The 94,413-nt window shown below is 39.4% G+C and carries 73 protein-coding genes (1 of these 73 only partly in view); 17 read left to right on the top strand and 56 right to left on the bottom strand.

The window, feature by feature from the left end; all coding sequences use genetic code 11:
• Together AN944_RS04190 and AN944_RS04195 are read right to left on the bottom strand one after the other, a co-directional pair.
• Positions 1-178, bottom strand: the 5' portion of a protein-coding gene (locus tag AN944_RS04190) for a GGDEF domain-containing protein (protein WP_082419887.1). It extends 911 nt beyond the left edge of the window; 178 of the gene's 1,089 nt are visible here — the first part of the coding sequence; the start codon lies at positions 176-178; the stop codon falls past the left edge of the window.
• A 144-nt stretch (positions 179-322) separates the two neighbouring features.
• Positions 323-1,531, bottom strand: coding sequence for a GNAT family N-acetyltransferase (locus AN944_RS04195; protein WP_082419889.1), 1,209 nt, complete (start codon positions 1,529-1,531; stop codon positions 323-325).
• An 89-nt stretch (positions 1,532-1,620) separates the two neighbouring features.
• Between AN944_RS04195 and ggt the strand changes: the two genes are divergently transcribed.
• From ggt to AN944_RS04230, 7 genes are all read left to right on the top strand, one after another.
• Positions 1,621-3,375, top strand: coding sequence for a gamma-glutamyltransferase (ggt, locus tag AN944_RS04200; RefSeq protein WP_055023342.1), 1,755 nt, complete (start codon positions 1,621-1,623; stop codon positions 3,373-3,375).
• A 634-nt stretch (positions 3,376-4,009) separates the two neighbouring features.
• Complete coding sequence (locus AN944_RS04205) at positions 4,010-5,626, top strand: methyl-accepting chemotaxis protein (RefSeq protein WP_055023343.1); 1,617 nt, start codon at positions 4,010-4,012, stop codon at positions 5,624-5,626.
• 68 nt (positions 5,627-5,694) lie between these two features.
• Positions 5,695-6,897: a hypothetical protein gene (locus tag AN944_RS04210; protein WP_055023344.1), complete on the top strand. Its 1,203-nt coding sequence runs from the start codon at positions 5,695-5,697 to the stop codon at positions 6,895-6,897.
• A gap of 11 nt (positions 6,898-6,908) precedes the next feature.
• Complete coding sequence (locus tag AN944_RS04215; protein ID WP_055023345.1) at positions 6,909-7,304, top strand: hypothetical protein; 396 nt, start codon at positions 6,909-6,911, stop codon at positions 7,302-7,304.
• Positions 7,305-7,568: 264 nt separating this feature from the next.
• The gene (locus AN944_RS04220) at positions 7,569-9,749 is read left to right on the top strand and encodes a M3 family metallopeptidase (RefSeq protein ID WP_055023346.1); all 2,181 of its coding nucleotides are present in this window, start codon (positions 7,569-7,571) and stop codon (positions 9,747-9,749) included.
• Between the two features lie 293 nt (positions 9,750-10,042).
• Complete coding sequence (locus tag AN944_RS04225; protein WP_055023347.1) at positions 10,043-12,121, top strand: bifunctional 2',3'-cyclic-nucleotide 2'-phosphodiesterase/3'-nucleotidase; 2,079 nt, start codon at positions 10,043-10,045, stop codon at positions 12,119-12,121.
• A 530-nt stretch (positions 12,122-12,651) separates the two neighbouring features.
• Positions 12,652-14,721, top strand: a complete 2,070-nt coding sequence (locus AN944_RS04230; protein ID WP_055023348.1) for a bifunctional 2',3'-cyclic-nucleotide 2'-phosphodiesterase/3'-nucleotidase — start codon at positions 12,652-12,654, stop codon at positions 14,719-14,721.
• Positions 14,722-14,813: 92 nt separating this feature from the next.
• Here the strand turns inward: AN944_RS04230 and AN944_RS04235 are convergent, their stop codons facing one another.
• The gene (locus AN944_RS04235) at positions 14,814-15,272 is read right to left on the bottom strand and encodes an AAA family ATPase (protein WP_055023349.1); all 459 of its coding nucleotides are present in this window, start codon (positions 15,270-15,272) and stop codon (positions 14,814-14,816) included.
• A 36-nt stretch (positions 15,273-15,308) separates the two neighbouring features.
• Positions 15,309-16,067: a Sir2 family NAD+-dependent deacetylase gene (gene cobB, locus AN944_RS04240; protein ID WP_055023350.1), complete on the bottom strand. Its 759-nt coding sequence runs from the start codon at positions 16,065-16,067 to the stop codon at positions 15,309-15,311.
• Between the two features lie 324 nt (positions 16,068-16,391).
• On the opposite strand from cobB, the gene fur reads away from it, so the two are divergent.
• On the top strand, positions 16,392-16,823 hold the full coding sequence (fur, locus tag AN944_RS04245) for a ferric iron uptake transcriptional regulator (RefSeq protein WP_055023351.1): 432 nt from the start codon (positions 16,392-16,394) through the stop codon (positions 16,821-16,823).
• 81 nt (positions 16,824-16,904) lie between these two features.
• Here fur and AN944_RS04250 read toward each other — a convergent pair whose 3' ends face one another.
• The 10 genes from AN944_RS04250 to sdhC all read right to left on the bottom strand — a co-directional run bounded on the left by AN944_RS04250 (position 16,905) and on the right by sdhC (position 28,295).
• The gene (locus AN944_RS04250) at positions 16,905-17,828 is read right to left on the bottom strand and encodes a hypothetical protein (RefSeq protein ID WP_055023352.1); all 924 of its coding nucleotides are present in this window, start codon (positions 17,826-17,828) and stop codon (positions 16,905-16,907) included.
• Positions 17,829-17,987: 159 nt separating this feature from the next.
• Positions 17,988-18,488, bottom strand: a complete 501-nt coding sequence (locus AN944_RS04255) for a GNAT family N-acetyltransferase (RefSeq protein WP_055023353.1) — start codon at positions 18,486-18,488, stop codon at positions 17,988-17,990.
• Positions 18,489-18,707: 219 nt separating this feature from the next.
• Positions 18,708-19,580: a succinate--CoA ligase subunit alpha gene (gene sucD / locus AN944_RS04260; protein WP_055023354.1), complete on the bottom strand. Its 873-nt coding sequence runs from the start codon at positions 19,578-19,580 to the stop codon at positions 18,708-18,710.
• Positions 19,580-20,746 carry an ADP-forming succinate--CoA ligase subunit beta gene (sucC, locus tag AN944_RS04265; protein WP_055023355.1) on the bottom strand — a complete coding sequence of 389 codons (1,167 nt, stop codon included), beginning with the start codon at positions 20,744-20,746 and terminating at the stop codon, positions 19,580-19,582. Before sucC ends, sucD begins: the two co-directional genes overlap by 1 nt.
• Before the next feature lie 78 nt (positions 20,747-20,824).
• Complete coding sequence (gene odhB / locus AN944_RS04270) at positions 20,825-22,012, bottom strand: 2-oxoglutarate dehydrogenase complex dihydrolipoyllysine-residue succinyltransferase (protein WP_055023356.1); 1,188 nt, start codon at positions 22,010-22,012, stop codon at positions 20,825-20,827.
• Between the two features lie 27 nt (positions 22,013-22,039).
• Positions 22,040-24,862, bottom strand: a complete 2,823-nt coding sequence (gene sucA, locus AN944_RS04275) for a 2-oxoglutarate dehydrogenase E1 component (protein ID WP_055023357.1) — start codon at positions 24,860-24,862, stop codon at positions 22,040-22,042.
• A 210-nt stretch (positions 24,863-25,072) separates the two neighbouring features.
• A complete protein-coding gene (locus AN944_RS04280; RefSeq protein WP_055023358.1) occupies positions 25,073-25,780 on the bottom strand; it encodes a succinate dehydrogenase iron-sulfur subunit in 708 nt (235 codons plus the stop codon).
• An 11-nt stretch (positions 25,781-25,791) separates the two neighbouring features.
• Entirely contained in the window at positions 25,792-27,558 is a 1,767-nt protein-coding gene (gene sdhA / locus AN944_RS04285) for a succinate dehydrogenase flavoprotein subunit (protein ID WP_055023359.1), read from the bottom strand.
• A complete protein-coding gene (gene sdhD / locus AN944_RS04290; protein WP_055023360.1) occupies positions 27,559-27,906 on the bottom strand; it encodes a succinate dehydrogenase, hydrophobic membrane anchor protein in 348 nt (115 codons plus the stop codon).
• Positions 27,900-28,295: a succinate dehydrogenase, cytochrome b556 subunit gene (gene sdhC / locus AN944_RS04295; protein ID WP_055023361.1), complete on the bottom strand. Its 396-nt coding sequence runs from the start codon at positions 28,293-28,295 to the stop codon at positions 27,900-27,902. Before sdhC ends, sdhD begins: the two co-directional genes overlap by 7 nt.
• A gap of 416 nt (positions 28,296-28,711) precedes the next feature.
• Here sdhC and AN944_RS04300 point away from each other — a divergent pair, with 416 nt between their 5' ends.
• Entirely contained in the window at positions 28,712-29,998 is a 1,287-nt protein-coding gene (locus AN944_RS04300; protein ID WP_055023362.1) for a citrate synthase, read from the top strand.
• Between the two features lie 823 nt (positions 29,999-30,821).
• Here the strand turns inward: AN944_RS04300 and AN944_RS04305 are convergent.
• The 27 genes from AN944_RS04305 to AN944_RS04435 form a co-directional block, all read right to left on the bottom strand.
• Positions 30,822-31,979: a lipase family protein gene (locus tag AN944_RS04305; protein ID WP_055023363.1), complete on the bottom strand. Its 1,158-nt coding sequence runs from the start codon at positions 31,977-31,979 to the stop codon at positions 30,822-30,824.
• 21 nt (positions 31,980-32,000) lie between these two features.
• The gene (locus tag AN944_RS04310) at positions 32,001-32,492 is read right to left on the bottom strand and encodes a DUF6795 domain-containing protein (RefSeq protein ID WP_055023364.1); all 492 of its coding nucleotides are present in this window, start codon (positions 32,490-32,492) and stop codon (positions 32,001-32,003) included.
• 102 nt (positions 32,493-32,594) lie between these two features.
• Positions 32,595-33,443, bottom strand: coding sequence for an immunity 49 family protein (locus tag AN944_RS04315; RefSeq protein ID WP_055023365.1), 849 nt, complete (start codon positions 33,441-33,443; stop codon positions 32,595-32,597).
• Positions 33,444-33,446: 3 nt separating this feature from the next.
• Positions 33,447-38,336 (bottom strand): RHS repeat-associated core domain-containing protein, encoded by a 4,890-nt coding sequence (locus AN944_RS04320; protein ID WP_055023366.1) that lies wholly within the window; start codon positions 38,334-38,336, stop codon positions 33,447-33,449.
• Positions 38,337-38,422: 86 nt separating this feature from the next.
• Positions 38,423-39,397 (bottom strand): hypothetical protein, encoded by a 975-nt coding sequence (locus AN944_RS04325; RefSeq protein ID WP_055023367.1) that lies wholly within the window; start codon positions 39,395-39,397, stop codon positions 38,423-38,425.
• The gene (locus AN944_RS04330) at positions 39,394-40,497 is read right to left on the bottom strand and encodes a hypothetical protein (protein WP_055023368.1); all 1,104 of its coding nucleotides are present in this window, start codon (positions 40,495-40,497) and stop codon (positions 39,394-39,396) included. Before AN944_RS04330 ends, AN944_RS04325 begins: the two co-directional genes overlap by 4 nt.
• 21 nt (positions 40,498-40,518) lie before the next feature.
• Complete coding sequence (locus AN944_RS04335) at positions 40,519-40,809, bottom strand: PAAR domain-containing protein (RefSeq protein ID WP_055023369.1); 291 nt, start codon at positions 40,807-40,809, stop codon at positions 40,519-40,521.
• Between the two features lie 49 nt (positions 40,810-40,858).
• Positions 40,859-41,212: a hypothetical protein gene (locus AN944_RS04340; protein ID WP_055023370.1), complete on the bottom strand. Its 354-nt coding sequence runs from the start codon at positions 41,210-41,212 to the stop codon at positions 40,859-40,861.
• 2 nt (positions 41,213-41,214) lie between these two features.
• A complete protein-coding gene (locus AN944_RS04345) occupies positions 41,215-43,119 on the bottom strand; it encodes a type VI secretion system Vgr family protein (protein WP_055023371.1) in 1,905 nt (634 codons plus the stop codon).
• A gap of 73 nt (positions 43,120-43,192) precedes the next feature.
• On the bottom strand, positions 43,193-43,672 hold the full coding sequence (locus AN944_RS04350; RefSeq protein ID WP_055023372.1) for a type VI secretion system tube protein Hcp: 480 nt from the start codon (positions 43,670-43,672) through the stop codon (positions 43,193-43,195).
• Between the two features lie 378 nt (positions 43,673-44,050).
• On the bottom strand, positions 44,051-46,657 hold the full coding sequence (gene tssH / locus AN944_RS04355; RefSeq protein ID WP_055023373.1) for a type VI secretion system ATPase TssH: 2,607 nt from the start codon (positions 46,655-46,657) through the stop codon (positions 44,051-44,053).
• Positions 46,658-46,676: 19 nt separating this feature from the next.
• Complete coding sequence (tssG, locus tag AN944_RS04360; RefSeq protein ID WP_160319076.1) at positions 46,677-47,756, bottom strand: type VI secretion system baseplate subunit TssG; 1,080 nt, start codon at positions 47,754-47,756, stop codon at positions 46,677-46,679.
• Positions 47,757-47,758: 2 nt separating this feature from the next.
• The gene (gene tssF, locus AN944_RS04365; RefSeq protein ID WP_055023375.1) at positions 47,759-49,588 is read right to left on the bottom strand and encodes a type VI secretion system baseplate subunit TssF; all 1,830 of its coding nucleotides are present in this window, start codon (positions 49,586-49,588) and stop codon (positions 47,759-47,761) included.
• Positions 49,585-50,073, bottom strand: coding sequence for a type VI secretion system baseplate subunit TssE (tssE, locus tag AN944_RS04370; protein ID WP_055023376.1), 489 nt, complete (start codon positions 50,071-50,073; stop codon positions 49,585-49,587). The genes tssF and tssE overlap by 4 nt, the downstream gene beginning before the upstream one ends.
• Before the next feature lie 9 nt (positions 50,074-50,082).
• Complete coding sequence (locus tag AN944_RS04375; protein ID WP_055023377.1) at positions 50,083-50,889, bottom strand: type VI secretion system accessory protein TagJ; 807 nt, start codon at positions 50,887-50,889, stop codon at positions 50,083-50,085.
• Positions 50,890-50,903: 14 nt separating this feature from the next.
• The gene (gene tssC / locus AN944_RS04380; RefSeq protein WP_055023378.1) at positions 50,904-52,439 is read right to left on the bottom strand and encodes a type VI secretion system contractile sheath large subunit; all 1,536 of its coding nucleotides are present in this window, start codon (positions 52,437-52,439) and stop codon (positions 50,904-50,906) included.
• Positions 52,440-52,484: 45 nt separating this feature from the next.
• Positions 52,485-53,975 carry a type VI secretion system contractile sheath large subunit gene (gene tssC, locus AN944_RS04385; RefSeq protein ID WP_055023379.1) on the bottom strand — a complete coding sequence of 497 codons (1,491 nt, stop codon included), beginning with the start codon at positions 53,973-53,975 and terminating at the stop codon, positions 52,485-52,487.
• Positions 53,975-54,475, bottom strand: coding sequence for a type VI secretion system contractile sheath small subunit (gene tssB, locus AN944_RS04390; protein ID WP_055023380.1), 501 nt, complete (start codon positions 54,473-54,475; stop codon positions 53,975-53,977). Before tssB ends, tssC (AN944_RS04385) begins: the two co-directional genes overlap by 1 nt.
• 41 nt (positions 54,476-54,516) lie before the next feature.
• On the bottom strand, positions 54,517-55,617 hold the full coding sequence (gene tssA / locus AN944_RS04395; RefSeq protein WP_055023381.1) for a type VI secretion system protein TssA: 1,101 nt from the start codon (positions 55,615-55,617) through the stop codon (positions 54,517-54,519).
• A gap of 308 nt (positions 55,618-55,925) precedes the next feature.
• Positions 55,926-56,717, bottom strand: coding sequence for a PP2C family serine/threonine-protein phosphatase (locus tag AN944_RS04400; protein WP_082419890.1), 792 nt, complete (start codon positions 56,715-56,717; stop codon positions 55,926-55,928).
• On the bottom strand, positions 56,708-57,439 hold the full coding sequence (gene tagF / locus AN944_RS04405) for a type VI secretion system-associated protein TagF (RefSeq protein ID WP_055023383.1): 732 nt from the start codon (positions 57,437-57,439) through the stop codon (positions 56,708-56,710). The genes AN944_RS04400 and tagF overlap by 10 nt, the downstream gene beginning before the upstream one ends.
• Positions 57,421-60,963 (bottom strand): type VI secretion system membrane subunit TssM, encoded by a 3,543-nt coding sequence (gene tssM / locus AN944_RS04410; RefSeq protein ID WP_055023384.1) that lies wholly within the window; start codon positions 60,961-60,963, stop codon positions 57,421-57,423. Before tssM ends, tagF begins: the two co-directional genes overlap by 19 nt.
• A gap of 22 nt (positions 60,964-60,985) precedes the next feature.
• Positions 60,986-62,275, bottom strand: a complete 1,290-nt coding sequence (tssL, locus tag AN944_RS04415) for a type VI secretion system protein TssL, long form (protein ID WP_055023385.1) — start codon at positions 62,273-62,275, stop codon at positions 60,986-60,988.
• Positions 62,276-62,301: 26 nt separating this feature from the next.
• Entirely contained in the window at positions 62,302-63,630 is a 1,329-nt protein-coding gene (gene tssK / locus AN944_RS04420; RefSeq protein WP_055023386.1) for a type VI secretion system baseplate subunit TssK, read from the bottom strand.
• A 70-nt stretch (positions 63,631-63,700) separates the two neighbouring features.
• Positions 63,701-64,171 (bottom strand): type VI secretion system lipoprotein TssJ, encoded by a 471-nt coding sequence (gene tssJ / locus AN944_RS04425; RefSeq protein ID WP_055023387.1) that lies wholly within the window; start codon positions 64,169-64,171, stop codon positions 63,701-63,703.
• A gap of 17 nt (positions 64,172-64,188) precedes the next feature.
• A complete protein-coding gene (gene tagH / locus AN944_RS04430) occupies positions 64,189-65,565 on the bottom strand; it encodes a type VI secretion system-associated FHA domain protein TagH (protein ID WP_055023388.1) in 1,377 nt (458 codons plus the stop codon).
• 149 nt (positions 65,566-65,714) lie between these two features.
• Positions 65,715-67,703 (bottom strand): serine/threonine-protein kinase, encoded by a 1,989-nt coding sequence (locus AN944_RS04435; RefSeq protein WP_055023389.1) that lies wholly within the window; start codon positions 67,701-67,703, stop codon positions 65,715-65,717.
• Between the two features lie 315 nt (positions 67,704-68,018).
• Between AN944_RS04435 and AN944_RS04440 the strand changes: the two genes are divergently transcribed.
• The gene (locus tag AN944_RS04440; RefSeq protein ID WP_055023390.1) at positions 68,019-68,510 is read left to right on the top strand and encodes an OmpA family protein; all 492 of its coding nucleotides are present in this window, start codon (positions 68,019-68,021) and stop codon (positions 68,508-68,510) included.
• Between the two features lie 428 nt (positions 68,511-68,938).
• Here AN944_RS04440 and AN944_RS04445 read toward each other — a convergent pair whose 3' ends face one another.
• The gene (locus tag AN944_RS04445) at positions 68,939-69,838 is read right to left on the bottom strand and encodes an aspartate/glutamate racemase family protein (protein WP_055023391.1); all 900 of its coding nucleotides are present in this window, start codon (positions 69,836-69,838) and stop codon (positions 68,939-68,941) included.
• Positions 69,839-69,969: 131 nt separating this feature from the next.
• A complete protein-coding gene (locus AN944_RS04450) occupies positions 69,970-70,419 on the bottom strand; it encodes an N-acetyltransferase (RefSeq protein WP_055023392.1) in 450 nt (149 codons plus the stop codon).
• A 271-nt stretch (positions 70,420-70,690) separates the two neighbouring features.
• Here AN944_RS04450 and AN944_RS04455 point away from each other — a divergent pair, with 271 nt between their 5' ends.
• The 4 genes from AN944_RS04455 to AN944_RS04470 all read left to right on the top strand — a co-directional run bounded on the left by AN944_RS04455 (position 70,691) and on the right by AN944_RS04470 (position 79,094).
• Positions 70,691-71,770, top strand: coding sequence for an efflux RND transporter periplasmic adaptor subunit (locus AN944_RS04455; protein ID WP_055023393.1), 1,080 nt, complete (start codon positions 70,691-70,693; stop codon positions 71,768-71,770).
• A gap of 10 nt (positions 71,771-71,780) precedes the next feature.
• The gene (locus tag AN944_RS04460; protein WP_055023394.1) at positions 71,781-75,041 is read left to right on the top strand and encodes an efflux RND transporter permease subunit; all 3,261 of its coding nucleotides are present in this window, start codon (positions 71,781-71,783) and stop codon (positions 75,039-75,041) included.
• Positions 75,041-78,157 (top strand): efflux RND transporter permease subunit, encoded by a 3,117-nt coding sequence (locus AN944_RS04465; RefSeq protein WP_055023395.1) that lies wholly within the window; start codon positions 75,041-75,043, stop codon positions 78,155-78,157. The genes AN944_RS04460 and AN944_RS04465 overlap by 1 nt, the downstream gene beginning before the upstream one ends.
• Positions 78,158-78,227: 70 nt before the next feature.
• Positions 78,228-79,094, top strand: a complete 867-nt coding sequence (locus tag AN944_RS04470; RefSeq protein WP_055023396.1) for an MBL fold metallo-hydrolase — start codon at positions 78,228-78,230, stop codon at positions 79,092-79,094.
• A gap of 78 nt (positions 79,095-79,172) precedes the next feature.
• Here AN944_RS04470 and AN944_RS04475 read toward each other — a convergent pair whose 3' ends face one another.
• The 5 genes from AN944_RS04475 to AN944_RS04490 form a co-directional block, all read right to left on the bottom strand.
• Entirely contained in the window at positions 79,173-79,943 is a 771-nt protein-coding gene (locus AN944_RS04475) for a phosphotransferase (protein ID WP_235530846.1), read from the bottom strand.
• A gap of 190 nt (positions 79,944-80,133) precedes the next feature.
• Entirely contained in the window at positions 80,134-80,307 is a 174-nt protein-coding gene (locus AN944_RS21350; protein WP_080915983.1) for a Trm112 family protein, read from the bottom strand.
• Positions 80,294-81,310, bottom strand: a complete 1,017-nt coding sequence (lpxK, locus tag AN944_RS04480) for a tetraacyldisaccharide 4'-kinase (protein ID WP_055023397.1) — start codon at positions 81,308-81,310, stop codon at positions 80,294-80,296. Before lpxK ends, AN944_RS21350 begins: the two co-directional genes overlap by 14 nt.
• Entirely contained in the window at positions 81,311-83,110 is a 1,800-nt protein-coding gene (msbA, locus tag AN944_RS04485; RefSeq protein ID WP_055023398.1) for a lipid A export permease/ATP-binding protein MsbA, read from the bottom strand.
• Between the two features lie 39 nt (positions 83,111-83,149).
• Complete coding sequence (locus AN944_RS04490) at positions 83,150-85,672, bottom strand: DNA internalization-related competence protein ComEC/Rec2 (protein WP_082419892.1); 2,523 nt, start codon at positions 85,670-85,672, stop codon at positions 83,150-83,152.
• A 28-nt stretch (positions 85,673-85,700) separates the two neighbouring features.
• Between AN944_RS04490 and AN944_RS04495 the strand changes: the two genes are divergently transcribed.
• Positions 85,701-86,204, top strand: coding sequence for a DUF2062 domain-containing protein (locus tag AN944_RS04495; RefSeq protein ID WP_055023400.1), 504 nt, complete (start codon positions 85,701-85,703; stop codon positions 86,202-86,204).
• 115 nt (positions 86,205-86,319) lie between these two features.
• Here AN944_RS04495 and AN944_RS04500 read toward each other — a convergent pair whose 3' ends face one another.
• Genes AN944_RS04500 through AN944_RS04510 form a run of 3 tightly spaced genes read right to left on the bottom strand, consistent with a single transcriptional unit; the run spans position 86,320 to position 88,091 of the window.
• Positions 86,320-86,559 (bottom strand): DUF3624 domain-containing protein, encoded by a 240-nt coding sequence (locus tag AN944_RS04500; RefSeq protein WP_055023401.1) that lies wholly within the window; start codon positions 86,557-86,559, stop codon positions 86,320-86,322.
• Between the two features lie 21 nt (positions 86,560-86,580).
• A complete protein-coding gene (locus tag AN944_RS04505; RefSeq protein ID WP_055023402.1) occupies positions 86,581-87,153 on the bottom strand; it encodes a GNAT family N-acetyltransferase in 573 nt (190 codons plus the stop codon).
• A 35-nt stretch (positions 87,154-87,188) separates the two neighbouring features.
• Entirely contained in the window at positions 87,189-88,091 is a 903-nt protein-coding gene (locus AN944_RS04510) for a LysR family transcriptional regulator (RefSeq protein ID WP_055023403.1), read from the bottom strand.
• Between the two features lie 135 nt (positions 88,092-88,226).
• Here AN944_RS04510 and AN944_RS04515 point away from each other — a divergent pair, with 135 nt between their 5' ends.
• On the top strand, positions 88,227-89,225 hold the full coding sequence (locus tag AN944_RS04515) for an NADP-dependent oxidoreductase (RefSeq protein ID WP_055023404.1): 999 nt from the start codon (positions 88,227-88,229) through the stop codon (positions 89,223-89,225).
• Between the two features lie 79 nt (positions 89,226-89,304).
• Here AN944_RS04515 and AN944_RS04520 read toward each other — a convergent pair whose 3' ends face one another.
• Positions 89,305-90,264 (bottom strand): LysR family transcriptional regulator, encoded by a 960-nt coding sequence (locus AN944_RS04520; RefSeq protein WP_055023405.1) that lies wholly within the window; start codon positions 90,262-90,264, stop codon positions 89,305-89,307.
• 145 nt (positions 90,265-90,409) lie between these two features.
• Between AN944_RS04520 and AN944_RS04525 the strand changes: the two genes are divergently transcribed.
• A complete protein-coding gene (locus AN944_RS04525) occupies positions 90,410-91,219 on the top strand; it encodes a helix-turn-helix domain-containing protein (protein ID WP_055023406.1) in 810 nt (269 codons plus the stop codon).
• A 392-nt stretch (positions 91,220-91,611) separates the two neighbouring features.
• On the opposite strand, the gene AN944_RS04530 is transcribed toward AN944_RS04525, so the two are convergent.
• The 4 genes from AN944_RS04530 to AN944_RS04545 all read right to left on the bottom strand — a co-directional run bounded on the left by AN944_RS04530 (position 91,612) and on the right by AN944_RS04545 (position 93,895).
• Positions 91,612-91,995: a hypothetical protein gene (locus AN944_RS04530; protein WP_055023407.1), complete on the bottom strand. Its 384-nt coding sequence runs from the start codon at positions 91,993-91,995 to the stop codon at positions 91,612-91,614.
• 115 nt (positions 91,996-92,110) lie between these two features.
• Positions 92,111-92,578 (bottom strand): nuclear transport factor 2 family protein, encoded by a 468-nt coding sequence (locus tag AN944_RS04535; protein WP_055023408.1) that lies wholly within the window; start codon positions 92,576-92,578, stop codon positions 92,111-92,113.
• 144 nt (positions 92,579-92,722) lie between these two features.
• Complete coding sequence (locus AN944_RS21760; protein WP_200913359.1) at positions 92,723-93,037, bottom strand: hypothetical protein; 315 nt, start codon at positions 93,035-93,037, stop codon at positions 92,723-92,725.
• Between the two features lie 369 nt (positions 93,038-93,406).
• Positions 93,407-93,895, bottom strand: coding sequence for a DUF3859 domain-containing protein (locus tag AN944_RS04545; RefSeq protein WP_055023409.1), 489 nt, complete (start codon positions 93,893-93,895; stop codon positions 93,407-93,409).
• Positions 93,896-94,413: the final 518 nt, after the last annotated feature.

The raw sequence follows: 94,413 nt of genomic DNA on the forward strand, positions 1-94,413 counted from the left end.
TAAATCCAAGGTTGATAAAACCGACAGAAGGATTATCAAGAAACAAAATATAGTTAAGCGAATATAAAAATGAGATAGCAACCGTAATTAACCCTATGATATTCATAGTTCTTATTCGGTTAGCTGATGAAAATGACTGTTGATTCGTGCCCAGATTAATAATTGATTTTAAGTTCATTGGGGTAACAAATAAGTTAACGACATGTAAACTTTAGCACAATTTATATTTTTAGTTCTATCCAGATTATTAGTCAACAGAGTACCTAATTCAATTGTCGATTGTTAAATGAAGATGACTTAACTCCTCTAAGTCGTTGTAATGCTATTCTGAATTTTGTTTATACGGCAGTTTTGCGCTCATTTGCGTCATATACTGCTTAATGTGAAGTTGCTCTTGCTGGCAATAGTGATTAATAGCATGACTAAACTCGGCATGTGCGACATTGTGATTCGAATAGGTTTCTATAGGCTCAAAACCTCTAGCAACCTTATGCTCCCCTTGTGCCCCTGCATCAAAAGTCGTTAATCCATGTTTGATGGCATACTCTATCCCTTGATAATAACAGGCTTCAAAATGCAGACCGTCAACCTCCTGTAAGCAGCCCCAATAACGCCCGTATAAATGAGTTTTAGAAACAAAATATAACGCCGAAGCCACCATTGTTTGCTGCGGATCAGAAATGATAAGTAAGCGAATTTGATTACCCATAGTGTCTGCTAGCTGCTCAAAAAAATCGCTGGATAAATAACCTGTATGACCAGATCGTTTTAAATAGGTTTGCTGATAACACTCAATAAAGTGTTCCCACTGAGCTGAAGATGCTTGTTCGCCTGTAATAAATTCAAAATGATACTCAGAAACCATACGACGTTCTTTAACAATGGTTTTACGCTTACGTGAAACTAAGTGTCTAAGATAATCATCGAAATTCTGATAACCTCGGTTACCCCAATGAAACTGTGTAGCAAGCCTTGCAATAGACTGTTGACTGGCAAAGTTAAAATCATCTTTAGGTAAGAACAAACAGTGCCAAGACGAAAAATCCTGTTCTATACTGCGATTAAGGAAGTTGAGAATACAGCTTATAAGATGATGTCTAACTGATTTACTGGCCCCTTCCATGATCCCGAAACGCTGCCCTGTTACAGGAGTAAACGGTATAGCCGCGACTAATTTGGGATAGTATTGTAATCCGTTTCTCTCATATGCTTCAGCCCAAGCCCAATCAAACACATACTCTCCCCACGAATGGGTCTTCTCATAGCAAGGTAAAATAGCCACTACCTTATCGCCTGTCTGAACCACAATATGTTTTGGTGTCCAACCCGTAAGTGGGCAAACACATTGGCTTTGCTCAAGAGCCAATAAGTAATCAAACTGAGTAAAAGGGTTATCATCACGAAACATCAGCAGCCAATCTTGCCTACCAATAGCTTCAACTGAATCGTAAAAGCTAATGTGAATATCATCAAGAGCTGTAAGTGCTGAGTCCTCTGCTAATGAATCACTAATTAAGCCAGTTTCAGACATATTTCCTCAGAATACCGTTTTAGATATTGTGTATTAGATCATACTTATGGCACATTGCAACATATGATTATACTTACAAAGGACTGAAAATGAGCGTTTTTTCTCAGATAAAGCCTATCGTTGTTTCTACTTCTATTGCGTTACTACTTGGTTTTACTTCACTATCCGCAAGTTCTGTACAAGCTGCCAACGAACAGTCTATTTACAGTCGAGCTGCAACAGCACAACCAATTTGGGCCGAGCACGGCATGGTCGCCAGCCAAGAGTCATTAGCCACACGAATTGGCGTAGATATTTTGAAACAAGGTGGTAATGCTGTAGATGCCGCAGTTGCTGTGGGTTTTGCTCTTGCAGTCACCCTTCCTCGTGCTGGCAATATTGGCGGAGGCGGCTTTATGTTAGTCCACCTCGCTGAAACGAATAAAACAATTGCTATCGATTATCGAGAAACCGCGCCTTCAAAAGCGCACAAAGATATATTTCTAGATGAAAAAGGTAAGCCAAACCCTAAACTAAGCCGTGAACATGGTCTTGCTGTCGGTGTCCCAGGAACGGTCATGGGTTTTGAGTTAGCGCTCGAAAAGTATGGCACTATGAAGTTAAGTGAGGTGATTGCGCCAGCCATAAAGTTAGCAAAAGAAGGTATTAGTGTTAATCCAGATCTTGCTAATTCCCTTGATGGACTTAAGCGCCGAATTTCTCAATGGCCCAGTTCAGCCAAAATCTTCTATAAAAAGAACGGTGACAGCTTTGCAGTAAACGATACCTTAGTACAAACCGATCTCGCACATTCACTGTCTTTAATTGCAACTCACGGCAGTAAAGGGTTTTATGAAGGTGAAACTGCAGAAAAAATCGTTGCCTCAATTAAGCAAGCCAACGGTATTATGACCTTGGAAGATTTAAAAAACTATCAAGTTGTTGAACGTGAGCCAATTCGCGGAGAATATCGTGGATACGAGATTGTCTCCATGCCACCTCCTTCCTCTGGCGGAATTCATATCATTCAAATGCTGAACATGCTTGAGAACTACCCTATCAATGAATTAGGCCACAATACGGCTCAAACATTGCACCTGATGGTAGAAAGTATGAAACATGCATATGCCGATAGAAGTGAGTATTTAGGTGATCCTGATTTTAACCCTGTCCCTTTGAAGGCGTTGACGGATCAAAAATACGCTGACTCATTGGTTAAAAAAATAGCTTACAACAAAGCCACTCCAAGTGCTGAGATAAAGCCAGGTAATATAGCTCCCTATGAGAGTAACCAAACCACTCATTACTCTGTTGTGGATAAATGGGGAAATGCAGTGTCGAATACCTACACGTTGAACTTTAGTTATGGTTCTGGACTAGTTGCAGACGGCACTGGGATTTTACTCAATAATGAAATGGACGATTTTTCTGCAAAGCCAGGTACGCCAAACGCCTTTGGTTTAATTGGCGGCGAAGCTAATTCGGTTCAAGGAAACAAGCGACCATTGAGTTCAATGAGCCCAACCATTGTGATGAAAGAAGGCAAGCCTTTCTTAGTGACAGGTAGCCCAGGCGGCTCAAGAATCATCACGACGACATTACAACTCATTATGAACGTGATTGATCATAAGCTTAATGTCGCAGAAGCGACTGCTGCCCCAAGAATCCATCATCAATGGCTTCCTGATTATATTGGTGTAGAAACCAGTTTAAACAAAGATACAATTTCACTGCTTGAAGCTAAAGGCCATACGATCAAGTCCAGCAGTGCCATGGGCAGTACCCAATCAATAGTGGTAACTGAAAAAGGCGTTTATGGAGCATCAGATCCTAGACGTGCAGGTTCTGAAACCCTAGGTTATTAGTAATAACGTAAATAATAACAATGTGCTGTATCGAAAAGCGATGAGTAGATACAGCTTAAATTTAAACAAGATAAAATAAACACTCACTCCCTTTCCAAAATAAACCTGCTCCCTTGCTCATTTTTATTGTTTAGATCCCCTTCCCTAAATAAGAATAGCTATCATTACAACCCGCATGAATAACAAAACAGCAACATCAAGATTAGATTTTTGTTATTTCAAGTTTATTTCAATTAAAGTTTTTTATCTTTATGCCGATATTGTTATTGCAGGAACAGACCTGTTATGCGGTTATTAATTAAAATTAACAAGCACCCAATTGTTGATGCGTTTAATTAACAACGCAGGTTGTAAGCGATATTTAACCCGTCAATATTTTGACAAAGGCAAAATATTGACAACCCAAACAAGATAGAAAGAATTTAATTAATGCCTGAAATGTTAAAACTTTTATCAAATAAAATTTATTTCATACAGGTAGCAAGCTTAACTGACTGATATTGATAGATATAACTATTTATGCTCATATGGTTACATCAATTAACTGAAATAGACTATTTTTTTAGCATAAAATTCATATTATGATGCGCTAAAAATAACTCAATAATATTAAAAAACAGCAGGATTCAACTTGATGAAGTTAAACAGCTTAAAAATAAAGCACCGGATCGCTTTATTAACAGTCGTTGCAATTTCTTCGTTTGTTATTTCACTTGTAATTAACAATCAAAGCGTGCAACAAAATGCTGAACGTTTAAATGGACTTCAATCACAACTTTACCCAGTATTAAATTTAGCCACGATTAACGATGGCTTGTTATTACAATTAAATCAAAATATTCAATCTGCAGTAACAACCGGTGAAGAAGAATCATTAATCACTGCTGAAAATATGGTTAAACAAATTAATAGTAATCTAAATACTATTAAGGGTTTATTACCTCATGAAGCTAATGATGCCAATAATATGCAACGCGATTTAGCCACTTATCATGATAATGCCAAAACCTTAGTTGCTGAATTTTTAAAAGATGATGTCGACTTTAACAAGATCACAAACCAGGCTTCAGAAAATGCCAAGCGATTTGAATCCCTAACAGCGGTTTTTGCTAAAAAACAGCAAGATTACTCAGATGCTTTCACAACGAGTATTAGCTCGACCTTAGCAAGTTCAGATAATGCGGCATCATTGATGTTGATTATCGGTATTATCGCTTCACTATTTTTGGTGGTCGTTGGCGTATTAGTGAATCGCTCAATCATTGTCACCATTCAGGACGTCACCCATTCATTACAGAATATATCAGAAGGTGAAGGCGATCTTCGTTCTCGGATTGAATATAACGGTAAAGATGAAATCGCGACGCTCGTACATTGGTTCAACCAGTTTGTATCGAAATTACAAGTCTCAATTGCTGACACTAAACAAACTACAGACAGTTTAAGTGCAGTATCTCATACGTTATTAGAAAGCTGTAAAAAAAGTGAAAACACCGTTATCGAGCAAAACGAGTCCGTTGAACAAATCTCTAATGCCATGCGTGAAATGTTCATCAGTGTTGCACATATTGCTGAGTATGCCGCTAATGCTGCATCTGAGGCTGACAACGCAAATGATGAAGCTAAACAAGGTCAAGAGGTTGTGTCTCAAGCCATCACTACCATTAATAAATTAGCAGAAGAAGTACAAACGACTGCTGTTGTAGTCAATCAACTTGAGGCGTTCACCAGTAACGTCAACGATATTCTCGATACCATTCGTGGTATTGCAGATCAAACCAATTTACTTGCCTTGAATGCTGCAATTGAAGCAGCTCGAGCAGGTGAACAAGGAAGAGGCTTTGCCGTAGTGGCCGATGAAGTAAGAACCCTTGCTTCTCGAACACAAGCGTCAACGCAAGAAATTCAACAAGTATTGCAAGAGCTTCGCTCTACTTCAACTCAAGCAGTTGATGCAATGCAACGTGGAATTGAAACCGCTGAAGAAGGTGTCAAAACCACTTCATTAGCCGGAGATGCATTAATCAGTATCACCAATAAAGTGAGTGCGATTACCGTCGTTAACGAACAGATTGCTGCCGCCACTGAAGAACAACATAACACTTCAGAGCTTATCCAGCAGTATGTCGCTGATATTGAAACCAATGCCGCTAAAGTAAAAATGACCACGGATGAAATGGGCGGGATCAGTTATGACATTGAAGGTGTTAGTAAACAGCTTCAAAACATAACAGGTCAATTTAAAGTCTAACAATAATAATATTTTAAGATAAACGAGATTTATCTTGAGTAATGATAAAGATGAACAGGAGTTACACCATGAAATTCAACTTGAAAGCGCTACCCTTAGCTATTTCTGTTGCAATGCTTCCTGCCTATGTCGCAGCTGAAGAAACAAGTGAAGAGAAAATTGCCAAGCTTGAACAACAAGTGCAATCACTTCAAGCAAGCCAAAATGCAAGCTTAACAGAACGTTTTAGCTTCAATGGCTTCATGACTGGTGCATATATCAGCTCTGACAATAACACTGGTTATGCAGGTGCGACTACCTCTGCTAACTTCGATGACGGCAGTAAGTTTGGTCTTCAAGGTACCTTTGCCATTACAGATCAAACTCAAGCCGTAATGCAGCTTATGATGAAAGGCAGCAACGATTGGGAAGTAGAAGCTGAGTGGGCTTATATCTCACACCGTTTTGAAAATGGCCTTCAGGCTCGTGCTGGTAAACTTCGTGTACCTTTATTTATGTACTCTGATTACTTAGACGTGGGTTACGCACAGCCATTCGTACGTCCACCTTCAGAAGTTTATGATGCGGTTCCTTTCACATCTTACACCGGCGGTGATGCAAGTTATGATATTGAGTTTGATGACTCGACATTAACAATTCAAGCTTTTGGTGGTCAGTCTGAAGACTCAGGTATTGATATCGGAAATATTTTCGGCGCCAATGTTAACTGGACTGATTTAACATGGACTTTGCGGGCGGTTTACGGTCAAGCAACCCTTGATGGCACAGTCACACGACAAATGTCAGTAGACGGTGGAACAGACCCTTCAACAGGTTTACCAATTTCTATTGACGTTACAGTTGATATTCTAGACATTAATGATGCTACTGGTACATTCGTAGGCCTAGGCGGAAGCTATGACAACGGCTCTTTCTTAGCCATTGCTGAATGGACTCGTATCGAAACTGATGAAGAGTACCCAGATTCTGACGCAGGTTATGTCACTTTAGGTTACCGTATCAATGCATTTACACCTTATCTGACTGCATCTTATTACGAAACTAAAGATAATGACGTAAGAACTAATCCTGTTCACGCTGCAATTTTTAACGGCGAGCGCACAGCATACAGTGCAGGTGTTCGTTGGGATGCAATGGATAACTTAGCCCTTAAGTTTGACGTTACCCATGCCACTGACTTCGGTGACACCTCTGGCGGTTTTGATACCAACATAGCCCAAGAGTTTGATGACACTACAGTGTACACAGTTCAGTTCGACGTTGTATTTTAAGGAGCGATAAAATGAAAAAAATCCTATCTATTTTAGCGCTTAGCGTGTGTTCAGTTATTTCAGCTCAAGCAGCAGTTGTCGTCATTGGTGCACCTGGTGCGACAGATATTAGCGCATCAGATGCTAAAAAATTATTTTTAGGTAAAGGCTCAAAATCTGCAGTGGTTTATGAACTTGCTGAAGGTAATGCAACACGTTCAGAGTTTCATGGTGCTGTCACTGGCAAATCTGATTCACAACTGAAAGCATTCTGGTCAAAGCAGGTATTTACTGGTAAAGGAAACCCACCAGCAACAGTAAATGATGCCGCGGCGATGAAGTCAGCAGTAGCTTCAAACCCTAATGCGATTGGCTACATTGATGAAGCTGATGTCGATGGCAGCGTAAAAGTGATTTTAAAGCCATAAAAACGACATAACACCATAGTCTTAAATTAAGTTTTAGTGATTGTGTTTTAAGCATTTCATACTCCCCCCCTTCAATTGAAATGCTAGAGGGATCTGATAAACATCAGGTCCCTTTATTTTTTGTTACAAACTAAAACAAGATTGCGACCAAAACTTGATAAACTAGTCACAAATCATAATGTAATAATGATAAACAGAAGCTTAAACCGACCATTCGATTAAAAGCTCATTTTTAACCATTCTTATGCAAACAGGGAAATAACTATGAAGGGACTAACCCTCAAACCGCTTGTTTCAGCTATGGCACTCACAGTCATGTTAAGTGCTTGTGCCAATGACAATGTACAAACCAACACGACACAAGCACCAAATGTCGTGGCTAGCAACATCATCGAGCAAAATGCTAACAACCCATTCTTTAAACCATACGGTACTTTTATGGAAATCCCTGATTTCGATAAAATAAAAGATGAACATTACTTACCAGGCTTTAAAGCAGGTATCGCCGCTCAAAAGGCTGAAATAGCCGCTATTGTTGCCAATCCAGAAAAACCAACATTTGAAAATACCATCGAAGCAATGGAGTTCTCAGGTGAATTAGTAACAAAAGTTGCTAGTGTTTTCTATAACCTTACTGGTGCGCATACAAACCCAGCGATTCAAGAAATTTCAAAAGAAGTGTCACCAATGCTATCAGCAGCAAGCGATGACATTTTATTAAATGATGAGTTGTTTAAGCGTGTTAAAGCCGTTTATTTACAAAAAGACAGCTTAAACCTCAATACAGCTAAAGCTAAATTGCTTGAAGACACCTACAAACGTTTTACCCGTGGCGGTGCTAACTTATCAGCTGAAGACAAAGCCACATTACGCTCACTAAACGAGCAAATTGGTAAGCTTAATCTTGAGTTTGGCGATAACTTATTAGCTGAAACCAATGCTTTTGAGCTAGTTATTGATAACAAGGCTGATTTAGCAGGTTTACCACAAGATATTATTGATAGTGCTGCTGCGACAGCCACTAAACGTGGCCATGATGGTAAATGGGTTTTCACAACACAACGCCCTTCTATCACGCCATTTTTAACCTATGCAGAAAACCGCGAGCTGCGTGAAACAATATTTAAAGGTTATATCGAACGCGCTAATAACGACAACGCGAATGACAACAAAAAAACCTTAGCGAAAATTGCTTCATTACGTGCAGAAAAAGCTGAATTAATGGGCTACAAAACCCACGCTGATTTTGTACTAGAAGAGCGCACAGCTAAAACACCTGAAAATGTATATGGATTATTAGACAAAGTTTGGCCTGCAGCCCTTGCTCAAGCAAATGCTGAAGTTGTCGAAATGCAAAAGCTAATTGACTCACAAGGTGGCGACTTCAAATTAGAAGCGTGGGATTGGTGGTATTACTCAGATCAAATCCGTGTTGCTAAATACAGTTTCAATGAACAACAAACGCGTCCATACTTCTCACTTGAAGCAACCTTAGATGGCGTATTTTATACTGCCAACCGTCTATTCGGCATTACAGTGAAAGAACGTACTGATTTACCAAAATATCACCCAGATGTTAGAACATGGGAAGTCTATGATAAAGATGGTTCATTCTTAGCTGTATTTATGGGTGATTACTACGTACGTGACAGTAAACGTGGTGGCGCTTGGATGAACTCATACCGCCAGCAATACAACATGAATGGCGTTGAATCAAAGCCTATCATTGTAAACGTACTGAACTACCCTCGCCCAACGGGTGATGAGCCAGCACTGCTGACGTTTGACGAAGCAAGCACCTTATTCCACGAGTTCGGCCATGCACTACATGGTATTTTGTCTGATGTGGAATATCGCTCACAAGCTGGTACATCAGTACCACGTGACTATGTTGAATTCCCATCACAAGTCATGGAAAACTGGATGACCCAACCTGAAGTATTAGCGCAATTTGCTAAGCACTATCAAACAGGCGAAGTTATCCCGCAAGAATTAGTCAAAAAAATCCAAGCAGCAAGTAAATTTAACCAAGGTTTTGCGACAGTTGAATATATGGCAGCAACAAAACTGGATTTAGATTGGCACACATTAACTGATAACACTGTACGTGATGCAGCAAAATTTGAAGCTGAATCATTAGCCAATATGGGGCTGATTAAAGAAATTGCTCCACGTTACCGTAGCACGTATTTCTCGCACATTTTCGCGGGCGGCTACTCAGCGGGTTACTACAGTTACCTTTGGTCAGATATCTTAGGCGCAGATGCATTTGAAGCGTTTAAAGAAAATGGTATTTTCGACCCCGCAACGGCACAAGCCTTCAGAGATAATATTCTGTCTAAAGGTGGTAGCGCCGATCCTATGCAACTTTACCGTCAATTCCGTGGTAAAGATGCGGGTATTGAGCCATTGTTAAGAAGCCGTGGCTTATTAGAAGATAAGTAATTTATCTCAACCTTTAAAAGGCGCTTCGGCGCCTTTTTTATTGCCTTAAGTATTTTCCTTTTAACCCTGCCAGCAACATTAAATCCTGAAATGCTTTAAAAATAAGAGTGATAACCTAATGAAATAGTCGTTTGTTCGTTCAATCGACATAGTTAATTTTATTTTGGCTAAATTATCATTCTGTAATTAACTTTGTATATAATTCCTAGCGATTAAAAAGAATACAAAAATGTGATTAATCAACATAATAAGAGCACTAAAAGCATGCTCTGGGGTCAAGTAAGAGAAAAACTATGTTAAATAAAACCTGTTTAGCCATTGTTATGGCCACTTCACTAACACTGGGTGGATGCAACTCATCTGATGAAATTAAATCAGCTGTAGAAGTCGAATTGCGCATCATGGAAACCAGTGATCTCCATGCCAATATCATGGATTACAATTATTATACGAGCCGAGTCGATAACAGCATTGGCTTAGCAAGAACCGCTTCCCTGATAAAACAAGCACGCCTTGAAGTTAAAAACAGTGTGTTAGTCGATAACGGTGACTTACTCCAAGGCAGCCCTATGGGGGATTATATTGCGCATACTTTCCAAGCAAATAATCAACTAATCGATACTCACCCAGCTTATAAAGCCATGAACACTCTCGACTATGCTGTGGGTAATATTGGTAATCATGAGTTTAACTATGGTTTAGACTTTTTAGATCAAGCAACAGCAGCAGCCAACTTTCCATACATAAGCGCCAATGTTTATTGTGAGATTGATAATTGCTTTAGAGACGTCAAAGCTGGTGAACCTTTATTTAAGCCTTACATCATTACAGAACAAGAAGTTATTGATAATCAGGGCGCTAAGCACACCATCAAAATAGGCTACATAGGTTTTGTACCACCACAAATTAAAGTATGGGATAAACAAAATTTAGACGGCAAAGTTATCGCTAAAGGCATTGTCGAATCAGCAGAGCGTTACGTACCTAAAATGAAAGATCAAGGCGCAGACGTCATTATCGCGATTCCACACTCAGGCATTGGCTCATCAGAAAACCCAGGTGACATGAATGCTGAAAACGCCACTTGGGCATTAACCACGGTTGCAGGCATTGATGCCATCATGTTTGGTCACAGCCACTCTGTTTTCCCAAGTGCACAGTTTTCTGATGTCGCTAAAGTCAATATTGAAACAGGCACGATTAATGGTGTCGCCGCTGTGATGCCAGGCCGTTGGGGAGATAATTTAGGTATTATCGATTTAACATTACGCCAAGAGGAAGGTAAATGGCGAGTATCCAACAGCTTGTCACAGGCTCGCCCTATTTTTATAAAAGAGACCGATAAAGTAGCAGGGTTCTCTGTCAATCCAGACAAAGAAATCCAAACAAAGGTTGCTTCAGACCATCAAGCCACACTCGACTATGTTAATGCCCCAATAGGCAAATCATCAGCGGATATGTATAGCTTCCTCTCGCTTGTTCAAGATGATCCTACTGTGCAAATTGTGTCGAATGCTCAAATAGATGCAGTCACTAAAGCCGCAGCAAAAATTGATACATTAAAGCACCTTCCTGTTTTATCCGCAGCTGCACCATTTAAAGCCGGCGGGCGTCATCGTACAAGTTCTGATGCTGACAGTTATGTACAAGTAGCAGCGGGTGAATTGTCGTACAAAAATGCTGCCGACTTATACCTTTACCCCAATACCTTAGTTGCGGTAAAAGTAACAGGTAAACAAGTTAAAGATTGGTTAGAGTGCAGTGCAAATCAGTTCAATCAAATTGATCCAAATTCCGCAGCAAGCCAAAGTTTAATTAATTGGGAAACTCATCGAACATATAACTTTGATGTCATTGATGGGGTTAACTACAAAATTGATGTGACTCAGCCTAATAAATTTGATGGTGATTGCGCTATGGTCAATGCTGATGCAAATCGAATTGTTGAGTTAAGTTACACAGATGATTCTGGCACTATTTTTAAAGGCGAAGAGTTTGCAAATAAGAGCTTTCTTATTGCGACCAATAACTTTCGAGCATTTGGTAATAAATTTGCCGGTACTGGCGCTGATTATATCGCGATGGAACTACCAGATACCAACAGAGAAGCCTTAACTAAATACATTACACAATTATCAGAGCTCAATGGTGAAGTGGATCCTAGCGCTAATAACAACTGGCAATTCAAAACAATTGAATCAAGCACTAAGCTTGATATTCGCTTTGAAACGCAAGACTCCCCTTTAGCAGATACATTTATAAAACAGAACCAGCAGCGACCTATGACCAAACTTGAAGCTGATAGTATAGTTTCTGGTTTCGCGATTTATAGTATCGACTTAAGTAACGATTTAAGTAACGACTTGAATTAATGCGTCAGTAATATGTCAATAATACTTGATGAAATGTTGGTAAAAATTGACAAAAAGAAGTGCTTAATCAATTAGGTACATATAGTGTTCAAACAAATACTTTTTGAGTACCTATGTGGTATTTAAGCACGACTCAATACTAAAACAGCCCATGATAAACCTACTGGCTGACGACAATGCTCCTATACCTCAGGGGCATTGCCATCAAGCCTATTCCTATTACTTCATCACTCAAACACGCCCTCTTATTTAACACCAATTGCGATTAGCAAGGTAATTAAGTGAACACTCAAGTTTAAAACACTGAGAAAACGCTAAATAACTACCATAAACTTCAACCTTTAACACAACTGCAGCTTAAATAACTTATCTTTACATTATCGTTCCTAGATCACAACACAGTGATTTATTTTGAATACAATCTTTATTGATTAATTTACATTTCATCTCTGTAAATTGCTCACAACAATATGGAGCAAAAGAATAATAAGCTCCGGGGTCAGAAAAAAGCGTTTAAAAGAGAGACTATTATGTTGAACAAAAAGCTTTTAGCAGTTGTTATTGCGGGTGCATTAGGTATTACTGGTTGTAGCTCATCAGATGACGATGTTAAAACCATTGAAGTTGATTTGCGTATCATGGAAACCAGCGATATCCATGCCAATATCATGGATTATAATTACTATAGTGGTCAAACCGATAAAACTATTGGTTTAGCCCGCACTGCAGCACTAATTCATGAAGCACGTGCTGAAGTCAGTAATAGTGTGTTAGTCGATAATGGTGATTTACTTCAAGGCAGCCCTATGGGCGATTATATTGCTCATGAATTTAAATCGACTAACCAATTAGCCGATACTCACCCAGCTTATAAAGCAATGAATACTTTAAATTATGAAGTGGGTAACATTGGTAATCATGAATTTAACTACGGTTTAGATTTTTTAGATCAAGCCACAGCAGAATCAAACTTTCCTTATATCAGTGCCAACGTCTATTGTGAAGTTGATGATTGCTTCAGAGACGTTAAAGCAGGTGAACCATTGTTTGAACCCTTCATCATTAAAGATCAACTTGTCGTTGATAAAAATGGTGACGAACATACGATTCAAATTGGTTACATTGGATTCGTTCCGCCACAAATCAAAATTTGGGACAAACAAAACCTTGACGGCAAAGTCATTGCACGCGGCATCGTTGAATCAGCAGAGCGTTACGTACCTCAAATGAAGGCCGCTGGAGCAGACGTTATTATCGCGATTCCACATTCAGGTATTGGCTCATCAGAAAACCCAAGTGACATGAATGCAGAAAATGCAACGTGGGCATTAACCACTGTTGAGGGTATTGATGCCATCATGTTTGGCCACAGTCACTCTGTATTTCCAAGCTCTCAGTTTGCTGACGTTGAAAATGTTGATTTAGACAAAGGTACCATTAATGGAGTTGCAGCGGTCATGCCTGGCCGCTGGGGAGATAATTTAGGTGTAGTCGATTTAACGCTAACCCAAGAAGATGGTGCTTGGACTGTAGTCAACAGCCAATCTGATGCTCGGCCAATTTTTATAAAAGCGACTGATACCACAGAAGAATTCGCTGTTGAGCCTGATGCAGATATACACGCTATGGTTGAAATTGAACATAACGCCACCCTTGATTATGTGAATGCGCCAATCGGTAAATCATCTACCGACATGTACAGCTTCCTCTCGCTTGTTCAAGATGATCCAACCGTTCAAATCGTATCAAATGCCCAAATTGACGCTGTAGCTGAAGCGGCCTCAAAGGTTGATGCTCTAAAAGGCATTCCAGTTTTATCAGCATCTGCACCGTTTAAAGCCGGTGGGCGTCACAGTACAACTTCAGATGCTGACAGTTATGTGCAAGTCCCAGCTGGGGATTTAACTTATAAGAATGCTGCAGATCTTTATCTTTATCCAAATACCATGGTCGCAGTTAAAGTAACAGGCGCTGAAGTTAAAGATTGGCTTGAGTGCAGTGCGAATCAATTTAATCAAATTGATCCTACTTCAACTGCAGCTCAAAACTTAATTAATTGGGATACTCATAGAACATATAACTATGATGTTATCGACGGCGTTAACTATAAGATAGATGTGACTCAGCCTAATAAATTTGACGGTGATTGCGCAGTAGTTAATGCTGATGCAAGTCGTATTGTTGATTTAAGCTATACAGACGCTGATGGCACGACATTTACAGGGGATGAACTAGCAAGTAAAGAATTTATTATTGCTTCGAATAACTACCGAGCATTTGGTGGTAAATTTGCAGGTACGGGTGCTGAATTTGTTGTAATGGAGCTACCAGATACTAACCGCGAGGCGTTAGCTCAATATATTTCTGAAGAATCAGAGACTCATGGCGAAGTTGACCCAAGTGCGGATAATAATTGGGACTTTGTTACTATCGACTCAGCTACTACACTTGATATTCGCTTTGAAACTCAAGACAGTGCAACCGCCGATAAGTTTGTCGAAGACTATCAAGTGCGCCCAATGACAAAACGAACTGACTTAACTGATGAGTTTGGGTTTGCAATTTACAATATTGATTTGCAAACGCCTGTATCTAACTAAATAAGAATCAGTTTATTAACGTAATTCTCTGTAAAGTTAATTACTTCTGCTAAATAAAAAGGCGCATAATGCGCCTTTTTTCTCATTAGAACTTAATCAAGTTCAAACAACCTCGCCATTGTTTTGATATGGTTCAGTGGCACTTTATGTGTATTTCTTTGAGCACACAAAGCTTGATGCTGACTATCTTTAGGATCACCGATAACTACAACACGAACTTGATATCCTAGGGCTTTAGCAGCAGCCTCGTAAGCCATATATTCCCATTTTGCCACATTGGTATTATCACATATAACTAATGGTTCATTGCTTGCCAACGCATTGATAAATGCCGTTAAATTAGCCTGATGATATTGGCTTAAAAACTTAGGATTAAATAGATACTGACCTTCTTGCTCAAAGTATTTATCCGTTGAAAAATATCCATATTGTTTAACATGTAATGCGGTATCAATACCCTGCTTTGTTAAAAATTCATTCACCCAGTATGACTTACCACTACCAGGTAAACCTCGCATGATAATGGCTAACTTTATATTGGTTTGATTCATTAATTCTTATTTCGAAAGTGACATACGTATAAATACTTAAGCCGATAAAGCATTGGCTAATTGTTCATTGAATGATGGGTTACCCACAACTTCGCCTGCTAAAATAGTTTCTACTAATTGCGGCACAATATCCCCTGCTTTTCCAGTCAAATGATATTGAAACTGACTGTGTCGATCTGGCTTCGCCAGGTTAACCTCAACGGTTTGTGCGCCATGATGATTAGCACTATCGACAAAACCTGCTGCAGGATACACAGTACCAGAAGTCCCTATTGCAATGAATAAGTCACAGTTGTCCAGTGCATCATGGATTCTGTCCATGCCAAAAGGCATTTCACCAAACCATACGATGTGAGGACGTAAGCGTTTAGCTGGAATACAACAGGTGCAGCAATTATCTTCACTAAATGGTTCGCGTAACACGAACGTTTGCTGCGATTGAGGGCAACGGCCTTTGTTTAATTCTCCATGCATATGTAATAAACGTTTAGAGCCAGCACGCTCATGTAAATCATCCACATTTTGTGTAATAACAAGTAGCTTGCCAGAAAACTCCGCTTCAAGTTTTGCTAAAGCAACATGGGCTGGATTGACCGTAATTTCATCACTGTTAAGGTTATCCCAACGGCTATTATAAAAGCGTTCCACTAAATCAATATCTCGAGCATAGCCTTCCGGTGTGGCGACATCTTCAATATGATGTTGCTCCCACAACCCATCTTGATCTCGGAAGGTTTTTATCCCCGACTCAGCTGAAATACCTGCGCCAGTTAAGACTACAATCTGCCGATACATATTGATTTCCTTATTGTTATAATATGAAGCAACTCAATCACTAGCTTAGCAAAAGATCACTGTAAATTTTATATTGCTAATCATGAGTAAAATACTAACCCTATAGTGATATAAATGCTGCAAACTCACAATAATCCCTTAGTATAAGTAAGACTATTGTGTATTTTTTAACTAAAATGAGCAGCTTATTTAGTAGATAACAGAAAAATCTAGTTATATTGTCGATTAACCTTCAACAAAGGTTCCAGTTTCTGATTTCAACACATATAATAAACTTAACTATCCACGGATGAACCTTTAGGTTCTGCAATCAAGAGATTAGCAATGACAGATGGAAATCAAGCACTCAAAAAAGCAGGTTTAAAAATTACTCTGCCACGAGTTAAAATCCTAGAATTAATGCAAGCCCCTGAAAATCAACATATCAGTGCTGAAGATTTATACAAAAAATTGCTCGATGTTGGTGAAGAAATTGGCTTAGCAACTGTCTACCGTGTATTAAACCAATTTGACGATGCAGGTATTTTAAACCGTCATCATTTTGAAAGCGGCAAGGCAGTTTTTGAAATGTCGACTCAAAAGCATCATGATCACCTTGTTTGCTTAACATGTGATAAAGTTATTGAGTTTTCTGATGAAGTTATTGAGCGTCGTCAGGACGAAATCGCTATGCGCCACAATATCAAACTGACTCACCATAGTTTATATCTATATGGTCACTGCACAAATGATACCTGTGACCACGCAGACGAATAGCATTTATTGTTTTAGTTAATTGACTTTAACAAATAAAAAGCCAGCATTAAGCTGGCTTTTTTTATCGCTAAAATGGCTAGACTAAAATCGACCATTCACTCCAATACTATAAGAGAAACCATCAATATCAGAATCCAGCTCTTTAGCTGCAGTAAACACCGCAGCCATTGTGTCAGTTATAGGTAAATAATAATCGGTGCTTAATAACCAGCTGTCATACTCACTTTCATCAAAATCATAAAAATATGAAGCGCCTACAGACCAAGAATTAGTGACATACCAATCCGCTTCCACTAAAGCGGTTGAATTACTATCGCTATAGGAACCACCACTATAACTAATGTCAGGATCGTTAAACACTGAATCTACGGTGTAATCACTGTAAGTATATCGACCACTTAAATACAAACCTTCAGTCCAATCAAATTGAACGTAAGTATCAGCACCTAAAGTAATACTATCTTGCTCAGTATCAGACTTTCTAAAAGATGATGATTCACTGATATCATAGCCCCCTGAACTACGAATATACTCAATATAAAAAGAACTAGATGGATTGAAATAATACCCAAGCGTTACACCATAATTATCATTTTCGAAACTAGAGTCGGCTTCAAAATTAGAATATTGTGCTTTGATAAACCATTTTGAATCAAACACATATTCACCAGAAATATTGTATTGGTCATAATCATTCCCGATTCCTGAGTAAAACCCGCCTATATTTGACACCTGACCAAGATAGCCTGATAGCAAATAAGGGGTTTTATTGTCATTTATCGACGAGAAATAATAGCGGTAATCGAGTTTAAAGGTTCCGTCTGAACTTGATTCTGTTTGATCAAAATATGTCACAGTGCCGTCATGTTGGTAATCATCATCTGCCATCACTAATGTAGATAAAGAAGAAGAAAATGCGGTGAGAATGGCTAAATATAAACCTTTTTGAATCATATTTGTTCCTTGTTTAAATAACAAGAAAGAGCCATAGAAGATAATATCCATATCTTTATTCCTACATCGCAATGTTGCGATCGACTCTTTCCATAGAGTTTTTTTGGGGATACTTCTAAGGCAAAGATAGAAATAACAATATCTACCTTTACTTAGAAGACTCTAAACTAACGAAATATAAATTAAATTTCAATCGGATAGGTTAATAATTTATAACATTCTTTGATATACCTGTACCTTATGGCCTTTGTATATGTTTTGTTCATACAACGACATGCCATTGTTTACTGCTACTTTTTCAGAGCCTACATTTCCATGTAAGATGAGCGCAATAACTTCATCAATATCAAACATTGGCTTAAGTGTATCCATTACCGCTTTTGCTGCTTCTGTACCAATTCCCTGCCCCCAATATTCTGGAAGAAAGCGATAACCCAGTTCCACTTTATCGTATTCGGGAATGTATTTAGGCCCACAAAAACCAATCACTTTTTTATCTTCTTTATGATACACCGCCCAGCGTCCAAAACCTTTATCGTTATAGTCTGCTTGTATTACTTCTTTGAAAACTTGTTCAGCCTCTAATAGGCTTTTTAAGGGCGATTGTGGGATGTAAGTCAGCACATCAGGGTTACTATTCATTAATAAAATAGCTTCTATATCGTGCTGATTAAATGGACGAATGAGTAGACGATCTGTTTCTGCAATCACTGCGGGGATCACGGGCGTTATATGAGACACGATTATCCTTAACCTTTATTATTCTGAATTGTTGTGGGCTAACTACATGTTTAACTTTAGTAAAATAACCTTATCAAGATTTGACGATTTATCAATAACCACATGATAAAATGAATAATATTTCATCATCAACCGTTTGTTGCCCAACAAAAAAGGCGCCGAAGCGCCTTTTATATAACTTGCCAGTATTTACCAGCCAGTTTTAGTACGTAACGCTTTACCGATATCAGCTAAAGAGCGAACTGTGCTTACGCCAGCAGCTTCTAGTGCAGCAAATTTATCTTCTGCAGTACCTTTACCACCAGCGATAATTGCGCCAGCATGACCCATACGCTTACCTTCTGGTGCAGTCACACCAGCAATGTAAGAAACAACAGGTTTAGTAACGTTCGCTTTGATGTATTCAGCCGCTTCTTCTTCAGCAGTACCACCAATTTCACCAATCATTACGATTGCTTCAGTTTGTGGATCGTTTTGGAACATTTCCAATACGTCGATGAAGTTAGTACCAGGAATTGGGTCACCACCAATACCAACACAAGTTGATTGGCCGAAACCTTCGTCTGTAGTTTGCTTAACCGCTTCGTACGTCAAGGTACCAGAGCGTGAAACAATACCGACTTTACCAGGCTTGTGGATGTGACCTGGCATGATACCAATCTTACATTCACCAGGAGTGATAACACCTGGACAGTTAGGACCGATCATGCGAACGCCAGTTTCTTCAAGTTTAACTTTAACTTGAAGCATATCTAACGTAGGGATACCTTCAGTGATACAAACGATTAGCTCGATGCCACCGTCAATTGCTTCAAAGATAGCATCTTTACAGAAAGGAGCTGGTACATAAATTACAGTAGCAGTTGCGCCTGTTTCAGCTACAGCATCTTTAACAGTGTTAAAGACTGGCAGACCTAAATGAACTTGACCGCCTTTTCCTGGAGAAACGCCGCCAACCATTTTAGTACCGTAAGCAATTGCTTGCTCAGAATGGAAAGTACCTTGACCGCCAGTGAAACCTTGACAGATAACTTTAGTATCTTTGTTAATTAATACAGACATTATTTGCCCTCCGCAGCTTTAACAACTTGCTCAGCTGCGTCAGTTAAACTGGTAGCTGCAATGATATCAAGATCTGAGTTAGCTAAAACTTCACGACCTAATTCAGCGTTAGTACCTTCAAGACGAACAACAACTGGTACTTCAACGCCCACTTCTTTAACAGCGCCGATAATACCTTCTGCGATCATGTCACAACGAACGATACCACCAAAGATGTTCACTAGAACGGCTTTAACATTTGAATCAGAAAGAATGATTTTAAATGCTTCAGCAACACGTTCTTTGGTTGCTCCGCCGCCAACGTCTAAGAAGTTAGCTGGCTTGCCACCGTGTAGGTTTACGATATCCATAGTACCCATTGCTAGGCCTGCACCGTTAACCATACAACCTACATTTCCGTCTAATGCTACGTAGTTAAGTTCAAACTTAGCTGCGTGTGCTTCACGAGCATCATCTTGTGATGGATCGTGCATTTCACGGATTTTTGGTTGACGGAATAAAGCATTACCATCGATACCAATTTTGCCATCAAGACAGTGAATGTTGCCTTCGTCAGTGATAACAAGTGGGTTGATTTCAAGTAAAGCGAAATCATGGTCTTCAAACATTTTAGCTAAGCCCATGAACACTTTAGTGAACTGCTTCATTTGAGTTGGGTTTAAACCTAACTTGAAGCCAAGATCACGTGCTTGGTATGGCTGAGGACCCGCTAATGGATCAATGATTGCTTTGTGAATTAACTCAGGCGTTTCTTCAGCAACAGTTTCAATCTCAACACCACCTTCAGTTGAAGCCATGAAAACAACACGACGTGTTGCACGGTCAACTACGGCACCAAGGTATAATTCGTTTGCGATATCAGTACAGCTTTCTACTAAGATTTTAGCAACCGGCTGACCTTTTTCGTCAGTTTGGTAAGTGACTAAGTTCTTACCTAACCAGTTTTCAGCAAATGCTCTGATTTCTTCTTTATCGCCGGTAACTTTAACGCCACCTGCTTTACCACGGCCGCCTGCGTGTACTTGACACTTAACAACCCACATATTACCGCCAATGTGACCAGCAGCTTCTACCGCTTCTTGGGCTGTATCGCAAGCGAAGCCTTCAGAAACTGGTAAACCATATTCGGCAAATAAGGATTTTGCCTGATACTCATGCAAATTCATGATGATCTATCCATATACTTCTTAAAAAATCCTACTGGCTCGTTTGAGCCAGCTACGAGGGTACTGTCTAGTTGACTCTTATAGGTCAAGCAATAGACGTGTTGGGTCTTCAAGGAAGTCTTTAATAGCAACCAAGAATCCAACTGACTCACGCCCATCAACAATACGATGGTCGTAAGATAGTGCTAGGTACATCATAGGTTGAATAACAACCTCACCGTTCACTGCCATTGGGCGATCTTTAATAGCATGCATGCCTAAGATTGCGCTTTGAGGAAGGTTTAAAATTGGAGTCGACATTAGTGAACCGAAAACACCGCCATTAGTCACTGTAAAGTTACCGCCAGTCATATCATCTACTGATAATTTACCATCACGGCCTTTAATCGCTAATTCGCGAACGTTCTTCTCAATTTCAGCAAGGCTCATAGTATCTGTGTCACGTAATACTGGTGTAACCAAACCACGTGGAGTTGATACTGCAATGCTCACATCAAAGTAGTTGTGATAAACAATTTCATCGCCATCAATTGAAGCATTAACTTCTGGGAAACGCTTAAGGGCTTCAGTTACAGCTTTAACGTAGAAAGACATAAAACCTAAACGGATTCCGTGGCGCTTTTCAAAGATTTCTTGATATTGCTTACGAATGTCCATAATTGGCTGCATGTTAACTTCGTTAAACGTTGTTAGCATTGCCGTTGAATTTTTCGCTTCAAGCAGACGGTTAGCAATTGTTTTACGTAAACGTGTCATAGGTACACGTTTTTGGCTGCGACCTTCAAGCGGCGCAACAGGTGCTGATGCAGCTGCTGGTTTCGCTGCTGGAGCAGACTTAACAAATGCTTCAACGTCTTCTTTAGTAATACGTCCGCCAACACCAGAACCTTTCAATTGGCTAGCATCAACATTGTGCTCAGCAATTAGACGGCGCACTGACGGGCTTAGTGCATCGTTTGATTCATCAGATTCAACAGCAGGAGATGCTGCTTCCGCTTCAGCTTTAGTCACTTCTTGACCAGAAACTGCACCAGCAACAAAGTTAGCAATAACTTGTTCACCAAGGACAGTATCGCCCTCTTGGAATAATAATTCGCTAATAGAACCATCTTCTGGCGCAACAACTTCAAGTACGACTTTATCAGTTTCAATATCAACTAGATTTTGGTCACGAGAAACCTGTTCTCCAGGCTGCACATGCCATGTCGCGATAGTTGCATCAGCAACTGATTCTGGCAAAACGGGTACCTTAATTTCGATACTCATGGAAAGCTTTCCTTTTTATAAATTTTATTACGACAGTTTTAATGCGCTATTGATTAATTCTTCTTGCTGGCGAGCATGAAGCGCTGGATAACCACAAGCTGGTGCAGCAGATGCTTCACGGCCCGCATAAGTTAATTGAGCTCCAGCTGGAATCGCTGCCCAGAAATGATGTTGGCTACAATACCAAGCACCTTGGTTCTGAGGTTCTTCCTGACACCATACAAAATCTTTAACATGCTGATAATCAGCAAGTGCTGCTTGCATTTCTTCTTGTGGGAACGGGTACAGTTGTTCCACACGTAAAATAGCAATATTGGTAATTTCTTGCTTACGACGCTTGTCGAGTAACTCGAAATACACTTTACCGCTACAGAAGACAACGCGTTCTACTTTGCTTGCATCTAATGCATCAAGTTCACCAATGACACTTTGGAAACTTCCGTTTGCTAATTCATCTAAAGTTGAAACAGCTAATGGGTGACGCAATAATGATTTAGGCGACATAACAACAAGTGGACGACGCATAGGGCGTACAACTTGACGACGCAACATGTGATAAACCTGTGCAGGCGTAGAAGGAACACACACTTGCATATTATGGTTTGCACAAAGTTGTAAGAAACGTTCTAGACGAGCAGATGAATGCTCAGGACCTTGGCCTTCATAACCATGAGGTAGCAACATAGTTAGACCACATAAACGGCCCCACTTTTGCTCACCAGATGACAAGAACTGATCGATGACCACTTGGGCACAGTTAACAAAGTCACCAAACTGTGCTTCCCAAATAGTCAGACCACCAGGTTCAGCTGTTGCGTAACCGTATTCAAATGCCAGTACTGATGCTTCTGATAATACTGAGTCAGTAATATCAATTTCACCTTGCTCATCAGCCACATTACGTAATGGCAAATAAGTCGTACCGTCATTTTGATTATGAAGGACCGCATGACGATGGAAGAAAGTACCACGGCCAGAATCTTGACCTGTAATACGAACACGTTTTTTATCTTCCAAGATAGACGCATAAGCCAAGGTTTCAGCAAAACCCCAATCAACTGGTTTTTCACCATCGGCCATCGATACGCGGTCTTTGTAAATCTTAGCGACACGAGACTGTAATTTGTGGCTTTCAGGGATATCAACGATCTTTTGCGCTAAATTATTTAAACGCTCAAGTTCCATTGACGCTTGGTAGCTTTCGTCCCACTCACGATTAAGGTATGGCGTCCAGTCAACAGTATGTAATGTCATTGGTCGCCATTCTTTAACAACACAATCACCGGCATCTAATGAGTCACGGTACGTATTAACTAAACCTGTAACATCATCAGCAGAGATGCTGCTTTCTTCGATTAATCGATCGGCGTAAATCTTACGTGGCGTAGGATGTTTTTTAATTTTTGCATACATCAACGGCTGTGTAGCACTTGGTTCATCAGCTTCGTTGTGACCATGTCGACGGTAACAAACTAAATCAATGACGACGTCACGTTTGAATTCGTTACGGTAATCAACGGCCAACTGAGAAATAAAAGCAACAGCCTCTGGGTCATCAGCATTGACGTGGAAAATGGGTGCCTGCACCATTTTAGCGATATCAGTACAGTACTCTGTAGAACGCACATCTTCATGGTTAGAAGTGGTAAAGCCAACTTGGTTGTTAATAACGATACGAATCGAACCGCCAACCTTAAAGCCACGAGCTTGAGACATGTTGAATGTCTCTTGAACAATACCTTGGCCTGTTATTGCTGAATCACCATGGATAGTAATTGGCATAACTTGTAAGCCATCTTTACAACCACGTCTGTCTTGACGAGCACGAACAGAGCCAATAACAACAGGATTAACAATCTCAAGGTGAGATGGGTTAAACGCTAAGGCTAAATGAACATTACCACCTGGTGTTTCAAAATCTGATGAGAAACCTTGGTGATACTTAACGTCACCAGAGCCTTGAACTTCATCGTGTTTACCAGCGAATTCATCAAATAATTCTGCAGGACGTTTACCCAGTACATTTACAAGTACGTTTAAACGACCACGGTGAGCCATACCAACTACGATTTCTTTCGTTCCAGCTTCACCTGCGCGGTATAAAATTTCGCGCATCATTGGTACTAATGCATCGCCACCTTCAAGAGAAAAACGTTTTGCGCCTGGAAATTTTGCGCCAAGGTATTTTTCCATACCTTCAGCAGCATTTAGGCCTTCTAAGATACGTTTTTTGGTGCTGATGTCGTAATTAGCTTTACCTAAAGATGGTTCAAGACGTTGTTGAATCCAACGCTTTTCATCCGTATCAGTAATATGCATGTACTCAGCACCGATTGAGCCACAGTAAGTGCTCTTAAGTGCTTTAACGATGTCGGCTAATTTCAATGTGTCGCTACCGTATGCAAACGAACCTGTATTGAATTCACGTTGCATATCTTCAGCATCTAGACCATGAAACGCTGGGTCTAATTCAGATACTGACTCACGCTGCCATAACCCTAATGGATCGAGATTGGCATTTTGGTGACCTCGAAAACGGTGAGCATTGATTAACTGGAGAACTTTAACTTGTTTAGCATCTAATTCAGGGTCGGTTACACGGCTGGCGCCTTTGGCTCGACCTTCTAATGCTAAACTGCGGAAATAATCACGTACTTTAGAGTGTGCAGTTTCAGGTATATCTTGAGAAGTACCATTTACCGCAGGGAGATTATCAAAAACAACTTGCCAGTCTTCAGAAACTGAACTTGGATCTTCTTGATAGGCTTCATACATCTCTTCTACGTAGGTCGAATTAGAGCCACTTAAATGTGACGATTCGAGCCAAGCTTTCATGATGCCTTGGTGCATTACTTTTCCTTACAAAACTTGATACACGTGCTTCGACATAATCATAATTACGATACCTATTGCACCGCAATCGAATCGTATCTAACTATATAATTTTAATCAGTTAAATACAAAGGACTTCCTAATACACACAATAGAGTCATCTCCAAAGATGAAGATGACTCTCAATGAGAGCTAATTAAACTGTAAACCTAGCTCTAAACTGTGCATTTATACTGCTCGCTTCAATAGCATTGACTTAATATGCCCAATTGCTTTAGTTGGGTTTAATCCTTTAGGACAAACATCAACACAGTTCATGATGCCATGACAACGGAACACACTGTAAGCATCATCTAAACCAGCTAGACGTTCTTCAGTTGCCGTATCACGACTATCAATCAAGAAGCGGTAAGCATGCAATAAACCACTTGGACCGATAAATTTATCCGGGTTCCACCAGAACGATGGACAAGCAGTAGAACAACAAGCACACATGATACATTCGTACAAACCATCTAAATGAGCGCGCTCTTCAGGTGATTGTAAATGTTCACGAGCCGGGGTTTTCTCATCATTGATAAGAAACGGCTTAATTTTTTCGTACTGAGTGTAGAACTGAGTCAGATCAACAATTAAATCACGCACTACAGGCATGCCTGGTAAAGGACGGATTTCAATTTTCTTACCCTTAAAAGTAGAAACAGGCGTAATACACGCTAAACCATTTTTACCATTCATGTTCACGCCATCACTACCACAAACACCTTCACGGCATGAGCGTCTAAATGATAACTCAGGGTCAGACTCTTTCAGCTTCATCAGTGCATCCAGTACCATCATATCGGTACCTTCTTCCACTTCTAAGCTGTAATCTTTCATATAAGGCTTAGTATCTACATCAGGATTGTAGCGATAAACTGCAAATTCCAATTTCATCGTGGCTTCTCCTAGTAAGTACGCTTGATAGGCGGGAATGCATCACGAAGCTTAGGCTCCATGTTGACTTCACGCTTAGTCATTTGTTCAGTGACAGGATCAAAGACACTGTGACATAACCAATTATCGTCATCACGGTCTAAGAAATCTTCACGAGAATGCGCACCACGGCTTTCTGTACGGAAGTTAGCAGCATAAGCAGTTGCAATCGCTGTAGCCATTAAGTTATCTAACTCTAAACACTCGATACGTTGAGTATTAAATTCTGAAGAATTATCAGATAACTTGGCGTTAGCTAAACGTTCACGGATCTTCTTAAGCTCTTTAAGGCCTTCAGCCATTGCATCGCCACTTCTAAATACAGAGAAGTTAAGCTGCATACATAACTGTAAGTCTTTACGGATTACTGCAGGATCTTCACCTTCTTTATTGCTTTCCCAGCGATTAAGACGATCAAGTGAAGCAGCAATTTGCTCTTCTGAAGGTGCTTTAGGATCAGCAGTCTCATCTAACGCTTTACCTAAATGCTGACCTGCAGCACGACCAAATACCACTAAATCAAGCAGTGAGTTACCACCTAAGCGGTTTGCACCATGTACTGATACACAAGCAATCTCACCAACTGCAAATAAGCCTACGATATCTTGCTCTGAACCATCTTCGTTCTGGCGAACAACTTGGCCACTAACTTTAGCGGGTAGACCACCCATCATGTAGTGACATGTTGGCAATACAGGGATTGGGCCATCTGCTGGATCAATATGCGCAAACGTACGAGAAAGTTCACAAACACCAGGAAGACGCGCTTCTAATGTTTCTTTACCTAAGTGATCAAGTTTAAGTAAACAGTGCGGGCCTAATGGACCATCTAATCCACGACCTTCACGGATCTCAGTCATCATTGAACGAGCAACGACGTCACGAGATGCCAAATCTTTTGCGTTAGGAGCGTAACGCTCCATGAAGCGTTCGCCATCTTTATTTAAAAGATAACCACCTTCACCACGACAACCTTCAGTTACAAGCACACCTGCGCCAGCAATACCGGTTGGGTGGAATTGCCACATTTCCATGTCTTGCATCTGAACACCAGCGCGCATTGCCATACCAACACCGTCACCAGTGTTAATGTGAGCATTGGTAGTAGAAGCGTAAATACGCCCTGCACCACCCGTTGCTAAAATTGTTGCCTTCGATTTGAAGTAAACAATCTCGCCAGTTTCAATTTCAATTGCAGTACAACCCACAATTGCGCCGTCATCGTTTTTAACTAAATCTAATGCATACCATTCAGAAAACACTTCAGTTTTGTGTTTAACGTTTTGTTGGTATAAGCAATGAAGCAAAGCATGACCTGTTCGGTCAGCTGCTGCTGCAGTACGTGCCGCTTGTTCGCCACCAAAGTTCTTTGATTGGCCACCAAATGGGCGCTGGTAAATAGTGCCGTTTTCGAAACGTGAGAATGGAAGACCCATTTGCTCAAGCTCGATAACCGCCTCTGGACCTGTCTTACACATAAACTCAATCGCTTCTTGGTCGCCGATAAAATCAGAACCTTTCACAGTATCGTACATGTGCTGTTCCCAGTGATCTTCATGGGCGTTACCTAACGCAACAGTGATACCACCTTGCGCAGAAACCGTATGAGAACGTGTTGGGAATACTTTAGATAAAAGCGCACAGCTCTTACCTTCTTTAGAAATTTGTAAAGCCGCTCGCATGCCAGCGCCACCAGCGCCGATCACTACTGCGTCAAATTCGCGAACTGGAATAGCCACTTAAACACCCCACACTATAATGATGCCTGCAGCTAGATAACAAAAAGCCGCTACGACAAATACGAACTGAAGTAATCCACGTACTGATACATTTTTAACGTAATCAGTTAGCACTTGCCAAATACCAATCCACGAATGAATAAGCACAGCGACTAACGCTAGCAGAGTGAATACTTTCATCGGCAAAGTGCTAAATAACCCATGCCAGATTTCGTAAGTTAATGGGGCGCTACACGCAATGAAACCCACCATAAAAATGGTATAACAGGTTAAAATTACGGCACTAGCACGAATTAAAATAAAGTCATGAACACCACTGCGTCCAAGGCTTGCTGCATTAGTTACCATACCCAAATCCCCACAATGATTGAAAACGCCGCTGAAAGTACAAAGGCGATTTTTGCTGAAGCTAAGCCTGAGGCTAACTCTTCCCAACGACCGGTATCCATAATCAGATGACGTAAGCCAACGATTAAGTGGTAACCCAACGCAGTAAGAATTCCCCAGATAACAAACTTAACGAGCAAGTTATCAAAAAGAGATTGTAGGCCAGCGAAACTCTCAGGAGATGCTAAAGATTCATTTAGCACCCAAATAAGAATACCGACAGCAAACAGCATGATAACACCGGAAATACGGTGAAGAATTGACGCAATCGCTGTTGCAGGAAAGCGAATGGTCTGTAGGTCTATATGGACAGGTCTTTGCTTTTTCACGTTCTGCTCACTCAGCTCCATTGAGCATTATTTTTATTATTCATCTTGCTTTGCTTCTATTTGCAACACCAACACACATATGTAAACAAAATGTTGAAACATAACAGACTACTATCAAACACTTAACTATTTGAGAAACCACTAATTTAGCTAGGTAAAAAATGTTTTCAAAAATGTGATGTCTGTCGCCCTTTGTGGACGCAGGCAAGTATACTCAAGCCCATTGTCAAATACAAACGTCACACTATGCAAAATTTGTTTTTTTGCATTTTTTTTGCAAACAAACCACAGCTGGCAAGGCGTCTAGCAAGGTTTATACCATGGTCTAATAAATTTAAACGCTTATTTAAATTGAAATGTGATCACGATTCACTGTAAAGTAATGTCCGCTTAACATGCCGCACTCACAGAAAAGAATGAAGTAAGGAGAACGGGGTATGGCTGACAATATAGCCAAATTAGAGTTACCGGGGAATGATTCAATCGATTTACCAATTAAGCAGGGAACTGCTGGTTTTGATGTAATCGATATCAGTAAATTAGGAAAGACAGGTCATTTCACCTTCGATCCTGGTTTTCTAGCAACAGCCTCTTGCGAGTCTGCAATTACATACATTGATGGCGAAAAAGGTGTACTAACACACCGTGGCTATCCAATTTATGAGCTAGCGACTGAATCTAACTATTTAGACGTTTGTTACTTACTGCTTTACGGTGAATTACCAAGCAAAACTCAATACGAAGAGTTTGTTGCAATGGTAAAAAACCACACAATGGTTAATGAACAATTAGCTTCTTTCTTTAGAGGCTTCCGTCGTGATGCACATCCAATGGCAATGCTTTGTGGCGTTACTGGTGCATTATCTGCGTTCTACCAAGATTCTCTTGATGTAAATGATGAAAAACATCGTGAAATTGCGGCTTTCCGCCTAGTTTCTAAAATGCCAACGATTGCAGCAATGTGCTACAAGTATTCAATTGGCCAACCTTTCGTCTATCCACGCAACGATTTAAGTTACGCAGGTAACTTCTTATCGATGATGTTCGCTGTCCCATGTGAAGAATACAAAGTCAATCCAGTTGTTGAAAAAGCAATGGACAGAATCTTTGTTTTACATGCGGATCACGAGCAAAACGCCTCTACGTCTACAGTACGTTTAGCAGGTTCATCAGGTGCTAACCCATTTGCATGTATCGCGGCAGGTATCGCTTCATTATGGGGTCCAGCTCATGGTGGTGCTAACGAAGCTTGTTTAAACATGCTTGAAGAAATTGGCAGTGTAGACCGCATTCCTGAATTTATTGCACGAGCAAAAGACAAAGCGGATCCTTTCCGTCTTATGGGCTTTGGTCATCGTGTATATAAAAACTTCGACCCTCGTGCGAAAGTGATGCGTGAAACTTGTCATGAAGTTTTAGCTGAATTAAACGTTAAAGATCCACTACTTGACGTAGCAATGGAACTTGAGCGTATCGCACTTGAAGACGAGTATTTCGTTTCTAAGAAGCTTTATCCAAATGTTGATTTCTACTCAGGCATCATCATGAAAGCAATTGGTATCCCAACAAGTATGTTTACAGTGCTATTCGCACTATCTCGTACAGTTGGTTGGATTGCTCATTGGAAAGAAATGCTTGACCAACCAGGTCATAAGATCAGTCGTCCACGTCAGTTATACACTGGCTCAGAAGACCGAGATTTTGTTAGTTTAGATAAGCGTTAATTCGTATTAAATTAACTTCTAAAGCGCCTATAAGGCGCTTTTTTATTGTCTGAATTCATGTAAACATAAATGAGAAGATTTAACTAATAAATATTGATTAGACTTGATGCCATCGTACACTCTCAATAGCCCACAATTTTTCAAACAAACACCTATCACTAACTAAAATAAGTCCAATATTAGCGTGTGAATTAATTGCCCTTGCCTGCATTAGCGATAAACAAGTTACCTTCTCATTAACTCATCATGAGCATTTGTGCATTGACTATAGTTATCGCTCTTTTCCGATTTTATTCAGTTTAAGCCACTAGCAATAACAACCCGATACGTAAAAATGAACTAAGATAACCATACTGAATTACATAAATATTCATTGAGGTATTTGGCCGATTAAGAGAAAGTAGACATCGAAAGGTTATAAAAGAGAGTCAATTAGGTCATGGATTATGACTTTCACTCCATTACCACACAATCAAACCATGCACTAAAACTGTGAAAAGTAATTTAATATGCTTGCAAAGCCACATTTTTATGCAAAAAAGTTATAAGTGTACAAAGTAAATTATAACGAGACACTATAGCTATGGAAAACGGCGAAGTATTTGTGCTTTTAAAGGTCAATAACAGCTATTTGTAAAAAAGAAGGATAAACCAGATTGTAAATTTCGCACCATAGTAAAACATGCTTGCTCAGCTATAGTGCGAAAATAATTTAGATGAATTAAATTCATTGTTGAATCATCAATAGTAAAACAGTAACTAAATGCATGCTCTAGAGCAAAATAATACAAAGCATAAGCTTGCATCAGCGAGTAATGAAGAATTACATATAGACACTTACAGCTGGTATAGCAGCGCGAACTAGTGTGTTTAACTTGTCTAACATCAGCATCAATAGATCTTTTACAAACTTATATGTAATATCAACTACCTTGACACTGGGTTTGCCGACGAAATTTAAAATATGTCCCAATAACCCTTTAGCATCAGCTGCATACTCAGTCGTCATTTTTGATATTTCAACAACCCCTCTCGCAAGAGCATCGTATAATGTTAATGTCCCCCCAACCGCTGCTTGCGCTAGAATACTTGATATCTTTCCACTTTCACGCAATAAAGTAAGTAAAGCGTCCCCAATTTTGTCTGACCAATGCGTATTAAAACTTGCTAAATGTCTCTTATCATATTGTAGGCGCACTATTGCTAGATTCTGAATTGAACCAAGTTGCATTTCTTTATAGCTCGAATACTTAGCTGCCGTATTGAGGTAACCAGGTGCATTCCCAGCCATTTTATGAGAAGAAGCATTGAAAGAAACACAGGAACTAAGGCGGTATTCATTACCCGCATGCACGAAGGGCCAAACAGGTACCATCGGAACGGGATCGCTTCTGTGCACAGCTCGATATATACCATTTAATTCCGTTTCTGTTTGCAAGGCAAAGGGACCAAAACCCACTCTTGGTGCACCAAAAGTATACAAATTCACATTGACTTTGTATTGCGATCTTATCCAATTCGCTGCCAATGTAGCCAAAGCTCCACCTAAACTATGACCGACACAATGAACGGGACGATTGCCAGCTTTTGCCATTAAAGTTGCTAACTGAGGTTTTATAGACTCAAAAGTGCGATTAAAGCCAGCATGTACAGCTTTATAGTTTGGCCCTACCGTAACCCCACAATGCAGGTCGGTCAAAGTATCAGCAAGCCCAGCAGTACCTCTGAAAGCAATTACAACATCACCAGCAAACTGACCTCCTTTTTTACCTAACCCAAAAAAACCAAACCCATTGGAGTGATTTAAAACATGTTCTGCCACAGTGCCACTTATACCGACCAATTTTGAATTGCTACTACTAAAAGCAAAATTTCTATTAATTAACATGCTGGTATCTGTGACACCGTTTTTATTACTTTTTAGGCTTTTATAAGCAAATTCAGCCAGTTCCACAGCTAAAGTAGGAGATAAAGTGTTCATTACAATCCTTTGTATTTATTGTTAAAAGTTTTCGAAGTAATCAATTCCATCGTCTACTTCATAAATTTCAAAATCTTTTTCCCAGCGACAAATCCCCGAACCACTAAAATCCAAATTACGATTCTTCAAATTAGGAATAGTAAAGTGAACCTTTGAAGATAAAAGATCACAATTTAAACTAGCTAACTTTGATTTATACTCAACTAGTTCAGTGATTCCTCTTAAATTAATGCTCCAAAGTACATAGGTTTCATCTTTATAAGTCACAGTTATAAACTGAGACGTCGTTTCTTGTGAAAACATATCGCCTGGAATTTTTGAATTGATATTAATAGCTGGTAGATAAAATCGACCATCTGTATCAGTTTTAGTTACATCTTCTTTTTCGACTTTATAAGCGAACTCTAGGCTACGATTAATAACTGCACCCGTTACTGGTTTTCCATCCAATAACACAACACCTTTCACTTCTGAGCACATATGTACGTCAAAATTTTTTACTAAACCAAACATTATCTCCATCCCTGTCAAATATTAACTTTCAAAAAGCCAGTCATATTCATTAGAATTGCAATATACGCAAAAGCAAATTAAGACTTAATTTAAAATACTAAATTAAAAATACGTCCCTTCAACTAAAAAGCGCGGTAGTGCGTCAGCCTCAACGGTGACTTGATTGCCTCGGTCGTGCCACATACAGGCCATACCAAGTAGTTGTAATGAAAGAAAAGACTTCACTGGTGCACGGTCTGGCCCCGATTCTCTGATGTGATATTTTTCTTGGAGTGTTAGGTTTTTGGCTAGTACTTCGTTAAAGTCTATATCCATATCGGTGGTGAGTGCTGCAAAGGTTTCTAAATAACCCATAGCGATATCTAGTGCCCAATCATTACCTTGTTTAACTGCCATTCCCATACATTCGTTCAACAGTGATGGGTAGCTCTCTAATCCATGGTGATAGGCCTGAAACACTTCAACTAACTTATAAGAAACAGGACCTGATTGTGTCGCACTTTGCTTCATGACTTCAATGGGAAAGTTAGCTAAACAATCTATGCTCTCCTTATCACGAGTAATCACGGATAAAAAGTAAGCATCAAACCATTGACTTGGATGACACCTACCGTCTTCTAACATTCCTTTACCATTCCAGGTGACTGTGGGTAAGTCGAAGATAGTCAATGTCTGCTCTTGCTCTGGATTTAACCCTAATTTCAAAAAGCTGGCATACATTTTAGCAGCATACCGTAAGCCTGTAGCCGATTCTTTTTTAACCTCTGGGGTTTGCTCTTCCCATGTGAGCCAACGGGCAAGTTGAACCATATCATTACTAATCGCAAGTAAGTTATTACGTTTTATTTCAATATCTTCAACCATTTCTTCATAGGCTTCTCTTGGGTATTCTAGCCGCTTATCCAAAGGATTTTTTTTAAAATCAGGCTTATAAGCTCTTTCTACTCTCATTTTTTACCTTCTAAAATCTATATCAAATTCTGAAATTTTTACTTCACTAACCACAGATACTTTGTCTGTTCTCACTATTGGAGTTTCTATATGCAAATATTGAATCTTCTTATTCTTTTTTGATGCTTTATTAATTACCAGTGCCGCTTTTTTATCTGTACTGCCTTCATCTCGTTCCCCAATTTCCTCCGTTATCGCTTCAGCATATTCCGTTGTACCTTGTTGGTAGTCACTATCACCAATCTGTTTTTTGCCTAACGGACTATTACCTCCTTTTGCTTCGACAATAATGACATCGCCGTTGGCATTCTGATAGACCATATCAAAACTCCCCGCTCCGGGGCTTGGTCTATCTAAGCTCTCAGGATGAATCCGTTCATAACCTGGATATTGCGCTTTAACGGCCATATCTGCAGCTTTTTCACCAATCGTCTCAGTGCTTTTATTAATAGGGGAAATCTGTTGATTGTATGCTTTTGTGCCGTATTCGCCACGCAGCGCTATCGCCTTATCACGTTCAACTAGATGAGATGCTAATGCTTTTTTCTCTTCCTCTGTGAGGATATGTATCGCCTCGGAACCTTGTTTCTTTTTCGCTAAAATTAATGGTCTTGCATTATTTTGTTTAATTATGCCTTTGGTTGCCCATGCTTCATCGACCACTTTACCATCAAATTCATGCATGCCAGCGAACTCTTCGATGGTCAAATCCATTTCTTTTATTTGTCCATCAATATTTCGTTGTACTGTTATGGTGTTATTCACTTCATCCATCGATTCAAGTGTGTAGGCGTAATTTAATTTATTCACCCCATCAGGCTTTTGTATTTTTAATTTGGCCTCTGGGTCTGTGATAGCTGCGCTGTCAATGGCACTTTGCAGTATCTTCTCTTTTGTTTGTTTATCAATACCATTACCGACTAATGTATCCAACATGGCCGATAACTCTTCTCGACCTTCTTTACAAAGTAGCCCAAATGGATCAACCCAATTCACATGATTCGGTGCATATTGATAATGGTTAATTCCGCCAACTAAACCAATAGGGTCTTGATGAATAAATCGAGCCTGCTCAGGGCTGTAATACCTAAAGCGGTTGTAATGTAGGCCTGATTCGTCATCGAAATACTGACCTTGAAAGCGGATAGGATTTACTATCGAATTTTCAAACTCATCATCTCTTGCAACCTTGATTTTAACAACAGTATCAAAGGCTTTTCCGAACACATCTAACTGATTACGCCATACAGTTTGCGCACTCGAGTCAGTCAGGCAAATCGGTGTACCAAGTTGATCGAGATGATAATAGTAAATCTTGCCTTGTTTAATGAGTGCTACGGGCTCAAAACTTTCTGGGCGATAGATGTACCAGCTGAACTCTCCTCGGGTACACTCACCAATTAACTGGTTATTATCCCAAATAAAATCAGTACGGCCTTGCTCGGTCACTTTTGCGCTGCGTCTACCTAATGCATCATATTCATATTGCGTCAGTTTGCCATTATCATTAATTTGGATTAACTGGTTTAAGCCATTAAAACTGCGCTGTTGTTTATTGCCCGTTCCAATTTGAGAGATTTGATTACCACTGGCATCATAACGATAATCCACTCCTGCCATACTCATTAGTCGGTCATTGTTAACAACCACATCTTGAATGGATTTATCAGGACGATTTTGTTCAGTGGTTAATACCTGAGCGTCATGTTGACGAATATGTTGAGTCGGGTTGCCAAATGCATCCCAATGATACTGTTCTTTGTGATGATGTTTTACAGCAATGGCGTTAGAGGCAATACTGCTTTTACCATTCGCGCTTAATGCTTTTGCTTCACTCTCTCGCGAATGGCTAACCAACTGGCTAATTTTATTGTATTCAAATTGGGTTAAATCGACATTTGGATCATTCTCATCCTGCACGCCATTGCAATTTAATTGACTTTCAGATGCTTTAAGCTGGTGCTGATTATCATAATGATAGTGTCGATGTTCAAATAGCGGTGAACTTAACACAGTTGTTGCTTCGCTCTCGCTCTCGCTTTCAATTTCACTTTCACTTTCACTTTCTGCAAACTTAGCGTGTTGCCACTGCTGTTCAATAAGCCTTGAATAAGCATCATATGTGTGGGTTGATTCGAGTTGATTACCTAACCTTGTGTGCTCTAATAAGCCAGCATCTGTATATTGATATTGAGCAATATCGATAGTTTGCTGATTATCGGTTAGTACAACACCAATATCCGCTAACAGGCCATTACGATTATATTGATAATTTACTTGGCTTCCATCAGGTAAGGTTAAGCCACTTCGATTACCTTTAGCATCGTACTGATAAGATAAGTGCCATGCACCTTGATTGACCTGAGTGACTCTACCCTTAGTGTCATATTTTTGCTCTAGAGTGCGATGCTGATTGTGCGCGCGAGTGATATTGCCAATGACATCATATTGGTAAAAATTTTGAGTGTTTAACGTAGCAGAATGAACATTAGCATCAAGTTTTACATGACTGCTTTGCTGAATAATACGACCTAGTGCATCACGCTTTAATTCAATAAAACGAATGTCACTGTCGTTTACTGCCACTAACTTATCATTGGCATCATATTGGTAAACTTGCTCGCGACCATCAAACCCGATTAATTTTTTTGGCTGTTCTGTCGGGGTGTATTCAATTCGATATTGAGCACCATCACTTCGCTCAATTTTGTTTAAATTACGCTCTTTATCATAGAAGAATTTAAGCCAGCTACCATCTGCAAAAGTTTGTTGACACGGTTGAGCTAATCCATCATAGCTAAGCAGCGTTTCAATATCGCTCTGATTTGCATTATTTAAATCAGATGCGTTTTCATCAACAACTGCTTCATCAGCCAATAATTTTTGACTAATTTTTCTACCTGCTTGATCAAACTGATATTGGGTGATAATTGCCTGTTCAGGCTTATCTTGAGGGTATGCTTTTTCTTCAATTATTTGCCCATTGAGGTCGCGAATGTACTCAGTAACTAAACCTTGCGGGTTAATTGTTGCATTTACTCGTCCTAAGCGATCATGACTATAGCGAGTTAAAGCATCGCCAATTTGTGTTGCTAATAATTCGCCATCTCTATCCCAATGATATCGATGTATAACACCATCAAGCTCTGTTTTTTGAGTTACTTGTCCAAAATCATTGTATTGAAAATACCGCTGACGACCATCAAAATGACTTTCAGATAAAATGCGCCCTGTTGCATCAAACTGCTTTGTAAATGTTCGGCCAATGGGATCTTGCGTCAGAATACACTGACCTAAACGGTTGTATTCAAATTGTGTGACACCACCATCAGCATGAATAATGGCTTCAATTTGTCCTGAGGTATTGTATATGAATTGGGTTTGATTATTGTTTGCATCAATGGTCGCTATTTTGCGCCCAACACTGTCATATTGATGCCGTGTCACCGCACCATTAGCATTATGATGTTCAATCAGTAAACCTTGAGAATTATGAACGAATGTTTCTTTATTTCCGAGAGAATCAATACAACCACTTCGCATGCCATTTGGATGTAACTCATAAGAAAAATGGTAGTGATAGATCTCATTATCACCCCACTGCTCAATGCATTTAGCGTTTACGCTCTCAGCATTCCATAAAAAATGATGGCTAAACCCTGAAGCTCGAGTTCTGGCTTTTAATAAATAGGTTGTTTTTTGATTACTTCGGGTTGAAGCTTTGGCTCCCTGAGTTTGGCTAGGTTTATGATAGCTGTATCGTTCAACTAGGCCATTCATGTCAGTAGCTGCAATTAAGGCTTGGTGGTCATCATATTGATAGCTTGCAAGGAGTTCAGGGTGTTGCTGCTTATTACCTTTCTCGTTAAGTATATAAGAAGCAACTTTTAGTAAGTTACCTTGGGCGTTATAACTAAGGAGAACACCGCGTTTAGGCCCTGTGGTTATTTGATTAAGCTTGCCTTGCTTATCATAGTACAGCTGAAAATATTGGCCTTGGTGATTACTAATCGTTTCTAGTAACCACACATCTTGATTGTCAACTTGACGCTTTTTAAACGCCCAATGACTGTCATCTGGTTTTAATAATACCTGTCGACCATCAGCTTGATGAACTAACGACCAACCTGTCGTACTTTGAATACTGGTTTGGCCGCGTTTAACTTCGTCAAAAACATGTACTCGGCCTTCTTCATCAGTGAGCTCAAACCAGTATTTACCAGGCTTTTTCGGCCCCACTTTGGGAGGAGCTTGATATTGGCGATTGAGTTGTAAGCTAAAGTTATGTCGCCAACCAAAACCAAGCCCAACATTGCGTTCAACTTTACTAGAGCGATATAAACGTCGCCAAGTTAACGGCATTAGGCCATTAATTTCAAAATCAGTTAACGGTAAAATTTCCTCGCCAGATAACATAGACACTGGATCACTACGGCATTCTTGTTGATCAATTGGTACTTCAGTTGGAGTCTTATTCGCAATGGTGCCAGACTCAGTTGATTGTGCAGTCTGCTTACCTTTACTTGAAACAGGCGCTTTAGATTTACTTGAGCTGTTTCCGAGTGAGGCCGTTTCGGTAGAAGTTTGAATATTTGCTTTAGGCGTTTCAACATAAACACGTAATAGGTTACGTGAAATTGCTTCATTTAATTTGGTGACGATTTGTTTTCGATTTAACGAAGCATTCAAGCCCGCTTGCAATACTAATGCGCGCCCTTGCATTAAGGCATTTCTATCACGTACCAAATGAGGACTTATTTCATTGACCAACTGCTCAATTTCATTAGTTTGGCTAAAGGTTTGTAACTGGAAACCAGAAGGTGTTGATGCACTGCTGGGAACAACAACGATATGCCGATTGAAACCATTAAAATAAAAATTACTGACCGTCATTGGTACTAACGCCTTCTCTATCCATGAGACTAATGTTAAAAACAGCTAAATGCGTTGTCAGCCATACAGGCTGCATTTGATTCTGATTAGCCATTTGCTTCACCGCTGCAACCTAGCCACTCATACCTTAACAGGCCAAGGTAACGTTCCTCAGAAACCTCTAACTGAACGCTTACTCCTGACAAAGCTTGTTCTTTATAGCGATTAAATACGTGTAATAAATTATATAAACCCGCTGCGGCACCAATATTCCCAGTGTAATAATTAGTTTGAGTAATTTGGGTATCTTGATCTATTTTTCCCGCTAGCTGCTCATAGGCATTAAGCCAGCTATCTTGGGTGGTTTGATTATCACCGGGGAAATATAATTGTTTTAGTAAACTTGATTCATCTTGCTCTGTAAGCTGAGTAAATAAACGCTTAATTGATTGTGTTAATTGAACCTGGGTAGCAGCGTCTTGAAATACATCAGTCACATGTAGCCCTAGTGGTGTTTTTTCTGCAGTGGAGACTTGAACCTTAGTCATTATCGCGGCCTCAGAAGGCCTAATGCCTTCATCAATATCTGCATTAATCAATTGTCCAGTTCGATAAAGTTCAGGCATATCAAAATACAAACTATCCACTGCGATAAAGACAATCGAGTCAACACGGCTTCCCATCGTCTTAGCCGCCTCAAACGCAATAGGTAAAGATGCACTTCCCATAGGAAAAATGCGCCCATTAGGGTGTTCAAAACAATGAGGAAAAGCTTGATGTAATTCGTTTACCCACTGAGTTAACATTTCAGGTGCTAAATTAGGTAACAACCAAAAAACAGGATTGTGTTCATATGGCGTCCATGCGCTGGCATCAGTTATAGGCAGCTTACTTAGCAGTTCGATAATGCGTGTTAATTTACATTTCGCACTTAGATCACTGCGCATACCTGAGACTAATTGAGTTCCGTTAGGTAATTGCAGATTGAAATCGAGCCCTTCTGTATAAGGTAAATTAATCAACTGCATTTGATTATCGCATTGACCTACGATTAACTCTGATTCGAGTACATTAATAATCATGAGGCCAACTTTATAGTCATTGACGAAGTTCGCACTTCACCGGTTAATCTAAGCTGATGTAATTTAGCCACCCTTTGATGAACAGGGCTCGATTTAAGCAGTATTTTATCGACCGTTTCTAGGCTAACTTCCACGCCATTGAGTAGGCGAACTCCAGGTGTATCTGGCGCATATAATTGCCAGCGATTAAGTAACTTAGCGCTATAAAATTGTAGAAATTCAGCGCGTCTTTGTGTGTTTTCTTCAAACTGTCTTTGGTAAGGAATTGACGAGTCAAGTCCAGGGCCTAAAAGCGTTCTTAAAGCATCAAAAGCAATTAATGTCTTAGCGGGGTGCTGCATTGCTTTTGCTAAAAATGGCACAAATTTACCAAAACCTGAAAAACCCATAAGCTGAATCACTCTATCATTGAGGTTTTCATCACGACTCATTAAATTGAAAATTTGAGTTAAAACCTGCTCATCAAGAGAGGTTACAAATATTTCAAACAAAGGGCTATGGCAATATTCATTTTCAACAAAACGGCTATATAGCGCTAATGGCTCAGAAATTTCTTCTAACAACATTTCTGCATATAGTGCATTCAGCGGCGTAAGATTTAGTGAGGCAATACCTGCAATACTTTTTAGTCGTTTACCTCGGTAGATACAAAACAAAATATATTGGTTAATTTGTTCAGGCGTTTTACCAACCATCGAGAACTGCAAACCTTCAACACCAAACTGGCAAGCCACTAGTGCTAAACTAGGGATGTATTTATTTAAATCTATTTGATTGTTATTTAATAATAATTCAAATACTTTTGCTTGGTCGTGGGTTCTTTGTTTGAGATGAATTTGCAACAGTAGTTGCAAAACAACCAACTGATTTTCCGTACTGAAATACACATCATTTTCAAACGCTGTCACTATTTCAACGACGCTATTAGCACAGAGAAATGCTTCGCTATTATGTTCTTCGTGAGCTTGCTGCTGGATCATATTGAGTGTGACTAATAAAGATCGGGTGTTATCTTCAACATTTTTAGGGGCACACTGAAACGACGACATTAATATTTGTCGTTGTGCTAAGAGAAGTTCAAAATTCTCAATCAAGTTCATTCAACGCAATCCTTGCTCATACTATCCAATCATTACAGTAGGGTTTCCTACTACAATCTTACCTCCATGGGCAGTACTGTCTCCGAGTCTCGCTGCGGGTTTTCCATTAATCAGTACCGAACTTGAACCTGCGTTGATTGTATCTGGTGGGCCAACACAAATTAACTTGTCACCTTTACGAGCAGCAGGCATAGAACCAATAAGCACGTTTCCTGAGCCCATAATGACAGGTCCGCCTACATGTGGGACTGGGCCTGGGTTAGTTTTTGGGCATACATGCATAGATGTCAGTGTAGCTGCGGGCATTCCCATAAAATCTTCCTTGAATAGTTAGTCTTACATTGGAGCTATCGGCAGGGTATTAATCACTTTCTAACGGTATAACGAGCAAGTCTTGTTGCATTAAGGCTACCGCTATTTCTTTGATTAATTTTATTTGCTCACCCCTTCCTGATGCATACTCGTCATTCATTAAATAGTTGTAAATATGGCTAATTACATCCTGATGATTACGCCACATATGACGATTAGTTAAGAATTGTTCACCATAGGTTGTACTAGTTACATAGGTCTTATCAGGTATATCCAATAGTGGGTCTTGAGGTTTATCAACGGGTTTGCAAATCAAATACCGATAACCAAATTGGCAAATCAACTCGTGGCCACGACAAAACGCACCCGTTAATCCAACGCCAGGGTAACTTGAAATTTGCATTGTTAATTCAACTTAATTTGCGCTGCTTTCAACGCAATACTGGTACCGTTTACTTTCACATTAGTACCTTTAATTTGAATGTTGGTACCTTCTATTGATATCGAGCCATCACTGCTCATTTTAATCGAGGCACTACCCGTTTTAATCACGACTTCTTTCCCTGCTTCGATATTAAGCGCTTTGCCCACTTTAAGCGTGTCGTTACTGCCAATATCATCGCTACGGTCTTTACCGACTTTGAGTGTATCGTTATTGACCACTTCAGTGGTTCTATCATTACCAATTTTGCCGCTGTCATTATTAACAATGTCTAAAAATCTATCATTGCCGATAGTATCTTTCTGATCGTTCTTAACATTTAATTGATGGTCTTTTTCTGCTTGTAAAAAGAACAGCTCTTTACCTTTTTCATCATCAAAGCGTAATTCATTAAAATTATCTGCGCCGCCCTCTTTAGTGCTACGCGATTTAATTCCTGACTGCGTTTTTTTAGCCGGTAAAGCATAGGGTGGCATTAGATCCGCGTTATAAACTGCGCCACTGATTATTGGTTGATCAGGATCGCCATTAATAAACTCAACTAAGACTTCTTGACCTACTCTTGGGAAGAAGAAAGCGCCCCATTTATTACCAGCCCAACTTTGGGCAACACGGATCCAGCATGAACTTTTACTATTAAATTCACCATCTCTATCCCAATGAAATTGCACCTTAACTCGGCCAAATTTATCAATATGCTGTTCATCACCAGATTCTCCAGTAACGACTGCAGTTTGCACTCCATTGATAAGCGGTTTATTGATTTGAAGTGTTGGCCGATACGGAGTTGATTTAGGCACACATTCAAAATCATTTTGATAAACACCAATTGAAGCCGATTGACCAGCGCCAGATTGGTTAGGCTGTGTTGCAGATGTCCTTAGGGCAGTAATAAGAAAACTCTTACCTTTATAACTGCTGTTTTCGTGATCCTTAAAACTAAAAAATTTACCTACACTAAAGCTGCGGCAGTCGCCTTGACCACTGCATTTATTCATATCTTTTTGTAATGCTTCTAGTTGATTATTAGCAAATGGCTGTGCACGTTTATTTAACTCTGATTCGCCAAGGTAGTCGTAAACTTCAAGTGTACTTTGATCAGGTAAACTGGCATTGGCATGGCTGCCTGACGGATATAATTTGGGTTGTTCATAATCATAACCCTTTTGCATAAAGCCGCCACTCACCATACTCATACCGCCTTGCCAGTGAGCAACGTGTGACTCTGCTAAATGACCAGAAAAACAACGTACTTTCTCTTCTGCACAAGGTTTATAAGCTGTAATATCATCGGCAAGTACTAAGGTATGTGCACTCACGCTGTGTTCAAAAAAGAAGAAAATACCTTCTTGCTGTAATAAACGGCATACAAAATCTAAATCAGATTCAAGGTACTGAACACAATATTCGTATTTAGGGTATGTGCGCGTGGTTTTATTTTGGAAGGCAACTTTATGTTGACCAAACAAGTCACTAATAATATCGATTACTGACATGTTTTGAAAAATTCTGCAGTTACTGCGCTTTTTCATCAATGCCATTCTAGGCACGATAACAGCTTGATAATCAATATAATCTTGGGATACATCGGAAGCAGCAGTTCGCATGCCAGCTGATTCTAAGTGACTGACTAAACCATGAAAATATCGAGCAGCTCCATCACTTTCTGCGTTGCGTAAAGTGATGCAAACATTTTTGCCCACAAGGCTATCTAAACTAATTTGTGTTCCAACGGTAAACATGGACACATTGATAGAAAATAACTGAGAAATGGCTTCTGTGGCAGTAAGATGCGTTAGGTATAGCGTGTCTTTACCTAATGGGGTGCTGATACTGATTATATTATTTTTTTGAGTCGCCTTTAGCATTCCTTGCCTCAGTCATTAAGAATTAAGATCTTGAGGAAACTGACGTTCCCTCAAGATTAAGATCGCAAATGGATTACATTTGTTGACCTTTAACACCGCTGTAGCCGTAACGTAGCGCTGCAGTAATGTTGTTTTTATCATCAGTAGGCGTTACTGCCATCATCATTTCAGTGTAACTGATAGTGATAGTTTCTACTGGACGATCGCCATGAACTGAAACACTGTAGCTAGAGATCATTGCATCAGTTAATTCGATTTGCATGATTTCTTCAATTTTGTCACCTTGCTTGGTCACATGGAAAATAGCTTTTTTACCTTTACCGATAGTTGCTTCTTTGAAAAGATCAGTAGAGGCATTATCTTGTAATTTAGTGATAGTTACATCACCTAAACGTGTAGAGCTCGCTTCACGGTCTTTTGCAGTACCAGTAAAAGAAGTAATTTCACGGCTAACATTCCAATCTACTGATAACACAGTAATCATGTCTTTGAATTCTTCAGCAGTAGTTTCGCCTTTAATACCTTCATAATCTAAATACGTGTTCGCTTGCATTATTAATGCTCCTTTTGCGTGATTGTCATCCATTAATGGACAGTTTTATATAAGTTTAATAACAAACTTAATATTTCAATTTATTAAAAATGCACTTACTAACAAATAACACCCAAAAGTATTATTTATTGATAAAAGTAGATATATATTTTTAAAGCCAAAAGATTATAACAAAGGTTTTTTTTAAATCAATCGACCTTACAAAACAAGAGTTAATAATTTACAAAAATAATTAAAAGATATTAATTCAGACACTTATAAGAACCTACTACAATAAAGCTTTATATAAACCCTTATCATTTGTTATTATTAACACTGGCTAACTAATACCTAATAATTATATTTTGTAAGTCATCTCTTACTTTAAAAAAATTAAATTTATACTTTATAGGTAAATTCTTCCTTACTTACATTAACTTTGACATTATTTATTTTTTTATTGGTCGCCATATTCTGTAATATTTGTACTGAGAGTTCAGGTAACATTGAGTTTTGTAAAATATTGTGAACATTTCTGGCTCCAGAACCTGCATCTTGGCACATCGAAACGATCTTACTTACAACGTCATCGGTAAAACTAAACTTCGCCTGATAATGACCCGCAAGGCGATGACCAACTCTCGCTAACTGTAATTTAGTAATTTCACTCAACATGTCTTGAGTTAATGGAATATATGGAACCACATTGGTTCGTCCTAAAAATGCGGGTTTAAAGTAAGTCAGCAAGTCATCTTGTAAAGCCTTTCTTAAACCATTGATTGAAGGCGCCGTTTGCTCATCTTCAAATAAAGACATAGTTGTATCTGTCCCAGCATTAGAAGTCATGATGATAATTGTATTTTTAAAATCAATATCTCGCCCTTCACCATCTTTAATCATGCCTTTATCGAATACTTGATAGAAAATATCCTGTACACCAGGGTGCGCTTTTTCCATTTCATCCAATAAAATAACGCTATAAGGCTTACGACGAACAGCCTCTGTTAGCACACCACCTTCGCCATAACCCACATAACCAGGAGGTGAACCTAATAGTAAAGAAACTTTATGTTCTTCTTTAAATTCAGACATGTTGATCACAGTCACGTTATCTTCACTACCATAAACATGCTCTGCCAAAGTTAATGCCGTTTCTGTTTTACCTACACCACTTGGCCCCGTCAATAAGAACACCCCTATTGGGCGTTTCTCATCACCTAACTGCGCTCGCGACGTTTGCACTGTCTTAGCAATCAAGTCCAAGGCATGATCCTGACCAATAACTCGTTTAGCCATAATGTCCTTTAGATTGAGCACATTGGTAATTTCATCATCCTGCATTTTACCAGCAGGGATCCCGGTCCAGTCTGAAATCACTTCTGCAACCAGTTGCTCATCAACTTGCCAATGCACCATAGGTTGTTTGGTGCTTGCTAATTGTTGTTTTAGCGTCGTGAGTTCGGCAACTAACTGATCAGAATCTTCCTCTCCCTCTTGGATTTTGGTCACTAATTCTGCAATGGTTTCCACTGTTTTAAGTTCGGTTTCCCATTGCTTCATTAAAGGCTTAAGTGCTTTCTCTAACGTTTTTTGCTCTTTATTTAACTCGCTAATGATTTTCTTATGATCGGTACCCGTTTTCTGTTCTCGGGTTAAAATATCAATTTGCGTCTCAAGTTGCTGAATTTGTCTTTGTAATGATTCGACACTGCCTGGTGTTGAAGCCTGACTCATTGCAACGCGTGCACATGCCGTGTCCAGCAAACTTACCGCCTTATCTGGTAGCTGCCTGCCGGTAATGTAACGATGTGATAAATTAACAGCTGCACAAAGCGCCTGATCTGACACCAAGATCTTATGGTGACTTTCCATAACAGGTAGCAAACCTCGCATCATTGCTATAGCCTGTTCTGGTTCAGGTTCTTCAATTTTAACCACCTGAAAACGTCGAGTTAACGCTGCATCTTTTTCAAAAAACTTCTTATATTCAGCCCATGTTGTAGCAGCAATTGTACGAAGTTCACCACGAGCTAATGCTGGTTTTAAAAGATTTGCAGCATCATTTTGGCCTGCCTGCCCTCCACTACCAATCATGGTATGCGCTTCATCGATAAATAGAATGATGGGTTTAACCGAGTTTTTAACCTCGTTAATCAGTGCTTTTAAGCGATTTTCAAATTCACCTTTAACACCCGCTCCGGCCTGTAGCAGGGCTAAATCCAAAGTATGAATACGGACATTTTGTAACGCTAATGGCACTTCTTTTTGGGCTATTTTTAACGCTAACCCTTCAACTACCGCTGTCTTACCCACACCTGCTTCACCAGTTAAAATAGGGTTATTTTGGCGACGACGGGTTAAAATATCGATCATCTGACGAATTTCGTTATCTCTACCTAGAATAGGATCAATTTTTCCTGCTTCAGCTTGCTGCGTTAAATTTTGGGTAAACTGATCTAAACTCGGCGTTTTACTGGGTGCATTTTCCATTGCCTGAGTCTCTTCAATATCACTACTTGATACTTTATGCTCAGTAGATTGTCTCTCAAGTTGTGGCCATGCGTGCTTTAATTGCGCTGAATCGATTTTGAACAGCTGTTTCGCTGAACGAGAAACTAACGAGTTTAACGAGTCATCGGTCAATAATGTGAAAATCAAATAAGCGGTTCTGATTTCATTATCATTAAATTCAATACTGGTATTTAACCAAGTTTGTCTCAGTAGACTAACAATATGCGGCGATAAACTTGGCGCTGCGCTATTACCTGTTTTAAATTTCTCAAGGCCTTGCCTTACTTCATGAATTAATTGGTCTTTTTGGATTGAAAAACTGGCCATAATGATATCTAAATCACCTGACTCAGCCTCTAACAGCGCAAGTAACCAATGTTCAATTTCTACCGTAAATTGACTTCGGCTGTGACACACACTGGCCGCAGACTCTAAAGACTGGCGACACGTTGGATTAAGTTTCCCTACTAACTTACTTAAAGTCATCGCTGACATATTGATAATCCTTTATTAATTAAATCATTAAGCGTTTTGTTTGTTGCCCATGTTCGGTTCGGCTTAATAAACCACAACCTAACCCTAACGGCACGGCCGCTTTTGAAAGCTGAGCTTTTGGAGCATCTTGTTGTTTTACATCGAGATAAATTTTAAATTTCGCCGTTTGGCCTAAATAGCTTGATACGAGATCTTTTAACGGCTGATAACACTTCTCACCAGGCATGAATGCACTAACGGTTTGACCGTCTTTAGGTGTGAGTTGAATACTAATACTGGAATTAATATCCCAAACTCGGCTGCCAATACTCGCATCTACACCTAAACGCGCGTACTGACCTTCTGGCATTGCTCTGGAAGATAACTTGGTTTGTTCATTGGCTGAAAGCTGCTGCCAACGACCTTGAAATGACGCTATCTCAACTTCACAACCAGTAAAGTCTTTCAGCATGATTCTAAGTGATTCAGCACTCGGCGTTTTTCTATTCAAAAAACCACCGTAATAACAGTTCAACGACTTTTTACCGCTAAGCAGGCTCAGCACATGCGTAAAACTGTCTTTTTGATTATTGAAAGCTGACACACTATCTGGCGGACTATCTTGAAGCGGTTGATAGTTAACAGAGAATCGATACTTTTCCCATGCTCGATAAAATAACGAGATGATGCGATGATTAAATAAATCATAAAAATCCCGCATACCTGTGTCTTTTAAGCGCAATCGTTCAAGTAATAGCTCTGTATAATGTTGAGGTAGCACACCACTTGGGCCAGTTAACCCCATAAAGGAGACATGCATTTCTGCAGCAATTTTTTTAGCAGCACTTGCTTGGGTTAAATTCACTTTACTGATTGCTTGCCCAGGAAAACCCAAATGTTGATCAGACTTAAACCGCAATAACTCTTCTGATGGAATGGCATCATGGCCCACTTTGTGATCTTGCTCTTTTCCTTGAAGCAATTGCTGCTGAAATTGATATACAGCCTGATAAAAGTCATGCTCTGTCGGTGAATCAGCAATCGCTTGTAACTGTTTTGCAGGTGCACTCATGTTCGCCGACTGATTGATTAACTCATCAAAGTCTACTTCTGTGCTCATTGTCATAGTAATGGCCTATTTCCAGAACGAGCTGGCCACGTATGCGTGATGGCATCTTGATCTTTAAACCTCATGCTTAAACGCGTAAAACTATTTACAACAGAAAACTGGGCAAAGAAATGGTCTAAAATGCTGCAAAAAAAGAACACTCCACTACCTGAGTAATGATCTTTGATGAACGTAATTTCAATATGGCTACCACTGCAAAAACTGATTCGTCCATTTTGATTGACCCTAGCAGTATCGGGGGACACTGATACTTGATAGATGTTTTCAATCAAGTTTTTATTCTCTGGTGAGCATTTGAAGTCATACAGTTTTAACGTTTCTTTTAAATGCGTCAGCGCATCAGGGCCACTAAAACTGTCTATAGATAAATGGCTGACCAATTGCCAACGAGAAGCATCGCTTAATGCAGCTCTCACCGGCATGGTTGGTGCTAAAAGGCATTTTACGTGTTTGATAATATCAGCACGTTCTGGCACAAACATTTTAGGTTCATCGGTGCCAAATGGCAGGTGAGCGGGTAGATTTCTGTTACTGCATAAAGCATTAATACTCAGTATCCAGGCGCCATAATCTTCTTCGGCTTTAAAGCCCTTAAAATTATGATCCACCAGCGATAAATAGGATTCAGTCCCCTGCTCTGCATACCCTCCAGACCAACTCGATGACTCTCGCCTTAAGTGCCAAAATAAGTTGTCATGGCCTAAATACTGTGGGTGGGATTCACCGTAAAACGGTGTAACCTCAACTTGATTATCTTTAGGATCATAGGCAATGACTTGTTTAACACCGATTATCTCTGCAACTTCTGCATCAGCATAACGCGCTGCCAGTTTATATTCATATTGAGATGCATCGATACTGACAGGCTCAAGTTTTTGCTCAAATAAATTTATGACTGGAGTACACCCGAGCAAAAAGTGATTCGCTGTAACTTGTTTTTCAAGGTCTTGCGAGCCTTCTTTTAAATAGATATAAAGCGAAAACTTATCGTTGATCCCTTGCCACTTTCCTTCAATATCATCAATATCAAAAAATAAAAACTTTTCAGGAAAAATAAAGTTTTCAAGTAACATACGGTATCCAGCGCTACTGCGTTGGCTGTATGGTATGACTTGCTGATCATCTTCAAAACCCACCGACTTTAAATGCCGCTGAGTTAAGAAATGACACACAGATTGGTCTTCATTCACTAAGGCAAAGCCTAAGCTATGTTGAAACAGTAATTGGTATAATTGGAAAGTTTGATGGTCCTGACCATTCAAGAAAAATCTCAATCTGTTAACACCTAAACTCGGCATGCTAATTTCTTCAAACTCACATGCTATATCCAGTTTGATAATGGCTTTAGCCCGTTCTGGCCATTGAGGTTCTGGCGCATTGAATGGAGCATTTTGAAATTGCACTTTTTGCACTTCAATTGGCCACAGTTTCATGTCGTAACATGTTTGAAAATGACATGGCTTCATACCATCAACTTGAGTATCAACCTTAGTATTTTTAGGTAGCTGTACTCCTGTTGTCGACAAGTTTTCTGTGGTGACTTTTATCACTGACATTGAAGGAATTGGTGCTTGATAATCAGGATACAGTTGACCTAATAACGCTTCTGTCAATTCAGGGAAACTGTCATCTAACTTCTGCCTTACTTGCGCTGTTAGTAGCGAAAAAGCTTCGATAAGTCGCGACACATGTGGATCTTCGACATGTTCATCACTTAACCTTAATCGACCAGCGACCTTAGGGTATTGCTCTGCAAACTCCGAGCCCATATGCCTAATAAATGCTAACTCTCGGTTGTAATATTCTAATAATTCTTGGTTCACAACGCCCCCTCATTCACAATCATCGCCAGATGAACTGGTTCAACTTCTGAGTCAAATGTAATAAATTCAGGTTCAGGATCCGCATATAAAAGTGCATTAATCTTTAACCTTAATACCCGATCTAATGGTTGCTCGTTATCTACCGCTTCAACCATGACTTCAAGAAATCGAGGCTCAAACCGTTTAATCGTGTCAGCAACCTGTTTACACAGAAGTTGGCGCCCATCGAGGCTTGCAACAGGCATAGAAGAAAAATCACGTAAGCCATAGTTCATTAAAGAATGATCCAGTTCGCTTAAATGTTCTGGCCAAGTTTGCCACTGTAACTTTGCATTAAGCAGATTTTCTAAATCACGACGAACATTGGTTCTTAACTGACGTAAATTAAGGCCTCTATGGCTATCTTTGACATCTTGCTCATCTGGCGCATCATCGATTAAACGATCAAGTACTGATGCCATAATAGGTTGCTGGTTTTGGCTCAAAATGACTTCCTACTGTAAAACGGGAGTGTGGATTTTAGTCACTTGATTCAAAGGCAGTGCATTGTCATCTGCAAACCACATTTTTAATCCTTTACCTGTCATAACGTCTGTGGCGACTTCTTGCCAATCCGTTTCACGACCTAATTTTTGCGCATCTGTTTCGCTATTACCGTAAACAAGTGGGATATGTGCTTCGCCACTTGGGCCGTTTTTAATCGCTAGATCAACACGTCTCCAGACGGTTTCAACCAATGATGAAACTGGTTGAAAATTGATATATTCAATTTCTGAAAGTTGCGCTAAATAGTAATAGCCATCAGTTCCGAAGATTTCTATAAAGCCACCTAAGGTGTCATCCAAATCTCTTATCTCTTCATTAACTTGATCGTCTAATAACAAACTCACTTGAGGGCGTTGAGCTTCTAATCCTTGACTACACTGAGCCACTTCATTGGCAGTATCATTGCCTTTTTGGGCATCAGTTAACGCTAAACGTAACTTCATTAGCGCTTCAACGTGATCATCAGAGTCAGCGAACAGTTTAGGTACTGAGTTGCCTTGCATATAATCCTGTCTACTTTGCTCTGCACGAATTAATTGACGCAAGTTTGAAGCACCGATTAAGAAATCAGGATGTTTTTGCACAAGAAGATTAAGCTGCTTGTCAGCACGCTCAAGTTCACCGTTAATGCAAAGCAGTTCAATGAATGCACTTTTTAAATCAACATTCATTGGGTCTTCTCTTAACTGAGCTTCTACATATTTAATTGACTCTTGTAGCTGACCACTTTGCAGCATCTGTTGTATTTTTTTCATGTGATACCTATTAATTAATTCCTTGAGGTCAGCTCAGTCACTAACTTAATGCTAGAAACCATCTGATCTAATTGAAAATGGGGTTGTAATTGAATAATTGAGTAAAAATGCCCTGGTTTTCCGCGCATTTCCTTTACTTGTACTTGGGCATTTCTTAAGGGATATTTGCTTCGAACATCGTCAGAAGACACATCGGATGCAGTCGTGTAATTATGAAGCCATAGTTGTATATCTCGCTCACAAGCCTCTGCAGAGCTCAGTGAACCGATTTTTTCTCGACCTATCACTTTGATGTAATGTGCAAACCGAGATACGCAAAGCGTATATTGCAGCATGGTTGATAGTTTGGCATTGATGGTGTCTTCCAAACGTTCGTACTTTATGGGTTTCTGGGCTGATGCATTGCTGTAAAACACTAAATGTTCGCAGCCTGAAACGGGAGACAATGGAATAAAACCTTGGTCAGAAAATGACTTTTCAGCTCTATCACTGACAAGTAAATCCACTGACGGTTTCTTACGCTTGCGGTATAAGTCAGTTTCATACTGGCTAACAGCTAAGTCACACACTAGCCCTTTTTTACGACTACCAGGCTCTAAGCCTCGAATATGGCCAAACCAACCTGAATCACTAAATGAGCGGATTAATACGCCACCAAAGGCGTAAGCAGCATTTCCCCATAAGTGATCAGTCTTTGGGTGCTTTATTGATTCTTTAAACTTGAACCCTTCACTGCGCGTCCCGTCAATTAAATATGGCGATCGCATCAGTATGTGCGGCATGGTGAGTCCAATAAACCTCGAATCATCCATTTCACGAAGTGAGTTCCACTTTACGTATTCAGTTTGCTCGAATATTTTTTCAATATTCATGTGAGCCGACAAATCCGAGAAGTCATCAACACCAAATAATGTTGGGCATGCCGATGTAATGAAAGGAGCAAAAGCTGCTGCAGCGGTGCGTGATATGTCTTTTAAAACATCTATATCATTAGTCGCAACACCTGGCCTAGATTTATGGCTAAGCTGATAATCACCAATAAGCGTGCCAAAGGGTTCGCCTCCAGACATGTCATATTCATTGTTATAAATGAGTTTGAAAAATTCGCTTTGGTCAAATTCAATAGCCCGATTGATATCTTTAGATAACGTCTGCCAACAACAATCGAGAATTTTTACTTTAACTTTCTGATCTTTATCATGTAACTCTTGCTGCTCTACAAGATAAAACACGCCACGCCAACTCGCCTCTAATGACTGAAAAGCTTTGTTGTGGATAATGCTATTAATTTGTTGCTCGAGCTGCTTATCGATAAGATCTACCGCTTTTAATAAAAGAGGTAGCACTGAGTGCTTGTCAAACTGAGTTAAAGAATGACGCGAGTTTTCAAGCCACAATAATAACGATCGGGTTGAGTCTGATTCACGAAGGAATCGTTCAACAAGATGTTTATTTTTCAGCTTTTGTGGTGTTGATGACACAGGATGTTTAAAGCCTGCGTCATCATTGAAAATTTCACTTGTAACAAATGAAATGGTTTCTTGCGTCATCGTTTGTTTCTATCCTTGAAAACAAATGAGGGTCACTGTCAGTGATTATCCTACTTTAGGAATTTTCGCCACTAGACGTAGTGATGCAGTTAACTCTTCCATTTGCAACCAAGGACGTAACCAAGCTACAGCATTATAAGAGCCCGGTTGACCAGGGATTTCCTTCACTTCCACTTTTGCGTCAGCTAATGGATATTTGGCACGAATATCTTGTCCGCCACCTTCTGATGCATTGACAAAAGAAAGGATCCAACGGTTTAACCATGCTTCAACATCATCGGCTTCCATAAAGCTACCAATCTTGTCACGAGCCATTACTTTTAAGTAATGTGCAAAGCGAGACGTTGCCATTAAGTAAGGTAGTCGAGATGAAATTGCAGCATTAGCCGTTGCATCGTGACTAGAAAAGATTTGTGGTTTTTGACAGGTTTGTGCACCAAAAAATACGGCATAATCAGTATGCTTGTAATGACATAATGGTAAGAAACCAAGTTTACTTAACTCTGCTTCTCGACGGTCTGTAATACCGATTTCAGTTGGGCACATTAAGTCTGGGTCACCATCATCACTGGTAAAGACATGAGCAGGTAGGCCTTCAACTTTACCCCCACCTTCTGCTCCACGAATCGCAGTACAGAAACCATACTGGCTAAATGCTTGACCCATATTGGTTGCCATAACATATGCTGCGTTCATCCAGCAATAATCATCATGAGCTGCAACTTTAGAACGGCCACTTGCCGCATCCATTTCAAACTCTTCGTAGCAGAACTCTTCTACTGGTTTAGTTGCACTACCGTAAGGTAAACGCGCAAGTACTCGTGGCATAGTCAAGGTCACAAAGCGTGAATCATCACTGTCACGGAATGAACGCCACTGTGTGTACTCTAATGATTCGAATACTTTTTCAAGATCACGTGGTTTACTTAATTCTGTCCAGTCATCAAATCCAAATAACGATGAACCAGAAGCAGAAATAAATGGGCAGAAGCCAGCAGCAGCCACATTAGACATTAAAGATAAGGTTTCAATATCTGATGGATGATTAGTAAATTCATAATCGCCGACTAAACAACCATAAGGTTCGCCACCTGGTGTTCCGAACTCAGACTCATATATTTTCTTGAACATTTGGCTTTGATCAAACTCAACAGCCTTACTTAAATCCTTATGAAGCTCTTTTTTAGATAAGCTCATTACACGGATTTTTAATGTCGCGTTGGTTTCAGAGTTCTTGACTGTGTGATGAAGACCACGCCAGCTTCCTTCTAATTTTTGCAGCTCATCATTATGCATAATCGCTGCAAGCTGTTTGGAAATAACTTCATCCAAACTATCAATCGCTTTGTTAAACGTCACAGTTAAGTTTTTATCCCACTGAACTGTCCCTTTCAACGCTTCTTCAGTCAAAGAGCGAATAAGCTCTTCAGCACGTGTTGAATCAGTTTGTTTCGTAGCATCTATCGCTTGGTCAAGAATCGACACACTCAGTGTTTCTTCGTTTACAGGCTCTAATGTAGCGGCATCCGTGCTCATCATTCAGCTCCTTTAAGATTTAGTTCACCGGCTAGTTTGTCTAAGCTAGTGGTATTGTTTAATACGTCTTCTAAAATATTCTCAAGATTCTCTGAGCGGTCTACTTTAGTCATCAGATCACGCAATTTGTTACGTGTTTCCATTAACTTTTTCAAAGGCTCAACTTGATTGACGATCGCTGCAGGTTCAAAGTCTTCCATGCTCTTGAACTCTAAATCGACATTCATTTCAGAATCATCATCAGCTAACGTATTTTTCACAGAGATATTTAACTTTGGGCTCATGCGCTTTAGCACGTCATTAAAGTTATCACGGTCGATTTGTACAAAACGACGGTCTTTTAATGGTTTTAAATCTTCAGTGTTATGACCAGTAAAGTCACCTGTAATACCAATCACAAAAGGCAGCTCTTTTTTTACAACTGTACCTTCTGTTTCTACATCATAGGTAATATGGACGCGGGGTTTTCTCACTCGCTTTAATCTATCATGTACACTCATTTGAACTCCTTTCAATAAAATTGTGAGTAATCGATTACAGATTATTCTTCAGTTTTTATTCCAGATAATTTAAAGAAGCCATTCCTCGCTTCTCCATCTTGGATTAATTCTTGTAACAACTCAGGTAAACTCAGATCACTCCACCTAATGACTTGCTCTATGGCATAGGACATCGGTGAATGTGGCTCAGTATTCTTAAAAAATTCTGCGATTTTCTCCAAATTCTCAATAGCTTGAGCGCGAGAATTTAGCTGTTGCTCAATGCCAGTCGAGCCGCTTTGTGCCGTTACTTCGTCATCAGTTTCTGCTTCAACTTCCGTAGATATTGAAGACGTTTGGCTCTTAGCTAAAATAGGTTCGGTTATCGTATGAATTTGAAGCGCACAGGCTTCTAATGCTTTTCGAATATAGCTCGTCGGTTGTGGTAAACCTCCCATCGCAGTATCCATGACTTCCGACAACCTTGAGAATGCAGCGATTGCAGCATTGACATCAGCATCAAGTTCAATAAAAAAGCTATCTGATGTTTCCTTAATACTTAACTCAACTTCTTCAAGTGATATAGCACCCGCATCGAAACGTTTTTCTTGTTTGTCGCTATCTAACCTATCGACCTCTAATGCTTGCTCATATTGCCAAGTTGAGTAAGCGAACGCCCCTTCTGTGATGGGAATAGTTTTGATTGGCTGAATTAATGAACCTTCGCTTTCAACACCGTTTAAACCAATTAATGGCGCAATTCGTTCTTCAAGATCGTCTGGGTCAGGTATTGGATATAAGTTTTCCCAATAGCGCTCAATTAATTCAGCGGCCAAGGTAAAACCAAAACTTAATCCCTTAAAGCCATGTAAACGGCATGCAGCTTCAATAAACCAAGCGATGTACTCGAGATCTTTGGCTTTATCTCTAGTGATATCTGGCACTTGTTCAAAGATTGGGCGCCACTCAATAGCGACAGAAAGTACATCTTCTTCGTCTATTAACGCTTTTCGTTCATTAGCCCGTGCTGTGCTTCTTACATCTTTAAGTAAGTAATAGGTAGATGTTGGACTGATATCAGAACGTGGATCTTCACCCGTTACAGCATCACCTGTAATAGGTTCAATTAATTCTTCAATCGATAGATTATTTAATTGGCTCAAATTTATTCAATCCTTGAATATATTATTATCAATATTCGATAACAAAATGTGCTTCTACACAAAACTAATAAAACACTAATACTTAATAGTGTATATTTAAAATTAATACTAAAAATAATACTTTTTGATGTTATATATCAGATCACATATTAGTTAATACTTTATAATGTAAAAAACATCTAATACGCAATAATCATTAAGTATAGATTTATTTTAAATAACATACTTATTAACTATTAATATAATAATTACCATGTGACATTTACACTTTTGTTAATTCATCAACTAGAAAACGTCCGATTTATTTTTTAAATAAATACAGGAATTGTTTTATCAAAGTCATCATTTGACTCACTTATGTCTTTTGAAGATAAACCCGACGTAACTTGAGTGTTTTTTACTAAAATACAAGTGACATTATCACGCGCATTTCGAACTAATGATGCATGTAATAAGGCCAATCCAGAATCAATAATATTACCAGAGTTAATTGTGGCTTCGATTTCAGTGTCACTAAGTTCTTTATTTAGGCCATCACTACAAAGTAAAAACGTATCACCTTCAACCACTTTACCCGTCCGATAATCAATATCTAATTGACTATCGACTCCCACAGCACGCGTGATTACATTTGCTAATGGATGTGACTCAGCATCTTCAGCGGCCAACAAACCTTCATCAACCATGTCATTCACTTGACTGTGATCTTTGGTAATCATTGTCATTTTCTGTTGTCTTAACAGATAAATCCTACTGTCGCCGACCCAAAGCAGGTGATAGTCGCCTTGAAATAACCACAACACTACAACTGTACTACCGGCGACTTTACCTTCAAAATCAGTTTGGCTCATTTGCTGAAGCTGGGTATTACTGTTTTGTAATGCGAGCTTTAAAATATCAACACTAATTAACTCTGGAGATAATCCATCAACAGCCTGTTGAATATTGTCGATGACTAATTGGCTCGCCACATCACCAGCAGCATGACCTCCCATCCCATCAGCAACAACCCATATACCGATATGCGGAAGTTCTAACATAGCGTCTTCATTAATTTCTCGTACTGTGCCTCTGTGGGTTAAAGCTTGACTTAAGTGCACGTATTTTGCTCCTTCACTAAGGCGGCTGTATTCCAACCTCTTTGTATCCATTGCCCGCTTAACATAGAGACAAACTGGCTAATTTGAGGCAGCCCTTCTGTGATAATCATGCATGCTTCAACCTCTGATGAACCCTCTGTCCACCAAATACTGTATCGTTCAAACTGTTTACGGTATTGCTGATCAAGTAGTGACAATATATGAGGAGCATTACTTCCCTGAATAACCCAAGCTTTTTTTGTAATGTCACTAGATTCACTTTGAGATGAACACAGAGCAGTAACAGGAATCGTGTACTGTTGCCCAGAGACATCATTCAACCAAGTCTCAAGATTGATATCATCTTCAAGTACCTGCAAAATCTGTGCTTCAAACTGTGTCGACCATTCGTTTTCATGCCAACCACATACCGCAGCTTGCTGATGAAAGCCTGCTAAAGTAAAAGGATAATGACGCCCAACATTATCCACGCTCGGAATAAGTGTCCCCACTACTGCTTGCTCGCAGCATACTCCAGCAGACAAAGAAAAATGCCAAACAGGGCTTGTGAGATAATAATCCAGCCATTCATTGCCGCTTTGCTCTTTACTCACCGCAATGACTGCTTGTAACCACTCATTCCAGTTTTTAAAAAAGTCTATATCTAGATTTTCTTGTAAAAAGTCACCCTTTGAGGGGACTTTACCGCAATAACCTAATCGCATTAAAGATTCGACGGACATGAGAAAGTCTCCATATTAGCCATCCAAAATGGATTGTTTACGCTGTTAGCAATCAGTTTCAATTCAGCGTTATATCCACTGAGGTTGATCATTAACTTGCCGTCTTTCTTTGTTTGCGGACGTTTTTTACTCAACTCATCGAGTAAGCGGAAGAATGACCATTCGCCTTCGTACTTCTTATTGATTGAACGGCCACCATTAGGCGGTGAAAACGCAATGCGAGTTTCATTATTGGCGCCTCGACCTGGCCAGAAAAATAACTCTTTACGTGTTGGTCCATGGCGGTATTTAAGTTGTTGTTCATCCAATTCTAATAAGAATAGGCTGACACTACTGTCCAGTAGTTGTGGCTCAAGAGAGAAGTTAATTTTAGGGAATTTAGTTCCCGGTTCAAAGAATGCCTCTTTAATGATTTCAGCTCGTTGGTACATTTCTAACACGTCATAGCTAATACCAATGTTACGTTTAAAGCGCCATGGCTTTTTACTGGTATCAACATGCGCTGCCAGATATTGGTCCCAAAACTGATCTAAGGTGCCGCCATAGCCAAAGAACTTGCTAAAGTCTTTTAGTCTCACATCTTCTTTTGCACGACGATTGAACGGGTAACGACCTGATATCGCACGATTAAACTCAGCTAAGACCTCTGAGCGCCAAATGCCATTAAATCGCTGACTTTGGTTAGTTTTAGCAAATGATCTAGTTTGATAAGCAACATCATTTAACCAATTTTTGACTGGGTATGGTAAATCCATCAATTGCTCTGATAATGTCATTCCCATCTGAGCAAAGTTTTCTTCTACAGCCTGGTTCACAACTCTGCCATCCGATTGAAGGAGTAACTTGCTGTAATTTCGATTCAATGCGCGCAAAGTAGTTTGAATTTGATCGACTTCTACTAAGTTAATTTTAATCAACTCACTAAAGGCAACTTCCACTTCTTTACCAGGCAAGTCGACATTTAACTCAATTGCGGTATCAGGTAGCAACCGATTTAACTGCGCTTTTTTAGAACGAAAGGCAACATCAGTGACATTGGCAGCCACTTCAGATGCAGCCTTTAAATTATTAGACTCCATAGGAAGTTTGGTTAGCTGCACATTTTTTTGCGCCGCGGCAATGATGGTTTTTATGGGTTGATCAGGACTTGATAACGCCGCTGTCACACGCTCAGCTTCTTCAAGACTTGAGTATGGTTTTACAGAGATATCACTTAAAAAGTCTTCCCAATAAAATATATAGTCACGAATATACTTACGCTCTAATTCAGCGGTTAGACGTTTTTTAGCTTGCTCATCTAAATTAGCTAAGTCATCTCCATATACCCAGCTGTCAGCAGTCAGGTTTTTAATAATTTTGGTTTTTTCAATATTGAAAATTCCGTGGAACCCATTAAAAGTATACAAGCCTGGAATACCGTCATTAAACGGTCTACCACTCATAAATGTTAAGCCATCAAGACTGTCTAAACTAAGAATATCCACTAGTTTAAAATCAGGAATACTGCTTTGAGAGAAGTCGCTTTTTAATCTCTGATAAGCTCGCTCCACCAGCGGCAACATGGTTAAATTAGCTCGAGCACCATCAACAACCATGTCATCGTATTGATTTCCACGGATCCCTAACGTTAAAAGTGTCTCAATATGTTGATTTAACTGCTCACGGATTTCGGCATTAACATTCCCAGTAATGTTGCGATCAATATAAGCAGAGAACCAAATTTTGATGTTGCTTTCATCAAAATGCTCCGGCAGATACAACATGAGATATGTTTTTAAGGTTTCATATAAATAATTAAGGTGCTGACCGTTAGCATCCATTTCTTCGCTTAACACATCTAACATAAACGGCAATAAATGTGCTTCTAATGCTCGCTCATATGCCGCTGAAGCAGGTTGCTTTAACTTATCCCCTTGGTACAAACCAAACGTTTGTGCATCCTCAGGTTTTTCTGAGCCAAACCCCACTGGTAAATCACGAATCAGTGTCAAACCTTTAGTTAAGGTGATGACATCAGTATTGGCATTCAGACCACCATGAGTAATATCCTCATACTGAGCAAGTTCAGTAAAAGTATTATCGATAAGCTCATGGTTCCAATCATAACTTTGCCACCAAATGTAACTCGTAAATAAAGTGACCACTGCGGCAACACCCACCGAAACCTTACGCAGCATTCTGTTTTGGTTAGTATGTTTGCGGTTTGTAGAGGCTAGGTTCTTCTCAGGAAAAATGACATCTTCCAAAAGTCGTTTAATAAAGTAACTACGCTGCTTATTACTATTATTGCTTTTAGTTTTACTTTTAATACCGCTGGATAAGTGCGTTGAAAGATGGTCAATCGGCGTGCCTTCTTGGGTCGCACTGGTTAAGTATACGCCACGTAAAAGAGGGGCTTCTTCGTAAGCATTCGGAGCAAATATTTCCTTTAAGAAATCATCTGCCGAACTTTGAAGTAACCGTAGTTGTTTTGGGAACTCATAAATTACTGCTCGGCGCTCAAGATCACGCTCATTTTTAAGGCGACTATTTAAGCGAGCATTTAAGTTCAATAACAAATGATGAAACTCTTTATTGAAAGTACTCACGATGTCAGTTTCATCATCTTCGGTATTTAACGGAAAAGTCACACCCCAAATTTGTTCGCAATCTTCTTTGGTTAAATCATCAAAAAACTCGTTAAATCCTGCAACTAAGTCAGATTTAGATAACAACACATAAACAGGAAATGTCATGCCTAACTGGTTTTGTAATTCCTGCAAACGCTGCTTAATCGCTCTTGCGTGTAGGTTGCGTTCAGTTTTAGTTTGATTAAGTAACTCCGACATTCCCATGCTAATAATGACGCCATTGATTGGCCTTACTGGTCGGTATTTCTTCAATAACCCCAAAAAGCCCTGCCATGCACGTGAGTCTTGTTTAACATGACTATCTTGGGTGGTATAACGTCCTGCTGTATCAATAAGTACCGCTTTGTTAGTAAACCACCAATCACAATGACGTGTGCCGCCAACACCTTCAATCATGTCGACACCCATTTTATCTTTTAACGGGTATTCCAATCCTGAATGCTGAATTGCAGTCGTTTTACCACTTCCAGGTGGGCCAATCATGATGTACCAAGGAAGCTCATAAATACTTTTGTTTTTGGTTAATTTAGTTTGCTTTAAAATATCTAACGCTTGGGTCATTTTGTTTTGCAGCAGCGTTATCTCACTTTTTACTAGCTCGTCTCCGTTAACCGCAGCGCCTTCTTCACCATTAATCAAGCTGTCAGCCATTTCTTCACTTTGTTTTTTACTTTTAATTTGTCGTGAAAAATGAACGCCACCCCAGACCATGACAATGACCAATAGTACAATGATACGAACTGCTGCAGACGCTAATGGCTCATAACCTGCTATAGCGACTAATGGGCCACCAAACCAAATAAGTAGTGCTAAACACACAAAGCCTAAAATGGTAATAACCCATTTAGATTTAAGTGTTTCGACAATTCCCTTGCCGACTGATTTTAAAGACATTTATACAATTCCTTTTGTCACTCTAAAACAATAAGTCAATTTCAATTCGACGATTTAAAGCACGATTAAGTTCGCTATCATTAGCAAAACGAGGCTCAGACTCTCCCCTTCCTTCAGGCCATAACCGACCACTCAATGACGCGTTATGTGCCAACACATTGCCAATCGATGTTGCTCTAGCAAGTGAGAGATGCCAATTTGATGGGTATTTTGACGTAAAAATAGGTTCGTCATCAGTATGGCCAGTGATCAAGATTTTCCCTTTGGTTCCTTCAAGTGTCCTAGCGATCTTAGCTAAAATCGCTTCAAAATCTGATCTTGGCTGAGTGTTACCCGATGCGAATAATTCACCAGCACCGATTCTGATCCGAACTCTGTCACTTAATTGCTCTACTTCAAGTAGTTGCATACTAATTTCTGTCTGCAATAACTGTTGTAGTAAAAGGGCTTCTTCACGGCTTAATTGTTGCTGTGCAGCAACGGTTTTTTCCCATGGTACGATAGATGTTAATTGCTTATATGCCTGTGACGAATAGCTATTAATACTGTAGTTAAATCCCATGTAGACGAATAAAATAATCACCCCAAACAACGCACCAATCACCCATAAAGGGAAAGGCTGTTGAAATGATAAATTTGGCACAATATTATTTCGCCAGTCAGGTGATAACTCCCGATGGAAATCGCCTTTACATGATTGGATAGCAAGGTAAGTTCGCTCTCTTAATGCTTCCAGTTTCTGGTCGCCTTGAGGCTCAATACGCATTTTCCCGACAAAACCAAGCGTTAAACATAAATACATCAATTCAAGTAAATTACATTTCTCAGCTGGTTGTAATAAAGACGCATCAAGTAGCGTATAAAAATATTCACCACCGAGTGTTTCATTATGAAAAGTCGACAGTAAACTCTCAGAAGCCCAGTAACTTTGGCCGCCCCATGCTGTATTCAAAACCACTTCATCAATAAAACAGCATAAGCAATAGCGCGCTGACTTTATGTCTTCGGCAGCAATATCAGCATTACGAAGTTGTTGTTCATAATGTTTAATCAACTCAACACAATGCACACGTAAGGTATTCACATCATCATGCTGAGTACTCGTGCGTAATTGAGTACAAATAGATAGTAATGTGCCTGCATAATCAACAATCGGATTTTGTGCCAAGCTTAATACAGCACTTTGCGCTCTGTTATCAACGCTTTGTTCTTGTATTAATGTTTTCTGGTTATCATCATTAACTTTAGGTTTTTGGATTGCCATCCCCGCGCCTTTCCCTGGACGTGGTTTAACAATGGTTTTATCGTTCACAAAAATTATCCTTAATATTGTGGTTGTTAAACGCTTACAGCCCAAAGCTCAAGTTGTAAATCCGGATAAGCGCCAGAAATATGCATCGCAACCCCACCACTGGATTTAAGTTTGATCCAATGGCTGTTGTTCTTATCTAATTGGAAATAATGGTAGCCAGCATGATATGGCACTTGTCGCGGGGCAACAGGTAGGTTCGTGATTCCGATACCGGCCAGTTGGTTATTTACCAGTTCTCGAATCGTTTCTACCGAGCCAATTTTAATTTGTGACGGCAAACGCTGACGTAAATCATCATTTGGTACATTAGCTTTCACCGCTAAGATGAACTCTGCGCTATCAAGTAAACTCTTATCGGCAATGGTTGAGAAGTACACGCCAAATTTGGTTTTTTCGAGTACCAATTCTGTTGCTGTTTGCTCAAGGACAGTGCTTAAGCCGTGGTTAACAATGACCATGATATTACCGAATACATAGGTCAAATTATCATGCTGATAAGTAGGCAATTTCGGTGGTCTTTTATCTTGGCTACTAAACGTCGAAAGCTCACCTGCAAAACTCACTAGAGTTCTAAATAATACTTCAGGATGGATATGATTGATGACGCTATAATGCTCAAATAAAGGTTGGTATTTATTCAATAGTTGTAGCATTAAAAAGTCAGCAATTGAGCTTGAAGATCCTTGAGCTTGACTCAATCTGCCAGCAATTGCTTCTGCACGTTGGTTAATCATTCCCGTCACTTCCGAAGTGACATTAAGCAAGGCTTTAATATGCTCTATGCCGGTACAAGCTGGAATAAACTTTTTATCAAGCCTAATTGCCCCTTCTTCAGAAACATCAATAACTCGAGCGATGGCAATAGATACATAGCCTGAACGGTCTTCACTTTGCAGCTTTAAGCGGCAATCAAATTTAGCGACTTGCAACACTTCCATTGCATCAGAACCCACACTGGTATCAACAATATTATGATCTTCGTACAAGTAGCGAGTTATTTGATTTTGTTCAGATGACGAAATATTAAGGCCGTTACTTTTCGCTACAGGAAGCACTAAATAAATCAGTTGATCGATTGTACCTGCTGGTATCGATAACGCATTAGGAAGCGGACTTTGCTCAGGCATTAACACTAAGGTTTGATCTTGAAATACACACTCAATCCTATCTAAACCAAACTGACCTAGTGGCAACAAGCTATAATTAATTTCGTATTGGGTCACTCCCCATGCAAATGGGTTAGCTTTATTCGCTATTTGAGTTTGCTGATACTGTAAAAAACGTTCTTGTTGTTGCATATGTTGAGGGCGTAAAAACATCCCTTCAGTCCATGCTATTGGGCTAAAATCGCTCATAACTTCCTTATTATTTCCAATACTTGTTATCGTTGTTGAAATATCCGTTATTTCAATTTAAATAAAATCTTTACTGCTCAGAGTTATAAACTGCTATTTTTTCTATATTGACTGTGACACTGTCATATCCAGTAGGGTCAACCTCAACAACTGAGCGCCAGCGAGAAGCATCGATATCGCGATAAGCCACAATCACCCCTACGTATCGTGTGTTTTGACCTAAGCTCATTGGATACTCGTGAATTTCAGAAGGTTGCAATTCAAGCTCATCTTTTCGAATTAAGTCAGGTCCTAATACCGATTCAGCAGACTCGTAAAGAGTGAAAAAATCCTGATTATCAAAGATGGTACGGGAAGAAAGTTCGAATATTTTTACTACCACAGGCGACGGACGCTTATTGATATCAGGGTTAATATCTGCACTCGCACTAAACGTGATATCGGTATAAGCAGGTACCACGGCATTAATGGTTTTACAGCCCGTATTTATCAACAATACTGAGGCTAATAAAGCTTGATACAATCCTAATTTTAGTTTCATCGCTTAATCCCTTAAAATTATAATGATTTGATTTTATTGTCGTAAGCTTCTACAAAATCATCAGATAATGCTGCGGTGTTTGTGTTAGCAAACTCAGCCTGTAAATCTTCATGTAAACTTTTGTAGACTTTCCATTGTTTAAATTGCTTTTGTCCTGGCACTAACATTTCAGCAAATGATTGGCTTTGACTTTTTTGCTCAACAAGATCGGGATCGAGCTGATTTAACAAGCCTCTTAAAGCACCAAATGTTCCAGCAGTAAGTGCAATGTCATGTTTACGCCCATCGTTAAATGCTTCAATAATGGCCTGTTGAGATGACAGAAAACTCGCACTTTTACGCAAATACAAATTTTGAAAAACATCATCAAGACTCGCTGAAAACTTGAGCGGATTATTTTCTCTTTGCTGAAATGTCGTTTGGTTAATTCTGAATTCTGTTTTCAACTTCGAGCGTTGACGCAAAGAGTCCATTAAGCCAGTGAGCATGAGTTGCATGCTTTGACCAAGCTCGAACATTAATTCTTCAGTGAGTACTTTGCTGTACTCTTGCTCATCAATACCAAAACCTTTAAAAAAAGCTTGGCTTAATGATGAAGCAGCTTGTACCTGATTGCTCACTTGTGGTTTAGGTTCTGCTCGAGTTGCTTGTTGAGCTGTTGATTGCGCCGCATGTGGGTTAGTCACTTGCTGCTGACTTGCCATATTTGCTAATTGTTGAGGCGGCATAGATTGCGGCTGTTGGTGAGCGGGTTGCGGCGCAGCTTGATTCGTAACAGGTTGACTAACTTGTGGCTCTGCCACTGGCGCAGACTCATTAAAGAAATCTTGGCCCCACTCTTCTGGAATTGCCATCCCAGGAGGCTGAAAATGATCTTGTAAGTCACCGTTGACATCAGGTAGCGGTTGAGACTGACTCGGCGCTTGATTCAACAAACTTTGCGCGTCAAAACCAGCAATTTGTTGTTCAAATTCGTTTTCAAACGGATTACTGTCAAGCACTTGGTTAGCCTGAAACGGATCCGCACTAACACTTGCAGCTGATTGAGTGCTAGAAGCAGCCCCAGTACTAATACCATTTGCCATCTTTGCTGACACTTCATAATCACCTAAGGTGAGTAGATCATCATGCTCAATCTTATGAGGCTTTTTAGATCCTAACGCTTCAACTGAACGGTTTATATATAAGCCATTCGTTGATAAATCTTCAATATAAAAGCCGTCAGAACGTTTCGTAATACGAGCGTGTGTACCCGACACCACCTTTTCAGGATCAGGTAAATGCCAATCATTAGTATCAGCTCGACCTATTGTAAGCGAACTGATTACGTCCTTAGATGTGACTTGCTCAGGTGATAACCGATGAAAGCTCACTATCTCTAGCGTTAATTCCATTTTAAATACATTCCTTTAAACAACTTATGCGCAAACAGTGACTCAACACATTTAAAAGCGTAATGCATATCAATCATTAAATTGATATGCAGTTAAATAAAGTGATTTCATCACCTTACTGGTTATTAGCCCACTCTTTGCAATGCGCTTTACAGCCTCTCAACACCGTTTAGACGTTCATACATCTCATTACCACGAGCAAATAATTCACGGGCAGTTTTTAAATATTGTTTCTCTAAATAAATATTGGCTTGTCTTAGGTAAGAACCCGCTAAACGTTTATCCAAAGTCAATAAGGGTTCAAAATCTTCCGGTACACTCTCAGCTAGCACTCTGACTTCATCGTCAAATGCTCGCAGATCTTTTGGGTTATCAATTGCATCTAATCTGACAGTCAGCTCTTCAAAGGTGTTTCTGTAATAGACCTCTGCATCTTGGTAAGGATATTGCGCATTTTTACCGCTTTCGACAGCATGGTTGTATGCAGTGAGCTGTTCAACCGCCACCTTCATTTCAGCGCCATAAGTCAGTAAAGGCTGTGCTTCAGCTTGCTGTGAAAAAATAACCTCACCCGTTGTGATTAGTGCCTTTATTTGAGTGACATCGTGGGTTTTAAGCGCTACATCAAAAGCTGTTGCATAAAGTGTAAAATCTTCTTCTGATGGCACATAAGTGAACTTAGGCTCGATAAAGGCTAAGTCTTCAACAATCGCTTTTATATTATTTCCGCCTGTTTCATCGTATCTTGACTGACTTAACAGTAAAGCTAATCGCTCAGATAACGCATCTATCACCGACTGCTTGCTACGTTCTGCTTGGTTTTTCATTTTTAATAAGCGTATTGAGTCAGGGTAATAGCGCTCAGTGGCTTCAATGATTAATGAAATTCGGCCATAGTCTTGATATAAACCGTTACTGCTTTTCGGAACTGAAGCAATTCGTTTTTCAACAATATCTAATACTTCAGTTTGGTGTTTTCTTAATAATCCATTACGAATTAGCACTTTATCTTCAGGTATTTCAGCTAGACGCTCTAATAATGCGGAAGCTGGAATGTATTCATATGACTGAGTTTCATTTTGCACTTGATCAGTCATTGATACTTTTTGCTCTAAATTCGCAAGTTGCAGCTGATGATGTTGTTGGACTTGTACTCCCACAACAATCAGTGCCACTGCCGCAGCAATAGCAGTAGGTAGCGGCCAGGCTTTACTCTCAAACTTTTCAATAATCGTCGCGATAGAGTCAGCTCTTTGCGCCTTCTTAATAGCAAGACCTTTTTTGAGTGTAGGCCATAAACGTAAGCTAATATGACTTGGTTTACTCAACGATGCTTTGGCCAAATCGACTTCATTTGCCGCAACTCGTTTGTAAGGGTGTTTACTGGTTAACAGTTCATAGGTAATACAAGAAAAGGCATAAATATCATCGGCAGCACAAGCTTCTTCACCAATCAGCTGCTCATAGCTGGCATAGGCTGGTGTGTAACCTGTCAGTGGCGAGTCTTGATCAACTTGCTCTAATGCATAATGGTCTTTTTCATGTTGGAATGATTTAGCTACGCCAAAATCAAATACCTTGATATTGCCTTGACGGGTTAAGAAAATATTCGATGGTTTCAGATCGGTATGCACAATTCCTTGTTTATGGGCATAAGTTAATGCCGAACCAATCTGCTCAATAATCTTCATTGAACCTTTAAAGTTGAGTCCAAGCGGCTTAGAACGTTTAATCACTTGATCTAAAGATTCACCATCTAGCCATTCCATGACCATAAAATGGTAACCATCGTCAGTATCAACGTCGTATACACGAATAATATTGGGATGCGAGAGCTGTTGTGTTTGCACAGACTCTTTAATTAACACCTGTTGCGCTTCTGGAATGTCAGTAAATTGTGATAACAGTACTTTAATAGCGACAAACGGTTCTGCGACGTTTAATGATTCTAAATATAGATCTTTTGCACGGTAGATATCACTCATACCGCCATGACCAATTTTCGATTCTATTAAGTAACGCTTTTTAAAACATTTACCGATTAAATTCGTATTATTTTTGCTATTTGAACCGTTATTAATGCCAGCGACCAAAGTCTTGTCATCAACCATATGTTCGGGGGTTTGACTCTTATCCATAAGTACAGGTAAATCCCTTTATATTATCCTTAAGTATGTAAACTAATGCACTACTCTATTTAATTTACCCCAATATGTTGCAGCATCAATTTAAAAAAAACAATATTAAAAACCATTTATCATTGTAAATATAAAAATAGAGCAAATATCTCACACCCTTTAGTATGTATTTAATTAAAATATAATTAATTAGGATATAAATTTAATTAAACTTATAAAACATTCATTAAAAAACCACCTATTTCTATTGACCAAGCATTCCATAATGGGTAATTTACGAATACTTTTTTAACGGACTAAATAATAGAAGTAGATATGGCATATTCTAAATTATCAGTACCTCTTTTGATCTTACTTGCAGCATCTGGATGTAAATCAACCCCAGAAGTTCAACCTGAACCACCTAAAGTCGTTTCGCTTTCTCCTGCGTGCATGGAATACGCTTTAGAAAATGATAATGAAGAGCTTGTTGGTTTTAGACCGGTTTACTTTGAAGTCAACAGTGCAAAACCTTACAGTAGCTTAGACAGTAATATGTCTTGTATTGTCACTTACCTATCTAGAAACCCTGATAAGTCTGTTGATATTCAAGGATATACCGACGATAAAGGTACAATTGAATACAACAAGGCGTTAGCTAAAAAACGCGCTGATGGCTTAGTTGAACACTTAGTACTGTTAGGCGCCTCACCAAAGCAGCTTCAGTCTAGTGCACACATTATCGAAGACAAAGGCGTTAAACTGACGACTTCAGAGCGCTCAAAAATACGTCGTGTTAATTTTGCTATTACAGACAAATCTTTATAGTAGCGATGGAAATAGTTCTATTATTTGTCGAACTAACACCTATCTTACTAGCATGAGCATCACGATATAAATACAGGTATACCGAGTTTCGGCTTACCTGTATTTATATAATACTTAGTGATAACAATTTAATAAGTAGACTTTAAAAATCATACTTTAAGGTTTCATTTTATGTCACTTTTAATTTAGGTTAGTTTTAATTAAAGTGACTTTTCAGTTTAAGTTACCTTCCACTTTAGATTAAGTTAAAATTTACTTATTAAAAACCAGCTTGCATTAATACATTACAAAAAACCATTAATTAATCAGTCCTAATAACACAGGCTGACTTGTATCATTGATAACTTAGAAAGATAAGCTTGCGTTGGTCGCAAGTATATTTAAAAATCACAGACAGATGTTAAGTTTCAAGCCTCAGGCCTCAAAGCTCAAACCTCAGCAAGCACCCTGTTTTTATTTTGCCTATAAACAATATAATGCGCGATATCTTCAATAGAGTGAATGTCTCCAATATTTATTTTTTCACAAAAGTCTCTGGCTTCACCGCTGAAGTAAAGTGACTTTGCCAACTCATAAACTTGCACAACTTTGCTAGCAACCGCCTCCATTGGATCAATAAAATCAATTGATGAAAAGTGGTTCTCTAAAATAGAGCGAACTAAAGGTAACTCAGTACAGCCCAAAATAACGGTATCAACACCTTGAACTTCTAACGTTTCAATCGCCTTAATCAATAATTTTGCATTACTTGCAAATTCACCAGATTTAATACCAAACGGTTCTCTTATATCCTGACCACATGAGGATTTCTCACCAGTTTTGGCACCATATATTGCGCTATGTACATAACGTTCTTGAATTTCTAATGACGGCTTAATAAACGGTAAATTTGCCATTGTTAGATAATCATCGTAGATACCCGAATTGTAAGTACCATTGGTACAAAGTATGCCAACGATTGCTGCAGGGTTATCGCTATGAATTTGCTCTGTGGTTGCTTTCAACATGTCGAGTAAATAAACATCTGTTTGTTCTTGTAGCCTTTTCCTAAAATAATGCGCTGTATTGCATGTCATCACTGCAAAATTGACTTTATTTTTTTCAAGAAATCTTACTGATTCAAGCATCTCAGGAACGGGATCTTCTCCTCCCTCATTGATAGCTTCAGAGCGATCAGGTATATCTGGATTCTTAATGACAACCATTCCCATATGGTCTTGATCCTTCATCGCACCATGCGCGACTTCTTCCTTAAAAACAATATCCTGAAATAGAATGTCAGCTTCCGGCCCCATATTGCCTACAACACCAAATAATAACTCTTTCATATCTAACTGGCCTTTCGCCCTCTGTAAATTTAGGCTTATGGTAAAAGGCAGGTGCAATAGACGTTAATCTCAATTGAAGGATCTAACCCTCTATTATAATGGCGTAGATGTTGTTAAATAAGCGTAATGGGTTAATCAACACGCTTAATATAGTGATCAAACTGGTTGAGTTGTCGGTATCCTTCCCTCTCGTATAATGCTTTAGCCGCGCCATTACTCAACTCTGTCGATAATTTAATACTGTCCGCATGAGTAAATTTAGCGAAAACGTCAACCTGATGCAGTAAAGCTGTAGCTACACCATGTTGTCTAAAAGCGTGTTCTACATATAAATCGTTTAAAATCCATGTTCTTTTCATCGCAACTGATGAAAATGACGGATACAACTGAGCAAAGCCAACCAACGTATTTTGCTCATTCATCGCAATAAAAATGATTGAATCAGCTTCAACTAACCTTTCCTTAATAAATTTTTGGCTTAAATCCAAGTTTTCTTCCTGGCCATAAAACTGTCTATAGGCATCAAAAAGCGGTGAGATTTGTAAAAGGTTATCGATTGTTGCTTGTATGATCTTAACCATTTTCCTATTCCTTGACTGAGCCATCGGCTTTTTCGTTGAGTGTCAGAAGTGCTCACTGCCACTATTAACCATTAACACCAAAAAATAAACATTTTCACCACATCTTAATATTCACCTTTGCTAGCTTAAAGTGTAAAAAACACTTAAACCTCTGTTTAAAAACAAATTAACCATCTTGGCACAACTTCTGCTTATTCAAGATCAAATAAGTATTAGCAACAAACCGATTACAGAATAAATTAGCAGGTACCCCATGGATAGGTTAATCAGCATGAAAAAAATGACAATCTCACTACTTTGCTTTGCAACATTAACGTTAACAGCTTGCGGTGGAGAATCTGAAATAGAAAAAGAGGAAGAGAAGTACGCCATTCCTGTTGAAGTATCACCAGTTACTCAAGGAGATGTATCTTCGTTTTATAGCACAACTGCAACATTAGAAGCACCAGAAGAAGCTCATGTCGTCACCCGCATTGCAGGTCTCATTGAAACAATTGAAGTCGAGGAAGGCGATAGAGTAACCAAAGGTCAGGCTTTAGCCACCATTGACGCAAAACGTCAGCACTACGATTACAAACGCTCTCAAGCTGAAGTTCAAATCATTGAGCAAGAGTTAAATCGACTAAAGCAGATGAAGAATAAAGAATTTGTCAGTCAGGATGTCATGGCGAAGTTAGAATTCAATTTACAAGCCGCTATTGCACAGCGTGATCTAGCTAAACTGCATGTTATTGAAAGCCAGATAGTTTCGCCAATTAATGGTGTAGTCGCTAAACGCCACGTTAAAAAAGGCAACATGGCGAAAGAATTTGAAGAGTTATTTTATATTGTTAACCAAGACGAGCTTCATGGCATCGTTCACTTACCTGAGCAACAACTAGTGAGCTTACGCTTAGGGCAAGAAGCTAAAGTAACAAATCAATATGCTAATCAAAGCATCAACAACCAAGAAATCATCGCTAACGTATTGCGTATCAGCCCGATTGTGGATGCCCAAAGCGGTACATTTAAAGTCACCATTGCTATCGATAATAGCGATGCCAAACTAAAAGCCGGTATGTTTACCCGAGTAGAATTAAAATATGACACTCACAAAAACGTTGTTACCGTTCCTTTCAATGCGGTTATTAATCAAGATGATACTCAAGCCTTGTATGTTATCGAAGATAACACCGCAACCCGTCGAGAAGTCAAACTGGGCTATCGAGAAAAAGATAAAGTTGAAATCCTTTCAGGTGTTGAACAAGGTGAACAAATCGTCATTCGTGGTCAGCAAAACCTGAAGGATCAATCTTTGGTCGAAGTGATCACGCCCCTTTCTTATGCCAAAAACAGCTTAGCAGCGCAATAAGGAAGTCACTATGTCATTGATTAATACTTCGGTTAAACGCCCCGTTACTGTGTGGATGTTTATGCTTGCCATTATGTTGTTTGGCATGGTGGGCTTTACTCGACTTGCGGTTAAATTACTACCCGACCTAAGCTATCCAAGTGTGACTGTACGTACTGCCTACGATGGCGCTGCGCCAGTTGAAGTTGAACAGCTTATATCTAAACCCATTGAAGAAGCGGTTGGAGTCGTAAAAGGTTTACGGAAAATCAGTTCTATTTCTCGCTCTGGAATGTCCGATGTTGTCCTGGAATTCGAATGGGGCACGAATATGGATATGGCAAGCCTCGAAGTACGTGAAAAAATCGATACTATTGAGTTACCTCTAGATATTAATAAGCCGCTTTTACTGCGATTTAACCCTAATTTGGATCCCATCATGCGTTTGGCGTTATCGGTTCCTGACGCAACTGAATCTGAATTAAAAACCACACGCACTTTTGCTGAAGAAGAACTAAAACGTCGCCTTGAAGCATTATCTGGTGTGGCTGCAGTTAGGTTATCTGGCGGATTAGAGCAAGAAGTTCATATTTTACTTAACCAGCAAAAATTACAGCAGTTAAACTTAAATGCTGACGATATTAAGCGCCGTATTAATCAAGAAAATATAAATTTATCAGCAGGTAAAGTGATACAAGGAGATAAAGAATACCTTGTACGCACCCTCAATCAATTTAATAGCCTAGATGAATTACGAAACGTCATCATCTACCGTGAAGGCCAAACATTAATTCGATTATCGGAAGTGGCAGATATTGTCGACAGCTATAAAGAACGCAGTGATGTCACCCGTATCGGTGATGTCGAGTCTATAGAACTGGCTATTTATAAAGAAGGTGATGCTAATACCGTTTCTGTTGCTAAAAAGGTGCAAGCAGAGCTTGCTAATATCAATCAAGAATCGGCAGATAATCAGCTAAAAGTCATTTATAACCAATCAGAGTTTATCCAAAGTGCAGTGAGTGAAGTCACCACAGCTGCCCTATTTGGTAGTTTGCTTGCGATGCTAGTCATTTATTTATTTTTAAGAGACATCATTGCCACACTTATCATTTCAATTTCAATCCCATTCTCTGTTATCGCCACATTCAACATGATGTACTTTGCAGAGATTAGCTTGAACATAATGTCGCTTGGCGGGATCGCATTAGCCATAGGCTTGTTAGTTGATAATGCTATTGTGGTACTTGAAAATATCGACCGCTATAAATCAAAAGGCATGGCAAGATTAGATGCTGCTGTTACTGGCAGTAAAGAAGTGGCTGGTGCTATCTTTGCTTCAACACTGACCACCCTCGCCGTATTTGTCCCGCTTGTGTTTGTTGATGGGATTGCAGGTGCGTTATTTTCTGACCAAGCGCTCACAGTGACCTTCGCCTTACTGGCTTCATTATTTGTCGCCCTCACAGCGATTCCAATGCTTGCTTCTAGACAAGGTTTTACTCAACTACCTGTAGAACAAACCACTACTTCGATTGAAAAACCAACGAGTAAAAAAGCAAAGTTCGCCTATTACACCAAGGCTATTTTAGGTTTTCCTTTTAAACTTATACTCAGTTATCTACCGACCTTATTGCTTAATCTTGTCATCATACTAACCCGCTTTACGTCTTGGTTTTTCAGCTTGTTCATGCGTCCATTAAGCGCAGGTTTTAATTTGTTTTATCGATTCATTGAGGCGATATACCATCGTGTATTACGCCAAGCAATGAGCCATAAAATGGTGACTGTGGTTATTGCACTCATATTAACCGTGGGGGCTGGTAGCTTATTCCCAAGATTAGGTGTGGAGCTTATTCCTCCAATGAACCAAGGGGAGTTTTATGTCGAAATTTTACTTCCACCAGGTACTGCCGTTCAAAAAACTGATGCAGTGCTTGAGCAATTGGCATTTTCCATTAGCGATAGTGACAATGTGAAACACACTTTCAGCCAAGCAGGTAGTGGTGGATTAATGACTTCTGATACCGCTAGAGGTGGAGAAAATTGGGGACGATTACAAGTTGTACTAGCCAATCCTGACGCATTTACAATAGTGGCTAATACGTTACGTGAAACCGCTAAGCGTATTCCAGCCTTAGATGCAAAAATTGAACATCCTGAATTGTTTAGCTTTAAAACACCGCTTGAAATTGAACTCTCTGGCTATGATTTAGCCCAGTTAAAGCAAAGTGGTGACCAACTGGTTTCAGCCTTGTCACAATCAACAAGGTTTAGCGATATCAATACAAGTCTACGTGATGGACAACCTGAAATCAGTATTCGCTTTGATCATGCCCGTTTAGCAGCCCTTGATATGGACGCTCCAACCGTTGCCAGCAGAATTGCTCACCGTGTAGGCGGGACTATAGCAAGCCAATACACAGTTCGTGACCGTAAAGTTGATATTTTAGTACGAAGCGAACTAGATGAAAGAAATCACATTGAAGATGTCAATTCGCTGATTATTAACCCTAATAGTCAATATCCGATTCCATTAAGTGCTGTAGCTGATGTCTCATTACAAGTGGGCCCATCAGCCATTAACCGTGTTAGCCAACAACGTGTCGCAATCGTATCGGCAAACCTCAGTTATGGCGATTTAAGTGAAGCAGTAAAAGAAGCCCAACAAATACTTAATCAACAACAATTTCCGTCTTCCATTCAAGCACGCTTCGGTGGACAAAACGAAGAAATGGAGCACTCGTTTGATTCATTAAAAATTGCCTTGGTATTAGCTATCTTTTTAGTTTATTTGGTGATGGCAAGTCAGTTCGAGTCTTTACTGCATCCGTTACTAATCCTAATTGCTGTACCCATGGCTGTTGGTGGTAGTGTTATCGGTCTGTTTATAACAGGCACTCACTTAAGTGTGGTTGTCTTTATCGGCCTAATAATGCTCGCAGGTATTGTTGTTAACAATGCGATTGTTTTGGTCGATAGAATCAATCAACTTCGAAAAGAAGGTCATGATAAAGATGAAGCGATTAGCACCGCAGCTAAATCGCGATTACGCCCTATTATGATGACAACGTTAACCACAACACTGGGCTTGTTACCAATGGCAATTGGTTTAGGTGATGGTAGTGAAATACGTGCACCTATGGCAATTACTGTTATTTTTGGTTTATCAATGTCGACCATGTTAACGCTGTTAGTTATTCCTGCCCTTTACGGCATATTTGATAAAAAACGTTATCAAGTAACGCAAACGGAAGTGGCGCCGACCTTAGCATCAGAGGGGCAGTTATAATGGATAACAATAATATTAATCAAGCTAAACAAAGCTTTAGCATAACTCGATTAGCCATTAAGCGCCCCGTGACCACCAGCATGTTTTTTCTGGCAATATTATTATTCGGCATGGCCTCTAGCAGGCTACTGCCACTAGAAATGTTTCCAGGTATTGATATTCCACAAATTCAGGTAAACGTGCCTTATAAAGGGTCAACGCCTGCTGAGGTTGAACGAGATATCACCAGCGTTCTAGAAGAGTCGTTAGCAACAATGAGTGGTATTGAAGAGGTACGCTCAAATTCATCTCAAGACGGAGCAAATATTCAGCTCAATATGAAATGGGGGCAAGATGTCGCCACCAAAAGCCTAGAAGCACGCGAAAAAATCGACTCGGTAAGGCATTTATTACCCAGAGATGTTGAACGAGTGCTCATTCAGCAATTCTCTACTGCAGATATGCCAGTGCTCACTATTCGTATATCAAGTGAGCGCGAGTTATCCAATGCATTCGACTTGCTAGATAAGCAACTTCGCAAACCCTTAGAGCGTATTGAAGGCGTATCAAAAGTCACTTTGTATGGCGTTGATCAAAAGCAAATTGAAATTAGGCTCGATGCCGATAAGTTAGCAGCTTCTGGTATCAACCCTGCACAGCTTCGCCAACGACTACAAATGGAAAACTTTGTCATAAGTGCTGGTACCATCCGTAACAATGACCGTGTTTTTCAAGTATCTCCAAAAGGCGAGTTTTTATCTATTGAAGATATCAAAGCAGTTAAACTCAATACCACAACCAGCCTAGGTGACATAGCGTCAGTGACCTTTACGCTTCCTGAGGCGTTTGAAGGTCGACATTTAGACCAAAAATATGCTGTTGGTTTAGATGTGTTTAAAGAATCTGGTGCAAATTTAGTGCATGTGTCAGAGCGAGTATTAAAGGTCATTGAACAAACTAAACAAGACAGACAATTTCAAGGCATCAAGTTATTTGTCATGGAAGATCAGGCCTATGGTGTTAAGTCTTCACTTAAAGACTTGCTGCTATCAGGATTGATGGGCGCTTTTCTATCATTCGGCGTACTGTACTTATTTTTACGCAACTTAAAAATGACATTAGTGGTGGTGTCGTCAGTACCTATTTCAATTTGTATGACGTTAGCTGGTATGTACTTACTGGGTTATAGCTTGAATATCTTATCAATGATGGGGTTATTACTGGCAGTGGGTATGCTGATTGATAATGCGGTTGTTGTAACCGAAAGCGTACTGCAAGAAAAGCAACGTAGTGGTATTACAGGTCAGCAAGATACCTTAGCACGCTGTCAAAAAGCCAATGAAAATGCCGTGTTAACTGGTGTTGAAAAAGTTGCTTTAGCAGTACTTGCTGGCACGCTGACCACTGCCATTGTCTTTTTACCTAATATTGTGGGTGTTAAAGTTGAGCTGACCATTTTCCTTGAACATGTAGCGATTTCAATCTGTATTTCTCTTGCCGCATCACTGTTAGTGGCAAAGACATTAATCCCATTATTATTGACCAAATTACATTTCGAAATTGATACCGAGGAAAAAGAGTCTAAGTTACGTCAGTTTTATCAAACAAGCTTAACTTGGATTTTAACGCATTCGAAGGCCTCTGGGGTGTTAGCCGTGTTCCTATTAGCCTCTACAGCATTGCCATTGAGCTTGGTGCAACAAGACCAATCAGATGGTGAAGGTAATGACCGTTTATATATTAATTACCAACTTGAAGGCAGACATAACCTCAAAGTCACTGAAGCGATGATCAATCAAATGGAAGACTATCTTTATGCCAATAAAGACGCCTTTCAAATCGACTCTGTATATAGCTATTACTCAGCTGATAGCATTCAAACCACCATCTTGCTATTAAAAGATATCGAAACCCCAATGTCTGAGTTAAAAGCGCAAATCCGAGAAGGATTCCCTAAATATGCCGCCGCTTCACCACAATTTGGTTGGGGAAATGAAAACTCAGGATTACGCATTACATTAACGGGTCGTTCAACGTCTGAACTTATCAAGATTAGTCAGCAAGTTGTACCATTGCTGAGTGCGATTGACGGCTTAGAAGACGTGCGCTCTGAAGTGAATGCAGCGCAACAAGAGGTTGTGATTAAAATTGACCGTGAAATGGCTGCTAGGCTTGACCTAAACCTCAATGAAATAGCCTCTCATATTTCAATGGCACTTCGAGGCTCACCACTGCGTTCATTCAGACACGATCCTAATGGCGAGTTACGTATCGAATTAGCCTATGATAAAAGTTGGCAACACTCTTTAGAAAAGTTAAAACAACTGCCTATTATTCGCCAAGGTCAGCGAGTATATAACCTCGACAACTTAGCTGAAATCAATATTCAGCCTCGTTTTGATACGATTAGACATTACAATCGCCAAACAGCCCTATCCATTGGCGCTAATGTCAATGACATCACTACAGAAGAGGCTCAAAAGCAAATTGAACAAGTCATGGAAACCATTAATTTCCCGTATGGTTATGGCTACAGTTTACGTGGTGGGTTCCAACGACAAGATGAAGACCAATCGATTATGGCCGTCAATATGATATTAGCGCTAGCCATGATTTATATCGTCATGGCCGCTTTATTTGAATCCCTGTTATTACCAACAGCTATTATCAGCTCAATCTTGTTTTCAATCACGGGTGTTTTTTGGGCACTGTGGATTTCAGGTACGCCGATGTCGGTTATGGCAATGATTGGGATCCTTATCTTGATGGGCATCGTAGTAAATAACGGTATTGTATTGGTTGATCAAATAAACCAAATGACGCCAAAATTATCTGACTTATCAGACACCATTATTGCCATCTGTGTTACACGATTACGTCCAGTATTGATGACAGTCGCGACCACTGTGCTAGGGCTTGTTCCTTTAGCCATGGGTGATACTCAAATCGGCGGCGGTGGGCCACCATACTCACCTATGGCCATTGCCATTATTGGCGGGTTAAGTTTTTCTACCGTCACCAGTTTGTATTTAGTGCCTCTTTGCTATCAAGCGCTATATCGAATTCGTTATCAATCATCAGTTAAATTAGGTTTAGCTGACAAGAGAGCGAAAAAGCTGTTACCTTGGACTGTGTAATATGGATGCCTCATGCCTTTGTGCTAGTTAATCTAGCCAAAGGCGTGAATATTAAAACAGGACACAACAGATGAAACTAAGATTGTTCAGTAAATTACTCGCACTATCATTAATTAGCACTGCAGTTTATGCTGATGATGACCGCTTTAAAGATGTTCAAATCACCTCACAGCAACTTACACCCACAACCTATATGTTTACCGGCTCTGGCGGTAATATCGGTGTATCAGCTGGTGCAGATGGCATATTAATTATCGATGATCAATTTGCACCACTCGCAGATAAAATCAGTCAATCATTAAATAAAATTCAACCAGGACAACCTAAGTACGTCATTAATACCCATTATCACGGCGATCATACTGGCGGTAATGCCCACTTTGGTGAACAAGGGATCATATTTGCTCATCACAATGTACTGAAAAGACTCAGTGCCAAGCAAGATACCCCAAAAGCAGCCCTGCCCGTTGTGACTTATTCCGAGGATGTTGCCATTCATTTTAACAATGACACGTTAACTCTGAAGCATATGGGGCCAGGACATACTGATGGCGACAGTGTGGTGTTTTGGAAAAATGATAACGTTATACACATGGGGGATTTATTTTTTAAAGACCGCTTCCCTTACGTTGATTTAAATGGTGGTGGCTCTGTTATTGGTTATCGAGACAATGTTTCAAAGGTTATATCATTAATAGACAAACAGACACAGATAATCCCAGGTCATGGTTCGCTGGCCACTCAGGATGATTTATTAAAGTTCAAACATATGCTTGATGAAAATATTCTATGGATGGAAAAAGAGCTCACTGAAGGTAAAACACTAGCGCAAGTACAAGCAAGTGGCGTACCTGAGAAATGGAAAGATTGGAGCTGGGGTTTTATCACGGAGAAAAAGTGGATCGATACTTTATATAAAGACTTAAAACCTCGCTAATCATCTACTTATTTGAATAAAGCGATTCATTCTAAAACAAGCCGCTTATCAGCGTAGCAGTGACAAGCGGCTTTTTATTTAATGGTACCTAAAGTGCCATAGCACCCAATACAATGGTTTTAAATCTTTACCACCTATACCTTGAAACGGTTTTGCAAAATAGTATAACCATTGCCAAGACTTTAAAAATTGCTTGGCTTGTTGCCAAATAACCTCACCACCAGCTTGTCGATAAGCCGTTATCGCAGCCGAAATCTTTTCTTTATCATTTATGTAGCGGTATAGGCTATGCACATAAACTAATACATCTCGAATTTGTTGGTTCAACAAGGTGCCCTTTTGCTGATTGGCCTCAAAATCGATAAATTTAACTTCACCGGCATCCCAGCTTATGTCGCGTAAAGCCGGTCTTCCATGTGCATGATCCATCAAATGCAAATCAGCTAAACCTTTACTGGTATCATTCAAAATACGCTGTAATTCATCACTGGCTATATCATCACTTTCAAGCCAATCCCTAACCGTGCGCCCTGCATCTTCAACAACGAGATATCCATCGCCACTGGCATGTACCTTGGGAACTGGTGCACCATCGTTTTGTAAAAGTTTCAAAACTTGAGTTTCTTTGTATAAGGCTTCGGCTGAATCAGATTTTAAAAAGCGCATCGCTCCAGATAACTTTTCAACTTGTTTAAGCCAATAGCGCTTACCTTGATATTCAAAATGACTGATACGCACACCTTCATTTAAAATAAGCATTTGTGCGACTTTGTCCTGAAAAGAATGCATTTGAGTCATTTTTTGTCCGCCATACCGAATTAAGTATTCAGTATCTAAGCTATAAGACATAGACTTCAAATTTTTCGAGGTGAACTGGCTGACTTTTACGTCAGTGTATAAATAGTGCAATTACTCTATAATCAGTACCTACATACTAATAACAACAAGTGCACAATAGTTAACCAACGAATTGATATGTAGCATGGGATTTAAATCAAAAAAAAAGCGCCTTAAAGGCGCTTTTTTAATAATGATTTTTTTAAGACTCTAGCGGTAATGCTCGGTTTTCAAGCAAAACAGGAATGCCTTCAGTAATTGGATAAGCGAGCTTGTCAGCTTTACAAATCAATTGATCTGCTTCTTTATCAAATTCCAACTTACCTTTACATACTGGGCAAGCCACAATCTCAAGTAATTTTTTATCGAACGCCATGGAGGTTTCCTTGTTTAACTTTGACGACTTGTTCTAGTCTATTCAAAAATGCTTGATCAAAACTTTTATTAAGCTTCGCATTTACTGGCAGATACCACCAGTTTTGTTGTGCAAAATCGCGACATTTAACCGCATCTTTCTCTGTCATTATCAATGGATGCTCTTCAGAGAGTTGCGCTAATACCTGTTTATCAAATGCCTGATGGTCTTCAAACTCATGAGTTTGAACAATGTCGTACCCTAACGCGCTAAGACTATCGAAAAAACGTTGCGGATTACCAATCCCCGCCATAGCCACTGCGGGTTCAGATTGCCAAGATGAGGTATTAGAAGACGCTGCAGAGTCTACCTTTGTTAATGAACACGGTGCTAATTGCATTGCCACTTCATCATTTTGCGCTGCACCACCATTGTTGATCACCCAATCAATAGTGTTTAATCGCCAAATGCCTTCTCGTAATGGCCCTGCAGGAATTAAGCATTCATTACCGTATCGTCTTTGCCCATCTACAATCGCAAGTTCGATATCTCTGGCTAAGGCATAATGCTGTAAGCCATCATCACTAATAATCACATCAACATCAAAATCAGATAACAACTTCTGCGCCGCATCAATACGCTTAGCGCCAACCACCATGGGAACGTTTGTACGCGCCACAATCATGGCTGGCTCATCACCCACATCTACCGCTTTATCGGTTAAATTAACGGCTTTCACGCCATTAATTTTAACCCCGTATCCGCGGCTTATTACCCCAGGCTTATAGCCATGCTGGCGAAGTAAATCAATTAAGTAGATAACGGTAGGCGTTTTGCCACTGCCACCAGCTGTAATATTACCCACGACAATCACAGGTACAGGTAAAGTTTCAGCTTGTTTTATCCCGAGTGAAAACCCAAGGCGACGCAACCAAGTAATAAGCCCAAATAACCAGCTCAATGGCATAAGCAACCATTTTGCCGGATGACCTTGATACCAAATTTTGTTAACTAACGCCTGCATTTAATTACCAAATTGCATTTTATACAAGTTAGCGTAAACGCCTTCTTGCTCAACTAGCTCAGCATGCGCACCGCGCTCGACAACTTTACCTTGGTCGATAACAAGAATTTCATCTGCAGATTCAATCGTTGAAAGTCGATGTGCAATAACAATGGATGTACGGTTGTGACGTAAGTTATCTAACCCATGTTGAATGGCTTTTTCAGATTCAGTATCTAAAGCCGAGGTTGCTTCATCTAAAATAAGTACAGGCGCATCACGTAACATAGCACGAGCAATGGCAATCCTTTGACGCTGCCCACCTGATAGTAAAACGCCATTCTCACCGACTTCGGTGTCTAAGCCTTCTGGTAGAGTTTCGATAAACTCCATTGCATAAGCAAGTTCAGCAGCTTTAACAATTTGCTCTCGAGTCACTTCACCTGGGTAGGCATATGCAATGTTATTCGCGATAGTATCGTTAAATAAGGTCACCTGTTGTGATACTAAGGCGACTTGATTACGCAAAGACTTCAATTTGTAATCATAAATACTGACATCATCTAAGGTAATATCACCTTCAGAAACACCAGTGTAAAAACGCGTCATTAAGCTGGCAATGGTCGACTTACCTGACCCACTTCGGCCAACCAAAGCAATGGTTTTGCCTTGTTTTACTTCAAAATCAATATTGGTTAACGCTGGCTTTTCAGTGTCTGGATAACTGAATGTCACGTTATTGAATTTCAAGTTACCTTTAACTCGTGCAACTTCATATTCACCCGTATCAGATTCAGGGGCGGTATCAAGTAGCTCAAACACGGTTGTACACGCTGCAATACCACGCTGAAATTCAGCATTCACTCGCGTTAAGTTTTTAATTGGCTGCAGCATTGCCATCATAGCGCCTAAAATAGCGGCAAAAGTACCAGCGGTCAGTTCTTCTTTTAATCCAGGAAATGTTGCGGCATACAATACAAACGCAAGAGCAAATGAGCCGATAATCATAATCACTGGCTGACTGATTGCTTGGGCGACAGCTAACTTCATATTTTGATGACGGTTAGAATCATTCACCTTGAAAAAACGATTTACTTCCGTTTTTTGACCACCAAACGCCAATACATTTTTGTGGCCTTTGATCATTTGTTCTGTCGTCGCTGTGACCCCACCCATAGCTGATTGGATCTGCTTAGAAACCTTACGAAAACGTTTACTGACAAGGCTTATAACTATCCCCATTAATGGGCCAATCACTAATATGCACAGGGATAGTTTCCAAGAATAAAAGAACATGATGGCTAACATTGCAATGACTGTAATCGAGTCACGTACTATAGAAATAAGTGCACTGCCGGATGCTCGAGCGATTTGTTCAGTATCGAATGTAACTCGAGAAATTAAATTACCACTGTTTTCTCGGTCAATATAACTGACAGGTAAGCGTAAATAATGTTCAAACACTTGCTGACGCATATCCATGATTAACTTAGCACTCATGTAGGATACACAATAGGTCGATACGAAATTCGCAATCCCCCGAAGTGTAAACATACCAATGACCACAAGTGGCGCCATTAACATAATGTCTTTGTTGGCATTAAACCCGCCGTGGGTCGGAACTTCTACGCCACCAACGACATTAGGCGTTTGACTAAAGCCTTCATCGATAAAAGGTTTAATGAACGCAATAAAAGCGGCGTCGACTAAGCCGTAAGTTAACAGACCTAAGATTGCTAACAAAAACATTCCTTTCATCGGAATGAGATAAGTAAGAAGGCGTTTAAATACGCTCGACATTTCGTTATTAGTTGTTGTCATTGATTACGTTAACACTTGAATAGCAAACAAAGGGTTATTCTACTCTGCTTTAACTTTCTCACCAAATCTAAACAGGCTGTTATACCAAAATGGCGCAATATCTGAACGATATTCACGAATAGCATAGTTTGATGGTTCAAAATCTATACTAATCTGACCCGAGTCACCGCTAACAAGTGTTTTAGCTCCTTTAAGTTTGTAACGATTTTGAATATCTTCTTTAGGAAATCCATATTGATTCGCGTAGCCTGCGGTAAAAATAACATGCTTTGGTGACACTGCATCGATAAAGTCTAGTGTAGACGATGTTCGACTCCCATGATGCGGTGCAAGTAACACATCAACGGGAGCTAAAACTTCTCGCTTAAGGAATTCATACTCTGTTTCTTTTTCAATATCCCCAGCCAAAAATAGCCGCCGTTGAGTATCAATAATATAAGCAGCACAGGAGCGGTTATTATCATTACTTTCAAGTGTATTAATATGCATCTCAATGGTTAAGTTAAGCCACTTTATTTGGTTATTTTCGCAAAGCATATGTGCTGGCGCTTCATTAGCCAGCTCAGAGCTTACATTAATACTTCTATCGATAACGGCTTGCTCTGCTATGACAATCACCTCTGGGTAATGTTTGGTTATGACATTTAACCCTCCAGCGTGGTCATTATCATTATGGCTCACAATGACGTAATCTAATTGAGTAACCCCTTTTGCTTGTAACATAGGGACAATAGCTCGCTCTGCATAAGAAAAACTCTCCCCATACGCGGCGCCTGTATCATAAAGTACACCACGATTTCCCTGCTGCAATAGTACTGACATGCCTTGAGCTACATCAATAACATGCGCTTGCCAATGAATCGGCTTTAGCGTTGAATCTGTAATGATTGGCTCATTATCGGCGTGCTGAAATGGATCAATGTGATGTAAAGTCCAATGCTGCACTGTCAACATGACAAAGGGAATACACAACAAACTTGATACGACTCGCCATGTTTTATGCACTGACCATTTTATTAAAAATAGTCCCAATATGAAGAAAGCCACACTCAAGATGAGATTATCTGGCAACCTCACTAAAGCGAGTGGCCAGGCGTCACTAAAGCCAATTAACCACTGAAAAGGGCTAAGTGACAAATCAGCTAATTGCATTACAGTTTCGCCAAGTATGTACGACCAGTTTTGTGGTAAGGGCATTATCATCAACAGTAAATTGAGCACCAAAGCGATAATGCTTAATGGAATAACCACAAAGCTAAACCAAGGCACCATAAGGAAATTAACCCAAATACTGTGAAATGAGAAAGTGCCAAACAATACCGCTTGCACCAAACCTAAAGCTAATGCCAACCGCCATTGCACAGCCCCAAATACAACAAAAAAAGCCTTACATTGACTGGTTAAACGTCTAAACCTAGTTTGATGTTCTTGAACAAAACGCTGATAAATGCTTGGTTGTTCCCTATTAGAGTCAACACTATCTATACAATCAGTGCTATCACTTTCTTGTGAAAGCGCGGTTTGTTGTTGAAGCGAGGTATAGTCGATGGTTAATAAAATAATGGCAAGCGCACTAAAAGACAGCCAGAAACCAGCGCTTAAACTCGCAAAAGGATCAATTAATAAAACAGCAAATAACGCCCAAATGAGTCGCTGCCATGTTGAAGCATATTGATTGACCATGGTGAGGACCACAAGTGCAAGCAACATCACCAAGGCACGTTGTGTTGAAATGGCAAAACCAGCTAAATAGCCATAACCCAAAGCAAACACAGTTGCTATGAGCATAGATAAAAGCAAGTTTCTGCGACTATAATGCGGCCAACATGTAAACAGCATCCCACGTGATAATAATAGAAAAAGTCCAAAAACTACCGATAAATGCAAACCAGAAATAGCCACTAAATGCCCAGTTCCAGTTTGACGTAACTGTTGCCATTGCTGCTTGGATAATAATGATTTGTCGCCAAATAGTAACGCCTGCATAACAGCGCTATTGTCTAAGCTCCTTAATACAGGTGTTAGGTTATCTATGATTGTTTGCCTAAAAGGCGCAAAATAGGCGACTAACTCCCCTTGCTTCACCGTGCCTTTTGCGACGATATGACGGCTTAATAGGTACTTTTGTTGATTAAAACCACCTTGATTAAGCGGGCTGGTAATCGGTTTAAGTCTGGCATTTAACAGCCAAGTTTGACCGACTTTTAATTCAGGCGGTTGCTGCCAAATGAGTCTATAGTAGTGGTCATAAAAGCGACTTTGTTCAGAAAGCAGCCGAATATCGAAACTTATCCAGTCGCTGTTTACGCTAACTAGTGATACTATCTCTGCCTTAAATTGTTTTTTGACAGGGATATTTGATTCTTGTGAAGAAAATAGTGAATTAAAACAAATAGAAACTAGCAACACTCCAAAAAGTGTTCCACTGATGAACGACCACTTTTTAAAAGTTACTAACACTATTATCAAAGTGATAGACGCCATCCATATAGGAAGTAGGCTTGGCAGCAAATTGCTAAAAAGCATACTGGCGCAAAAACCATAAATGAATCGATTTATCATTGATTAATTAAAGACAGTAATCGCGTATATGCCAAAAAAATTATTACAAAAATTTATGCCGAAGCCTGAAACAATACGTAATCATAAGTATTTACGTATATTTGGCAGCTTATTAAATGATCCCAATTTATGGACGTTGAATCGAAAATCAGCGCCAGGATCATTTGCTATTGGCCTTTTTGTTGCTTGGTTGCCTTTACCTTTTCAAATGGTTATTGCTGCAGGTATGGCCATTTATTTCAAAGTTAATATTCCCCTCGCCGTTGCGCTAGTTTGGTTAACTAATCCGATTACCATGCCGTTTATGTTTTATGCTGCCTACCTATTAGGTGCAAATATCCTCGGGATGGATACGACTGACTTCGCATTTGAAGCCAGTTGGCAATGGGTTGAAAGTTCAATCGGTACAATCGGTCCACCATTTTTGTTAGGTTGTGTTATTTTGGGGGCAATTTTTGCGTTAATCAGCTTCTTTGTGATTAAAAGTCTATGGAAATATTCGATACTATTTAAGTGGAAAAAAAGAAGCTAACCTAAACCGTGATATTGAATGAAAAGCCAGCATTTAAGCTGGCTTTTTACTTTCTCAAATCGACTTTAAGCAAGTGCGATTGAAACAAGAATACATGAGAGTTAGCTGCACATATTTATTCAGCTGCTGATAATTTTCGATAAATCAGTACCACTAAGTGCAAACTTAACAGTCCAGAAAATGCAATGCAGAAAAACAGTAACGCAATCGATTCAACCAACGTCGGGTTATCAGCATAATTCCAGCACCACAACGGCCAACAGATAAGACTCAATACAGTAAGTTGCATCATACACGCTCGGCAACGACCTATCTTTTGCTTAAAAATAGACTCTTCACAGTCTTTGCAAGACATCACCACACCCCTTTATATACTTCAAGCAGACTCATAGGAAAGGTGCTCTTTATTTAATAGTGCAAAGGCGCATTCATCCCCCCATTTTCCTTTAAAAAATATGTTTTGTATAAAATGCCCTTCTTTTCTAAAGCCGAGCCGCATCAATAGTGTCATTGACGCACTATTTTCAGCATCAGTTGTTGCGGTAATTCTATGTTTTTTCAATACAGAAAATAAATAATCAATCACTGATTTCATCGCTTCAGTTGCGTAACCTTTTTTTTGTGCCGTTCTTGCTAAGGTAAAACCGACTTCAACCTGCTGCTCATCAACAAAATGTAGTGCGATATCACCAATTAACTGTTGCGAGTCTTTTTCAATCAAGGCCAATTGAAACCAAAGGCCTGCAACACCGAACATTTGGTAATCCATATTAGAATAAAACCGCAGGGCATCTTCTTCAGTGTAATCATTCCAGCTTTGGTATTGAGCAATGATAGGATCCGCTCGATAAGCTGAAAAATTGGCTAAATCATCAGTTTGAAAAGCCCGTATTGTTAATCGTTGTGTATTCAAATGCGGTACTTGAACGGGCTTATTGGTTGTCTTCATTCCTAATACCTTACCTTTTATGAATGATTAATAGGTTAAGCATGTTTAATTCTTGCCACTAAAAAATCCACTGCTGCTTTGACTTTTGGCACATGGTAGCGGTGTTTTTGATAAATCAAATATACCCCAAAATCATCACTTTGAGTGGCAGACAAAGGTGGCTCAAAGTGTAACTCAGTTAATTCATTACTGGCTAAAAACGACGATAAAACCCAGCGTGGCATCATCAAAATACCTTCATGTTGTTTTGCCTTTGCAATTAGCCACTCCCCCACATTGCTAATCGCTGCAGCTGGTGCTGATACGTCTTGCCACTGACCATTTATTTTACTCAGCCAAGGTACACGACCATTTGGTGAGCGATAATATAACCCTTTATGATCTTGCAGCTCTGATGGATGTGTTGGCGTTCCCATTGTGTCGAGGTATTGCTGAGTTGCAGCAGGGATAAATTGATTGTCCATTAATCTAATCGCCATAACGCGATCATTTGGGGCATAACCACCTCTAATAGCGATGTCTACATCATCACGACCAACCGAGGACAATTCATCACTAAGCTCAATATCTAAAATAACTTTTGGGTATAAGCGAGAAAACTCATCTAAAAGCGGAATAAGCACTTCTCTGCCGATACCAACCATGGCGCTTATTCTCAGCTTTCCCATTGGCTCTGTTTGATACGTTCTTACTGCTTCATTGCTTTGTTCAAGCTGTAGCAATAGTTGTGATACTTGTTGATAGTACTCTGCGCCAATCTCAGTCAATGATACGGCTCTAGTTGACCGTTTCAATAACGTCGCACCTAAGCTTGTCTCAAGATCTGCCACTCGCCTTGATAATGAAGAAGCAGGTACTGAAAAGCTTTTGGCTGCGTGAGTAAAACTGCCAGTTTCTACCACTTTGATAAAATATTTAAGCGCTCTTAATTGATCCATACCCCACCCATTATTGTCATAAAAGCAATAAAGAAAGACAATTAGCCCACTATATCTTATCAATAATCAAAGTAATAATACTGTTTATCTTATTCACACCGATACCTAATTATCGATCTCATTGAAGGAAGCAAAATGAGTACATTTACTGCAATTAACTTAGTCAAACGCCCACAAGGCGGACCAATTACTCAAGATATTTTTGAAATCGTATCCTTACCAATGCCAAAGGTTAACCCGGGTGAAATTCTCGTAAAGCAAAACTATATGTCACTGGATCCCGCTATGTTTGGTTGGATGCAACCAGATACTGACAGCTATATCCCCCCAGTTAACTTAGGCGAGGTCATGCGCAGTAGTGGCGTTGGCGAAGTCGTTGAAAGTCATCATCCTGATTTTAAAGTAGGCGATCGAGTGATGGGTATGATGGGTTGGCAAGAGTATTTCCACAGTAACGGAAAAGGCTTAAATAAAGTAGATGCACCTTTACCTGATGAAACTATTCTATCCGTGTTCGCGCTTCCAGGGCTTACTGCAACACAGGGGTTGTTCAATGTTGGCAAACCTAAAGCGGGTGAAACAATAATAGTAACAGGCGCTGCGGGCTCTGTCGGTTCTATTGTTGGCCAACTTGCTAAAGCAGATGGACTTCACGTCATTGGTGTTGTTGGTAGTGATGAAAAAGCCAATTGGATTGTTGATGAGCTGGGATTTGATTCAGCCATAAACTACAAAACAGCTGATTTAGCAGCAGAATTAGACAAGTTAGCTCCACAAGGTATCGACTTATTTTTTGAAAATACTGCAGGTCCAATTCAAAGCCTGATAGTAGACAGAATGAACCCTCACGGACGCGTAATGGTTTGTGGTCTGATTGCTGATTACAGTAAACAGACACCTGCGCCAGGACCAAGTTGGATGAATATTCTAAAAAGGCGTATTACAGTACAAGGTTTTACCATGCCAGATCATTATTCTGAAGTACCAAGCTTACTGGAAAAGCTCACTCCCTACGTGCTGCAAGGTAAAATCAAACACAGATCGCATATTCTGGATGGATTAACGTCATCTATTGAGGGGTTAAACTTATTCTTTAGCGGAGAAAATAAAGGAAAATTGATGGTAAAACTCTAGTTTTATATTAGCTTTCCAAGATAACTATCACGCCTATGTTTAATTAAGCATAGGCGTGTTACTAATTAAGTTATTTTCTCTAAAACTTATTTCGATTAGGAATAATGTCGATAGTGGAACTGAACTGTTCAAGTAACGTTTTTACGACTCTTTCTGAATCAGAATAAATTTGATCTTGGTGATTGGCTTGCAAATAATACAAAGCGTAACTTAACTGCGATGGTAACAAGCTTGCCAAGCGTTTCGGCGCTTCATAATAATAATGGTCAGGATAATAATGGCAAGAAAACTTGTCTGCTAACAAGATGGTGTTTTCTTTTTGTAAATAATGAGACAGCAAAGAATGCGACTCTGAACGATATTTAAACTTAAAGCCTTTTGTTAGATCATTATTCTCTAAAATTGGCTGTAAGCGGTTAATGCCCGAAAAAATAATCCCTGCAAAATCATGATCAACAAAGCCAGTCTTTTGCATGCCATCCTCAATCCATTGATTCGGTTTAGCAGAAATAAACACAGCTTGATTAATCACAAGTGGAATTTGTCTGATTTCTTTTGGTGCATTGATTGGAAATAAGTTCAAACCAATGTGCACATCTCCATTAATAATTTGGTCTAAGCTATGATCATTCCAGTGAGTAAAATTAATCTTGGCTTTAGGTAATACCTTCTCAACTGTATCCATTAACGCTTTTGCAATCACATCAATAATCGGACTCGCAATTGAAAAATTAATTTCTCCATCAAAGTCATCTTGATTGAGAAAATCTTCAGGATAGAATCGTTTATCTAATTGAATAAGTTCGCTTGCTAACCCTTCACCTATTTCTGTGGCACGCACAGTCGGCACTAACTGCCCTTGCCCTTTGATAAACAAAGGATCACCTGTGGCATTTCGTAATTTGGACAAAACTTGGCTTACTGCAGATTGGGTTATACCTAATTTAGCCGCCGCAAGTGTTGTACTACGAGAGCGATATAACTCATTAAAAATTCGTAAGTAGTTTAAATTAATTTGTTCTGAATACTTTCTATACACACGCCAATACCAAATCAAAATTCAACACTGATATTAGCATAGCTTATAGCTGTTATAAGTAGCACTCGTCACATATGTTAACTAGGATTTGCGTCGTCTATTTAATAACGTAATCCATTTCACATATGTATCCAGGGGGAAGATAGTGACGACGCAGCTCAATGAAGCAGTTTTTTGCAAAGAAAACTTTGCTACCGTATTAAGACAGTTTCGTAAATCATACCGCTTATCTCAGCAATCACTTGCCGATGATTTAGCGACTAACCATAGCTTATTTAAAAACATCAATCAGTCAATGGTCAGTCTATGGGAAAAAGGCACTATCTTGCCTTCGCTAAATCGCAGAGTCGGTTTAGCCAACTTCTTCAACCAATGTTATCAGTATGACGAACATGAATTGAAAGTGGTTATCAAGGCACGTAAGCACAAAACTGCTATCAATGAAAAACCGAATATTTATAATTATAATATCAATCAAATCAAAGAGTTCTGGTTTGATGAAATGACTGAAGATGAAAAAGCATTAATCTATAACGCACATGCGTCTCAAAGTGGATATGACTTTAATGAAACCATCGAGCACATTGACTGTAAAAGACTAAAAGTAGTCTGCTTTTACTACAATAATTCAATCATCGGGCATTTGGCCTTTTGCGCAGCACAAAACGGTTTAATTAAGTTAGCCAGTGTGGTCGCTATCGATAAAAACATTAAAATGAATATCTTTAAATTCATCCAGACATTGTCATCTGACTTAATGTTAGTTATTCCAAGCTTTATTAAATATTACAGCCATATGCTCAATGATATTTACCTTGAAGAAATTAAAAATGACTCACCTATTACACTACACGCTGGTAAGAGTGAGGTTGTTTTCAATAACCCGTTTGTTAAGCACGTTTTAGACGGTAATGATGATTTAGCCTTGCTTCGTTTCGAACAGCACAATGACTAATCAATCTATTTATCTCTGATCGATTTATTGCTAATCGATTTATAGTTAGTCGATTTATAAGAGTTACGCAAAAAAAGTATAGCGCCTTGGATAAACGATGTATCACAAGTCGCTGTCTTTTCTGTGTAAACTTTACCGGTATGAACACTACCCAGATTCATCCAACAGCAAACTTAATCACTGAATTTAACATTGAAAATACATCAATAACCACTAGCTTCAACTTGGCTTAATTAGGCGTCTACCATCTTATCAGCACTCACATTAACTAAGTCAGCCCAACTTTCTAGAACATTTATAGCCTGGTGACAATGATAACTGCTGCACTAATTCTGGTAGATGTTCAGATAGATGTTCAGATAGATGTTCAGATATATGACTAACGTGTTGAACTATCTAATGCTGTTAAAGCGAATAACATCTTTATGTAAGCCATAAGCCATATTTACACCTGATGTATGATTTATGAAAAACTGAATCCAACCGTTACTAATTCCAGCTTCCCAATCATCAATTTCACCGTAACGATTTAAATAGCGAGTGACCTTTGAATTAATGCCTTCTTCAGTTTCTCTACCTGCCGAATCGTTATACCAAGTTGAAGTTACGATACTTTTTCTCTCATAGAAACCACATTCCCAATTATCAAAGACGATTTTATAAAATTCATCTTCTTTATCGGTACGCTTTTCTATTTCAGAAGACAATGACTCAAGTATGTTTAAACCTTCATCTAAACTAATCCCTAATGGAATATGTGGTGACTCTAATTGCATGATACTCCTTACGCATAACGCCACGCCAAGCGTGAAAAAAATTGTTTGGGGAAATAAGCAAGGAACATACAAGACTAACTGTATTTGTCCATTCTTGAGCGCCTTGAATGTGAATTTATTCGTGATATTTACGAATGACAGCCACTTTTCCATCCTCAATTTCTAGTACTTCCATCATTGTTTGAGAGTACTCAATAGGCTGATTATTTTGAGGGTGAATACCTTTAGCGTAGTCTTTATATCTAATGGCAATAGCTGATTGATTGAAAGTAAATACGTCTAATAATTCAGCTTTGTACTCAGTATGAGCACCTAAATAGAATGTCATCCCTTTACGCATATCACTTTTACCAGACGGTAAGCGAGAATCATCAGTAACCCAAGGCAGATGCGAGTGACCAACATCGTCGGTTAATAATGCTAAATATTCTTCTAATTCTTTTTTTGTAGCTGTCGGGCTTTGCGTGGCGACCATTTTATCAAAATACAACTTCGCAAACGCATCGAGATCTATTTTTGAATCATTAGCTAATAACGAACCGGAAAACAAAATAGTCAATGAAAGTATCAATAGTTTGTTCATAAGAAGTCCTTTTCTAAGATTTACATAGCGCCTACTAATGGACGCATAAATACCTGGCTAAAATTATCGACGTATAAGCGCAAGCCAAGCGTTTTGCACCCTTTTGGGTAACTTGTTATGTACCGATTTCGCACAAAACTTTGATTACATTAACGTGCTCATCACCGACAAGTCCAATATTTGGTGGTACTTAATTCCTGAACGCTTAACCTCTGCGACATCCAATGCCAATTTTGCCTGTTCAGGATCATTATTTATTAACGCAAATGATGCATGCCATTTAAATTTGTCTAACGAAAACATTAGACGACTCTTATATTTATGAAGCACTGAAAGTACATTGGAATACTCACTCTCAATTGCTTGAGTCGCAACAATATATGGGTAATCGACATAAACTGTTGTCTGGTGATTTGGAAATTCATCTTCTCGTTTAAGTACAGCTCGATAAGCTTTCATTGAGTTATCTATATCATCGATAGTCATAAAAGCGCGAGCTTGCGCAGAGTATGCGCGAACATCTTCATATTTATCTGTTCGTGTTTCAAAATATTCATTTATTAAGCGTAAGGATATTAAAGGGTATGAATTTGCTAAATATGAAGATTGAATAACAAGATATTGATCTCGTTGAGTACGAGCACGTTTTAACTTTGCGTAAAACAGCGTTTATATTTGATCATTCCATTCATTATTTCTATACCAATCATCAGATGACATAGCTTTCCTTAGGTACATAACGCCGCCATAAGCGGCTAAAAACAGTTGGTTATAATTTGTGAGGCACGAACGCAAGCCATGCTTATTGCGTCCTACTTTAGTGTCTTGTTAGCTTTCTATTATTTTAAAATTTACCACTTTAAGAACCTTTTCTTTATCTATCATTACAACGAACTTGTAATCTCCTGGAGTGAAGCGCTTATCATTTTCCCAAAGAAAAGCTTCATAGTCAGGATTATTAGGAGGAGATATAAACCAATACCCTCCTTGAGAGAATTCAACATATTCATTCGTACTTTCATCCAAAACACCTATGAAAAATGCAAGGTTATATTTCTTTTTATTGATATTCTCTATTCGGATACCAAATTTCTCTTCTATGTTTTTAGGGATTTGATAAATTTTGTAACCATCTTCAAATTCAAAATCTAAAGCATCAGGTCTCATTTCATAAAAGCCACCAACTTCAATAATTTTTCCAAATTCAATTTTAAAAGCTGCATCATTTATCTCTGAAGGGCTACGCTTACCTACATTTGGATTGTTAGAACAGGCCGCCAAAAATATTAATACTAGAGTGATTAAATATACTCTCATCTATCCCTCGAAAGCTAACGCCGCAAATAAACGGCTAAAAATAGTTGGCTATAATTTGTGAGGCACGAACAAAGCCAACTGTTTTTTGTCCGCACTTTTTAATTTGCTTTGTTATATGCCCAATTACACCTTGAGATTTATAAATATCACCCTAGCTAACATTAGTAAAACTGTAAAAATAAGAGCTAATGTAACAAACATGCCTAACAACCCCCAAAACACGACGTTCATGGGTAGCTCTCTCAAAGGCTGGTTTACATCTATGTTTAATATACTGCCCATGTAGTGAACAAAATACACATATAAGAACGTGGAAATAGACACTAGAAGTGTATAAACGAAGTAACGAACAACCTTTGCTTTTGGGTTCGGAGCAGAATCAAACCTGAAATCGAATTTATTCAAGGGTTCTCCAAGTTCGTGTAGGGCATATAACGAATGATATGGACTCCCCTTACCAAATGGCCACTATGTGCCATATTGAAAGTGCAAACATTCAATCAAGGAGAGTCCATATG

The sequence above is a fragment of the Shewanella sp. P1-14-1 genome (genome assembly GCF_001401775.1).
Lineage (GTDB): Bacteria > Pseudomonadota > Gammaproteobacteria > Enterobacterales > Shewanellaceae > Shewanella > Shewanella japonica.

Bases quoted from the DNA above. Each gene is read 5' to 3' on its own strand.
- AN944_RS04515 (WP_055023404.1), top strand. From the start codon at position 88,227: ATGAGTACATTTACTGCAATTAACTTAGTCAAACGCCCACAAGGCGGA.
- AN944_RS04345 (WP_055023371.1), bottom strand. From the start codon at position 43,119: ATGCTAAAGGCGACTCAAAAAAATAATATAATCAGTATCAGCACCCCA.
- AN944_RS21760 (WP_200913359.1), bottom strand. From the start codon at position 93,037: ATGAAAGCTTATCGAGCTGTACTTAAACGAGAAGATGAATTTCCAAAT.
- AN944_RS04335 (WP_055023369.1), bottom strand. From the start codon at position 40,809: ATGGGAATGCCCGCAGCTACACTGACATCTATGCATGTATGCCCAAAA.
- AN944_RS04205 (WP_055023343.1), top strand. From the start codon at position 4,010: ATGAAGTTAAACAGCTTAAAAATAAAGCACCGGATCGCTTTATTAACA.
- AN944_RS04455 (WP_055023393.1), top strand. From the start codon at position 70,691: ATGAAAAAAATGACAATCTCACTACTTTGCTTTGCAACATTAACGTTA.
- AN944_RS04310 (WP_055023364.1), bottom strand. From the start codon at position 32,492: ATGTTTGGTTTAGTAAAAAATTTTGACGTACATATGTGCTCAGAAGTG.
- AN944_RS04445 (WP_055023391.1), bottom strand. From the start codon at position 69,838: ATGAAAGAGTTATTATTTGGTGTTGTAGGCAATATGGGGCCGGAAGCT.
- AN944_RS04510 (WP_055023403.1), bottom strand. From the start codon at position 88,091: ATGGATCAATTAAGAGCGCTTAAATATTTTATCAAAGTGGTAGAAACT.
- AN944_RS04220 (WP_055023346.1), top strand. From the start codon at position 7,569: ATGAAGGGACTAACCCTCAAACCGCTTGTTTCAGCTATGGCACTCACA.
- AN944_RS04340 (WP_055023370.1), bottom strand. From the start codon at position 41,212: ATGCAAATTTCAAGTTACCCTGGCGTTGGATTAACGGGTGCGTTTTGT.
- sdhC (WP_055023361.1), bottom strand. From the start codon at position 28,295: ATGGAGCTGAGTGAGCAGAACGTGAAAAAGCAAAGACCTGTCCATATA.
- AN944_RS04315 (WP_055023365.1), bottom strand. From the start codon at position 33,443: ATGAGAGTAGAAAGAGCTTATAAGCCTGATTTTAAAAAAAATCCTTTG.
- AN944_RS04490 (WP_082419892.1), bottom strand. From the start codon at position 85,672: ATGATAAATCGATTCATTTATGGTTTTTGCGCCAGTATGCTTTTTAGC.
- tssG (WP_160319076.1), bottom strand. From the start codon at position 47,756: ATGAGCACAGAAGTAGACTTTGATGAGTTAATCAATCAGTCGGCGAAC.
- AN944_RS04280 (WP_055023358.1), bottom strand. From the start codon at position 25,780: ATGAAATTGGAATTTGCAGTTTATCGCTACAATCCTGATGTAGATACT.
- AN944_RS04350 (WP_055023372.1), bottom strand. From the start codon at position 43,672: ATGCAAGCGAACACGTATTTAGATTATGAAGGTATTAAAGGCGAAACT.
- lpxK (WP_055023397.1), bottom strand. From the start codon at position 81,310: ATGCAGGCGTTAGTTAACAAAATTTGGTATCAAGGTCATCCGGCAAAA.
- ggt (WP_055023342.1), top strand. From the start codon at position 1,621: ATGAGCGTTTTTTCTCAGATAAAGCCTATCGTTGTTTCTACTTCTATT.
- tssH (WP_055023373.1), bottom strand. From the start codon at position 46,657: ATGTCAGCGATGACTTTAAGTAAGTTAGTAGGGAAACTTAATCCAACG.
- AN944_RS04250 (WP_055023352.1), bottom strand. From the start codon at position 17,828: ATGGATATTATCTTCTATGGCTCTTTCTTGTTATTTAAACAAGGAACA.
- AN944_RS04530 (WP_055023407.1), bottom strand. From the start codon at position 91,995: ATGCAATTAGAGTCACCACATATTCCATTAGGGATTAGTTTAGATGAA.
- AN944_RS04440 (WP_055023390.1), top strand. From the start codon at position 68,019: ATGGCATATTCTAAATTATCAGTACCTCTTTTGATCTTACTTGCAGCA.
- cobB (WP_055023350.1), bottom strand. From the start codon at position 16,067: ATGTATCGGCAGATTGTAGTCTTAACTGGCGCAGGTATTTCAGCTGAG.
- AN944_RS04450 (WP_055023392.1), bottom strand. From the start codon at position 70,419: ATGGTTAAGATCATACAAGCAACAATCGATAACCTTTTACAAATCTCA.
- msbA (WP_055023398.1), bottom strand. From the start codon at position 83,110: ATGACAACAACTAATAACGAAATGTCGAGCGTATTTAAACGCCTTCTT.
- AN944_RS04195 (WP_082419889.1), bottom strand. From the start codon at position 1,531: ATGTCTGAAACTGGCTTAATTAGTGATTCATTAGCAGAGGACTCAGCA.
- AN944_RS04325 (WP_055023367.1), bottom strand. From the start codon at position 39,397: ATGATTATTAATGTACTCGAATCAGAGTTAATCGTAGGTCAATGCGAT.
- AN944_RS04535 (WP_055023408.1), bottom strand. From the start codon at position 92,578: ATGAACAAACTATTGATACTTTCATTGACTATTTTGTTTTCCGGTTCG.
- AN944_RS04375 (WP_055023377.1), bottom strand. From the start codon at position 50,889: ATGAAAAAAATACAACAGATGCTGCAAAGTGGTCAGCTACAAGAGTCA.
- tssC (WP_055023379.1), bottom strand. From the start codon at position 53,975: ATGAGCACGGATGCCGCTACATTAGAGCCTGTAAACGAAGAAACACTG.
- AN944_RS04505 (WP_055023402.1), bottom strand. From the start codon at position 87,153: ATGAAGACAACCAATAAGCCCGTTCAAGTACCGCATTTGAATACACAA.
- AN944_RS04475 (WP_235530846.1), bottom strand. From the start codon at position 79,943: ATGTCTTATAGCTTAGATACTGAATACTTAATTCGGTATGGCGGACAA.
- tssK (WP_055023386.1), bottom strand. From the start codon at position 63,630: ATGAGCGATTTTAGCCCAATAGCATGGACTGAAGGGATGTTTTTACGC.
- fur (WP_055023351.1), top strand. From the start codon at position 16,392: ATGACAGATGGAAATCAAGCACTCAAAAAAGCAGGTTTAAAAATTACT.
- AN944_RS04305 (WP_055023363.1), bottom strand. From the start codon at position 31,979: ATGAACACTTTATCTCCTACTTTAGCTGTGGAACTGGCTGAATTTGCT.
- sucC (WP_055023355.1), bottom strand. From the start codon at position 20,746: ATGAATTTGCATGAGTATCAGGCAAAATCCTTATTTGCCGAATATGGT.
- AN944_RS04470 (WP_055023396.1), top strand. From the start codon at position 78,228: ATGAAACTAAGATTGTTCAGTAAATTACTCGCACTATCATTAATTAGC.
- AN944_RS04500 (WP_055023401.1), bottom strand. From the start codon at position 86,559: ATGTCTTGCAAAGACTGTGAAGAGTCTATTTTTAAGCAAAAGATAGGT.
- AN944_RS04225 (WP_055023347.1), top strand. From the start codon at position 10,043: ATGTTAAATAAAACCTGTTTAGCCATTGTTATGGCCACTTCACTAACA.
- sdhD (WP_055023360.1), bottom strand. From the start codon at position 27,906: ATGGTAACTAATGCAGCAAGCCTTGGACGCAGTGGTGTTCATGACTTT.
- AN944_RS04495 (WP_055023400.1), top strand. From the start codon at position 85,701: ATGCCAAAAAAATTATTACAAAAATTTATGCCGAAGCCTGAAACAATA.
- tagF (WP_055023383.1), bottom strand. From the start codon at position 57,439: ATGTCCGTCGAATCTTTAATGCGATTAGGTTATTGCGGTAAAGTCCCC.
- AN944_RS21350 (WP_080915983.1), bottom strand. From the start codon at position 80,307: ATGGCGTTCGATAAAAAATTACTTGAGATTGTGGCTTGCCCAGTATGT.
- sucD (WP_055023354.1), bottom strand. From the start codon at position 19,580: ATGTCTGTATTAATTAACAAAGATACTAAAGTTATCTGTCAAGGTTTC.
- AN944_RS04460 (WP_055023394.1), top strand. From the start codon at position 71,781: ATGTCATTGATTAATACTTCGGTTAAACGCCCCGTTACTGTGTGGATG.
- AN944_RS04320 (WP_055023366.1), bottom strand. From the start codon at position 38,336: ATGACGGTCAGTAATTTTTATTTTAATGGTTTCAATCGGCATATCGTT.
- AN944_RS04465 (WP_055023395.1), top strand. From the start codon at position 75,041: ATGGATAACAATAATATTAATCAAGCTAAACAAAGCTTTAGCATAACT.
- AN944_RS04330 (WP_055023368.1), bottom strand. From the start codon at position 40,497: ATGAACTTGATTGAGAATTTTGAACTTCTCTTAGCACAACGACAAATA.
- AN944_RS04235 (WP_055023349.1), bottom strand. From the start codon at position 15,272: ATGAATCAAACCAATATAAAGTTAGCCATTATCATGCGAGGTTTACCT.
- tssJ (WP_055023387.1), bottom strand. From the start codon at position 64,171: ATGAAACTAAAATTAGGATTGTATCAAGCTTTATTAGCCTCAGTATTG.
- AN944_RS04230 (WP_055023348.1), top strand. From the start codon at position 12,652: ATGTTGAACAAAAAGCTTTTAGCAGTTGTTATTGCGGGTGCATTAGGT.
- tssM (WP_055023384.1), bottom strand. From the start codon at position 60,963: ATGTCTTTAAAATCAGTCGGCAAGGGAATTGTCGAAACACTTAAATCT.
- AN944_RS04300 (WP_055023362.1), top strand. From the start codon at position 28,712: ATGGCTGACAATATAGCCAAATTAGAGTTACCGGGGAATGATTCAATC.
- tagH (WP_055023388.1), bottom strand. From the start codon at position 65,565: ATGGAATTAACGCTAGAGATAGTGAGCTTTCATCGGTTATCACCTGAG.
- tssC (WP_055023378.1), bottom strand. From the start codon at position 52,439: ATGACGCAAGAAACCATTTCATTTGTTACAAGTGAAATTTTCAATGAT.
- AN944_RS04435 (WP_055023389.1), bottom strand. From the start codon at position 67,703: ATGGATAAGAGTCAAACCCCCGAACATATGGTTGATGACAAGACTTTG.
- tssB (WP_055023380.1), bottom strand. From the start codon at position 54,475: ATGAGTGTACATGATAGATTAAAGCGAGTGAGAAAACCCCGCGTCCAT.
- AN944_RS04545 (WP_055023409.1), bottom strand. From the start codon at position 93,895: ATGAGAGTATATTTAATCACTCTAGTATTAATATTTTTGGCGGCCTGT.
- odhB (WP_055023356.1), bottom strand. From the start codon at position 22,012: ATGAGTATCGAAATTAAGGTACCCGTTTTGCCAGAATCAGTTGCTGAT.
- AN944_RS04210 (WP_055023344.1), top strand. From the start codon at position 5,695: ATGAAATTCAACTTGAAAGCGCTACCCTTAGCTATTTCTGTTGCAATG.
- AN944_RS04215 (WP_055023345.1), top strand. From the start codon at position 6,909: ATGAAAAAAATCCTATCTATTTTAGCGCTTAGCGTGTGTTCAGTTATT.
- sucA (WP_055023357.1), bottom strand. From the start codon at position 24,862: ATGCACCAAGGCATCATGAAAGCTTGGCTCGAATCGTCACATTTAAGT.